We start from the raw sequence: 115,343 nt of genomic DNA, 5'->3' as shown, positions 1-115,343 counted from the left end.
AGAGCAAGGGCCGTGATCATGCCGTCAACGATCATAAGGGGGAGGTTTGCTGCAAAAACAAGCTTTGCTGCAGGTATGAACGGTTCCCCGGCAGTCACGAGAGAAAAACTTAAAAGCAGCGCGCTCAAAAAAACAGAAACAAATCCGCTGAAAAAGCCGGTTAGAAGCACAGAGATTTTTTTGCTCGACAGAAAAGGGGAAAAAATAAGAAAACAGGCAAGGGCTGGTAGCGCCATATTGAACGTATTGATGCCGAGAGTTGTAATGCCGCCGAACTGAAACAGCAGCGCCTGCAATAGCAGTGCTATCCCGATTGCGATGAAGCATGACCATCCGGTAAGAAGTCCGATAAATCCATTCATGACAAGATGGATGTTTGTCGGTCCCAACGGTATGTGGATGAATGAGGCGATGAAAAAGGTCGATGAGAGCATGGCGGTTTTAACCATCTGCTGATCTTCTATTTTTTTCAAGCCAATCGCAACTCCCAATGCGCTTGCAGCATAGCCTCCGGCGAGAGTCGCCCATGGTAAAATTCCTTCTGAAATGTGCATGCTGCTCTTGCTTGTTGGCTTGAAAGCCCAATAGGCGCTTAGTGAAGAATTTTATTTGAAATCCTCTGCTTTGACCCACAATACCGCACCGATCTCAACAGGTTTGGGTTCGCCATCATGCATGATGGTTCTGCTGTCTGTAGAGAGGGCGGCAAAACCCCACCAGCCCGTTTTCGGGATGGCGTAGGAAAAGACCCCGTTTTTATCGGTTTTGACTACCTGTGTTATAAAGGGAGGTTTCGGTGCGGAGTTTTCACCGCTCTGATTGAAATATTCCACTTCGACTTCGCTGAATGGAGAAGGTTTTCCATCGACCTTGACAATGCCCTGGAAGACATTGCCGGTATAAAGCCCGTAGGGCCGTGTAAGGGGAATTATTTCGGTTTTCAGGCCAAGTTCCGAATCCCAGCCATCCTCTTTGCCGAAAGCGTTTACGATAACTTTCGTGTAATGAACGATATAGCTGTCTTCAGCCGGTTCCCAGTAGGGTTTGGGTTCCATAAAAAATATGTGATCTCCGGGGTGTTTCACCGTATAATAAGCCCGCCATGCACGATTGGGAGAGGAATCGGCATACATGGTCAGGTTATGAGTCTTGAGCAGAGGGGTGAGCTGTTTTTTTCTGCCTTCACTGAAAACCCCGAACAGTTCCGGTTTTTCCATGTTCATTGATTGCCCTTCAAAAGGATGAGCGAACATGATGTTTACCGTCAGCGATGATTGACTCTGTTTTTCAACAATGTCTTCGGATGGAATGACCATGCCGAAATGAGCGTAAGCTTTTATCGGAACGAATACTATTGTAAAAAGGGTTAGAGCCACCAGTGATTTCCATAACAAGGTTGTATTTTTCATACCTGGTTTATTTCTACAGTTCAAAAAACCTGAGCCTACCGTTTCGAAATCAAAAAATCATGTTGCTTCTGTTGTAGCTTCATGGCTTTTTAATCTTGATTTTTGACTTATACGTGAGTTTCCTTCTCCGATAACGCTCATCACGAGTTCTCCATGAATTATGCCTTTGACGGCAATCAGCTTGTCGGCAATTTCCTGCAATTCTCTCGCTTTACCTTTAAGCGTTATGGTTTCCATGCAGTGGCTGTGATCAAGATGAACGTGTTGGCTGCAGAGCACAAGATGATGATAATTGTGTTGTATCGTTGTCAGCTTGTTTTGCAGATTGGGTTTGTGATGGTCGTAGACAATGACAAGGCAGCCACTTACCTCCTGGTTACTTTTCCATTGTTCCTCTGTAAGATGCTTGTGGATAAGAAAACGTATTGCCCGAGACCGGTTGGGAAAAGCATGCGTTTCAACCAGCTTATCCAGCTCGTCCAGAAGCTCATCTTCCAGTGAGACGCCAAATCGTTTCATCGGTCAACATGACTATAGCGTTGTTGAGGAGGCACTGTTGATTCAGCAGGCAGGTCCGAAAATGACCAAAGAAAAAACTCAGAGTCCTGCATCACTTTTCAAACCTTGAATGTTTCTTGAATTCTTAATCCGGATAACAGTTTCTTTGCATCGTGTAGCAAAATGTCACTTGCTTTTCGGTTACAAGATAAGGTAACACATTTTTGAAAAAGGTGCTACCCTGTAGGGCGGTGTTGTTATGTGCAGAAAAAGAGAGGCTGTCTCAAAAGAACTGCTTCACGACTATCGATCACCGTGAATGCGTTTTCGGTAGAAAGTCATGCCGCACTTGATGCGGCATCCATACTGACTTCCATTGAATGATGGATCCCCGGGTCAAGCCCGAGGATGACTGCATAAAGATAAGTTGTATGACTAATGAGACTACTTGTCTCTTGTGGGGGAAACTATGCCTGCCGGGAGCGGGTACTGTTACTGGTGCAGCACTAACGGAGAAATTTTGCTCACGACAGGCAGATGTTTCCGATTGTCATGGCTGTAAGGTTACGCCGACAATAAGCCAGGATGTTTCCAGATCCGGGTTGACGATATAGGATGCCGAAAAGATATCTTTCGACACACTCAGTCCTACATTGACAATATCGAAATCACCAGAGGCATCGCTGTCATTTGTGTACATGCCGTCACCACCCCCTACAAAGAGGGAGGCACTGTAGTCATCTTTGTCATAAAAATTGTAGCCTGCTTCGAAGTACATCGAATTGTCATCGTCGCCGCTTACGTTGACGGCACCGAACAGGTTGAATTTATCGGCATCGAATCCGGCAGCGAGTTCGACTGTGTGACTTCCGTCGTCACCCCAGTTGAAATAGTCGTCAAAGCCTCCGGTCGGAAAAAAGTAGTCGGTTACGGTGAAGCTGAAAGAATCGCCAATCGGAACGGTGACATAAAGGTCCGCTTCACTCGCATCGTCATCGCTGATATCATATGAACCCCATGCACCGACCTCGATTCCAATACCGGGAAACGTATAGCTTAGCCATGGCTGCGCAGCGATGCCATCCCCGAACTGGGTGCCCCTCCACACATATCTGCTCACGACATCGGCACCAATGTCAAAGCCTTCGGCTTTAACGGTTCCGGTAAACAAAAGCACAAGACCGACAATGAGGGTAAAGAATTTGGATGTTTTTTTCATGATTGAACTTCCTTTTCGAGTATTGATTGAGTGTTGCTGTTGTTGATTCCCCGGAAAACCCTTTTCCAAAAGGTTTTCCGGGTTTTTTTGTGATTAACCGATAGCATCGTTGCCTGTCTCTTCTGTGCGTATCCTGATGCATTTCGGCAGATCGAAGACGAAGATCTTTCCATCTCCGATTTCTCCTGTTTTGGCTCCCTTGATAATGGCGTCTATTGTTTTCTGCTCGAACTCTTCATTGACGCCGATTTCGAGTTTTATTTTTTTCAGGAGATTGATCTCGCTGGGAACTCCGCGGTAAACCTCTGTATATCCGCCCTGAGCTCCGCAACCCAGAACATTTGTTACGGTCATTTTATAGATTCCTGCTTCAGCAAGGGCGGCCTTGACGTCCGGCAGCTTGTGAGGCTGGATCATTGCTACAATGTATTTCATGATATTGGCTCCTGTTTAGGCGTTACTGGTTTGAAAATATCTGGAAACCGTGGTAGGCTTCTTCCTCATGTTCGGAAATATCGAGGCCTTTCATTTCTTCGTCTCTGGATACTCTCAAAATGCCGGCAGCCTTGAGAATCAGGAAGAGCACCAACATGGTTGCAAATCCCCAAAGCGGAATGGCGATTGAACCGATAATCTGGGCAACAATCGGGTGTCCGCCGAAAATGCCGGTGGCAATTCCGCCCCAGATTCCATTGAGGCCGTGTACCGGCCATGCACCGACAGGATCATCGATTTTCAGCATGTCAAGCAGCTTGACACCGGCAACAATCAGGATACCGGCAACTGCACCTATAATGATCGCCTCATTGTAGGTGACCGAGTCACAGTTCGCAGTGATACCGACAAGTCCCCCGAGTACGCCGTTCATTGCCATGGTGAGGTCAGGTTTTTTAAACACGGTCCATGCAGCGAGCATCGCAAACACAGCACCGGCCGCCGCTGCAAGGAGTGTGTTTGTTGCAATAATCATCACGATATTCGTGTTATCCGCACCTGCAATCGCAAGTTGGCTTCCCGGGTTGAATCCAAACCACCCGATAAGCAGTATGAAGACTCCTAATGTGCTCATGGCAAGGTTATGGCCCGGAAGAGCATTCGGTGAGCCGTCGGGGTTGAAACGTCCAATACGCGGTCCGAGAACGATTGCAGCGGCAAGACCCGCAAAACCACCCAGGGCGTGAACCACCAGTGAGCCTGCAAAATCATAAAACCCGAGTTCGTTCAACCATCCGCCTCCCCATTTCCAGAAACCGCTTATCGGATAGATGATAGCGGTGATGACGGCGGAATAGATCAGGTATGCTTCAAACTTCATTCTCCCTGCAACCGCACCTGACACAATTGTGGCTGCAGTTGCTGCGAAAGCTACCTGAAAGAGAAAGTCAACAGCAGGATGTAGGTTTCCTCCTACTGCTTCAGGTGCTTCCGAGCCGATGCCGAACCCGCCGAATCCAAACCAGCCTCCTGTGAAAGCGTCGCCAGGATACATGAGTCCGTAGCCGATGATAAAGAACAACAATGCCCCGACCGAAAGGTCCATCATGTTTTTGAACAAGATGTTGACCGTGTTTTTCGCCGAGTTTAGTCCGGCCTCGACCATGGCGAATCCTGCCTGCATAAACAGGACGAGAACCGCTGCGATGAAAAGGAACATGTTGTCAATGGCATAGGCATTGATGCTTCCAGCATCAACGCTCTCGGCGGCAAGCAGCGGTGGTCCGGGAATGATTCCCGCCACCAGCAGGCCGCATGAGACCAGGCCGAGTGATGTTACTGATGATTTCATGCGTGTTTTTTTTGAGTTGTTTAAATGATTCAGGTTGTTTTCCCTCTTCCCATAAATTTCTTAGAAGAAATTCTGTCAACAATATAAATTTTTAATAAAAAAATACAAATGTGTAAGATTTTTTTATGAGAAAACGTCTTTTGGGTTTAAAAAATAAGGCGAGTCTTATCAGGCTGGAAATTGGTGGTTGTGTTCAAGACTCTTTCGTTGTAACTTTTCTGCGGTAAGAACCTCGAAGTTGGAAAAAGAAAGATCTGCACTTCTTTTATGGAGGCATGCAAGGCATACAATCTTTTGCTTTCAAGCAGTTATGATGAATTCCTGAAGCTTCAGGACTTTCTTGAGGTGATGTCTGAGCGTGAAGGGTTCAGTGAAGAGTTCTTTCAGGAGCTTTCGTTTGTGGTCAAGGAAGCATTTGTCAATGCAGTGAAGCATGGCAACGCCGGGAATAAAGCTGCTGTCGTCGGCCTGGGGTTCGAGTCTCTTCGTGAACCTGATGCCAGAACTTTGTTTATCGAAGTTGCAGATGCCGGAAGTGGTTTTGCAGTGCACGAAATTCACGACCCGACAAGTTCTGGCTTACTCATGGAACCGTCGGGTAGAGGGGTTTTTCTCATGCGTGCGTTTGCCGAAATAATTGGTCAGGAGAATTTCGAGAACGGTTGGAAATTACGCCTGAAGATGAGGCCGTATTAAGAAATAGTGACAAGAAACAAGTGACGAGTGACCAGGGGGGGAGTCAATAGGCAGTCTTCAGGAGGCGGTCGGCAAAGGACAAAAAGATGTATTACGTGTTAGGTGTTACATAAAAAAATAAAGCGGGGCCAGACTCGTTGGGATGCCTGCCTGGTTCAATGCGACGAAAATACCTCAACAATTCAACAATATTTCTATGAGTATACAAAACAGCCCGGCCTGGAAGGCTTTGGCATCGCATAAACAGGACGTTGAAAGACTGCATATGAAAGAACTCTTTGCAGATGATGCAGAGAGGTTTGAGCGTTTCTCGATTCGAACCGGTGATCTTTTGCTCGATTACTCGAAAAACAGAATCAACGGAAAAACGATAAAGCTTTTGAATTCTCTGGCAGAAGAAGCCGATGTCGAGGGTTATCGCGCAAAAATGTTTGCCGGAAGAAAAATTAATTTTACCGAACAAAGGGCGGTTCTTCACACGGCACTTCGCCAGCCGGAGAGTTTTAGAATGGAGCTCGACGGGCAGACCATTGGATGTGATGTAAGGGAAGTTCTTGCCCAGATGAGGAGTTTCTGTGGGCTTATTCTTTCGGGTGAATGGAAAGGATACAGCGGGAAGGCAATCACCGATGTAGTCAACATCGGGATTGGTGGATCGGACCTTGGGCCTTATATGGTGACAGAGGCACTTAGACCCTTTGCTGATGGGGCGGTCAAGGTTCATTTTGTGTCCAACATCGACGGGACGCATATTATTGAAACATTGCGGGGACTTGATGCTGATACAACACTGTTCATCATTGCTTCAAAAACATTTACCACACAGGAAACCCTTACCAACGCGCATACTGCAAGAAAATGGTTTCTCGATAAGGCCGTTGATGAATCGTTCATCGCCCGGCATTTTGTTGCAGTTTCAACCAACCAGGAAAAAGTTGAGGAGTTCGGCATCGATGCCCATAACATGTTCCGTTTCTGGGATTGGGTTGGTGGGCGTTATTCCCTCTGGTCATCCATCGGCCTTGCCATTGCCTTGTACGTCGGGTTCGAAAGGTTTACCGAACTGCTTGCGGGTGCGCATGCGATGGACGAGCATTTTCTTACGGCTCCATTTGAAAACAATATTCCAGTTCTTTTAGCCCTTCTTGGTATCTGGTACAACAACTTTTTTGATGTCCATTCCCATGCCGTGATTCCTTATGATCAGTATCTGCACCGTCTCCCGGCCTATCTTCAGCAGCTCGATATGGAAAGCAACGGTAAAAGAATCGACAGGGAAGGTGATGAAGTCGGATATGCTACGGGTCCGGTGATCTGGGGCGAGCCTGGAACCAACTCTCAGCATGCCTTTTTCCAACTGCTGCATCAGGGGCCGAACTTCATACCCGTTGACTTTATAGTGCCTCTTAAAAGCCAGAATCAGGCGGGGAAACATCATGATATCCTGCTTGCCAACTGTTTTGCCCAGACTGAAGCGCTGATGCGGGGAAAAACTGCAAAAGAGGCGGAGAAAGAGATGCGCGATGCAGGTATGCCGGAAGAGCGGATCGAACAGCTTTTGCCTCATAAACTGTTTCCCGGCAATCGCCCGACAAACACCCTCGTTTTTTCGGAAATCAACCCATTCAACCTCGGCAGCCTGATCGCGATGTATGAGCATAAGGTATTCGTGCAGGGCGTGATATGGAGGATCAACTCGTTCGACCAGTGGGGCGTCGAACTCGGCAAGCAGCTTGCTAAAGCAATTTTGCCGGAAATTCAGGGAGAGCAAGATGCCAAAACGCATGACTCATCGACCAACGGGTTGATTAACTTATACCGTCAGTCCAGAGGTTCATAAACCTGCTATGCTATTCAGGAGTTTCGTTGATCCCGATTTGTCTGTCGCGATCGGGATTCAGGTGAGCATTTCTCTCAAAAGCAGTGATCTCTCTTTTTTAGTCATCCCCGGGCCTGACCTGTGAAATCCAAAACCACTATTTCACAGGTCTTACCCGGTGATCGATCTTTTTCCCAACCGCAATATGGATGCCGGATCAAGTCCGGCATGACTGCCTGTAGGGCATTTGGCTTTTCCTTTTCAGTCATTCCCGTGCTTGACACGGGAATCCATCGTTTACTTTTTTCTTATTTCCTCGATAAACTCACCGATATTCGGGCTTTTGAAAATCCCGTCTTTGGCGTCGATCAAAATGAAGGCAAGTGACGGGTCCTGCTCGACAATGTGCAGGGCATTTTCATGTCCGAGAATGAAGAACGCCGTGGCGTAAGCATCGGCTTTTGCCGGATCCTCCGAAAACACCGTAACGCTTTTGATTCCTCGGGTAGGATAGCCGGTTTTCAGGTCGATGATGTGGTGGTAACGGATGCCTTCGTGCACAAAATAGCTTTCATAATCACCGCTCGTCGCGATGCCACAGGCTTTGATGACACCGAATGCAATCAGTGGCGTCTTTTGTTTCGTATCGGGATTTTTGATGCCTGACGTCCATTGCCGCTCACCCTTTTTTCCCTTGACATAGAGATCACCTCCAGCATTGATGATATAGTTATCGATACCGTACCTTTCCAGCACTTCGCCGGCACGCAAAGCGGCATACCCTTTTGCGATTCCCCCGAAACCTATTTCCATGCCCATCTTTTTCAGGAGAAGGGTTTTTTGCAGAGTATCGAGATCGATCTGCTTGTAATCGATCAGGGTCAGAACTTTTCGAATGCTGTCAAGAGGAGGCGGAGAGGTTCTTTCCTTGACATTCCAGAGCCTGCCGATCGGTTTGAATGTTACATCGAATGCTCCTTCCGTTATGCGGGCTATTTCCAGTGCCTTCTTTGTTACCGTTATAACGGACTGAGGAACCCTAACGGATCCAACCCCGGCTTGCCGGTTGACCTCGGAAACCGGACTCGCTGGCTGCCACTCGCTCAGCTCCGACTCCAGCTCTGCAATTTCACGGAATGCGGTATCAAACGCTTCCTTCGCTTTCTCCTCTGCATCACCTTCCGCGACCGCCTTGATCTTCATCACCGTTCCCATCATCACTTTTTCCTGCTCGTAGATGCGGAGGCCGCTGTCCGTACCGGAGCAGGAGAGAAGAGTCAGAGAAAGCAGTAAAAATGGAAGGGTATGGTTGAGGCAATTGCGCATGCTATGTTTTTTTAAGGAATTTTCGTGTTTTTGGTGTATTTGTAAGACAAAAAAATAAAAATAATTAACGTCACTTGTTGTGATCAAGATGCAGATTATTGTCTGAGTGGGGAAACTTTTTTTGCTTTTTCGTTCATTGGCCAGGAAGGTTGGGTCGTGATGAGAACGGAAAGATGGTTTTGATAGTCTAAAGCTGAAAAAGAATGTTGTACATGATAGTAAACGGAGAGTGTAAAGGTGAAATACGGTGTGTTATGTGTGTGTATATTATGAAAAATCTGTAGTATAGATGATGTTTTAATTTTGGGGTATGTAATCCGGGCAACATGCTTAAAGTTCATGATACAACAGAAGGAGTGTAGCTGATGTTGGAGTTAACGCAGCAAGAGGCGGAAGAGATGGTTTTCTCAAATTGGATAGAATCTACAACTGATTTTGATGAAGAAGATATTACTCCACGGTATTATCGGACCGAAGAAGATCTTACTGCTAAGGCTGTTTGCGGAGGCGATGACCGAATCAAGGTGACAACCACCACCACGATGCCTTATAAGGCCATATGTAAGCTTTATATGAAATCTCCATCCGGGAAGAAGAATTACATAGGTACAGGTTGGCTAACTCATACCAACAAACTGTATACAGCAGGCCACTGTGTATATGACCGAAAAGAAAAGGGATGGATGAAATCGATCATCGTAGTCCCTGGTAAATCCGGAAAGGCCGAACCATACGGGCGTTACTATGCAAGTGCTTTTACAACAACACGTGGTTGGAAAGAAAAAGGTATTCCACGTTACGACATGGGGGCGATAAAGATCGGTTCTGATGTGAGTCATTCTGATGTTTTAACCCCAATGCTTGAAGATCCTGTTCGTGGTGAAATATGTGGTTATCCCGCTGATAGGGATACCGGAATATTTCAATATCGCATGGAGGACTCACTAAGGAAAGCCGGGGGGCAGTTCAAGTACATGCTCGATACTTATGGTGGGCAGAGTGGCTCTCCGCTTCTTAAAGACCGAAGCGTAGCAGTTGGTATACATAATTACGGTGGATGTCCGAATAGTGCTTCGGATTTGTATCAGCTATTTGTTAACACGGTTGATCAGTGGTAAAACAGCAAAGCGGGAATCACAGTGGCTTTGTTACGTTCAGGGTCTGACAAGAAAGGAGAATTACCTGCAATACGAAGAGCATTGGCTGAGAAATTCGTTGAAGAGTTTGGTTTGCTTTATGGGTATGGATGATGATGGGCATGAATTGATTAAACGGCAATTCTTTTTGGGGAGGGCGAATTGAAAGTAGCAATAACCGCTGCGAGCGGAAAACTTGGAACGGAAATCGTTGAAGCCACCGCTGCTTTGTTGTCGAATGAAAACGTGATTGGATTAGCGCGGAGTCCGGAGAAAGCCAAGCACCTGAACATCGAAATCCGTCCCGTAAACTACAATGACAAAGAAGTCTTGGTTAAGTCATTGCAATCCGTTGATGTGGTTTTGTTGGTTTCCGGCATCGATGTTCCTGATAAGCGCATCGAGCAACACAGAAATGTGATTCAAGCGGCCAAAGAAAACGGAGTCAGAAAAATAGTCTACACCAGCATTCAAGGAGCAAAGGAAAACACAGCCTTCTCGCCCATTGTTCAATCCAATCGACAAACCGAACAAGATATTCGAAACAGCGAAATGGATTGGGTTATCGGACGCAACGGGATCTATATCGAGCCTGATATTGAATATGTCGACGTCTACGAAGAAAAGGGAGGAATTGTAAACTGCGCCGGTTCCGGTAAGTGCGGCTACACGACACGACCAGAACTCGCGTATGCCTATGCGCGAATGATAACCGATGACGAGCATAACGGTAGAACCTACAATTTGCATGGCGAAGCTATCACTCAGCGGCAGCTTGCTGAGTACCTCAACTATGCCTTTAGTACTACGTTGACCTACACATCAACTTCGGTGGAAGAGTTCCGACAGGACCGAATAGATGAACTAGGTGAGTTTTTAGGTTCGATCATCGCCGGCATATACCAAGGTATTCGAGAGGGAGCTTTCGACAATCCAAGTCATTATGCAGAAGCTGCCGGTAAGGGCCATGCAAGCTGGCAGGAGTTTTTTGATGCCATCAGAGCGAACGAGTCCTCGGTGTAGTACAAAGCGTTGAGTTCCGGAGGTATACTAACCATCCGTTCTGCACAACACTTGATTTCAGATCGATAAAATGTCGTGTTTTTTTGAAAATGTCAGCTGATTTTCATGTTTGTCAACAATAACTCCATTACTCCTGCAGTCAGGATTGGTATCGTCAGGCGTTTCATCCAAATTCTGGTTTTGTTCGGTATCCTTTCAGCAGTTCTCCTTTTCTCGTCCGGACACACTGATTGGCTATGGGCCTGGGTTTTCATCGGTATATACATTGGTAGCACGGTTTTCAACTCGATAGCTCTTCTCAAGCGGAGACCGGAGATCATTGCTGAACGCAGTATGACCCAAATAGAGCATGGCTGGGAGAAATTGATCGGTGGACTTTGGGCGCTATTGTATTTTCTTGCTGTTCCATTGATAGCAGGTCTTGATATGCGTTATGGGTGGAGTGCTGATATACCCTTAAACGTTCATATTGTCGGGGTAATCTGCTTTTTTGCCGGCACTGGATTATTCAGTTGGGCCCTTCTCGAAAATGCTTTCTTTACAACAGCGTCTCGTATTCAGAAAGAGCGGGGGCAAACGGTGTGCATGTCCGGTCCTTATCAGTACATTCGTCATCCCGGCTATCTTGGTGCTATCATCCAGAGTTTCGCTGCTCCGATGCTTTTAGGCTCGTTCTGGGCGCTCATACCCGGGTTTCTGTCCGCCCTCCTGATGATTGTAAGGACGAAAATGGAAGACAAGATGTTACGACAGGAGCTCATTGGTTACGAAGCTTACGCACAACGAACGAAGTATCGAGTATTTCCCGGTATCTGGTGAAATAGGAAGCATCCTGTAGTGAAGCCATCAGATACAAACTTCTAGCGTGTTAAAATAATCCCGTTAAGTGCCTCGAAAAGCATGGTCTATAGCTGTGGATCGCACGCGGTTGCAGAATCTCTTACCTTTTCCTCTGGTATGCAGCGTGCTGATGAACGGTTGTCAAGCATCCTTTATCCGGATGCCTGGATTCGGTTGAGAGGTCCAAATTGTCCTAAAAAAGATTGTAGTCTCAAAGTCGTTACACGGATTATTCCCGCCGAAATAATGCCGGTACTGCCGTTTATCCTTCTTATACGCCAGCAAAATTGATCACACAGACATAGTCGTAGACGGGGTGGGGTTCGATGGCGACGCCGACAATGCTGAACTCCGGGTCCAGGATGATGCTTCGGTGCTTTCTGTTGGGTACTCCGTCATCGACGAGAAGGGAGGCGACGATTTCAATGGCTGTGTTAAAGCCGTAGGAGATGTTTTCTCCGGTAATCCTCCAATTGCCGAATTGCCTGAGACGGGTTCCGGGTTTTGATCCGTCCGGTCCTCTGTGCCCGGTTTTGCCGGTGCGGGACATGTAGCTGGCATGTGATTGAGCAACAATTGATATTCTTTCAGATGGAAAAAGGACTCCCGCCGGACTTACTCTCTTCATGGCATTGACGCATTCTCGAACTGCTGTTAAACCTTCGCGGGTCCGGTACCCGTTTTCGAATTGCGGATTTCGGGGATCATGATAGATGTTTCCTGTGAAATAGCATGTCCTCGGCAAAATATATTGCCGTGCGTATTTTTCCGGATCGGTGCGAGCCATGTTCAGGTGAAGGATGACCTCTTTTTCCAATGCATCGAGATAACTTGCCTTTTCATCCTCCTGTAACGATGTGAACTGCAAAGAAAGCTGTTTTTTCGATGCATCCGCTCTCTTGCTTGCTGGAATCAGTAAGCAAGAAATACAAAGGATAAGCACTGAGGCTATTCTCATAAAAGTAAAAGGGAGCGTAATTTATTAGCTTTAAAAGCAGGTTGTTGGTTAATATATAAAAGCCATGACAAAAACTTGGATATATAAAAGAAAGTAATGCCGAAAGGAGCAAAGCTGGATACGCCAGGGACATTATTTCATGTCATTATTCCGGGAAATTGAGAAAGGCAATATCGTTCGAGATGACCAAGACAGAAAAGAGTATCATCGTCGAATGGATGAACAGGCTCAGGGGATAAGCACGAGTATTTATGCTTTCGCATTGATGTCAATGAGGACGCATCCAGCAAAGGGGTGATCAAAGTTGTTTTGTTACGTTCAGGCAGCAGAAAAGGAGAATTACCTGCAATACGAAGAGCGTTGGTGGAGAAGTTTGTCAAAGAGTATGGTTTATCACTGGCAGAGACTGCGCGGCAGTTATGGTTTACAACCGAAGTAGTCAGCCATATGGTTCGGTCGGTCGGTGATCTTTTATCGCTAATAAACTACGTCCCCTAAGTTCTCTATCTATAGGAGGTAAAGGGGCTTCTGTTCTCCGGGATATGCTTTTTTTAAGGGAAAATCCTGAGAGGATCAGAGGGGAAAAAATAGTGATTATAATGTGAGCCCATGAAAAATCTATAGTGCAGATAACAAGTAATGTTAGATTTTATGCTGTATGAACAGCTCAGTGCCCATTGAAATCTCGAAGCAGGTATCACTGGCTTGTAATGTCATAGAATGCCATCTGGGATCGACACTACAGGCAATACATTTGTACGGTTCGGCGCTTGATGGTCGTTTGGGGCCGTATAGCGATATTGACTTGCTGGTTACTATAGAGGCAAAGCCTGAAGAAACTTCCCGACAGGCTCTTTTGCTTGATTTGCTGAAGATCTCAGCGCCACCCGGCAAAAGCGAGATACTTCGAGCTCTGGAGGTCACCGTTGTTGTAAAGACTGAGGTAGTCCCTTGGCGTTATCCGGCCAGACGAGAACTGCAGTTTGGAGAATGGCTGCGGAAAGATATTCTTTCAGGTATCTTCGAGCCAGCTGTCATTGATTCTGATCTGGCGCTTCTGTTGATGAAAGCAAGGCAGCACAGTCTTCCCTTGACGGGCCCGGCGGCCGAAGATTTTTTCGATCCGGTGCCTAAAGGTGATTTTTTTAGGGCGCTCGTCGATACCCTGGATCAGTATGTGTCACCCCCGGACCGGGCAGGTGATGAGCGGAATGTGGTGCTCACATTGGCCCGCATATGGTACAGCGCTGTAACTGGAAAGATTGCGTCTAAGGACATCGCTGCCGGGTGGTTGATAGCGCGTTTGCCCGTCGAACATCAATCCATATTATTTGAGGCTCGGCAAGCCTATCTTGGTTACGGTGAAGACCATCTTGCCTCACGTGCGGACCAGACAGCAAAGTTTATTCTTTTTGTGAAATCTGAAATTGTTGACTTGCTTAATGACAAAGTATAAAGGATTAAAAAATGGCAAGTGTTAAAGAACATTATGATGAAGTGCTTTCTGATGTCTATTCATGGATGTTTGGTGGGTTCGAGGCCGGAATCCAGCGTAATATTGAATTTATCAATAAACACAAGCTTGCTCCCAGAGGCTCTGGGATTGCTGTTGATTTAGGCGCAGGCTGTGGCTTTCAATCGATCCCTTTGGCTGAAGCGGGATATTCTGTTACATCATTCGATATAGATGCCAAACTTTTACAAGAGCTAAGGGATAATTCGGAAAAGCTTGATATAAGAACGATAGAAGGGGATTTAATTGATTTCGATAACGTTGTAAAATCAAACGCCGAACTAATCGTTTGCATGACAGATACAATTGTTCACTTGGAATCAAAAGAAAAAGTCACGTCTCTTTTTGCTAAAGTTTTTAAAGTTTTAGAGCCTGGTGGAAAATTTATTATAACTTTTCGAGACTTAACTCATGAATTGAAAGATTTAGATAGATTTCTGCCAGTCAAAAGTGATGATACTATTATTTTCACATGCTTTCTTGAGTATGAGCTTGAAAAAGTGAAGGTTCATGATCTCGTATATAAAAAATCATCCGGAGTATGGGAGCTTTTTAAGAGTTTCTACCGAAAATTACGTTTGTCGGAAGATTGGGTAAACGCTCAATTATCGCAATGCGGCTTTGAAAAAATAGATTCAACGGTTGAAAATGGTTTAATAACTGTTATTGGAAATAAGTAATAGATGACATCACGCTACGGGGTTTGCAAAAGCTGAGTTCGTTCCTTGCTTCGCACTTCGAAAACCCTGGGTTAAGCGTTCGACTTCGAACTGAAGGAGTTAAAATTCATGGAAGATATTTTGGAGACGGCAAAACAAATAGAAGAAGAAGCTTGGTCTGTCATTGATGAGACCGGTGTAATCAATCATTGGTCTTCTATTGGGGCAACCATTAATCTTGTCGGCTCACTTAAAACAGGCTTACTGATAAATAATCGAGACATCGATTTTCATATTTATACAAACCCATTCAATCTTTCCGATAGCTTTTTAGCGATATCCGGACTTGCAGAAAACAAGCGTATTAAAACCGTTAGTTATTCAAACTTACTGGATGCCGAAGATAAGTGCATTGAGTGGCATGCTTTTTATGATGATCAAAACGGCAATTCATGGCAGATAGACATGATTCATATATTAAACGAGTCACCCTATGCCGGTTATTTTGAGAGAGTGGCTGAACGTATTTCTAAAGTTTTAACAAAAGAGACTCGTGAGGCAATTCTTCGAATAAAAAAAGCAATTCCAACCGATAAAAAGGTTATGTCTATTCAAATATACAAAGCTGTAATTGAGGATGGTGTTCGCAGTATAGAGGGATTTTGGCGATGGGAGAAGCAAAACCAAAATGAAGGTATTATCACATGGGTGCCATAAATGGAAACAATAAGCAACATTGAACTTACCGACAAATCTCTTTACCCGGATGAACGACTATTGAAAACCGTACTGGGGAAGTCTTATGCAGCCTATTGTGAGTTGCTGGGCCTCTATGACCGGCACCAGATGCAGTATGAATGGAGATACTATAACGATGCCAGGGCTTGGCTATGTAAAGTTCAGAAAAAGAAAAAAACAATTGTATGGATGTCTGCCTGGAAAGGTTACATGCAGGCGACGGTCTACTTCCCGGAAAGACTTATAGAACAGATATATACGCTTCCCATCGATAAAGAGATGAAAGAACGGATAAAGAAAACCAGGAATGTAGGTAAATCAAAGCCATGTATCTTTGAGATACGAGATCATCATATTCTCAAGGATATGGACATTGTAATGCAATTCAAAATCAAGGCCAAGTAATAGAGAAATCAATGCATAATACCGAGAGGGCTCTTTTCCTTCACGGTGTAATCCGTTCGTGATAGATTTTTCATTGTCCAATATTATCCTATCGAAAGGCAGAAAATACATAACAAGACATCCGTATTTTATCCATCCGGACCCTTTGCTTAATAGTAGCTTCCAATGAGCAGTAGTCATGTCAAGGTTGAATTTCAAAACTTGCGCATTGTTATTCATAGTTGCAGTAACGATGCATAATATCGAAGAAGCTCTTTTCCTTCCTTCGTGGTCTAATCCAGTAGGTATAGAAGTTTCATCGTCGGAGTTCACCTTTGCTGTTGTGTTCCTTACCGTACTTGCTTACCTATCTTTTTACCTTTCGATTCGGAGTGGAAAAAAAGGGCTTTGGACATATTTCTTCACGGGGTACGCTTTTGCAATGTTCCTTAATGTATTCTTTCCCCATATATTGACTTCTATCCTGGTACAAGAATACGCTCCGGGTACAGGAACCGCTGTTTTGATGGTGCTACCGACCGCATCGCTGGTGTTATATAAATCGATTCAGGGTGGGTTTGTTGACAGAAGAAAGTTCTATGTCATCGGACCTATTGTTGTATTAACCTTGGCTGCAAGTGTCCCGTTGTTGTTCGCGATGTGGCGAGCGTTCGGAAGCTGACAAAGCAATAAGGCGGATGCGGGAGCCAAGCGGATTTTGCAAAAAGCATTTCTATTCAGAATTATTGAACAGATAGCCATTGATGGTACTGCGTCTGGTGGCCGATGCATTCATTGCGCAACACAGTAAGAAATTAAAGTCTGACAATCACATGGGGCGTAGTGGATCCACTGCTTAAGAGGGACGTTAGGGACAACAAAGAAACATACAATGAAAAATCGGGGCATTATTCTGGCAATCAGCGCGTGTCTGATGTTTTTAGGAGTATCTTCTGAGGCCTCAGCAAAGGCACTATACTCCTACTCTGATCTATTCGAGGAGATAGTCGAGATCGTCGAAGAACATTTTTATGATTCTGTCCGGATTAATCAGGATTTCCCGGCCATCAAAAATACTTATCGCAAGAAGCTGCCGCAAGTTTCTACCCGAAAAGCATTTTCTGCTCTCGTGAATGCCATGCTTCGAGAGTTGAACGCTTCCCATACTTATTATTTAACGCCAGAGGATTATGAATATTTTCATTTATCCGCGCTATTTTCTGAGTCCCCGGACATTGGAGCTCTGTTTCAGGACCAGGACTTGCTATATCCTACGGTCGGCATTATGACTCAATCTTTCAAAGAACGGGTATATGTTGTTTCTGTCTTTTCTGAAAGCATTGCCGAAAAAGCCGGACTGTTGAAAGGTGATGAGATCTTGTCTGTCAATGGAAATCCTTATACACCAATCGCTTCTTTGCGTCCGCTTGTAGGGACCGATGTCTCGTTTGAGATCAGAAGAAAGGAGCAGGCCGAGCCTTTCAAAATCGTTATGAAACCAGTTCTTGTCAATCCCAAACAAGAAATGCTGGATGCACAAAAAGCCAGTATCCGTATTATAGAAAGAGCGGGAAATCACATTGGTTATATTCACATCTATTCCTATGCGGGAGACGAGTACCATAAGGGATTACTCGATGCTATTGCATGGGGAGCGCTAAAAAAGGCGGATGCCTTGATCATTGATTTACGGTATGGCTTGGGGGGGGCATGGCCGTATTATCTCAACATTTTTAATCGGAATATTCCAACCATTGAGACCATTGACAGAGATGGAAGGAAATCCACTGTCGATTCGCAATGGAGAAAACCGGCTGTCTATTTAGTGAATGCATTTAGCCGAAGTGGAAAGGAGTTACTTGCATTCGGTGCCAAGAATTATCCCATGGTAACTGTAATCGGAGAGCGGACGCCAGGGAAGACTCTCGGAGGACGTCTATTTCCCTTATCCAATAACGATATGCTCTTTCTTGCTGTGCAGAGTTTTCGCATCGATGGAGTCAACTTGGAAGGGGTTGGGGTTGCGCCAGATATTGAAGTCCCGTTTGATATTCGGTATTGCTCTGGACACGATTTGCAACTTGAGAAAGCTGTTGAGTATCTTGTTGATGAACTCTCGAATGAGAATAAACGCGCTAAGTGACCTGCAGCCGAACTACCAGTCGCTCAAGATTATTGCAAACCAAATCTCGAGGAGTAAACGCATGCATGCCCTCATTGTTATTGCTCATCCAAATCCAAAATCACTGACACATAGTATTGCATCGCAGATCGTTAAAGGGGTTTCTGCAGCTGACAAAGATAACACTTCAGAAATTGCTGATCTTGCCGCCGAAGGGTTTGATCCCTGTTTTACAGTGCAAGATATTTCCATTCTGCATAGAGAAGCTGATCCTACCCCCGATATTATTGCCGAACAGGGAAGAATCAGCCGCGCTGACGCACTTGTGCTGGTTCATCCTGTTTATTGGTGGTCGTTTCCGGCCTTGTTAAAAGGATGGATCGATCGTGTTTTCACAAATGGTTGGGCTTACGATGACACCTCCTCTGAGAGACTTGTAAAAAAGATGCGACATTTGCCTGTTCATATTGTCTCCATTGCAGGAGCGGATATGCGCACTTATGCAAGACATGGATATTACGGTGCTATGAAAACTCAGATTAATCACGGTATTTTCGATTATTGCGGCGCACCGGTTTTAACATCTGAACTACTCTTTCAATCAGATCCGGATGTTTGTCTAAAATCTGGAGAAGCTATAGGTCGAAGACTGTTTTCCTCTTCGTGTTAAAAAAATAAAAGCAAGGCCGCTTCATTGAGCTTAGGGTATCTCTTAAAGTTAATTTGCCGACCGATTTGATCGCTACATTGAAAGCCTCGGCCCTTACGTCAGCTATTTCGAGAAGGTAAAAAACGTTACAATGGCATATGTTAATTTGACGAAGGAAAGTATCGAAGGTGAGCATATTTGTTGTGCTTTTTCGGATAAAAAGTGTTCAGAAGGTTACCGGCTCAAAAAGCAGTGGTTGGCAGGAGAATTCGATAATGGTTATATCTTTCGACGTCTTGCAGAGCGTGCAAAAGTTTTTATCGAATACGGTCCGGCAGAAAAAGCATGGGTGCCGGTGACGGCACCTCATTACATGGTGATTGGGTGTTTCTGGGTTTCAGGGAGATACAAGGGCAAGGGGCACGGTAAAGCTCTGCTGAAAGAGGTTGTCAGGGAAGCGAAAAGTCAGGGGAAAAATGGTCTTGTAACGGTGGTCGGAACCAAGAAATTCCATTTCATGAGCGATACCAAGTGGTTGTTGAGCCAAGGTTTCGAAATTTGCGAAAGCATCTCTTCCGGCTTTAGTTTGATCTCGATGGATTTCAAAAAAACGAAAAACCGGCCATGTTTTAAAGATTCTGTTAAAAGTGGCACTTGCTCTATAAAGAAAGGCATCGTTGTTTATTATTCCAACAGATGTCCCTATTCTGAATGCTATGTCAAAGAGCCATTGGTTGAAACGGCAAATAAGCGGAATCTGCCTCTTAAAGTGATCAAGCTGGGAACAATGGAACAGGCTCAATCCGCTCCGACACCGGCTACGATATTCAGTCTTTTTCTGGATGGCAAATTCATTACAACAGATATAGGTGTTTGTATGGATAGTCGATTTGATAAAATTGTTGGAAAGCTTCAGATACATAACATATCATGAATCAAGATGTTCGTTAATTGATATGGGAAACAATCGTGTATGTCCGGTTGAAAGATCGGGAAGCCTTGATACTGGATTTCGAAAGTGGCTTCAGGACTCTCAAAAGATTCTGCATCCCTATGTTAAGGAGGGGATGACAGTGTTGGATTTTGGGTGTGGTTCGGGTTTTTTCACTGTTGACATGGCTCATATGGTTGGGGAGTCAGGCCGGATTATCGCTGTTGATTTGCAGGAGGGAATGCTCGAGAAGCTGCGGGAGAAGATTCAGGGAACGGAGTATGAAGAACGAATCATATTGCATAAATGCGAAAAGGATACCATCGGAATAGCTCAGCAGGTGGATTTTATTTTAGCTTTCTATGTGGTTCACGAAGTTCCTCATCAGGATATGTTTTTCAAGGAAATTCAATCCACCCTCAAAAAAAACGGGTTGATGTTGGTGGTAGAACCGCCATTTCATGTTTCTGCAAAAGCATTCCGACAAGAGGTGGAAAAAGCTCAGGAAGCAGGGTTAACAGCTTGTGAAGGGCCAAAAGTACTCTTTGGCAAAACCGTAATTTTGAAAAAGGGAAAATAGGGGATATTGTTTATTAGCTTTAAAAGCAGGTGTTTTTATTCGGAGTCCGAAGAACACCGAAGGCATTCTTGCGTGATGTCTTGGCAACCTTCGATATGCTCCTCGGAATTTTATTGGAGTTGCAATCAGATTTATGCTTGATTCGATGAGACTGCGAGGGTCTATCGGAGCAGCAGGAGAGGTATGTCGCTGGAGCTCACCATTTTTGTTGTGTTGCTGCCGACAAGAAATTGACGGATTCGGGAATGTCCGTAAGCTCCCATCACCATCAGATCGATTCCGTGTTCTTTCTGGTAGTCGCGCAAGGTCTGAACTATTTCTCCTGAAAGCATTGTTCTTATAACATTGAAGTCTTTTTCGGCAAGATAGTTGCAAGCTGCATCAAGTTCTGATTCTGTGTCCGCGGTGGAGTTACATACCATGACTATATGGCAATCCAGTCCTTGCAGCAAGGGGCTGCTTCCGACCATTTCCAAGGCTTTTTTTGCGGTAGAACTGCCGTCAAAAGCAATCATGAATCTTCGGGGCTGAGTGAAATCAGGCAGCACCACAAGAATAGGGCGGTGAAGTGTTCGTACCACACTCTCAAGATGGCTCCCGATTGAATGTGCACTGTTTTCATGAGCTTCCCCTTGTCTGCCCATGACCAGTAAGCGTGTGTCCGGCTCCATCTCCTGCAAGGTTTCAATCAGATTGCCATGACGTTGAAGTCTGTTGATTCTTTCTGCACCGTTTTCTTCTGCGCGGATTTTCGCTGACTCGAGCAGGTGTTTTCCATGTTCGAGGGCAAGCCGTCCTCTTTTTTCGTCCAGGGAGACAAGTTCATCGAGAAGATGTTCACGGCTACCGAGTCCGATATTTCCTGATAGGTCGCCTTTTACCGGGTATTCTGAACGGTCAAGTACATGAAGGAGCGTCAAGGGAGCATCGAGACGCAAGCTGGTCCAAGTTGCAGCATCACATACTGCGGGTGCCGCCGCTGAACCGTCGATACAGGCTAAAATTTTTGTCATGGAACATTTCTATTTAATGGCTTGTAAGAATTTTTTCGACCTCTTCAGGTTTGTCGTGCACTCCAAAACGGTCGACGATGGTGGCACTGGCTTCGTTCATCCCGATAATTTCTACATGGGTTCCTTCGCGCCGGAATTTAATGACAACCTTGTCGAAGGCCGAAACCGCGCTGATATCCCAGAAATGTGCATGTGATAGATCAATAATAACTTTCTCCAGAGCTTCTTTAAAGTCGAAAGCTTCGACAAATTTATCGGCTGAGGCGAAAAAGACCTGACCGGTTACCTTGTATGTTCTCGATGCGGTCGCTTCGTTTACGAGGCTTTTAACGACCATGAAATGCCCTACCTTGTTGGCAAAAAACAGGGAAGCGAGTAATACTCCGACAAAGACTCCGATAGCCAGATTGTGGGTTGTGACGACGACGATGACGGTTGCCGCCATTACGATATTGGTGGAAAGCGGATGTTTTTTCAGCTTTACGAGTGAGTCCCAGGAAAATGTGCCTACTGATACCATGATCATGACGGCAACGAGGGCCGCCATCGGTATTTGTTTTATCCAATCACTGAGAAAGACTACCATGATGAGCAGGAACAAGCCCGCTACGAACGATGACAGGCGTCCTCTGCCTCCTGATTTGACATTGATAACCGATTGCCCGATCATTCCGCACCCTGCCATTCCCCCCAGCAATCCTGCGGTGATATTGGCAATGCCCTGACCTTTGCATTCACGATTCTTGTCGCTGGAAGTATCGGTCAGGTCATCAACTATGGTTGCTGTCATCATGGATTCCAGGAGGCCGACGACAGCAAGTGCCGCTGAGTAAGGGAAAATTATAGAGAGGGTATCGATATTCAACGGAATTTGAGGAAGAAGAAAAACGGGCAGGGTGTCGGGCAATGCTCCCATATCTCCTACGGTACGAATATCGAGGTTCAGAAGCATCGACATTCCGGTAAGCACGACAATGCAAACCAATGGTGATGGAACTGATTTCCCAATCGACGGGATGAGCGGGAAGAGATAAATAATACCGAGGCCGCCAGCAGTGAGTGCATAAACCTGCCAGCCGACATTGGTCAGCTCGGGCAATTGTGCCATGAATATCAAAATGGCAAGAGCATTGACGAAACCGGTTACAACAGAGCGCGAGACAAATCGCATAAGGCTGCCGAGTCTGAGATAACCCGCGATGACTTGCAGAGCCCCGGTCAGTATCGTCGCGGCAAAAAGATACTGAAGGCCATGTTCTTTGACCAGTGTTATCATCAAAAGGGCCATGGCGCCGGTTGCAGCGGATATCATTGCCGGTCTTCCTCCGGTGAATGCTACAACTACGGAAATGCAGAACGACGCATAGAGGCCTACTTTAGGATCTACACCTGCTATGATCGAGAAGGCGATCGCTTCGGGTATAAGTGCAAGGGCGACAACAAGACCTGCGAGAAGATCGCCTCGAATATTTGAAAACCATTCTTTTTTCCATGTTTGTAGCATTGAAAACTCTCTCTGATATGTAGTCGTGAGACAAAAGGAATCCTGGCATGTTCAGAAGAGCATGCCGGTAATGTCATTTGGTTCGGAAGATTTTGCCTATCGGCAAGGGTGATTGAAAAACGACCGGAATATAGAGGTTTTTTTGGAACCGGGGTAATGAGATCGATTTCTTTTTTCCTTTTGTCGAAATGGCATTGGCTTACAGGCAAGGAATATTTCTATTGCCTTCTTTTTTCTTTGCCATTAGGGGAGTGCGTGTTATCGGATTGTCAATTCTGTTTTTGCCAAAAAAAGGATTATCGACAGTGAATGCCTTTGATGAAATCGGTTAGGATTTGTAATCTTGTCCGGATATCGAGCGCGATGAGAAATGAGACAGTTTTACATCAGGTATTGATGGTTGATGTGATTTTCTTTTTGTTGTTGAATAACTAACGTTCCCTATTTTGTACCATGTCTCCTAAGATTGAGCAGTTTGAAAAGTACAGCGATGCTTATGACAGCTGGTTTGAGAATAACCCTGATTTCTATGAAGCAGAGCTTGAAACAGTACGCCAGATGCTTCCTGAAAATGCAACCGAGGGGGTTGAGATTGGGGTGGGTTCAGGAAAGTTTGCAGAACCTCTTGGAATAAGAGTCGGTGTCGAGCCGTCGGATAAGATGGCTTCAAAGGCCATAGATCGAGGTATTGAAGTCTGCCGGGGAGTGGCGGAGGCATTGCCTTTTTCCGGTAGCAGGTTTGATTTTGTTCTGATGGTAACGACGATCTGTTTTGTCGATGATGTTCTCAAATCTTTCAAGGAGGCATTTAGGGTTCTGAAGCCATCGGGTTTCATTATCGTTGGTTTTGTGGATAAACAAAGCAAGCTTGGCAAAGAGTATGCCCGAAAAAAAAACGAGAGCAAATTTTATAGCAACGCCGAGTTTTTCTCTGTTCAGGAGGTTGTGGATTATCTTGAAACAGCGGGTTTTAGAACCGTAAAGATCAGACAAACTCTTATTCCCGGAGAATTGCCAGGGGTAATTCAGAATGGATTTGGCTCAGGTGCGTTTGTTGTGATCAAGGGTCGGAAAATCAAAAAAATCCCTTGAACAGGTTGTTGTTTGCTGGTTGCGTTGTTTCTTGTTTCAGAAAAGTTCTCTTCAATCTTCCTGTTTTCCTGATTTCAGCCCGTCCGCTATCTCTTTACTGTAGGCGGCTCTTGCTTTTGCAGCGGCAACTTTTCCTCTCTGTCTGAATTGTTCTACCAGCCGGTCTTCGAGCATGTCGAAGCCTCTTTCGAGGGTGTCCCAGTTCAGGGTAGTTACGTTATCGACAGCTCCGACATCCATGATGCGAGGTGTGTACAAAACAGGTATCTCTGCAGCATCAGGGGACTCAACTTTTACAGTTTCCGGGTTCGTGCTACTTTTCGGTTCATTCGAATCGTTTTGATGTACTTCCTGTTCCATCTGTTCAAAATCTTCCGGTTTAAGTTCATAGTCAATCATGGCACTTGTTTTTGGGTTGTGAAAGATGCTTTTCTTTCAGCTTGTGAAGCTTACGTTCAAGAGCATTTGTTGCACGGTTCAGACTGCGATCGTCGTTCATATAATCACCAATGAACCACAATCTGAAAAGATCGAATTGCGTGTACCTCGCTTTTGTCTGAATGCCTACCGCATTTTTCCAGCGACGGAACGTCGTATCCGATATGTACTTGTTCAAGAGATCTTCTAAAACCAGCATTATCTGCTTTTTTGTGTACTCTTTTTTTTCTGTGGAAACAGCGATGGATCTCTTTTTTTGAACATATGTCCCGTTCTTTTGCATACTGGTTTCCAGGGTGTGTCAGGTTGGGCAGGGGTGGTGTTTACCGTTTGTTCTTTTATTGCAGTATTCATTGTAAGTGACTATATCTATGTTACTTATTTCCCCGGCCATATGAACTGTTCCGACGGTTACAACCTCCAAAAAAGTACAACTATTGATCAGGTGCCGGGATCGTTTTTTCAAGATCGTTACACAATATTCTGCAGGCGAGAATAGGAGCTGTTGCTCTGCTTTTTTGGTACCTGAAAGCCATTGCAGAGTAAACATAGAGTAAATTGTCGCATATGTGTTTTTTGCCAATGTTCGATTGCAGCTTGCTATGAAAAAGGTCGTTGACTATCGTGGGGTGCTATTGTTTCTGCTTCTTTCATTTTCGGGAGCCTGGCTGGTGAGCTTACCGTTGTGGATTAGTCAGAAAGGACTCCTGCATCCTTTTACCGGCCTTGTTTTGCTCGTCATGATGGCCGTTCCCGCTCTTGCTGTGCTTGTCGTTTACATGTTGAATGGTGGAACGGAAAAAACAAGACTCCTGGGTCTCGGGCTCGGTTCGAAAGGCTGGTGGCGCTACTGGGTTTTCGGTTGGTTCATTGTGCCTTTGTTTGCAATTTTCGCTCCGTTCATGAGTTCTGCTTTTGGATTGTATACGTTGGATGTTCAGGATTTTTCAGGCTTTAAGGAGCTTTTGGCTTCTGGAAAGGGAGGGGTTGATCCCGATACGGTTCCTGTCAGGCTTCTGGTTTTTGGGCAGCTTTTCAGCATTTTTCTCTCTCCCGTGCTCAATGCTGTTTTTGTTTTTGGAGAGGAGATAGGGTGGAGAGGCTATCTTTTGCCGAGGCTTTTGCCACTGGGGCAATGGCCGGCTTTATTGATCAGTGGGATCGTGTGGGGGCTTTGGCATTCCCCCGTGGTGTTGTTGGGATACAACTATCCTCAGCATCCGGTTTACGGGGTCTTCTTTATGATGATATTATGCGTTATTTTTGGCGTCCTTTTTGGGTGGACCCGGCTTGCAACAGGGAGCATATGGCCAGCGGTCATCGCTCATGGTGCCTTGAATGGCTCTGCCGGAGTCATGTATCTTTTTTCAAAAGCCGGGACAACCTTCGATACTGCTCATGCTGGCATAACAGGCTGGACCGGCTGGATATTGCCGGTTCTATGGATTCTGATTCTTCTGGTAACACGGCGCTTGCCGGTTTCCGATCCTCCTGATGAAAGGCTTTTAAGTTTCTATTCGCTACAGGGGCCGTTGTAGACAGGTTCCCAGTTTTTAAAGACGGGCTCGATATTTTTTTCCTGGAGCGCAAAACAGAACTCCTCCACATTACGGTCGTCATGCACTTCAAACTGACCTTTTTCGTCGTTGTTTTGTTCGATGTATCCGCCAACTGTAGTCCTGCTCGCAATACTCATGCGGGTGATGGCAAGCCCGGCCATACCATCACGAAACCGAGGGCTCTCACGGGTTGAAAGTGCCAGTTCGACATCGGGCAGACCGATGCGGAAAGCGAAAATCATTCTTGCAAGAAAGCTGTCGGTTACCGGAAATGGTGGCTGATAGCCGCCGGTTTGTGGACGCATACGTGGGAATGAAACTGATAGGCCAGCTTTCCAGTAGGTTTTGCAAAGATGGCGAACGTGGCGTAACAGTTTCAATGCTTCTTTTTCAGGTTGATAAAGACCGAGCAGTGCTCCGACTCCGACAGTTTTTATGCCTGCCTGAAGTGCGCGTTCTGGCGTTTCCAGGCGGTCGAGAAAGTTTTTCTTCGGACCCCAGCGGTGAAGCATATTGTACTGATCGGGGTCATAGGTTTCTTGGTAGATAGTGATACCGGTACAGCCGGAGTCTGCAAGTGCACGGTATTCATTGATGTCCATTGGAAACGCTTCTACCGAGATTTTTGGCATCAAGGTGGCTGCGATGTCGACGCAACGCCTCAGGTAATCAAAGCTTGCATCACTGGTTCGTTCGCCGGTAAGAAGCAGGACGTCGTTGATGCCCATGGTTTTCATACACTCCAGCTCACGTTCAACTTCCTGGAAATCAAGGCGTCTGCGCAGTGTTTTTCGGTCTGAAGCATAGCCACAGTAAACACAGCCGCTTGAGCAATAGTTCGAAAGGTAAAGCGGCGCATAAAGTGACATGGTACGCCCGAAACGACGAAGGGTTATCGCCTTTGCCTCGGCAGCAAGGGATTCAAGTGAAACAGGGGAATCCGGAGCGAGCAGGGGTGCTATGTCAGCAGACCCTTTTTCATCAGTTAGCCAATTTGGGAGTCCGTTCATGATGTTTTTCCAAGAAAAGAGGTTAACGGACTTGTCGCAACTGCAGACCCTGACTTTGGCATGATCCCTGCATCCCTTGCTTTTAACCCGGCTTTGACAGCATCGTTGAAGGCGGATGCCATTTCAGCAGGATTTTCCGCTGCAGCTATTGCACTGTTGACCAGTACAGCTTCACATCCCATTTCCATTGCAGCGCAGGCTTCGGATGGGGAGCGCAACCCGGCATCGACAATGACCGGTATGCTGCTTTCACGGATGATAAGCTTTATCATTTCAGCTGTTGCAAGACCATGTCCGCTGCCGATTGCCGAGCCAAGCGGCATAACCGATGCGCATCCGGCATCTTCAAGCCTTTTTGCCAGTACAGGATCCGCAGGAATGTAAGGCATAACCAGAAAACCTTCCGAAGCAAGAATACGGGAGGCTTCGTACGTTTCTATAGGATCAGGCATCAGGTGTTGCGGATTGGGATGGATCTCGACTTTGATGAACGGGCTGCCGGAAAGTTCCCGGGAAATATGCGCCGCTCTGACAGCTTCTTGCGCGTTCGATGCACCTGACGTGTTCGGCATGAGCGTCAGGCCTTCAATGGTTGAAAGCGCAGCAAAAAGATCGTGTTCAACCTGTTCGCGATTGAACCGGCGAAGGGCTACAGTGACCAGTTCCGTTCCCGCCGCACGAATCGCATCGAGCATTGACTGGACATTGCCGAATTTTCCTGTGCCAAGAATAAGGCGGGAAGAAAAAGTATGGGTGCCTATCTGTAATTCATTCATAACTTATTTGTTCAACAAATCGGCTGGTCAACCTCCTTCTACAAAAGCAAGTACTTCAACCTGATCATTTTCTTGCAGTATCTGGCTACTGCGTTTCTCCGGATATACGATGTTTTCGTTGACAACAACAGCTACGCGCTGCGTTTCGGCACCGATGATGCCTAATAGATCGTCGACGCTGGAGCCGGTCTGGACGTTACGTTGTTCGCCGTTCAAGGTAATTGTTATCATCTCAAAAAACTACAATTCATTTTCATACTCTTTATCAGAGAACAATAAGTTTACGGATTTCTTTCCGGCTTGCAAATTCTCTTTTTTACATGACAGCATGAACAGCCTTGCGCGCCTCTTGAAGGGGCTAACAGACGCTTGAACCGGTAGTTTGGTTAATACCTGTGAAGCGGGGCCCGTAGATGGGCGCTGAGGAATGAAGAATACTGCACGGCTAACAAAAAAACATGTTACCCGCCTTTTCAGTTCCGGGAGGTTCCGGGTTTCGATTTTTTTTGATGGTCAGCCTATTTCCTTGCCGGCCATAACCAAGGTGGGGGGCATACCGAGATGCCTGCCGGCAAGCAGTACGTTCCAGTACAGCCATTCAAAGCCGAGTTTTCCATACCAATTCGCCTTGGTTTCCCTGAGGAGAGAAAAGGGGCCCATATGAGGAAGTGGGAATTTGCCAGGTAAGGGCTCTATCTTGTAGTTGAAGTCAATGAGTGAAGACGTTCCTTTTTCGTAGACAATAAAACAGGTTGAATGGCCATCGTAGATTTCTTCGGGTTTTATCCCGTGAATTTCCGCCATGATGTTGAAAACAACAACATCCGCCTCATAATGAGCGACCGATCCTGCTTTTGAGGTTGGGACATTCGTTGCATCACCGATCACATATACTCGTTCGCGTTTGAGTGCCTGAAGGGTGTTGAGGTGAGTCGGGACGAATCCTATTCCATCATCCAGTCCTGAATTGCTTATGACCTCGTCGCCGGTGGTTGTTGGAATGATGACAAGCGTGTCATAGGAGATCCGGTCACCCTGTACGGATTCAATGTATTTTTCTTTTCCATTGACCTCGTTCAGCTCAAACATTGGAGTTATCTTGATGTTTTTCTCCTTGGCTGATTCCCCAAAAACAGCCGAAGCTTTGGGTTTGGTAAAAGCTCCGGTCAACGGGGTGACGAGTTCAATCTCAACTTTCTTTCTGATCCCTTTTTTTCTGAAGTACCAGTCTGCCATGAAAACGAATTCGATCGGAGCTACGGGGCATTTGAACGGAACTTCCGCTATATCGAGCACCAGTTTCCCGCCGTCAAATTCCTTGAGCTTCTGCCGCAGAAGATCGGCTCCCTCGATCGAGTAAAAGGTGAATGCGTTTTTTCCCCACGCCTCCATCAGGCCGTCGTTTTCTTCCGGTGCAATCTTGCAACCGGTACAGATTACCAGAAAGTCATAGGGAAAGCTATGGTTTTTAGTTTTTACCGTTCTTTTATCGGTATCGACATGGGTAATCTCGTCTATGACGAAATTAATGCCGGGGAGAATGTACCTTTTTCTTGAACGTGTCAGCGTGCCGGTTTTTTGAAGATCAAACGGAACAAAAAGCATTCCCGGCTGATAGACATGATTGTCGTCACGGTCAATAACGGTAATTTCCCATTCTTCGGGCAAGTGCCTTCTAAGGTTGTTGGAGATAATCGTTCCGCCGGTTCCGGCGCCAAGGACAACTATCTTTTTCGACATGATCTACAGACTCCTTTTCTTGATCATTTTTGAGGAAGATGAGTGATGATCTTTTGGAAAAAGAATGTAACGATCGTTAAATATAGGTAACAGCTTTTCGAAATGCAAACACTTATAATTCCTGTCATTAGATGTTGAGGATCATGACTAACGGCTGGTGTTTGGCTGGGTGTCGTCATGAATATCATGAAAAAACATCAGTTTCTGAATCGGTTTCAGGGCATGGACAGACAGCGGATTACAAGTATGGTCTTGTCGGCCGAAAATATGGTGCGGTGAAGTAAGGGCAAGCCCTATCGTTGTCACAATGGTTTATTGATTGAAGATATCTTTCAAGGAGTAATAGTGATAGGTTTTATCGTCTGACATAACCACAATGATACCTGAAGGGTAGTCGGCTGTTACGAGATCGGCGGCAGCGTCTATCCCGTCGGTTTCCTTTGCCTGTGTTTTGACAACAGCGAGGAGTTCGTGCTCATGCGGTTTGTTTATGCTCTTGCCGTTTCTCGGGTAAAGCCTCAGTTTTCCTGCAGCCTGATCCGAAACGACGATGTAGCCGTTTGCCTCATCGGTTTTCCAGATAGTTATCCCTTCGTGATCTTCCTTGAAACCACTGGTCGCAAACAAGGCAAGCTCGTTGTTTGCATCACGGGCTTCCGGGTCGGCATGATATTTTCTCACCCCGACGCCTTCATCGGAATAATAAAGGTAACCCAGTTCATGATCGACGGCAACCGCTTCGATTTCCTGATGGCCGCTCCATGTTCCGAATTCCCTTACTTTTCGACCGGTAATACATCCGCCGGCACTCTCTTCGAGAAGGTACTGCCAGAGATATGTTCCGTCGGTCGGTCCTTCTTTGCGGCTGACTACGGCATACATTTTTCCGTCCGAAGGTCTTTTGTAGAGTGCGATGCCCATCGGAGCGTTTTGTTCTTCCCCTTCGAAAACAGGGATGCCTCCGTTATCTATTGGGGTCATGTCGGGTAAAAGGAATATCCGTATCCGGTTCTCGAGACGTTCAGTGACAACAGCGATATCGATACTGTTTCCGTTCAGAGAGAAGCCGTAGCCGACATCGACATTGTTCGGTCTCGCAAGCCCTGTGATGTTTTTTTCTTGAATCATCTTGCCTGTAAGATCAAACACACACAAGGCACCGTCTTTGTTCTTGTCAGTCGCGAGCACAAGGCTTTCTACGGGGTTTTTCCTGTTGACCCATATAGCGGGGTCTTCACTGTCATGGCGAACAGGATCGGTAACGGCCAAAGGTTCGATCATTTGTTCGGAGTTGCTTTGGCAGGAGACGAGCATGCCGCCAAATACCGTCAGTAGTGTAAGGACAAATGCCATTCTCTTCATCATCGCTGTTTCCTCTCTCGTCGGTTAATGAAAGAAAAGGGCTGAGCCTTGTCAGAAAGTTCAGCCCTTTTCGGGAAAAAACACTTTTGCTTAGAAATCAGCCTTGAGGCCAACCAGGAATCTTCTGTCATACCATTCTTCCTGGGCCACATACTGCTTTTCACCCTGGTAGAAGCGCAGCGGCTGATTTGTCAGGTTACTGACCTCGAAGTAGAGCTGTACGATGTCGCTCACTCGATAGCCGCCATTGAGATCGAGGGTGAAAGAGCTGTCATAGTATCGGTCTTCCCATTTGTTTTCACCGATCGATCCTTCTTCCGCGTCAATGAAGTCGCTATGATAGTTTCCCGAGAGGCGGATATTGAACGGACCGTTCTCATAAGCGATCGATGCGTTTGCTGTGTGTTCAGGGCTGCCCGGTAAGGGCAGATCATCGTTTTCACGTCCCTCGATGTCGAAGTTGTCTATTTCGGAGTGGGTGTAGGTGTAGTTCAGATACAGTCCGAGACCGGGGATGAAAGGTAGCTGGAACTGTGCAGCGGTTTCTATGCCCATGATTGTGCCGTCTCCGGCATTGACGGGCTGGAACTGCTCGAACGTATCTCCCGAATAATCGATATCTTCTTTTTTGGTGAGGATAAAATCGCTGATCGACTTGTAAAATACGCCGGCGGAAAGAATACCGACATCGCTCAGATAATGCTCGATCATCAGGTCGATGTTTTTCGAAAGAGTCGGTTCAAGGGCTGGATTACCTATTTTTATTTCCTCATCTTCTGCAACGATTTCCTGATACGGAGCAAGGTCAAAGTAGTTTGGCCTTGCGAGACTGTGCGTATAGGCGAGCTTGATGTTAGTCAGTTCATTGATTTTATAACGCAGGTGGACATAGGGCAAAACGTCGGTGTAATCAGACGGGTTGCCTTCTACAGCGGCAAGCGAGTCTTCCTCGGCAAAGTACTTGAAGGCGTTGTATTCATTGTGGGTATGCTCGAGCCTTGCGCCTCCAAGCAGCGTTGTTTTGTCGCTGATGTTCCAGGTCGCCATCGCATAGACTGCTTTGATCTGTTCCTTCGCATCGAAGTTTCCGGCAAGCTCTTCCTTTACGAGTTTCTTGTTGAAATCGCCGTTTTCCAGGTCAAGATCACCGAGAAACTCATTTGAGACAAAGACGCCAGACTTGTATTTGTCACCCGGCAGAAAATGATCCTTGGTTTCATCTTCCAGGTTGGCAAAAACTTCATCGCGGAAAGCTTCCTCGTCAACCGGCTCGTATTCGTAGAAATCGTTATCGCGCTTTTTTTTCTTGTCCCGGATTTTGCCTCCGAATTTGAACTCGAGCGCGTCGGTTGCTTCATAACGGAAATTCAGTGCGAAATTCTTATCGATATCCTCGGTATACTGATGTTCTTCGGTAAGTTCTTTGAGCTGCCAGTCTTCGCTGTCGGTTATTCCGTCTGATACATCGGGATTCGGGATCGTTACAAATGGATTTTCAGGGTCGCTGATGTCGGCGGTAAACGGTTGGTTCTTGGCTCTGAAGTTGATATATCGTTCATTCGGACGATCTTCCGAAGCTTTTGAATATGCTGCCTGCCAGTCCAGATCAAGCTTGCCGAAATCATGTTCGCCGCCAAGTGTGAACGACATCATTCTCTGGTCCTCGAGGCGGGCATCTTTTTCCGTACCGCCTTTCGTCTCTCGTTCTATCGTGGCGAGATCTTCATCGAGATCTTTGTACTTGGTTCGGAAGCGGTTTTCGTAGTCTTCTCTCCAGTTATAAATACCATTGAATTTAAGGACATGGTTTTCGTTGAAGCGATAGTCGAGTGCTCCTGAAAAACTTTTGCGGATACGTTGGACGTCATATTTCCTTTCCTGGAACTCCTTGATGCCTTCCATTCCGTCGTCTCCGGCATCCCATTCCGCTTCGATGTTGTCGGAACCGAAGTCGTTATTATCGTAAGAGAGGCTGAAGAGCACTCCGAGTTTGTCGTTGGCAAAGCGGTTACCATATGTGCCTCCGAACTGGTAGCGTCCACCGCCGGTTTCATCGAGGAAGTTCGAACCTCCTCCTGCTGAAAGAGAGATTCTTTCTTCAGTAGGGACCTTGGTGACAAGATTGATCGAACCGCCGATTGCATCGGCATCCATATCAGGTGTCAATGCTTTGGTGACCTCGATGGTCTGGATCATGTCGGCCGGGATGAGATCGAGCTGAATCGTTCTGTTCTCAGCTTCTGCTGAAGGAATCCGTTCGCCGTTGACCGTTACGGAGTTGAAGCGGGGTTCAGTTCCGCGAATATGGCCGAAACGTGCTTCACCCTGGTCGTTGAAAACGCTTATACCCGGAATTCTTTTCAGGGCATCACCCACATTAGAGTCCGGAAATTTACCGATCTGATCGGAAGCAACGACATTGGTGACGTTGATGTTGTTTTTCTGCTGGTTCAACGCCTTTGCCTGGCCCTTAAGAATTTCACCAACAACGGTTATCTCCTCACTGATCACTACGCCGGGGTTCAGTCGTATATTCTTTGTTACGGCTTTGCCGGGAGTGAGGGTTATCGGATATTCTCCTTTTACGTAACCTATATAGGAGGCTTTAACAATAGCAGAAGTGCCTGAAACATTGTCCAGGCGGTAACGGCCGTCCTGACCGGTGACAGCTCCTTTTGATGTGCCTCTGATGGAGATGTTCACTCCCGGAAGAGGGAGGCCGTCAACGTCGTCAACGACAAGGCCGGTTACTGTCGTGCCGGAAGCCGATCCTGGCGTTTTAGCATGCGAAATGTCGGGGCCTATGAATCCATAGCATGTTACTGCAACCACGCAGGTGAAAAAAAAAGTAAATAAATCTTTCATTATGCTGCTTTTTTGAATTGGAGAACCCTGAGGAGAGGAGAGGATTTCTTGACGCAAATAGAATATCTCTTTTGGGTATTCCAGCAAATATTCCCTTGTAACAATTGTATGAAGGGATGGTTGAGCAATTGTTAAATTTGATCGCCTTCTTGTTCAGGATTTGATAGGTCTTTCTTTTTTATGCTGTTGTGTTCAATTTTTAAAGTTTCGTGAAGAATTGTTTTTTTTGAGAATAGTACTTATCATATTCTTTAAGATTACTTTATTATTGCGCATACGACACCCCCAAATACCCGATATAGATACTTGTCTTAAGCTCCTAATCAGTTATATAGGTGTATTAATGTGTGGTAGGTACACTTCGCAAGTGAAAAAAGTGATGTAAAAGTTGATGTTGTGTGTTGACCTGGTTTATTCCCAGGCTTATTTGAATCACTTATATCCACGGGCACACTATTATGCCAAATCACAGACAAAACTATCTGATGGGGTTGTTTTTAGTTGCTCTGGCGGCAACTCTTTTTGGCGTTGCGGGCGCAGTAGCTAAGATCCTGTTTATCTCAAAGCTATCTCCTGTTCAACTGACAGCCATTCGTGCTTTTGTGGCAGCACTCGTGATGTTTTCACTGATAGTTGTAGTGGATCGAAAATCCTTGGTGGTTACAAAAAAGCAGTTCTTTTTTCTTTTTTTACTGGCTATTGTCTGGGCTTGTGTCACCGTTACCTTTTATTTGTCAGTTTCTAAAATAGACGTGGCAGTTGCGCTGACGCTGGAATATACTGCTCCGATATTTGTCATTGTTTTCGGATTATTCGCAGGAACCCATAGATTTTCTTTCCACGTCATCTGGATTATCATCATCAGTGTGGTGGGATGTATTTTGCTAACCGAGGCGTATGACAGCATTTCACTGCATACCGACCTGCTCGGCATTATCTATGGGCTTCTGAGCGGTATTGCTTTTGCTATTTACACCTTGCTGGGTAACAAGGGGCATATTCTTGGTATACGCAGTGTAACAATGACCGTTTATGCTCTGGGCATTTCCGCAGGACTCTGGTTGTTTGCCATACCTTGGCTCGAACTTTCTTCAATCTCCTTAGATGGTCCCACGATTGGATATATCCTGTTTATTGCCATTGGAGCTACCGTAATACCTTTTTGGATTTACATGGCCGGGTTAAAGCATATAGATGCATTTCCGGCTACAATCGTTGGGATGCTTGACCCTATTTCTGCCGGCTTGGCTGCTTATCTGCTGTTAGGCGAAGTGCTTTCGGGATGGCAAATGGCAGGTATGCTTTTGGTGTTTTATGTCATTGCATCCGTCAAGTTTTACGAAAGCAAATTTCTGACTCCAGCTTAGTTGAGCTGAGCCACTATCCAGTCAGTGTTGGATAGCTGTAGTCGGATAACTAAGGGCCAACGGTGTCGGTCAGAAGACATACCTCAGTACTTTTTTGGAGACCCTGTGAGATTTTCTGTTTTTTCTTTCCGGATTAGTGGGGCCGGATCTGATTGTTCCCTTCATTTGACATGAAGGGGTTATATCGAGGTTAATCCACATACCAAAGGGAGGAGACATCATGAAAAAGCCCATTATGCTCAAAGGTCTCGAGTTTAATTTTGATTTAGAAATTGCTGAAAAAGCACGTAAAGAAAGTCGTCTGCTGCTTCTTGATATTGATTTTTCGGAGCTCTGCGATCTTAACTGCCGGTATTGTGATCGCTATGATGACAGACAGATCGACGGCAAAACCAAGTTGTCTTATGAGGAATATATTGAGTTGTTTCAGCAGGCTCATAGCTTAGGTTGTAAAACTGTGGAAATTCCGGGTGTTGGTGAACCCATGCTCGATCCGAACTTCTGGAAATATCTTGAAGCCATTCATTCTCTTGGCATGACAACGGTCATTTATACGTCGGCATATGGGCGTAAAGGAGCGCTCATAACTGAAGATTCAGCACGTTATATGAAGGAGTTGGGGGTATCGGTGATCCTGAAATGCGAAAGCATGATCCACAGCGTGCAGGATTCCCTGGTTGGTTGTAAAGGGTATAGCGAAGTTATGGAGCGAGTCTTGTTTGTCCTGATAAAGGTTGGGTTTAATGTTCCGGATGTTACGCATCTTGGTATCCATACGGTGATAACCAATGAAAACAAGAATGATGTTATCGATATTTTCCGTTTCTGTCGGAGGAATAACATATTTCCTTACGTTGTTTCTTCTATCCCTGATGGGAATGCCTTGCGTATGGGGACTGTAATCATGAGAGACGAAGCAGAAAAGATGTTGAATGAAATCAAAAGAATAGATCTGCGTGAAAACAACGTGGCCTATGAATCAGTTCTTCCTGTAGCGGGAGGCTTTTATTGCCGTCAAATCGATATTGGAATGTTTGTCAACCTGTATGGTGACATTTATGAGTGTAATGGCGGCGGCAGATATTTCGGAAACATTCGGGATTTCGGAGAGCTGTCTTCAGCTTGGCACAGCGAGCCTCTAAAATCTCTTCGAGAAAAGCCGCAAAATGGCTATTGCCCCGTAAGAGAAAAGCATTGGCGTAGTTGTGCTGTTTAATCTGTTTTGGGAAAACTAATCATGGGGCTCAAAGATCTATCATCGCTGGTTACTCCCAATAATATTCTGGCAACAGGAGGGGTACGTTTAGTTCCTGATGACAGCGTTACTTTTATCGCCGAGATAGTTCGCCCATGGGGTACAGTATCGGATGCTGAAGTCGGGCTGCTCGGGGTACCTTTTGATGGATGCGTGAGCTATCGACCGGGAACCCGTTTCGGTCCGGACAGCATTCGCCAGGCTTTAAAGTTAGGAACTACCTACAGTGTTGCATTGGATCAGGATTTTTCAGGACTTCATCTTGTTGATTGTGGGGATGTTATTGCCTCTAATGTTATAAAGGATATGCATGATAGAGTAGAATCAGTCATGAGCATATTGTTCGAGAACCGGATTTTTCCTTTGACAATCGGGGGTGACCATTCGATTTCATATCCTTGTATTCGTGCTTTGAGTAGAAAAAACAGGGGAACGCGTGTTGGTGTAATAGATTTTGATGCACATTTTGATTCTCGTAAAGCTTTGCCGGGTAGAGAGCATTCCGGCATGTGGGTGGAACAAATACAATCTATGGATGGTTTGCCTGTTGCTGCCGCTAATATAGTCCAGATAGGCATTGGTGATTTTGCGTACTCCCGTGAGTATCGGAACAGTATATTGAACCACGGGGGGAGCTTTTATACACCGCAAGACATTAGAAATAAAGGGCTTGAAACTGTTGTTGATAAAGCTGTTGAACAAGCAACACGAGGTGTTGAAGCTCTCTATGTCACTGTCGATATTGACTGTATCCAGCAGGCTTATGCTCCTGGAACAAGTGTTCCTAATCCGGTTGGTCTTAGTCCATGGGACCTATTGGCCGCTTTGGATCGAATTTCTGTCCATCCTCTCTTTTCGGGTTTTGATCTTGTAGAAGTAGCACCTCCACTGGACATCGATGGCATGACATCGCGTTTGGGAGCGGAAATTATCAGGCGGGTTTTGTGTGGTTTGTCTTTACGTTTCCGCTGACTGGCAAACTTTTTGTTACAGATAGCTTTCTTTTGCCGAATTGTTTGCTTCTTATACATGCATATATTGACAACTCACGATGAGAAATGACAATGAGGCACAGAAAAAGCGCTTTACAGGTGTGTCTGCTCTTTCCATGCATTTTTGCAGTCATAAATTGCGGTAACCCAAAGCAGTCGGGAGGCACAGCCGGGCATTTGTCTGAACCGGTTCTGAAAAATCAATATACCCTTGCTGGGACAAAGAACCTATATTCCGGTTATCGACCAATAGATTCAAAAGGGTATATCCATGTAGTTGTTGAAATCCCTGCAGGTACCAGTCAGAAATGGGAGGTAAACAAAAACAGCGGCAATCTGGAGTTGGAACTCAAGGACAAGAAACCGCGTATTGTGAATTATCTCGGCTATCCGGGCAATTATGGAATGGTTCCGCGCACGCTGCTCCCCGAGGAAAAAGGAGGGGACGGTGATCCTTTGGATGTTATCGTTCTCGGGCCTGCAGTGCCCAGAGGTACGGTTTTGCAAGCGCGGCTTATCGGTATGCTGAAAATGCTCGATGGAGGAGAACAGGATGATAAACTGATTGCGGTGATGCTTGATTCTCATTTTGCCGATATCGGGTCGCTGGAGGAATTGGAGGATCGTTATGTGGGGGCTCTTCGTATTCTTGATCTCTGGTTCTCCAATTACAAAGGTTACGGAGTCATGGAATCAGGTGGTATGGCTGATGAGAAAGAAGCGAGAAGAGTATTGGAGAAGGCAATTGACGCTTATTCGGAACAGGAGGTATTGGCTGAAAAGTGATATATTCTGTAGCTGTTCAATTCGGGTACAACAAGACAAAAAAAATATGAAAAACGAAGAACCGCAAATCAAGGAATTGGCCGAAAGGGATGTGGCGTGTGTATCCTTTACCGGTAACTATGTTGGCAATGCTCAGGTTTTTGCGAACCTGTTCAACAAGCTTGGTGAATGGGCTGCGCCGAGAGGATTGATGGGGCCTGAAACGGTTTTTTTATCAGCATACCAGGATGATCCTGAAACAACACCGCCTGATGAACTGACGCTTGAATGCTGTATGAGCATTCCCGCAGGTACCGAGGTTGACGGTGATATTCGAAAAAAAGTCCTTCCCGGAGGACGTTACGTTGTCATGCATGCGGAACTGGAAGGCCCGGAAGAGTATGGTAAAGCATGGGAGATGCTGGCAGAGTGGATACAAAGGAGCGGTCAGGAGATGGTGGATATGTCAAGACCGAGTTACGAGGTCTATCTGAACAACCCTGAAGAGCATCCTGCAAAACATCACATTATTGAAATCTGCATGAGCGTTAAAAAGCGCTGATAAAAAAGGGTCTATGGTGAAAAAGCGTGACTGAGTACACGGTGCGAGACCCGATAGGCAGAGCCTGCTTGAGTGACCATTGCAATCTATGATACACCTCGACGAGTTATCTTTTCAACGGGGATTGCCCGAGATACATCGTGAATGTGCAGCTTCCCTTTACGATGAAGCTTTTGGGCGAAAGTTCAGGGTTGCTGTCCGCTCCGAAAAACTACGTCGGTTTCTCCTGACGCGTTGTTTTCAGCGTGACTATGCTTTTGTTGCCATTGCTGGTGACAAGCTTGTGGGAATTGCAGGTTTTCACACCACAATAGGTTCATTTACCGGGGGGATAACGTACAAGGAGCTGGTTTCTTTACTGGGGATTGTCGCGGGCAGTTGGGCTGCCGTGATCTTCGGTTTCTACGATAGAACGCCTGAAAAAGGAGTGCTGTTGATGGATGGGATCGCTGTCCATCGTGATTATCGGGGTGGAGGGATTGGCGGGAAGTTGCTGGAAGAATTGGTTGCTTATGCGGAAAAAAACAGGTATGAAAAGGTTCGTCTTGATGTGATAGACACCAACCCCAAAGCCAAGAAATTGTATGAACGTGTCGGTTTCAGGTCCCTCGGAACTCAACGATATCCTTATTTACAATGGCTTTTGGGGTTCGGTGGCTCTACGACAATGGAGCTGGATGTTCAAACCCAAAACAAAAAGGCCGCTTCCTGATTTCGGAAGGCGGCCCTTTTGTTTATTATCGCTTTACGTTCCTGTAAACCTTTATTTCACGAGGCCCGAGAAGCCCATGAAGGCGAGGGAAAGGATCGCTGCTGAAATGAATCCTATCGGGACGTTTTTGAAGGGTTTCGGTACGTCGGCTTCTTCGAGTTTTTCCCTGATACCTGCAAACAGGAGAATGGCGAGGATAAAGCCCATTGCCGAGAAAAAGGCGAATACCACGGAGGTGACGAACGAATAATCTTCTTGTATGGCAATCAAGGCAACTCCGAGGATAGCACAGTTTGTGGTAATGAGCGGCAGGAAAATCCCAAGCGAGTTGTAGAGTGACTTGCTCACTTTCTTCAAAACGATTTCAACAAGCTGAACAAGAGAGGCGATCACGAGGATAAACATGATCGTCTGCATGAACTCTATTTTGAAGGGTACCAGTATCCCGTAATGCAGTACGTACCCGATGGCAGTGGCGATAGTCATTACGAAGGTTACGGCAAAGCCCATGCCGAGGGCGGTATCCAGTTTCCTCGATACGCCGAGGTAAGGGCAGATGCCGAGAAAACGGGCAAAAACAACGTTATTGACGAATATAGCACTGACGATAACAAGCAGAAGTCCCGATATTTCATTCATTTCTTATCTCCCATTTTCTTTTCGAGTGAATTGAGTCCGGCTATGATCAGCCCAAGCCCGGCAAACGCACCGGGAGGCAGTGCGAAGACAAGTATGGTACTTGCATCTTCGCCGACAAGCGGGATGTTGAATATCGTTCCGGAACCGAGGACTTCACGGAATATCGATAGCAGGAGGAGGGCAAAAGTAAAGCCGAGTCCCATCCCGATAGCATCGATAATCGAGTACCAGAGACCGTTTCGGCTGGCAAACGCTTCAGCTCTGCCAAGAATCATACAGTTTACCACGATCAGCGGGATAAAGATGCCGAGCGACTGGTTCAGCTCGGGAGAGAACGCCTGAATCAGCAGATCGACAATGGTCACAAACGTCGCGATAACCAGAATAAACGATGGTATTCTGACAGTGTTGGGGATCGCTTTGGATGCCAGGGCTATGACAACATTCGATCCGAGAAGGACAAAGGTTGTCGCCAGTCCCATACCGAGCCCGTTGATAGCCGATGTTGTGACGGCAAGCACTGGGCAGAGCCCGAGGAGCATCTTTGTTACAGGGTTTTCCCTGACAAATCCTCTGGTGAAAATATTTAACGCTTCGTTCATTCTGCTGAAGATTTAGGGTATTGCTCGTTAATGAATTCAAGGCCTTTGACGACGGCATCGGCAACGGCTTCTGAGGAGATCGTGGCGGCAGTGAGTTCATCGATGTCTCCACCGTCCTTTTTAACTGTCCAGTTGGTATTTTCAAGTGTGCGCCCCTTGAACTGCTCTTTGAATTTGGGTTTGTCGATTTTATCACCGAGACCCGGAGTTTCGCGGTGATAAAGGACTTTGTAGCCAAGGATTTTCTGCTCGGGAGAGACTCCGAGCAGGATTTCAATAAGTCCGCTGTAGCCATCCTCTGTAGAGGTCTCGACCGCAATGCCTTCAAGTGTGTTTTCCTGGTTATAGGCTTCGTAAAAGGTCGTTTGTTCGGTTGTAACCGTGTTCAGGCTGTCAAAGGTAAACGGAAAAATCTGTTCGATCGCTTTTCGTTTCATCTGCTCTTTGGCAACTGCTATAGGTTCACGTGTGAGGTCTTCCACGACAGCAAGCAGGGTGGCGCTCAGTATGCCGACAATAGTAAGGATAATTATTGGTCTCATTTTGTTTCCGGCTTCTTGTTTTGTTGTGCTTTTCTGTCGTTAAGATCCCAGCGGTCGATAAGCGGGACGAAAGAGTTCATGATAAGAATGGCGAATGAAATTCCTTCAGGGTACCCTCCCCAGAGGCGGATTACGGCCGTCAGGAGTCCACAACCCAGTCCGAAAAGCAGTTGGCCTCGAATGGAAAGCGGAGAAGTAACCATGTCGGTTGCCATGAAAAATGCTCCCAGGATCAATCCACCCGTAACCATATGGAAAACCGGAGACGCATAGGTTGTCGGGTCGATCAGATAAAACAGACCGGTAAACAAGAAGACGGAACCGATAATGGTAAGAGGGATGTACATCGTGATGTACTTCTTGTACCATAACCATGCTGCACCTGCAAGCAGGGCGAGGGCTGACGTTTCACCAAGGCTGCCGGTCATCGTGCCATAAAAGCCATCCATGAGTGAAAGTGAACCGAGCGCGGCTTGAACTCCATCTGTTTTCAGGATGCCGAGAGGTGAGGCTCCGGTTTCCATATCCACCATCATGTCAAGAGAGAAGGGGACAGGTATAGGCCAGCTTGTCATTGCTGCCGGAAACGAAATGAGCAGGAATACCCTGGCTACAAGCGCCGGGTTGAAAACATTGTAGCCCAACCCACCGAACACATGCTTTGTGGCTACAATGGCGATAAACGAACCGACGACAACCATCCAGAGCGGCAGATTCGCCGGCACGTTCAATGCAAGAAGCAGGCCGGTAACAAGAGCGCTGCCGTCGAGGCAGGAGTTGGGTTTGTTTCTTGCTTTGTCCATAAGCCATTCGAAAGCTATGCAGCTGAGAATGGAGACTGTCGTCAGGACAAGGGCTTTCATGCCGAAAAGGTACACCGACATAACCGTTGCAGGAGCAAGGGCGAGGGCGACATTGTACATGACCGATTCGATCGAGTCTTTCGAACGAACGAATGGTGCATTTGAAACTTTAAGGTTTACTGATTCCATAGAAGTGATACTGAGCCTTTAAGCTGATTTGCGTTTTTGGCGGTTATTGACTAGTGCCTTGGCGTACTTGATCCAGTGAACAAGTTCGCGTTTCGATGGGCAGACGTAGGTACAACTGCCGCACTCCGTACAGTTTGCAAGGCCCAGGAGCTGAATTTCGTCAAATTCACGGATTTGAGCAACATTGGCGAGCAGCCATGGCGCGAGACCCTGAGGGCAGACATCGACGCATTTACTACACCTGATGCAGGTGCGCTCGCGTGCTTTTTCAATACCGGCGTTGTTGACAAAAAGAATGCCCGATGTGGTTTTTACAACCGGTACATCGAGCGTGAAAAGTGCTTTACCCATCATAGGGCCACCGGAAATAATCTGGTTTGTGCTTTCTTTCGGGTCGCCGCAGAAACGGGAGATATCTCTGAAACTCGTGCCGATGACCGTGCGGATGTTTTTTGGGTGTCCGATTTCAAGGCCGGAAACCGTTACGATACGGTCAACCAAGGGCTTGTTTTTACATACAGCTTCGTAAATGGCTACGGCCGTTCCTATATTCTGTACGAGGCATCCTTTGTCGAAAGGCAGTTCACCCTGTTCTATTGTTCTGCCGGTAATTGCGTTGATAAGCTGTTTCTCTGCACCCTGGGGGTACTTGGTTTTTAAAGAAACAACCTCGATGCCTTTTGGTGACGCAAGCTTCGAAAGGACTGCGATAGCATCCTTTTTATTGGATTCGATGCCGATGTAAGCTTTCGCCTGTCCTGAGAAGAGTGATGTGATGATTTCCAATCCTTCAATGACTGCTTCCGGTGATTCGAGCATGAGGCGGTGGTCTGCCGTCAGAAAAGGTTCGCACTCGGCACCATTGAGAATGATGGTATCGATTTGTTTGTCCGGGGGAGGAGAAAGCTTGACATTGGTCGGAAATCCGGCACCGCCCATGCCTACGATTCCGGCCTGCTTGATCTTGCCTATGATTTCTTCTTTCGAAAAATTCCGCCAGTCCGCCGGTTCGGTATCGAGTCCTTCAGCCCATTCATCTTTTCCATCAGCTGTGATGAACACTGTCATGGCGTACTGGCCGCCGGGATGAGGATGTGGCTTGATGGCTTTAACCTTGCCGCTTGTGCTTGCATGAACATTTGCGGAAATAAAACCGTCAGCTTCACCGATCAGTTGTCCTTTTTTCACTTCGCTCCCGACCTTTACCAGAGGTTTAGCCGGTTTACCGAGATGCTGGTTGAGAGATATGGCCAGTTCTGCCGGAACTGGCATCTCTTCTATGGGACTGTTTTCAGTGAACTTGTTTTCAGGAGGGTGTATACCTCCCGTTTTAAATGTCTTCATTTACGAGGCTTTTTTTTGTTTCACTTCATTGAGGTCCCGCTCAAGGACAATGCAGTTGACCTTGGTCGGGCAGACCTCGATGCATTTACCACAGGCGGTGCATTTTTCCTGAATAATCCTGGCAAGGAAATTCTCGATGACAATTGCATCGTCTTCACAAACCTTGACGCATTTCTGGCAGGCGATACAACCTGCGTCACAAGCTTTCTTTGTGGCAGCACCTTTGTCATGTGAATTGCAGGCTATAAAGTAGCGTTCCGCTTTCTTTTCCTGCATCACAAGCACACCGGTCGGGCAAGCCGAAATACAGGCAGCACAGCCAGTGCAACGGTCTTTGTCAATGACTATAAGGCCATTTTCCAGACGCATTGCGTCGAAATCGCAGAATGCGATACAGGAGCCAAGGCCGATGCAGGAATAGCGACATTGTTTCGGCCCGACGTAGGTTTGGGTTGCCGCCCAGCAGTCCTGAATTCCCAAATATTCTGCGGTTTGTTTCGCTGTATCGTTGTCGCCCTGGCAAAGTACTACGGCTGTTATCGGCTTGGGTTCAGCCATTGTGATTCCAAGTGTCGTGCCGAGCTGCGAGGCAAGATCGGCTCCGCCTACCGGACACGACATCGATGAATCCTTGGTTTCGACAAGAACCTCGGCGAACTGCCCGCAACTGGGATAACCGCAGGCTCCGCAGTTGACACCGGGAAGAATGTCATTGACGATGACGACCATGGGATCTTCTTCGACGTAGAATTTTTTGGATACATAGAAGATTATAAGACCTAGTGTGAGTGCTACTGAACCAAGGCTTGCAACTGCCGGTATGAATGCTTCACTAATCATGCGTTGTTATTTAATTCCTGTGATGTAGTAATACGTTTTATTCTTCAGCGAATATCTCAGAACGATATATGTCACTCCAAGAACCGCTGCGCCGGAAAGAAATGATTGCCAGAGTTCGAGATTCAGGGCATTTGCTATTCCAAGCGCTATCATAAAGAGTACCAGCGGGCCGATGAGCAGCAGCAATGCTGCTTTGACCTCCGCATGCTCTTTCTGATCACATTCGACCATATCGCCGGGCTTTGCCTCTATTTTGTTCTGGGCAAGAACCGTCTGGGGTTTCGCAGAGGGCTTTTGCCCCATGCTGCATGCTCCACAGTGCACATTTTCTTTTGAAGCTTCGGTACAGACGATCTCGATTTCTGCTTTTCCCTTATATGTTTTCAACACTTTAGCATACATAGAGCATAATCTTCTCCTATGTTATTATCGGCGTAATAACCTCCGTTACGTGAATATGTCCGATAGCTGGTGACAGTGAAATGTGAGATGTACTGTGCTACCCCGAACCCTCTTTATTGCCTCCGGTTCGGGGACAAAACGGCACAAAATTTAATAATATTCGCGGATATTACCAAGCTTAACGGCGTTAATTTTCTCAGAGCCCGTTACGAACAAAGATGATGTCAACGCTTTTTCTAAGCTTGTTAAGGATGCTTGCCGATGAGAAGAGTTTTTCTATTTCTTCAGCTGAAACATGTTCGAGGATGTCCTGATCCTGCAGAACGTTTTCTTTAAGCTGGATTTTCTGTTCCCAGCTTTTCATGGCGTTACGCTGCACGAGCTTATAGGCTTCTTCTCTGCTCAGTCCTTTTCCTGTAAGCGCAAGGAGTAATGTTTGCGAAAGTGTAAGTCCGTAAGATGTGTCGAAGTTCTCCTTCATCCTGTCCGGGTAGACAAGAAGATCTTTAAGGGTATCGGTAAAGGTACGGAGCATATAGCACAGGGCAATCGTCGAGTCGGGCATGATAACCCTTTCGACCGATGAGTGTGAAATGTCTCTTTCATGCCACAGGGCTACGTTTTCCAGCCCGGCAATGGAGTTCGAGCGAACTACCCTTGCAAGCCCTGTCAAACGCTCAAAAGTGATCGGGTTTCGTTTATGCGGCATGGCTGAACTGCCTTTCTGTCCCTTGCTGAAAAATTCCTCTGTTTCTCTGACCTCCGTACGTTGCAGGTGGCGGAACTCAACGGAAAACTTTTCAATTGATGAAGCTATGATCGCAAGTGTCGTAAGAAACTCTGCGTGCCGGTCGCGCTGCAGAATCTGGGTTGAGATCGGTGAGGGTTTCAGATTGAGCTTTTTGCATACAGCGGCTTCTATATCCGGTGAAAGGTGCTGGTATGTGCCTACTGCGCCTGAAATTTTGCCTACGGAAACGTTTTCAACCGCCCTTTCAAGCCTTTCCTGGTTTCGAAGCATTTCCTGGTGCCAGAGCAGAAGTTTCAACCCAAAGGTTGTCGGTTCGGCATGGATGCCATGGGTTCTGCCCATTTCCAGAGTGTATTTGAATTCAACCGCTCTTTCCCCAAGTACTTCGATGAGTGTTTTTACATCTTTGAGAAGAATCTTGCCGGCATCGCGCATCTGCATGGCAAGGCAGGTATCGCCGACATCTGAGGAGGTGAGCCCCTCATGGATGTAGCGAGACTGAGGCCCTACGTATTGATTGACGTTGGTAAGGAACGCTATGACGTCGTGTTTCGTCTCTTTTTCGATTTCAAGGATTTCATCAACGTTGAATCTTGCATTTTCTTTGATGGTGTCCAGTGCCTCCTGGGGAACAACCCCGGCTTCGACGCGTGCCTCTACAGCTGCTATTTCCAGTTTTAACCAGCGTTCGAACTTTGCCTCGTCCGTCCAGATGGCTTTCATGTCTTTCGGTGAGTAACGTGGTATCACTACGCTCTTTTTTTGGGGATCCGGTTGCCGGATCCGGATTTTCGAAAAACCTTAATATATCATTTACTTTTTACTTATGGCTGCCTGTTGTGAGTTCTGCATCTCCCGGTATGTTTTTTTTATATAGTCGAGAGCAGCCTCACGGTTGTAAGGTATTTCTCCTTCGATGACAGCGGCTTCCATTTTTTTCTTTATGATGCCGACGATTCTCCCCTCGGAAAGGCCAAGAGCTTTCATAATATCACAGCCGTCGATAGGAGGTCTCCATTTTGCAAGCAGATCTTTTTCGGCGACCTCCGTTATTTTTCTTTCCACGATGTTGAAGTTGTTCATGATTCTCTTGACCTTGCCGGGATTCTTGCTGGTTACGTCGGCTCTGCAAAGCTTCATCAGATCGTCAAGGTCTTCGCCAGCTTCGTACATCAGTCTTCTTACTGCCGAATCGGTGATTTCTCCTTTTGAAAGAGGAATTGGGCGATGGTGCAGGCGTATCATTTTCTGTACATAGGGGAGCGGTTCGAGCGGCCAGCGCATCGAGTTGAATATTTTCCGGGCGAGCTTGGTTCCTACAACTTCGTGTCCGTGAAAGGTCCAGCCGGATGATTTGCTGAAACGTTTGGTAAGAGGTTTTGCAATGTCGTGGAGCAGGGCTGCAATTCTGAGCCACGGATTGTCGCTGTTCTCGGATAGTTTGTCGACTACCTGGAAGGTATGAAGCAGCGTATCCTTATGCCCAAGACCATCGACCTGTTCTACCCCTGCCATGGCGGTAAGTTCGGGGAATATTTCGTGCAGGATGCCGGTTTTGTAAAGGATCATGAGCCCTACAGAGGGTTTAGGGCTCGCTATGATTTTCAGAAATTCTACACTTACGCGCTCTTTCGAGACAATTCTGATTCTTTCCGCCATGGAAGACATTGCCGTCATTGTCTTCCTGTCAAGCTGAAAATCGAGCTGGCTCGAGAATCTTGCCGCCCTCATCATGCGCAAAGGGTCGTCGGAAAAGGTTTTTTCAGGCTCAAGAGGAGTTTTCAAAATCTTTTTCCGAAGATCACCGTAACCGTCGAAAAGATCGATGAGGCAGTTTCGATTTTCTTGGTTCAGTGGCACTGCCATCGCATTGATAGAAAAGTCCCGCCTTGAAAGATCATCCTCAAGCGATCCGATTTCGGTTATGGGTTTTCGTGAATCGGCATTGTAGCTTTCCTTCCGGGCTCCCACTATTTCGAGCAGAATCGTCCCGCTATCATGGGTTTCCAGTTCAAGACGGACTGTCCTGAATCTTTCAAAGACAACAAAATTCCTGCCTTTCAGTTCTTGTTTGATTGTTTTCGCAAATGGCACAGGTTCGCCGATAATCATAATATCGATGTCCTGGCTTGTTTTACGCATCAAGACATCTCTGACGTAGCCGCCGACGAGATAACAGGGGGTATCTGACCGGTCTGCAATATCACCGATCCGGTAAAGAATGTCTGGAAGAGCGTTGTATGGCAGTTTTTCCTTGCAGGACATAACACTATCTGAGTTCTCGAAAAATAATCTTCCTTTTTTCAGCTATTCAACCGTTTGCGGACTTACCGGTGATTCGGGCGTTGCATCAAACGCTTCTATTTTGTATCTGAACAAACTCAGGGATATGACGGTTCCGGCTACCATCAGGATGCCGGCTACAATAAACGGCATCGACGGGAGTATGCCGTAGAGCATGCTGCCGCATACAGGCCCGAAAATTCTTGCAAGAGAATTTATGGACTGTCCATAACCCATTATTTGTCCCTGTTTTTGTGTATAGCTGTAAAGAGAGAGCATGGAAATATTGATAGGATTGGCGAGACTTGTGCCAATAGCAAAGAAAAAAAGGATTCCCAGTCCAAGGGTGAACAGTGTTGTCTGTGGTATGAACGGTATAAAAAATACCCCTATGAATGTTGTCAAGTGTCCCCAGAGGAAAAGCTTGTGTTCGCCGAAACGCTTGTTGAGCTGGTTTATCAATCCTCCTTGCACAACAACGGAAATGACCCCTACGTAGGCAAACAAGTAGCCTATCTGCTGGTCCGAAGCCAGGAAATATTCCTTCCAGAGGAGAATCGACGCAATCTGCATATTGACAATGCCGAATGTGAATATGAAGTTTGCACTCAGGAGCAAAGCTATAGGTGGGGAGCTTACCGCTTGAACCATCCCTCCAAGATAGTTCGCCGACTTTTCTCTTATGGAGAAAAGCAGGGGCTTGCCGGAAGGCTTCCTGGCGCTACCAAGGTAATCCGAAATCTTTTTTGCTTCTTTGTTGGATTCGGGGAGAAAGAAAAGTGCGAGGATGAAATCGAAACCGATAAGCGCTGCTGCGATGAAGCCTACCATTTCAATTCCGAAATTGGTCTTGATTACACCGCCGATCAATGGACCGATGATAAAACCTATCCCGAACGCAGCTCCCAGCATACCCATTGCTTTGGATCTGCTGTTACTGTCAGTAACGTCGGTTATGTAAGCTTGGGCAGCAGCGATGTTTGCCGATCCGATGCCTGAAAGAGCTCGGGCGAGAATAAGCAGGGGAATTGTCGATGCTTTTGCAAAAAACAGATAGGAAATCGAAGCGACAAAAATACTGCCAAGCATGACCGGCCTTCGGCCAATGAAATCACTGAGCCTTCCCCAGACAGGCGAGAAGAGAAACTGCATGCTTGCATAAGTAGCGGCAATGAGACCGATCATAAAGGGACTTGCCCCAAGATCTTTGGCGTATGTTGGAAGAAGAGGCAGCACAATACCGAATCCTATGAGGTCGAGCAGCACTGTCAAAAACAATATCGCCAAAGGTGACTTCTTCATGCAGGGAGGCTGTTTATAATAAGTAATAGTAAAGCCGGAAAGATATAAAATTGGCCGCTTTTTTCCTCTTTTAACCTTATTCGTCTGATTCGCCTTCTGGCTGCAAACGTCATTCCTTGCCTGCAGCTCCAATAATGAGTCTGAGTTGTTCTATGCCTTCAAGAACGCGCGGACCGGGGCGGAGAAATACGCTGTTGTCAAAATTGTCATAAATTTTTTGCCTTTTTACGGCCTCGATATGTTCCCAGCCGGGTCTCGAGGCTATTTTTGCAGCGACATCACTTTCTCTCGACATGTACATACAGGCGATGATATCAGGGTTTTGTCTGATAACCCATTCGGGGGAAACTTCAAAATATTCCTTTTCAGCAGCATCTCCTATATTCTGGCCTCCAGCATAGGCGATGAGGGAGGAGACGTAGCTGTTTTTTCCTCCGGTCCAGAGGGGATCATCCCATATTTCCAGGTACACTTTCGGAGGTAAAGCGGTGTCGTCGATTACATTCCTGAAATTTTCCAGACCATCTTCAATGGTAAGCGCAAGGCTATCGGCTTGTTCACTGTTGTCCGTCAATTCGCCAAGCTTGCGAAGTGCGGCGGGGATGTCTTCCGGAGAATGAATGCTCAAGTGTTCCCGCCCGATGCCAAGTGCGGTTATTTTTTCTCCCATGTTTTCATCGACAAGATCGATATCGACGACAAGGTCTGGTGTGAGGCTGGTTATGATCTCGAGGGATGGTTGGCCGAAAGCCCCGACAACCTGAACTTTTTTTACATCAACCGGCCAATCGCATGCGCTTGTTCTGCCGATAAGTTGTTGCTCCGCTCCTATCGCATAGATCATTTCCGTGATGCTGGGGGCAAGGCTGACAATCGTCGGTTTACCCGAAGAGCTTCCTGTTGTTTCTTTTTTTTGCGCTTTTCCACATCCACTGAGGAATACGGAAATGAGAATGAATAAAAAAAATGTGGACTTACATGGTTTCAAGATGCTTTTCATAGCGCCAAAGAACTTCCTTATGATTGAAGGCAAGAGTGAGTTTGCGGGCATGACCGATCGAAAACCAACCTATGTTGGACACTTCACCCGGTTGGGGCTGGAGTGTTCCCGATGCTGTTCCGTAGAACATCAGGACAACAGCATGGAAGCCGCATTCGGGAAAAATTTCATCACAATAGCCCAGAAAGACCGGTGATCGCAATGAAAGACCGGTTTCTTCCGCGGTTTCACGGATAACAGCAGCTTCAGCTGTTTCTCCTGTGTCGATATGTCCTCCAGGGAAACACCAGCGGTTTTTGAACGGATCGACAGTTCTTTGTGTCAGAAGAACTGTCGATCTTTCAGCTTCGGAGGGTGACAGAATTGCTGTAACTGTAGCTTTTACCATTTCCGTGTCCAGTGTTTCACATTGCTTTTAATTCATCAAAAGCAGAGAAAAAATATAGAAAAACAGATGTTTCCTAAAAGGGTAAAACAGTATGGATCCACTGTTTCGAAAGGGATAGTTTTACGTGGTTATGCAGTTAGTATATGATACTGTGAATAATTACAAAAAGATTCAATACCACAAGCAAACAAGTTTTATGCGATCATGAATGCGAACAGGTTGATATATACACAGAAAATACCTGCGGAAATAGAAGAGGTGTGGGATTTTTTTGCCGATCCCATGAATCTTGTATACATAACGCCCAAGGAAATGCATATGAGAATAACCAACAAGGACAAAATCGGTTATTTGGAGAAGGGAATGATTGTCAGTTACAAGCTTTTTCCTTTTTTCGATTTTCCGGTCAAGTGGACTACCAGGATAACGCATGTTGACCGGCTCCGTGGATTCGAGGATGAGCAGAAAGAAGGGCCTTATGAGTACTGGCATCACAGGCATCTTTTCAAGGAAATTCCCGGAGGAGTCGAAGTGACTGATATAATAGAGTATAAAATTCCCTTTGGCTTTTTCGGTAAAATGCTCGATATGCTTCTTATCCATAGCAGACTCGAGTATGTTTTTGCCTACCGGCGCAGAAAAATCGGGGAAATTTTCGGAGAGACCAAGGCTGCCTGATGTTTGTATCATTGCCCTTTAAAATTATTTTTGGTATATAACGCACTATAAACATTGTTCTTTCTTTTTTTGGCTGGTGCCGGTTTAAAAGCCGGAGAATAGGGAAGTACGTGAAAATCGTACACTGTACCCGCAACTGTTCAGCGGTTTTACTGTCTTTTTCAGTTCATGGCCTCGTGCATTGAAGAAAACGGTTACTGATAATCACTGCATTTTTCCGCCCGGAAAAAGCGGGAAGGTTGTCAGTAGAAATTCCGCGATAGTCAGGAGACCTGCCAGTCATTTGTCGCTTATAAATATCGGACTACGGGATATAGTCTGCAGATGGCAATAACTCTTTCTGCTTCACGCATCTTTTTTTTTTGCCGTGCTCTTGCTGAAAAGACCAATCTTTTTTCCTGGTATGGATTGATGGTTCTTTCGGCAGCTTCTTATGAACATACGGTCGGGGAAAAAGTGCTTTGAAGGAAAGGGAATTCAATCGAAAAAAGATTCAACATTGAGAAGTAAGGTTTACGGGGTTTCACTGGGACCGGGAGACCCGGAGCTTGTGACCATCAAAGCGATAAAGGTTCTTGCTCGAGCTGATAAGATCTATTACCCGGCGACCTTGACCCGATCAGGCGAAGTCAACAGCTTTGCACTTGAAATTCTGAAGATGCACAGTATCTCGGAGACCAGGCTGAAAAGCATGCCTGTTGCCATGACAATGTCCAGAAAAGAGGTTGACAAGGTTTATGACAAGGCTTTTTCCTCTATCATGCAGGACCTTGAAAACAGCTTATGTATCGCGGTTGTATGTATTGGGGACGCAGGGTTGTACAGTACGTTTGGACACTTGCTCGAAAGACTGAAAAAAGCCTCGGTTACTGTGGAAATGATTGCCGGGGTACCGGCTTTTGTCGCTGCGGGAGCTTCTGCGCATGTACCGTTAGCTCTCGGATCGGATAAAGTTCTTGTTCTCCCCGATTTTGAAAGTACAGATGAGCTCGATAAGTGCCTGGACAGGTATGAAACGGTGGTTGTGATGAAGTTATCCCTTTTTGGCGAAAAGCTTTACTCATACCTTGAGAAGAAAAGAATCGGTTTTGTGTATGCCGAATATCTCGGTACACCGCGTGAGTTTGTGAGTCGTAGCCTCAATGATCTCGAATCACGGCGCATACCATATTTTTCTCTGATAATTTTATTCAATAAGGATCAATCTTCTAGAAACCTATGTCCGGAAAAATAACAGTTGTCGGATTGGGACCAGGGAGCCTCGATCTGATTGCGCCGCGCGTACTTTCTGCTATACGGGAGGCGGATGCCGTTATCGGCTATAACTATTACATACGACTGATAGAGCATTTCATACCTGAGCATGTTCTTTTGATCGATAGTGGGATGAAAAAAGAGCGTGACCGTGCCAAGAGGGCATTCACTCTCGCTCTCGAGGGCATGAATGTTGTTGTTGTCAGTTCAGGGGATGCGGGGGTTTACGGGATGGCGCCTCTGGTTATGGAAATGTCGCAAAAAAAGGATTATGACAATGTCGCCGTCAGTATTCAGCCGGGAATAAGTGCTTTTCAGGCAGCGGCAGCAAAGCTTGGAGCCCCGACAGGGCATGATTTTTGTGTTATTTCTCTTTCCGATCTTCTCACTCCCTGGAACGTTATCGAACAGCGCATCAGAGCGGCAGCGAGCGCTGATTTTGTGACTGCCGTATACAACCCGAAAAGCAACGGGAGATACTGGCAGATTTACAGGCTCAAGGAGCTTTTTCTGGCAGAGCGTTCGGGTGACACTCCTGTCGGTATCGTGCGTCATGCCGAAAGGGACAACGAGAGTATTGTTATCACTACTCTTTCCGATTTCGATCCGGAAACACTCGACATGTTCAGTGTTATGATAATCGGTAACCGACAGACTTTCGCCGAAGGCTGCAGAATGATCACGCCAAGGGGTTACTTTTCTCCAGGAGCTACAGGGAGTATGAGCGTTGGACAGTCGATCATGAGCAACAGTTTCAGTGCGATTGAAAAGCGATTGAAACGAAGTGGCTATGCTTACGATACCAAGTGGGCGATGATGCACGCCATTCATACGACCGCTGATTTTGATTTCGAAGATATTCTTTATACCACTCCCCGGGCGGTAGAGCAGCTGCATGAAAAATTAACTGCAGGAGGCGCGACTATCATTACTGATGTGACCATGGTCCGGTCGGGTTTTAGAAAAGCAGCGATCGAGAGATATGGCATTGAAGTGATCTGTTATCTGGACGATCCGAGAGTTCAATCTCTTGCCAGCGATCAGGGTATCACCCGCACACAGGCAGGTATGCGACTTGCTGTAGAGGAACACCCTGATGCGCTGTATGTTGTCGGCAATGCACCGACAGCCCTGATCGAGCTTTCGGATCTTTTGTGTCGCAAACGATATAGCCCTATGGGGATTATCGGAGCTCCGGTAGGCTTTGTCAATGTCATTGAATCGAAACTGAGGTTGAAAGCCGTAATAGGAAAAATCCCTGCGGTCATTATCGAAGGAAGAAAAGGCGGAAGTACTGTCGCGGCGACTATCGTAAATGCAGCCTTGAGCCTCGATGATGCCGAAACCATGATGCCCGGAAGAGATGTCTGATCGTATTACAGTTGTTGGATTGACCGATAACCCTGAGCCGGAGCTTACCGAGGATGCAAGATTGGCGGTAAGCCAACACAGGGTTTTTGCAGGTGGTGAACGCCACAGAGGGATCGTCGCTTCCATTTTGCCCCACGATAGTGACTGGATAACCATCAAACCGCCTATCGGGAAGGTTTTGGTGGCTTTCAAGGAAGAGCCAGGACCGATTCTGGCGTTTACTTCGGGAGATCCTCTGTTTTACGGGTTCGGCGCTACGTTACAGAAGGCTTTTCCGGATGCCGTTTATACGTACTACCCGTCGTTTCACAGTTTGCAGCTTCTGGCTCATCGTTGCAGGATGCCCTATCAGTCGATGCGTTATGCTTCTCTTACGGGTAGAGGCTGGCAAGAGCTTGATTGTGCCCTGATAGAGGGGGCGCAACTGATCGGAGTCCTGACCGACTGGAGGAAAACTCCTGCTGTTGTTGCAAAGCGAATGCTCGAGTTTGGTTTTTCAGAATATACCATGATCGTTGGAGAGGCGCTCGGGGGAGCGGAAGAGCGGGTCTGTGAGTATGGTCTGGAAGATGCCGTCCGGCTTTCGTTTCACGAGCTTAACTGCATCATCCTCTCCGCTTTCCAGCCTCATGTCAAGCTTTTCGGGATTCCGGACAGTACGTTCGAAGGGTTGAGAGGTCGTCCCAACATGATCACCAAGATGCCTGTTCGCCTGGCAACACTTTCCCGGCTCGGTCTTGTCAATGCACGTAATTTCTGGGATATCGGATTTTGTACGGGTTCGGTTTCGGTCGAGGCAAGGCTTCTTTTTCCGGAGATCGACATCACGGCGTTCGAAAAGCGCAGCGAGTGCTCTGTGCTTCTCGAGCACAACAGTAAAAAATGCAGCGCTCCGGGTATCCGGCAGGTAATGGGAGATTTTTTTTTACAGGAACATAGCGCGTATACCGGCGATCAGGAAACAGTCGATGCCGTGTTTATCGGGGGGCATGGCGGGCGTCTTGAAGAAATGTTCGCCTGTATCGATCCGTTGCTTTCCATTGGTGGGCGAGTTGTGATCAACGCAGTGCAGTCCGAAAGCCTTGAGCAATTTCATCAACAGGCAGGACAATACAACTACAGGATTTTTGAAGATATGAAAATAGCTGTCGATGAGTTCAACGTGATTACGGTTGCGGCGGCGGAAAAAACCAGGAAAGCTTGATTATGCAAACCATTGCGATTCTGGCTTCTTCGGACAACGGGATATTGGTTGCCCGTTGTCTGAAAAAGCATCTTGAAGCAGTTTCCGGTTACAGGGCTGAAATTTTCTCTTCACGCCAATTTGAAGGAGTGACATCGGTTAATGGTATTGTCGAGTTCACACGTGATAATTTTAGTTATTACGATGTGTTTATCTTCATCGGTGCACTTGGTATATGCGTGCGCGCGATTGCTCCTGTCATCAAGGACAAATATTCAGACCCGGCAGTCATCAATTGTGATGAACGCGGGGTTTTTGTGCAGTCTGTTCTGTCGGGCCATGTCGGTGGTGGAAACGAGCTGGCAGGGCTTGTCGCCCGTTTGATCGGCGCACGCCCGGTCATTACGACATCGAGTGATGTACAGGGATTGTGGAGCCTCGATATTCTTGGTCGTGATCAGGGGTGGTCGGTGGAATTTCATTCGGGAAACAAAGGAAAATCGTTTGCCGCTGCGATGTCGTTGTTCGTCAATCACGAGCCGACGGTACTGCTGCTTGAAACGAGGGATGAGGTGACCGATTATCTCGAGCGAAGCAAAGCACCTTTTGTCTCGGTCGTTTACAACTACGAAGATATTGACTTTAGCGCATGCAGCCTGCTCCTGGCCGTAACACCACGTGTTCTTCCGGTGCAGGTGCCCTCTTTTTTCTATCGTCCGAAGGTTTTGTGTGCCGGACTCGGCTGTGAAAAAGATATCGATCCTGAGACGTTTGCCGTATCGTTTGCCGGAGAGTTGGAGCAAAACGGTCTTTCACCTTCTTCACTCAAGGCCTTCGGTTCCGTTGATTTCAAAATACAGGAAAAAGCCTTCAGGCTTGCTGCTGAAAATTTCGGCATTCCTTTGCATGGATTCGCACCGGATCTTCTCGAAGGTGTCGAGGGGGTACCCAATCCATCAGAGGTGGTGTATCGGAAGGTTGGGGTGCATAGTGTGGCTGAGGCTTCGGCAGCTTTGCTGGCAGGCGAAAACAGGTGGGTGGTTGAAAAAAAGAAAGTCGTTCTTCCGGGCTGCAGGGAAAATGAGCCACGCCACTACACTTTTGCCGTCAGTATCGACAGAACCGCGGTTCGTAAAGGCCGTATCCTCATTGTCGGTGCAGGGCCGGGTGATCCCGGACTGGTAACGGTCAGGGGGAAACATTTGCTGGAAACAGCGGATCTTATCCTTTATGCAGGAAGCCTTGTGCCGGAAAAACTGACCCATTACGCCAAACCCGGAGCAGTCGTGAGGAGTTCCGCTTCGATGACCCTTGAAGAGCAGTTTTTACTTATCAGCGAGTTTTACCGACAGGGGAAGTGCATTGTCAGGCTGCATACCGGCGACCCTTCGATCTACGGCGCAATTCAGGAACAGATGGCCTGGTTCGAGTCGAGCGGCATGGAGTACAGCATCGTTCCCGGCGTATCGTCTTTTCAGGCTGCAGCGGCAACGCTGAAATCCCAGTTCACCATTCCTGAAAAAGTGCAGACGATCATACTGACCCGTTTTAACGGGAGAACGGCTGTGCCGGAAAAGGAAGCTCTCGGTGAGCTGGCACGTTCCCAGGCTACAATCTGCTTATTCCTGAGTGCAGAATGGGCGGGGGAGATCCAGCAAGAACTCCTGCTTCATTATGCTCCATCCACGCCGGTAGCGGTTTGCTACCGTTTGACCTGGGATGATGAACAGGTATGGCGGGGATCGCTTGTCGATCTTGCATCTTTGGTTGCGAAAAGTGGAAAAACGCGCACGATGCTTCTTGTTGTCGGTGAAGCCGTGGGTGCCAGGGAAGAGAGATCGAAACTGTACGATCCCGCCTTTTCACATGGTTTCAGACACGCTTCCGGAACCAATGAAGGTGATACATCATGATAGTGGTTTTCGGTGGCACGACAGAAGGCAAACTGGTTGCCCGATTTCTGGAGGAAAAAGAGCTGGCATATCTTTATTCTACGAAAACAGAGGTCGAACCGTTTGTAATGGTTCACGGCAAGTACCGCTTTGGTGCTCTTGACGAGAGGGGGATGGAGCACCTTTTCCGGCGAAGAAACGTCACTGCCGTTATCGATGCGGCGCATCCTTTTGCATCACTTCTTCATGAAACCGTTTCAGATGTTTGTTTGCGGTTCTCCATACCGGTCATCAGGTTCGAGCGCATCTACGATCTTCCCCGAGAAGCTGCTTACAGCAAGAATATATACTACTCGAGCAGTTTTCCCGAGGCTATCGATCTCTTGCGGTTTCTCAAGCCGAAAAGAGTGCTCGCCATGACCGGCGTGCAAACCATAGATGCTTTGCGTTCCTACTGGAAGGAGCATGAGATGAGAGTCAGAATTCTACCTTCAGGCAAATCGGTAATGCATGCACAAAAGCAGGGTTTTCCTCTGGGTAATCTCATTCTCCACAAACCATCCGGTTTTTTAGAGGATGAACGCCGAATTATAAGGGCATACGGTATCGATTGTTTGCTTGTCAAAGAGTCCGGCAATTCAGGGTTTTTACCGGTTAAAATCACGGCGGCCATGCTCTGTGGTATTCCGGTGGTTATTGTGAAGCGTCCCAAACTTCCCGACTCTTTCATTACCGTGACGAAAAGGTCGGAATTAAACCGTCAACTTGAAAGAATCAGCAAGTTGCACCATGCAGGAGAATGAAGCTCAGCGATTGAGATATGGGTATACAACCGGGTCTTGTGCAACTGCGGCAACAGTTGCGGCTCTCAGTGCATTGTTGAATCAGGAGGCTCAACAAACCGTGACGATTGTGCTGCCTTCGGAAGATTCGGCCACGTTTACGGTTGAGGAGTGTTTCGTGGATAGTCGAGGTGCCCTGTGTGGTGTGAGGAAGGATGCCGGAGACGATCCGGATGTTACCGACGGGCTGATAATTCGTAGTGAAGTGACGATAAGAAAGGACATTCCCCGGGGAACGGTTTTGTTTCTGCAGGGAGAGGGGGTAGGGCGAGTCACCCTTTCAGGGCTTGGTATTCCGGTTGGTGAGCCGGCTGTCAATCCTGTGCCGAGGCATATGATCATGAGGGCCGTGCGATCACTCCTGAAAAAGTATCGGGTGGAAGGAGGAGTTGCGGTCACTTTGTCGATCCCTGGCGGTAAAGAGGTCGCGAAAAGAACCATGAACGAAAAAGTCGGTGTTGTAGACGGCTTGTCCATCATCGGAACGAGCGGGATTGTTGTGCCGTATTCCGAGGAGGCCTATATCGAAAGCATCAGACGATCCCTGCGGGTGGCTTTATACAGCGGATGCCGTGATGTGGCAATCGTTGCCGGAGCAAGAAGCGAAAAACATCTGAAAAAGCTCTTGCCGGATTTCCCGGATCAAGCGTTCGTTCACTACGGTAACCGGATAGGTGTGACACTGGAAATAATCAGGGAATGTGCGGGGTTCGAGAGCGTTACGGTAAGTGTCATGCTGGCCAAAGCCACGAAACTGGCTCAGGGTGAACTGGATTTGTCGAGCAGGAACGTAGCGGTAAACCGTGATTTTATTGCAGGTTTAGCCCGCAGTGCCGGATATGATAACGATATCTGTCACAGCTTACTCGACATTTCCCTCGTGAGAAACATCGTAAAGAGTATTCCTTTCAGGAAAGGTGAGCCTTTTTACCGTGAGTTGTCCAGGGAGTGCTACAGGGTGTGCGGCCGGCTTGTACCCGGTATCCGGCTTGCTTTCGTGCTCATGAATTCGGATGGCATCTGCATCGTTCGCAACGCATTGGATGAGAAGTAGTTACAGCGTTTTACCGGCAAGCGTGTCAGTGTTGCGGTCAGGAAATTGTATGATTGAAATAACGTAAAACACATTGTTATCATGGGTGGAAAAAACAAGATACGAAGACAGATCAACAAAAAGGCCATTTTGCTTGCACATTTCGGAACAAGCTATCCTGTCGCTCTTTCGGCTCTCGGAAACATTAAAGAAGAGGTAGAGGAGCAATTTCCGGGGATTGAGACGAGGATTTGTTTTACCTCGAACAGGATCAGAACTATCTGGGCGTCGAGAAGAAGAAAACCTGAAAGCTGGCTTGCCAAGGGAGTGCCAGAAGAAATCATGTACGCTCAAAGCCTGCTCGGGGCAATTGGTAACCTGCAGGATCAGAACTACCGTACCGTCATCGTCCAGCCGACCCACATCTATCATGGGGAGCAATACGAAGATCTGCAGTCCTGTATCAGGGCTTTGCAGTCGATCAGGACGATAAAGAAAGCATGGGCGCCTTTTGATAAAATTGTGTTGTCCCGGCCCACGCTGGGGACGTATGGTATAGAGCACGACTACGTCGAGGATATCGATGAGGTTGTACAGGCCCTTGAAACCGATGTTATACGTGCAAAAGCGTCAGGCGCTTCATTGGTTTACATGGGTCACGGGAATGATTTTTTCTCATCGGGCGCTTTTTTCGAGACACAAAAAGCGATGCGTGCATTTTATCCGGATTCGAGCATTTATATCGGTATGGTCGAGGGGTACCCGGGTATCGATGAGATCCTGCAGGCTCTGGAAGAAGATTCCATAAAACATGTGCTGCTCAAGCCGTTTATGATCACTGCCGGTGATCATGCGCACAACGACATGAACAATCCGGAGCCGGATTCCTGGAAAAGCAGAATCGAATCTCTTGGGATTCAGGTCGATGTCGCTATGGAGGGGTTGGGAGCCAATGGTGCTTTTGCCGGCATTTTTGCCAAACGTATTCAGCAAACAGCCGAGGATCATGGTATCGACCTGCATCCGGCAGAAAAGATGATGGTTTCAAAACAGGAAGAAAAAAATGGAGAATGGAAATGAAAACAAGTATAAAAACAAGCTGCCTGACGCTTTTTGTCTTGCTGAACCTGGTGGCTGTTGAATGTTTTGCGGCAGATGTACGTGATCAGCCCAGAAAAGACGGGATTTTACTGGTTGCTTTCGGGTCGAGCGAAAAGACTGCTCAGGTATCGTTCGATACTATTGAAAGAATGGTGAAGCGGGCCTATTCCGGTATACCGGTTCGCTGGGCTTACACATCACACGTTATTCGTGAAAAACTTGCAAAACAAGGTACGTTTCTCGATTCGCCTGAAACGGCGTTGGCCAAGATGCAGGATGAAGCATTTACCCATGTGGCGGTTCAGTCTCTTCACACCATCGGCGGGGCTGAATTTCACGACCTGTATCGGACAGTGGATGCTTTCGAGAGAATGGGGGGATTCAGGAAATTGATCTTGGGATATCCCCTTATGACCACCCAGGAAGATATGGAAAAAGTTGTTGCAGCTGTAAGGGCTTCGATTCCCGAAGAACGTTCGAAGGAAGATGCGGTGCTGCTCATGGGGCATGGTACTCACCATCCATCCAATGCATTGTATTGCAGCTTTGATGTTTCAACTGCAACGTGTCGATCCCAATATTTTCGTTGGAACGGTTGAAGGGTACCCTGAGGTGGATCTGCTAAAGGAGCTGCTGCTTGAAAAGGGCATCAAAAAAGCCTATCTGATGCCCTTCATGTCGGTCGCCGGTGATCATGCGAAAAATGATATGGCCGGCGATGGAGATGATTCGTGGGTATCGATATTGACTCGTGCCGGAATAGCGTGTGTGCCTGTTTTAAAGGGGACCGCTGAATTCGATGAGTTTGCCGTTATCTGGATTGATCATGTCGGTGAATCCCTGCGTTCGTTGGATAAATGAGCGGATCGTTAAGAGGCTTCAATTCCGACGCTTACAAGAAAATCTTTGAAAGTCGGGGGTTTGTAGAATATGTTTTTTTTCGTAACTACAAACCATGTTGTTCTTTCTTTTGTAACTGGTGCCGGTTTGAAAGCCGGAGAATAGGGAAGTACGTGAAATTCGTGCACTGTACCCGCAACTGTAAAGCGGTTTACTGTTTTTACAATATATGGCTTCATATGTTGAAAAAACGGTTGTTGTCAATCACTGCGATGTTTCCGCCCGGAAAACGTGGGAAGGTTGCCAACAGTAGTTTACCGCCAAAGTCAGGAGACCTGCCAGTTATGTTTTTGCAAAAAAATCAGACTACGGGTTTATAGTCTCAGGCACTGAAGTTCATGATGTATCAAACTGTCAATTCACATTCTTTTCCGGTATCTCTGTTTTTCGCCGGGAAATCCCGGAAACTCGATGCGCTCTTTTTGGGCAGATTCAGGTTTTTGGCAGTGTAACGTTCCTCATCCTGTTTGCTTATTGCCGATGGACAACCCTGTGGTTCAGTTGTTTTTTTAAAACTGATAACAGGTCGACAGATGAAGAAAAAAATTGTTGTGTTTCTAATGGCGTGTGTTTTCTCTCAGTACACACTTCAGGCAGAAGGTTTCTCGCAAGACGGTATCACCCCATCCTACACGAGTGATGAGATGGTTGTTACCGCTACCCGATTTCCGGTGAAAGAAAAAGAGAGCTCCCGTTTCGTTACGGTTGTCGATAGTGAAGAGCTGAAAGAAACCGGTGCGACGAATGTGATGGAGGCGCTTGGAAGAATAGGGGGATTGGGCTATAAATCCCTTGCGCCCATTGGGATCAACAAGCAGGGAATGAACAGCGCCGTGTATGTTCGGGGTATAGAAGATGGTGAACTCATTCTGATTAACGGATCACCGGTTCAGCAGGCATCAAGTAAGGGATATGATTTGAGCTGCATACCTGTCGAACAGATCGAGCGTATTGAAGTGCTTAAAGGTGCGGCTTCAACCCTTTATGGGGCCGATGCAATGGCTGGAGTGATCAATATCGTTACCAAGAAGCCGGTATCGGAAAAAACAGGAACGGCTTCTGTGGAATTCGGCAATGAAGAATGGATGAATCATGGTATAAGTCTTAGTCTTCCCGGAATTACCGCAGGCTTTCGATATCAGCACCTTGGCGAATTGGACGATGTCGGCCGGCAATTTTCGAAAAAGTATACGAATGCTCTTGGAGAAACGGATAAGTATATGGTGAATGTCAATGCATCACCCTTCGAGAACACCTATATCGATTACCAATACTCATGGTATGAGACCGCTTTCATCGATCTGTACGATTCGGGCAAGGTGGAACGAACCGATCAGGAAAGTTCTTTTCACTTTCTCAACCTTCGTTACGAGGGTGAGCGGTTCCGGAGCAAGCTGTTCGGTATGCACGATAAACGTATTACAGAAGATTATGTGGATAACGTGTTCGATGAAGAAAAGGAACGTTTGAACTATAACTATGGTGCCGAAAGTGATTACCGCTTTACTCTGGGAAAAGGTTTTGAGCTTGTGGCTGGTGCGGATTATGTTCATCGTTTTGCCGATTACAAAAACAATTACGGTGAAAAAAAACGGGACGATTACGGAATTTTCGCCGAGTTCAAAAAGGATTTCAAGCAGGATGTTCTGCTGACGCTCGGAGTGCGTGAGCAGTTCATAGACAATGAAGAGGGCTCTACCGATTATGACTCGTTTCTTCCAAGCGCGGGGGTTACCTGGAAGGTCAATGAAAACCTGAATCTTTTCGCGAATACTGGCAAGGCTTTCAAGGCTCCTACATTCACACAGCTTTATTATGAAGGTCGTGTGGTCGTTGGCAATCCTGATCTGCAGCCTGAATCAGGCTGGACCTATGAAGCCGGGTTCAAGTGGGATTGCAAATCGGTATCTGCCAGAATTGCCGGATTTTATATGACCTATGAAGACAAGATCGAGATCGATCGTTCACAGGGAAGACCGTATCACTATTTCAACGCCGGATCCTATAATTCCCAGGGAGTTGAATGGAAGCTGGGGCTGTATCCTTTCACAGACAGGCACGATTTCCTTTCGGATATCTCGTTTACCTCTGCAGGTTACTGGGCATACCCGGTAGCTGAAAACACAGATGGAGATGAGTACCAGCCCGGACCGAAGTTCCAGAACACGTTTGCGGTTTCCTATGCGACATTGCCTTTCAATCTCGATCTGCAATGCCGGATCCTTGCCGGCAGGGAAGATGATCTCGAGAATTACGCCGCTTTCGATATGACCGGAAAAGTAAAGGTCGGCAAAGGCTATGTTACCTGTGCGGTAGAAAATATTTTCGACACTGAGATTCAGACAACGGGCAATCTCGTCGAAGATGCAAGCAGCCGTTTTGTTTATTACGAGCCCGGACGTCTTGCCAGACTTGGATATACAATATCGTTCTGATGCTCTGTGTTTATTCTCCGTCAGTGCTTCCTCCCTGAAAAGGGGGGAGGGCTGACAGAGTTGCTTGATTACATAAGATGAAAAAATGAAATGATGAGTGATACTGCGAAAAAAAGAAGGCGTGGACGCCTGACTGTTCCCCGCAAGGAGATTGCGTGGTACCCGACTATCGAGCCGGATGCTTGCAACAGTTGTTGTTCCTGTTATGATTTCTGTCCCAAAGGGGTCTTTGCATCCGGTGAGGTGGAAGGGCTGCGCCGTCGCCCGAAAATGGAGGTGACTCAGCCGTACAACTGTATCGTTCTTTGTACCGCATGTGAAAAGGTATGTGCCGCAGGGGCCATTTCGTTCCCGAAACGAGAAGACTTTGAGCGGTATGTGGAGTATTATGAATGATATATCAGTGTGATATGCGTTTTTTGTTCAATTAAAAAAACAGGTTTCGTCAGCAGTGCCTTTAATATTTGTAAAGCATTTGAAACGATGGATTGTTTTCTGTATACTTTGTTCAACGTTATGGTGCCCTGGTTGTTTGGACAGGGCTTAAAAGGGAATCCGGTGAAAGTCCGGAACAGTACCCGCTGCTGTAATCCCGCATCGGCATATGCCGATAATGTGTTTCGATAATTATGGGTATCTCTATTTATTTATTCCGCGCTTCAATTGCTTCGTTGAGCGGTGCTCGAAATCCTCATGTACTCTGTGTACACTCCGGTTTCTGTACTTCGTTCGCCTTGCACTTGAATCGCTCATGACAAAAAATAGAGACACCCTTATGTCACTGTTCCGGGCTACTGGAACGGGAAGGCTGTCGGAACCGGGAAAGTCAGAAGACCTGCCCTAATACGCTATCGCTTCGGGTTAAAGCAACTTGACTATACATATGAATATATTTCGTTCTTCTTTTACCGGTTCGGTGCATCATCGTTTTTCCGGTGTTCTGCGATGTGCTATCTCTCTTTTCGCCGTTGTGTTCACCACCGGGTTGAGTGGATGCAGCAATGAAACGGAAGTACACCCGAAACAGGAAGCTGTGTCCGTTGACGTTCCCCTTTCCTACGCCAAAGGTTTTTCCCTGTACGATCATGAGGGGTTCAAGACTTTACGAGTCATCGTCGATCTCGATGGCCGCCAAGACACGTTGCGCTATCTGCTGATTCCCAAGGAGTCTCCTTTACCTGACGGTTTCGATGAGCATGTGGTGGTCAGGACTCCCGTTGAGCGTGTGGCTTTGTTTTCGACAACACAGGTTGGTTATATCGATCTGCTTGGATGCGCCGATCGGATCATTGGTATTGCCCGACCCGACTATGTCAATACTCCATCCTTACGTGAGCGGATCGAGAAAGGCGCCGTATCGGAAATCGGTATGCCGTTCAGTCCCAACGTGGAAGAAATTCTCGAACTGAATCCTGAAATGATAGTGACGACAGCGTTTCCCGCTGCTAGGCAGACCGATTACAAGGCATTGGTAATGGCTGGAATTCCTGTTGTCGTCGTTGCTGAATGGCTCGAGGAATCTCCCCTCGGAAGAGCGGAATGGCTGAAGCTGTATGCGGCTCTGCTCGGTCGTGAGGAAGTTGCCGTCGAGAAATTTGCGGATATCGAGCACTCTTATCATGCCCTCAAGGCACTTACCGACACTCTTTCCCACCGTCCGTCGGTTGTTACAGGGATGCCTTTCAAGGACGCGTGGTTCGTGCCTGGAGGAAACAGCTATGTGGCATGTTTTCTCAGGGACGCAGGGGCGGATTATCATTGGAAAAACAGGGCAAAGACCGGCAGCATCAAAATGGATATAGAGGCTATTTACCCGGTCGCCCTTGAAGCGGAGTTCTGGCTTAATCCGGGAACGGTTCAGTCCCTCGATGAACTGCTTGCCAAAGACATTCGGTTCAGAGATTTTTTCGCGGTGCGATCTGGCAAAGTGTACAACAATAACCGGTTACTGAATCCGGCAGGAGGGAATGCATATTGGGAGCTTGGGGCTGTACGGCCCGACAGGGTATTGGGAGACTTGATCAGGATCCTGCATCCGGACTTGTTCCCGGAGAGGGGCAATGGAGATGATTCGTTAACTTTTTACAGGCATATACAGTAGATGGGCATAAAGGTGGACAGTCAAACAAGCCCGGAACATTCCTGGCCTCTTCTTTCTCCAAAAAACAGTCTGATCGCTCTGCTTTTTGTGATAATGGCCTTTTTTTTTATGCTCGACCTTGCACTCGGGTCGGTAAAAATACCTCTTGGAAACATTATTGATATCGTGTTCGGAAAAGGTTCAGAGAACGAAGCCTGGGAAAAGATCGTTACCTATATCCGGATTCCGAAAGCGCTTACCGCCGTCATCGCCGGAGCGGCACTGTCGGCAAGTGGTTTACAGATGCAGACGTTGTTCCGAAATCCTCTGGCAGGACCTTCTGTACTGGGTATTTCGGCAGGTGCCAGCCTTGGAGTGGCCATGGTCATGCTGGCATCCGGCGCGGCAGCAAATGCCTTTGCCATCCGCCAGCTCGGGCTTGGCGGGAGCTGGCTCATCGTTGTCGCTTCAACCCTTGGAGCTGCGTTCGTTCTTCTTATCGTGCTGGGGATAGCGGTGCGGATCAAGGATAATATCGTACTGCTCATTGTCGGTATCATGGTTGGAAATATCACGATATCGATCATCAGTATCTGGCAGTATTTCAGTGAACCTGAACAGATACAGGATTACCTGATCTGGACATTCGGCAGTCTCGGCGGTGTGCTGGGGAGCCAACTGTATGTTCTGGCAATCGTAGTCGGCATAGGGCTCATGATTTCCTTTGCTGCGTCCAAGTCTCTCAATGTCATGCTTCTCGGAGAGAATTACGCGCGCAGTCTCGGGATGAGTACGCTCTATGTCCGGATTACCGTCATTGCCGCTACAAGTCTGCTTGCCGGAAGCGTAACCGGCTTCTGCGGCCCTATAGGCTTTATCGGTATAGCCGTTCCCCACCTGACACGATCGATTCTCAATACTTCCGATCATCGTTTTCTTATGCCCAGTTCCTGCCTTGTCGGGGCGATTCTGATGTTGGTATGCGATATCATCGCCCAGATGCCGGGAAGCCAGACCACCCTTCCGATCAATGCCGTTACCGCTTTGATCGGTTCTCCTGTCGTTATCTGGGTTATCATGAAGAACAGAAACCTCAAGTCGTCGTTTGCATGAAGAACGAAGTGTTACTGACTCACGATCTGGCGATCGGATATCAGAACCGTCGCCTTGTCAAAGAAGCGGAAAAGCATGGTCGCAAGTATCCCGGAAAAGTTGTTGCGGACAATCTGTCTCTCGACCTCGCCAAAGGGGAGCTGGTTTGTCTGCTGGGGCCCAACGGGTCTGGAAAATCGACATTGATGAGAACCATTGCCGGTGTACAGAAGCCTCTCGGTGGACATGTGACCCTTGATGGCAGATCTCTTGAAAGGCTTTCGACCAAAGAAACGGCAAGACTTCTCAGCCTCGTGCTTACCGACAGGGTCATGACCGGTAATCTTTCGGTGTATGCCCTTGTCGCTCTTGGCCGTTATCCTTATACCGGCTGGATGGGGAAGCTTTCAAAGGATGATGAAACCGTTGTCAGGGAGGCCATAGCCATTACCGGTACACGACGGTTCGCTTGTCGTCACATCAGTGATCTGAGCGACGGTGAACGCCAGAAGGTCATGATTGCGCGTGCACTTGCCCAGGATACACCCGTTATTCTGCTCGATGAGCCTACCGCTCATCTTGATCTTCCCAATCGCATCGAGGTCGTTCGTCTTTTGAAGCAACTGGCGAGAGAGCGAGGGAAATCTATCGTGATGTCTACGCATGAACTCGACCTTGCGCTTCAGGCAGCTGACAGGATCTGGTTGATGAGTCCCGTTCAGGCAGAAGAGAGTGGAAAAAACATCGAGATGATCTCGGGGATGCCTGAAGAGCTTATTCTTGACGGTAGACTCGAAAAAGCCTTCAAGCGTAACGGATTCGAGTTTGATCGGGAGTCAGGTTCGTTCAGGATAAATCAGCACCACGAGGGTTGTATAGGTCTTGTCGGAGAAGGAACCCTTGCTTATTGGACGAAAAGAGCGCTCGAGAGGATCGGTTACAAAGTTGTCATCGATGCATCATTGCCCTGCAGGATAGAGGTTTCGGAGGACAGGGGTAACCGTTGGTGGCGTTATTATAATGGAAAAAGCGGTGAACCGTTCGAGATTCAGGATATCGGCAGCGTCATCAGCTGTATCAAAAAGAACAAGACAGACTCGGAGATCGTAGCATGAGAGCCGTGATGCAAGGATATGGGGGCTGGATCGTTTTTCTGGCTCTGATGGCCACATTGCTTGGAACGTCTTGTTCTTCAGTATCGGATGAACAGGCTGTGACGGCCGACGGGAAAGCGAAGATGCAAACGGTCAAATATGCCAGTCGATTTTCCATCATGAAGCGCGATGACGGTTGTACTCTGGTAAAGGTACTTTCTCCGGAAGGGACGGATATCGGTATCGATTATGCATATTTGCTTGTGCCGCATGACCGATCGGTCCCTGAAGACAGAGGAACGGCCGCAGTGGTCAGAATTCCCCTGAAGCGGGTGACCTGTGAAAACGGTTTTCATGTATCGCTGATAGAAATGCTCGACTGTTTCGATGCCATAGCCGGGGTTTCCGGAAAGCGCAGAATCGGGCAGGACCGGGTGCACAAAATGATAGACAGCGGAGCGCTTCCGGTGACAGGTTATATGCGTGGATTGAACATGGAAACCCTGGTCAAGATCGATCCTGACCTCGCTTTTGTCAATGTGACCAGCGCATCCTCCGACATCTTTGAAAAAATGATGGCCTACGGACTCCGTCCGGGTTTTTTCTGTGCGTCACTCGAGGAGCATCCTCTCGGTGCACTTGAATGGATCAAGTTCATGGGGGCTTTTTTTGAAAAAGATTCGCTTGCCGCCAGTATATTCGAAAAGCAGGAGCAGGCGTACCTCGATGTCCAGAAAACAGCCGAACATTTAACCCGGAAGCCTTCGGTAATAACCGGGTACAGCAGGAAAGGCGCATGGTCGATCATGGGGTCTTCTCGCTGGTTCGTCACCATGCTCGAACATGCCGGGAGTGAATATCTTTTCAGAGGTCAGGAGACCGATAGGGGGCATATTCTGAGCCATGAGGTTGCCATGGATGCCGGCATGAAAGCGGATTTTTGGGTGAACACCCATTTCAGGGTAACCGATCTCGACGGTTTGCTGGAAATCGATGAACGGTACCGGTTGTTCAGTTCCGTCAAGAAAGGAATGGTATATAACAACAATAACTATCGGTTTGAAAACGGGCGGAACCGTTTCTGGGATAGCGGTATGGTTGAACCGCATGTTTTACTTGCCGATCTTATCACTATTTTTCATCCCGAAGTCTTGCCGGACCATACCCTGAAATATTACAGGCGCCTTGAAAAGCGATGAAAGCCGGGGACGATGAAGCAAAAGGAGTATTGTCATATGAAGTTGGGCGACTACGGTGCAGCAGAGGTTCACAGGGAGCGAAAAATGCTGATTGTGCGATTCAACAGGCCGCACAGGGTGATTTCAACCTGCAGAGTGAACGGCGGGATTCATGAGGATCTCGAATGTCTATTCAATCATCAGTCTTGCGAGCCCGCGGGCCACAGCAGAAAAGAACTCAAAACCGTACTGTCGGCTCCTGAACGTTATTTGCAGGGATTGTGTGAGCGTTTCGAGCTTCCTGAAAAAACAGCTTCTCTCGGTACGGCGGCAAACATGAACTATGCCGCTATCGAAACGAAGTCGTTCAAGAATCTGGAAGTGACCGCGATTTGTACCGGAGGGGTTGAAGGTAACGCCGGAAGGGTCGGGGATCCTGCCTCTGTCTGGGAACAGGACGGTGTGTTCGAACCTCTTGAAAAAGGCGGAAAAGAGCCTCATGGGACCATAAACACCATACTGCTCATCAATCGGGAGCTGACACGTGGAGCCATGGTCCGAACCATCATGACCGTGACTGAAGCCAAAACCGCCGTTTTGCAGGAACTTGCGGTGTCCTCGAGGTATTCCGATGGTCTTGCGACTGGAACCGGTACGGATCAGATCGCTGTGGCCTGTGCGCTGACCGGCGATACGCCGCTGACAAGTGCAGGCAAGCATGCCAAACTCGGAGAACTTATAGGATCAGCTGTTTCAGGAGCTATAAGGAAGACGCTTGCATTGCAGAATTCATTGACTCCCGGCAATCAGCGTTCCATCCTGGAGCATATCAAGCGTTTCGGCGCCGGTCGTGAGCATATGACAGAGTCCATCGCCCGCAGGCTACAGGAAGAAACGGCAGCGGTTTTCAGGCGTAATTTCAACAGCCTCGATCGTGACCCCGTAGCGGTCGGGGCATCATGTTCGCTGGTGCACGCCCGGGATAAGGTGGCCTGGGGCATTCTTCCGCAATCATGCATGAGGGAGATTTTTATCATGCACGGAGCGCAGCTTGCCACCGGGATCTCTCATCGTGTTGAACGTTATGCCGATTTCTCCCGGATACTGTCATTGGAACCTGTCAGTATGAACAATCATGATTTTCTGGAATTCGTGTACGCTTCGTGTGCGCTTGGCTATAGTGAAAAATGGAAAGACTGAAACTCGCCCTTGTCCATCTCGACGTCGTGCACGGTGAAGCTGAGCGGAACCGTGACGAGTTGGTCCTGTTCAACGAGAGGGCGGCAGAAAATGGTGCCAGGATTATTGTCAATACCGAACTTGCTGTTTCCGGTTATAGCTTCGGTTCACGCGATGAAATAGCATGCCTGGTTGAATCACAAGAGGGGTCCACGGTGACGGCTTTACGACAGGTGGCTTCACGCTACGGCTGTTTCATCGTGCTTGGTTATCCCGAAAAAGATGAGCGGACCGATATCTATTACAATGCTGCCGCCGTTATCGGTCCTGATGGAGCGCTGCTGTTGAATTACCGGAAAGTCACGGCTGAGGTCCGTTGGGCATGTGCCGGAACGTCGTTCCAGCGCAATTCTTTTGAAACCCCCTGGGGGAGGGTTGGCGTTTTGATCTGTTCCGATACCTATTACGGGGCCATTCCAAGGATGTCTTCCCTGAACGGAGTTGATCTTTTGCTTGTACCGGCCAATTGGCCAGGCGGATCTCTTGATCCGAGAGAGCTCTGGCAGGTCAGGGCGAAAGAAAACGGCTTTTTCCTTGCTGCCTGCAACCGGTCGGGGAAGGATAAAACCATGTCGTGTGAGGATGCCTATTCCTGTATTTACGGGCCTGACGGTACGAAAATCCTCGAGTCATGCAGTTGTACGTCGGATATCTTTTTTGCAGATTTGCCCCTTGAAGGTGGAAAACTACCCTCCTGTCGTGAAACGCAACTGCGTTCGAGGGAACCTTCGCTCTATACTCCGATGTATCTCGATATGCGTTATGCCGCTGATTTGACAAGCTATTACAAGCTTCCTGAAGCGGCGAAGATGAGTGTTGCCTCTCGCTCTTTTCCTGCAGAAGAACTTTTCACCGGTGATAGACTTGAAGAAACGGTAGATGCATACAGTGGAGAGAAAACAGCGTTGCTGGTGCTTCCTGCCGGTATTGCCGGAGATAATGAAGACGTACTGAATCGTCTGGCTCTTGCAGCCCGAAAAAGTCAGGTAAACGTATGTACGGGCGTTGTTTCTGAAAAAGACGGAAGCACGGTAATTGCATTTGCCGAGAAAAACGGTAATCTCTCTCTCCGATCGAAAAAGTATGGGCAGCATTGTTTTATAGATCTCGACAATGCCAGAATTGCTTTGGCTTTCAAGGATGAACTGTACCATCCGGAGATGGTGATCGCCTGTGCAAAACAAGGGTGTGATCTTATTGTCTGTTCGGCTTCTTGCCTGAACGATCATGATCAACGGGTACTCGGTGCCCGCTCGATCGAGCAGACGGGACTTGCCGTCTCTGGCAATAACCGTGCATTTATCTGCCAGCCGCCTGAAGGGCACTACCGATGGGCAGAGGTATCGTCAAAAAACGGTGAAGGGTGCTCGGTAACGCTCGACATCGAAAGATTGAGACAGAAGACTTTTTATGACAGGCTCGATTATGGTCTCCTGCTCGGAAAACAGTGAAATTCATTATATCTCCAGAGCTATTATGACAGTTCGAATAGACAGCACAGCTCTATGATCGATAAAAAAGGAATTGTAACTATCGCGGGTGCGGGTCCGGGAGATCCTGAACTTCTTACGCTAAAAGTTTTAAAACGGCTGCAGGATGCCGATGTCGTATTGCATGATTCGTTGATTTCAAAGGAAATACTGAAGCTTGTCCCGGATGATGCAGAAACCGTCAATGTCGGTAAGCGCTGTGGTGACGGTCAGGACCAGGAGAAACGACAGGAGCGTATCAATGCAATGATGATCGGCTATGCTCTGGAAGGAAAGTATTGTGTTCGTCTCAAGGCGGGTGATCCCTTTGTTTTTGGCCGGGGTGTCGAAGAGGTACGGGCTCTCATGGAAAAAGGCATCGAGGCAGAGGTTATTCCCGGTATAACCGCAGGTCTTGCTGCTGCGAATATGTTGCAGATTCCCGTTACCGAACGAAACAGAACAAGCTCCCTGTTGTTCTGTACCGGTCATACGGCAAGCTATTCATTCGAGCAGTTTCAGGGTGTTCTCGCTCTGCTCAGGGAAGGCAGTCCGGTCGTGATGTATATGGGGATGAAAAATTTTGAGACAATTGTCAACCGTTTGCTCGATGCTCGTTTACCTGTATCCCTTCAGGTAAGCATTGTATCGAAAGTTTCGCTTTGTGATCAGAAAGTGATTACGGGAATGCTCGAGACCATTGGTGATGTCATCAGGGAACAGGATATCGAGACGCCGGCAGTTTTTTTTATCGGTGAGCATACTCTTCCCGTTAAAGAGCTTTTTTCAACATCGGCAGGTATTCTGAATACATCCGAACAGAAAGAAGACAATGAAGAAATGTACCGGCAGGAATTGTGAAAGAAAAAACAGGACTGGATACATCACTGGAAAGGTATGCAGTGGCGGCGTGAGGGATAATACTCATGATTAAACCGGCTTTTCTGCTGGGGGCTCCTTCCAGTAATACAGGCAAGACTACTCTGACGCTTGCACTGTTGCGCATTCTTGCGCGGAAAGGCGTGGATGTCCAGCCGTTCAAGTGCGGCCCCGATTATCTCGATACCTATCTCCATACACTGGCCTCGAGGTTTGACGGGAGAGGCAGGCAGGGAAGAAATCTCGATATCTTCATGGCTTCCGAAGATCATGTGAAGGGAGTATTCCTTCAGCACTGTGCTGAAGCCGATGCCGCTGTTGTCGAAGGAGTTATGGGGTTGTTTGACGGTTCGGTCAAGTCCGAAGGAAGCAGTGCCGCGATTGCCGGTATGCTCGGTATCCCGGTTGTTCTCATTGTCGATGCAAAAGGGGTTGCCTATTCTGTGGCTCCGCTTCTTTACGGATTCAAACACTTCGATCCTTCGCTTCGTCTTGCCGGAGTGATTTTCAACCGGGTCAACAGGTTGTCACACTATGAGTTTTTGAAAGAGGCTTGCCATGATGTCGGGGTTGAACCTCTCGGTTATGTCCCGAGGGATGAAACGATGGCTGTTTCAGACCGCTATCTCGGCCTGAATATCGCGCCGGACGTGGATCAGGAATCGGCTATTGCCGCTATGGCTGATCATGTGAGTAAAACAGTTGACGTGGAAAAGATAGTGCAACTTTGCAGCGTAGAAATTCCCCGGCCTTTTCCGCGCTCTTCCTGCATCGGTCGTGGCAATGCCGTCATCGCTGTGGCACGTGATGCAGCTTTTAATTTTGTCTATGCCGAAAATCTCGATATTCTCGGTCAATATGGAAAACTCGAGTTTTTCAGCCCGCTCGATGACGCGATACTGCCCCATGCCGATATGCTCTATCTGTCCGGGGGGTATCCGGAGCTCTATGCGAAAAGGCTTGCTGAAAACGCCGGGATGCGAAAGCAGGTGAAAGCGTTCGCTCTCCGGGGAGGCGTGACATATGCCGAATGCGGTGGAATGATGTATCTCGGGAACTCGATAACCGGGAGAGACGGAGTGAACCATGAAATGTGCGGTGCTCTTGATCTCGAGACCACCATGCGGGATGCGCGTTTACATCTCGGGTACAGAAAAGTCGATCTTTCCGCAGCAGGATATGCGAGGGAGCTCAAAGGGCATGAGTTTCACTATTCAAGTCTTGGCGGAATCGGGCATCTCGACAATGTGGCTGAAATAAAGACCGCACGTGGCAGGGTTGTCGATACCGCTGTTTTCAGAGTAAGGAACACCTTTGCATCCTATGTACATCTCTACTGGGGAGAGACACCCGACTTCCCGGGGTTTCTGCTCGATCAGGCGCATGTTACCGGATCGTCACCGGAAAACGCCAGGGATTGAAAATGTTTCGAAATTTTCATGTTTGATGTTACTACAGATATCCAATGATAGACAGATATTTTTTCAGGGCATGTGATGCCTTTGTTTTCGTTGTCCAGCCATCAGGCCTACCGCGTTCGATTCCGGCTGTGCCTGCCTTTCCTGTTCGGAGTCGGATGTTCTGCGCTGAACTTTCTGCACTTGAACACAGGAGAAACAGAGCATGATAGAAGTTTCGGAACTCAGGAAATCTTACGGAGAGAAAGGACGCTCGATCATCGCCGTCGACGGTCTCTCGTTCCGGATTCGGCCGGGTACGGTTTTCGGGCTCCTGGGACCGAACGGGGCTGGGAAAACAACGACGATCCGGGTGATGACCACGCTGAGCGATCCATCCGGCGGAGCCTGCTCCGTCGCGGGATTCGACGTGACACGCGATCCTGCTTCGATCAAGGAGCGAATCGGCGTCGTACCTCAGGAAAACAATCTTGACAGGGAGCTCAGTGCGTATGAAAATCTGTTGATTTACGGGCTTCTGCATCGTGTGGCCGGACTACGGAAGAAAATTTCTGAAGTGCTCTCGGTTGTTGAGCTCGATGAAAGCAGGGAGAGAGTTGTTCAGGATTTTTCCGGGGGCATGAAGCGCAGATTGCTTCTTGCAAGGGCACTCCTGACCGATCCGGAAGTGTTGTTTCTCGATGAACCCACGATCGGTCTCGATCCGCAGATAAGGCGTCATTTCTGGAATGTCATCCGAAAAATCGGTATGGACGGGCGCACCGTTGTCATGACGACGCATTACATCGAGGAAGCCGAAGCACTGTGTGACATGGTCGGTATCATGTCGAAAGGGAAAATGGTTGCTTTCGATACGGTTAAAGGCTTGAAAAAGCTTGTCGGAGAATATGTTGTCGATACCATAACCGAAGACGGGAGACTTGAGCAGTTTATGTGTTGCGACCGTCGGGAAGCCGACAGTGTCGCTTCCGGCCTTCAGGGCCGTTTGACCATACGCCGGTCGAGTCTCGAGGATGTTTTTGTCAAGTTGACGGGAGCGAGGATATAATGAACACCATGAGCTGGTACCCAGTGTTTCTTCGTGAAATGCTGTTGTTCCGCAGAAAACTGTTTCGCGTCGGTTATCTTTTTTCCGCGATGGTCGTGCCTATGATCTATCTCGTGACGTTCGGGCTTGGCCTGGGGAGAAATATCGATGTCGGGGGTATGAGTTACGTCGCTTACCTGTTGCCCGGGCTTGTAGCCATGAGTTCCATGAACAACTCCTATTCCTGGGTTTCGAGTGCCCTGACGCTCAACAGGCATTATTTCAAGACCTTTCAGGTTTTCGTTCTGGCGCCGGTTTCTCCTTCGGCGATAATGCTCGGGGAGGTCTTTGCTGGGATGGTCAAGGGATTGTTCGCCTCTCTCCTGATCATCTGCACGGGCTTTCTTTTTACCGGTATGTTTGTGACGACGCTTTTTTTCCTTGTGGCCCTTCTCTTAAACTGTTTTCTTTTTGCCTCTCTCGGCGTGATTACGGGGATGCTGGCCAAATCGCATGAGGATACCTCGACGTACAACAATTTTTTCATTCTGCCGATGGCGTTTTTCTGCGGTACGTTCATTCCCGTCGACCGTCTGCCCGCGATGCTCGGAACCGTAGTGGCCATGCTGCCGCTTACCCATACCAATATCCTCATCCGCAAGACTGCCTTGGACAACGAAGGCGTCGTTTCCCTCTCCGTACTCGTCTGTTATGCCGTTGTTTTTTTCTCCATCGGTTCCAGGCTTATCCGGAAGTACAGCGAATAGAGGTTTCCTAAAGTAATCCGTTCACCTGCTGTTGATTTCGGTGATTTTCAGCAGGTCGCTGGCTTGAGTGCTTGAAAGATCATAGTGATAAAATGTCTTGAAGTACTCCCGCACGATCTCCTCGATATCGATGCCGTACACTTCAGGGTAGAGCTGATTTGCAAGCCAGGGGATGCCGAGCAGCCGGTTGATGCTTGCCGGGCGGTCGAACCAGCCGTAGGGAAGATAGGGGGTTTGGTAGATACGGTTGTTTTTTGCCGCCTTCAGCCTTGCCCAGAGCGGATCCTTTTGAATATGCTGCATGGTTGGGGTTATTTTTCCCAGGCCCGCCCAGACGATTACTACGTCGGGGTCCCACATCAGTAGCTGTTCCATCGAGACTTCACTCATGCCCTTGCGGCTGATAATGTCGATATCGGTGGCGTTGATCCCTCCGACCATCTCTATAAGCCTGCTATGGATCGAGCCTGCCGGATCCGTATGTAGTCCGTATTCACCTTCCGCATAATAAACGCTAAGCTTTTCGTTTCTTTCGATTTCAGACGCTTTCTCTCTCACCGGATTGACATGACGTTCGATGAAGCGGTTCATGGCGGAAGTTTGTGTTGTACGGTCGAAGAGCCTGCCGAGCCGCTCGAAGACTTCGGGATAATCATCGAGGTGGAGTGAAGCCAGATAGACCGGAATGCCGGTTTTGGCTGCAAGTTTATCCGCTTCGTCAACTGAACCGGGATTGATATCGAAAAACGTGAGAATCATGTCCGGTTGAAGTTTCAGGATCTCTTCAGCCGAACCTTCGGTGTAAGGGAGCGCGAGGTATGATTTGGAAAGAAATTGCGAGGCTTCCGGTGTAAAGTTGAACGATCGGTTCACGATCAGCCCGGGATCGATCGCATACATGAGAATACTTCCTGGCCGATTGACATATACCCTTGTCATTGTTTCCGGTACGACCATGGTTCTGCCGGCCATATCGGTGACGGTTTGTGTTCCCTCATGATCTGAAGGTTGTGGAAGGCTGCACGAAATGAAAAAGAGCAACAAGAGAAAGTGTGGTATGCGTTTCATGGTCATCTTGTTTTATTATTCAGCTGTCGATAAGCGGTCTGCAGACCTTCAATGGATTCTTGCCGGGTGTGCCGGCTTCGATCACTTCTACGTTCACACCATAGATCTTTTTGAGAATGTCCGGCTGCAAAGCGTCCGAAGCATCATCGTAATGGAGAACAGAACCGTTGGAGAGCATCAGTACTTTTGCATCGAGAAGAAACGCCTGGTCTGGCTGGTGCGTCGTCATCAGAATTCCGGTTTTCGCTTCTGCAAGTGCACGTATTTTTTTCAAGAGACGCGCCTGGTTGCCGTAATCAAGATTGGATGCCGGTTCATCGAGAATAAGCAGGCCCGCTTCCTGTGCAAGTGCACGAGCGATAACCACCATCTGGCGTTCTCCTCCGCTCAGTTCGGTATAGATACAATCGGCCAGGTGGCTGATCTCGAGCATGTCGAGGATGCTGTCTACAACGAGGAGATCTTTTCTGCCGGGGCTTCCGAAAAAGTTCATATGTGCGGTCCGGCCGAAAAGAATGACATCGTTGACCTTGTAAGGAAAAGGGGTATGGTGCGCCTGGGGAACATAAGCGATGAGCTTGGCGAGCTCTTTTCTGCTGAAACTGCCAAGAGGTTTTCCATTCAGTGTGATGGAGCCCGACAAGGGAGGGAGTATACCCAGGAGTGACTTGAAGAACGTGGTTTTGCCCGTACCGTTTTGTCCCAGGATGCAGAATGTTTCGTCCGATGAAATGGAGAGGTTGATGCTTTTTAGCAAAGGCTTCCGGAGCCGGTAGCCGAGGTTGGTATCCCGTATATGTAGCCGCAGTTTCTTTTGATCTACCATGTTTCGCGGGAGATGATCTTCAGTAAAATGATAAAGAACGGCGCTCCTGCAAGGGCGGTGATGATTCCGATAGGGATTTCAACAGCGAGGAGTGACCGGGCGAGGTTGTCGAAAAAGAGCAGTGCGATACCTCCGGAAAGAAAGGAGAGTGGTAGCTGGATACGGTGATCGGGACCTGTAATCATTCTTGCAACGTGAGGGATGACCAGGCCTATCCAGCCTACGAGTCCGCTGAGCGCTATGACGCTTGCCGTTACGAGCGTGGCGGAACCGATGATGATCATACGCAGACGATCTGTGTGGATACCCAGTGCCCTGGCTTCGTCTTCGCCGAACGAGAGCACGTTCAGGCGCCAACCCGAAAGAAGTATCGGCAGGCTGCCGGCCGTTACGAGCGCAAGAACATAGGGGAGTTCCTGCATGCGGATATCAGCCAGACTGCCCATCAGCCAGAACGTGATGGCCGGCAGCCTGTTTTCGGGATCGGCTGAATACTTGACGAGCGAGATCAGCGCCGTGAACAGTGCCGAAATGACGATGCCGGAGAGAACAAGCACAAGAATTGCATTGTGATTTTTGCCGATGCTTCTGCTGACCCAGACCGCCAGAAAAACTGCGATAGCGCCTCCGGTAAACGCCGATGCCTGAACCGCTATTGCCGGCAGTGAGAGCAGGATAGCCAGAGCGGCACCGAATCCTGCTCCTGAACTGACACCGAGAATATCCGGGCTGACCATCGGGTTGCGGAACATGCCCTGATAGGCCGCACCGGCAAGAGAAAGGGCTCCGCCGACAGCTACAGCTCCGATGATTCTCGGCAGCCTGATGTGAAACAGTACGGCATGCAGGTGGGGATCTGTGCTCTGGCGGTCGATAAGGAATGAGAAAAGCTGATCCGGGGAAACCGGATAGCGCCCTATCCAGAGGGAAACCATGGCCTCGAGAAGGAGCAAAAGGGTGCATGAGAGGAGGATAAGACTTTGTTTCATCATGCGGAAAAGGATTCGAAACTGTTTTTTTCTTGTTTCTTCATCAGGTGTCCGGCTTTTGAGACTGTATCATGTTGTTATTAGAGTGTGACCTTGAGGGATGTTTTCAGGTTGATTCCCGGTTCATAAAGAAAATCCGCATAATTGAGATGGCTGCGGTAAGCTCTGTCAAAGATGTTGTCGACTGCCACGGAGAGGGCGATGTTCCGGTTGAATCGGATGCCGCTTCTTATGTTGAAAACCGCATACCCGGGTGTTGCCTTTTCATTCGGAGCCGGATTTTCCTGATTGTCGAAGATTTCGCTGTTCAGCTCTATCCACCAGTTCGAGGTGCTGTTGATCGAGTCTTCCCAGCGGAAGCCGACCAGTCCGTTGAGCGGCGGGATGGTGTTGAGCCTCTGGCCGTCAGTTGTATTTTTACCGATCACCGACGCTATGTTGCCAAACAGGGAGAGATGTTCGGCTGGCCTCCAGGTGACACCGCCGTCGAAGCCGTACACTTCGGCTTCCGGAACGTTGACGTAGGTTTTTGTTTCCATACCGTTGAAGGTGACATCCGGGTTGCTCTTAAGGTCGATATAGTTCTCGACCCAGGAATAAAAGATGGAGAATGAACCGGTAAGGGTTTCTGATTTGATTTTAATACCCGAATCGATATTCCAGGAGTATTCCGCATCGAGATCGGGATCGCCGAGAATGATGTAACTGCCTCCTCTTGTGGAGAAGCGTTCGAACATGTCAGGCGAGCGGAATCCGGTCGCGATGTTTGCTGTCAGGTTCACTGTTTTGTTCAACGGATGTGCATAGCCGAGTGAGGCTGTAAGCGCCTGATCGCTCTTTTCTTTGAAAACGTTCACTTCTTCCACCACTTTTTTGACGGTCTGTCCGTCAGGTTCATACACTACTGTCCTGAAAAGTGCGTCCTCTGCATCGGCGCTGAAATAGTCGTAGCGGAGACCGCCCATCAGGACGGAACCGTTATGGAAAACATGTTTATCCTGGGCGAAAAAACCGATATGATCGCGATGGGCGTCGGAGACGGGTGGGAAGGTGATTTCTTTTGCGGTTTTCCCGTTCGAAGTTTTTTTCTTGATCTGTTTTTCAGCGGATTCCGCGTTTTCGTGCACATAGTCGAGCCCGGTAACAAGCGTGTTTTGCCGTGTAGGGGCAAAGGTGAGCTGTAGCGATGCTCCTTTTGCTCCGGTGTCGATCCGGTTGTTCTTGAGAGTATACATCGGTTGCGTCGAACTGTTTATTCTGCAGTCATATACCCGTTCCTGGTCGACAAGCCAACCTTTCAGGAGCAGTTCCTCGATGGCTCCGAGTTGCCGGGCTGTATACGCTGCTTTCCAGGTATCGGTGTCAAATTTGGTGAAGTGAGACCATGGCGCGTTATTTTTCTGGGGGACTCCCTTGTCATCGATGCCGGTATGGCGATATGAAAGTGACACTTCGTGCTGATCATCGATCATATAGCGGCCCTGAGCTCCTAGACTCATGGCCTCGAACTGGCTGTTTGCGATCTTGTTGCCATTTCCATCCGTATAGTCACCATGGTCCCGGCTTGAAGCATCGATGCGGAAATCGAAACCGTTACCTCCTCCGCCAAGTGCCACGTTTCCTTGCCAGCCTTCGTCGACCGAACTGTAGGTGCCTGATGCTTCCGGTGCAAAACTCCAGTCATCGTTCAGTGCGAAATCAGGTTTTTTCGTGATGAAGTTGATGACACCACCAAGAGCATCACTTCCATAGAGCACCGAAGAAGGGCCCTTGAGTATTTCGATTCGCTCGATATCTGCAGCACCGATAAACGGTGTGAGTGGGTCGCGCCCCGCCCAGAGATTGTTTTCGCGATCTCCATCTATCAGCACGAGCGTCCTGGTACCGCTAAAACCCCTGATCACGGGGGCTGCTTCCCACATTCCGCTGCCTTCGATGCTGACTCCCGGTACCTTTTCGATAAGTTCTGAGCTGCTTTCAGCGACCTCACGTTCGATATCGGAGGAGGAGACGGTTTCTATGGATACAGGGAGTGAAAACGGAGTTTCCTCTGTTTTCGTGGCGGTAACCACGATCTCCGGTACGGTAATTTCTCCGGAAGCGTTTTCCCCGGAAAATGCGGAAGAGGGGAGAAGAAGCAATGCGAAAAAAGTTTTCAGAAGCCCTTTCGTCAATGATGGGTGCTGCATGGTTTCGTCAGGTAAATGTTACTGTTTTCGATGAAAGCATGTTCTTCACCGTTTCAGCAGGAGTTCTGCAAAATGGTCGTTTAAACAAGACATGACGTACCGGTGGCTTACTCTACGGATCACCAGACTGCCTTGATAGATGCTGAAACAGGTCGAACTGAATTTCATTCCGGGGTATGGGCTTATTGCCGGGCTATGGTCCCGTAGCCGTTTGAGCCGCAGGAAAATCGCTGCTTGTTTTCGTAAACAACAGTGTTTTGCCTGTTAACTTTGGCAATAATCAACCGGCAGGTTTCCTGACTCTCACTGAAAAACATTATCGAGGCTGTGCCTTCCCACGCCGCCCGGGATGGACGATAAGGTTGACGCAGTGACGCAGACTCACGCAGATGAGCTGATGAGATCAGCTCCAGTAATGACAGTTGCGGGAACAGTTCGTGATTTTCACACGATTCCCTTTTACCCCATGGCTTGTCGCCACAGGCACCGGTTGAGAAAGAACATTCCAGAAAAGTGATGGATTATAATGAAAAAATACGGCGTTGCAAAGTTGCTGTACTATTTGTCGGGAACACATCATCCCTATAGGCACCTCTAAAAACGTATTGCACGCCCCGATTGCTACGCTCCATCAGCCTTGCTCTCGAACCGCTCATGGCACTTTTTAGGGGTGTCCATAGGAGAGAGGGCTGATAAAAAACGAAAGAGTCGGGAATTTGTATTTCAGCGGGTTTTACAGTATATACAAACACTACGGTGTCGGCTGGCTTCTGCCAACCGGCTTAAAAGGGAATCCGGTGGAAATCCGGAACAGTACCCGCTGCTGTAATCCTGTACCGGCTTCATGCCGGTGATATTGATCTGCCAAGATGTCACTGAACCGGGCTCCCGGATCGGGAAGGCGGCAGATTCAGGAGAGTCAGAAGACCTGCCGTGGTGTTTATCGCTTCGGGTTAAAGCAATCGATCTCAATATGTTGTGCATTACTCTTCCGCGAAACAGGTATAGGGACATTCTCTGTCCACAGCTTGTTGTCTTTTCTATCGAAAGGTCTGAATGTTCTTGCCGATTCGACCAGCATGCACGCTGTTTTTATGCTTTCCCGGTTGCGGTAAACGATGTTTTTACCGAACCAGTGAAGTAATGGGCCATGCGTTTCTTACTCAATATCAGCACTCATGCAAACGATCTTTCCATTGCCGGTGAGCGTTGGGAGCATGCTTTTTCTCTGCTCGATGAGACAGGTTTCGACGGTTATGAGCTCTATCCGGTAGGTGATTACGTGTACGATTCAATCCCCGGAGAGATCATCGGTGGCATTCACCTGCGTTTTTTCGTGATGCTCAAACAGATATGGTACAACGACAGGCGGCAACTCCTGGCGATGTTCGACAACGAGAGGAACATCGAGATGTACTATGGTGGGACCAGCCGGGAGACGATCGTTGCCTGTTACCGTGAACAGCTGGAGCTTGCAAGGCGTTTCAACTGCCCTTATGTGGTTTTTCATCCTGTTCATTACGAGCTCGACTACATTTTCAACTGGAATCCGCCATGGAGTTGGGAGGAGATGGTCGATCTGTCTGCCGATGTGATCAACGAGGTTGTCCGTGATACAGCGTATGATGGCTGGATCCTGTTCGAAAATCTCTGGTGGCCGGGCAATTTCCGGCTTGACAGCGTGCGGGAAATCGACCGGTTGTTCGATCGCCTCGAGTACTCCAAGCCGGGTCTGGTGCTCGATACCGGCCATATTCTCAACAAGAATCGCTTTCTCGCGAGCGAAAAGGAGGCGGTGGCGTATCTGCTCGGTGAAGTCGATCGTCTCGGCAGCCATCGTGACCTTGTAAAGGCGGTGCACCTCTGCAAGAGCCTGTCGGGTGACTATGTTCGAGCAAGTATGGAGATGCACGAGCCGTTCGATGGTGCAGAGACCTTCTGGGAACGGTTTACGGTTGCTGCGCGCCATGTGCGCCGGATCGATGAGCATGATGCGTTTAGCCATGCGTCGATTGCCGGACTGTTTGAAAGGATCGCGCCGGATACGACAGTTTTTGAATTTTCTTTCCGTTCGAAAGAGGAGTGGGTCGATAAAATCCATCGTCAGAAACAGTCGTTGGGAGAAAGGTTTTTCACCCGGAAAGAGAGATCATGATTGCAAATCCCCCTTCATATCTGATGCTCATGGTGACGACAGCCTGCAACCTTTCCTGTGCCTACTGTTACGAAGGAGAAACTCATGCAGGGAAGGTGATGCATCTCGATACGGCGATGAAGGCTCTCCATATGGCTGCGGCATCAGGTCGGGCTTTTCATGTACAGATTACAGGAGGGGAACCGTTGCTTGCCGCCGAACAGGTCTTTACGATTCTCGAACAGATTCAACGTGAACGTTTGTCGGCTACGACGGCATTGCAGACCAATGGTGTACTGCTCGACAGAGAGACGGCAAGAGAGCTGAAGCGTTACAGAACAGGAATCGGTATCAGCATCGACGGTTCGCCGCACGTGCAGGAGGTGTTACGCGGTGGAAGCCGGGAGACCTATCGTGCGCTGACAATGCTCGAAGAAGAGCGTATCCCGTTCAGGGTAACGGCGGTGCTGGCAGACCGGAATGTCAGGGAACTCAGAGGGCTTCTGATGGCGCTGTATCCTTTTTCATCGGCATGTGGTTTCGGGCTCGATCTTCTGGTGCAGAAAGGTGCTGCAGCTGAAAAAAGATGTCATTTGCCTCGAAAGCAGGTTCTCGCTGCAGAGACATTCCGTTTACTCGAAACACTCGACCTGTTCAACCGGCGGCGCGAACGGCCGCTGGAATTTCGGGAAAGAGCGCTTGTTCTTCGTTCATGGCGTCAGGGCTCGAGTCGCGCCTACTGCTCCGCATGTTCCGGTGCGAGTCTTGCCGTGACTCCTGATGGAAAGCTCTATCCCTGCACTCAGGCTGTCGGTGATCCGGCCCTGTTTCTCGGAACGGTCGATTCCCCTTCGTCGGCATATACTGCGTTGTCGGAAAGCACTCTTTTTTCCGAAGCATGCACGGATTGTCCTCTCGAAGGCAGGTGTCCCGGTGAATGTCCTACACGCCTCCTCTACAACGGAGATGCCGGCAGAGAACTGATCTGTGAGTTGTATCGTACGATTTTTCAATACTGTGTTCAACAGGGAGACATAGCGGTATGAAGCATTTTACCTTGTGTTATTTCAGTACCAGTCCATCGGAGATTCCGTCTTTGAGCGCAGGTGTGCGCCGTTATATCGACGATGGTGGATCGGTGAGCGTGAAGGCTCGTCTTCGTTCCCAATTGTCGACGCCGGCTCAGGCTGCGGAGTTTGTGCGCCAAGCGGTCGAGTCGGACGTGCTTATCGTTCGGCTCATGGGCGGAAAAACGTCGTTTCCTCCGTTCGACGATTTTCTCGAAGCTTACCGGCTGCGAAAAAGTGAAGGCCGGAAAGCCCCGCTTCTGTTCATTCATTCAGCAGGCGGGGATGAAGAAGCTCTTGAATTGGCACATGAGCACAGTGAGTTGTTCGGAACTGAAAAAGGGGATGCCGTCAGCCGTTATCTCATGAACGGAGGGATGGAAAATTTCAGGAACATGTTACGGTATCTTCACAATATCCTCTTTTCTGCCGATATCCTGGTCGAGGCTCCCCGAAGAATGCCGCACGAAGGGATCTACCATCCTGATTTTCCGGCGTTCGACGATATCGACGGTTATCTTGAAAAGCACGTCGATCCCGCGAAGCCAACCGTAGGCGTGTGGTTTTACCAAAGTTATTTCATCGACGGCGACCTGGCCGCATTCGACTGTCTGATCAGAGAGATCGAGCGTCAAGGGGCCAACGTTATCGCGGTCTTTCATCTGCGTTACAAAGATGCGATACGGGGCAACAGGGGATCGGACTACGTTGCGGACACCTTTTTCAAGGATCACAATGGAAGAAGCAGGATCGATGTGCTCATCAATCCGCTCCTCTTTTCACTTACGCTCAATTCGAAGGATTACGACGATATTCTGCCCGGGCTGGACGTACCGTTCCTGCAGGCTCTCATGACATTTCAGCCCTATGAGCAGTGGAAAGCGAGCCTGCAGGGGCTCGGGACAATGGAGGTTTCGTTTTCCGCAGCACAGCCCGAGTTCGATGGCGCATTGGTTACCGTGCCATTCGCAACGAGAGAAGACGTCGGTACGGATACCTTGACCGGTGCAGAGCTTGTCAGGATCATGCCGGTCGAGGAAAGGGTTCGAAAACTTGTTTCCATCGCGCTCAGGTGGGCGGCGTTGCGTCACAAGCCCAATGCTGAAAAGCGCATCGCCGTAATTTTCCATCATTATCCTCCCCGTAATGACCGAATCGGGTGTGCTGTCGGTCTCGACAGCTTCGAGAGCGTCAAGCTGCTGCTCGAACGGATGGCGAGCGAAGGGTACAAAATCGACCGGCAGTATGAAAAAGGAGACGATCTCGCTCGGGAACTGCTCGAGGGTATGACCTGTGACCAGCGGTGGCTAACCCCTGACAGAATGGCGGAAAAGACCGAAGCAACGGCAGGGCCGGATGAATACCGGCCATGGCACGAGGCTTTACCGGTGAATGTGAGAGAGAAAATGGAGGAAAACTGGGGAAATGTGCCCGGCGATCTGTTCGTTGACGGCAATTCATTGCTTTTTCCCGGAACGGTAAACGGCAATGTTTTTATCACCATACAGCCTCCAAGGGGTAAGCTCGAGCGTCAGGATCAACTTGTTCATGATCCAGATATTCCACCGCCGCATCATTATCTGGCGTACTATCGCTGGCTGCGTGAAATCTTCAGGGTCGATGCGGTGATGCATGTCGGCAAGCACGGGTCTCTCGAATGGTTGCCGGGCAAGGCGCTCGGACTTTCAGGCGAGTGTTTTCCGGATCTGGCTATCATGGACTTTCCCAACATTTACCCCTATATCATTAACGATCCCAGCGAGGGGACGCAAGCCAAACGGCGGTCGTACTGCTGTATCGTCGATCACCTGACACCGGTTTTCACCAATGCGGATCTGTATGAGGAGATGGCGTCGCTTGACAATCTGCTCAAAGATTATGCTGCTGCGCGCAGCAGTGATCCGGGAAAGCTCGAAGTTCTGAAGCCAATGATCTGGGATGCACTGGTCGAGGCTGACCTTGACAAGGACACAGGGTTCGGCAGGGAAGGGGCAATGGCTGACTTCGACGGGTTTCTCGAGCATCTGCACCGTTATCTTGACGATATCGCCGACACGATGATTTCGGATGGCCTGCATACTCTCGGGCTTTGTCCTGAAGGAGAAAGACTCGTGGAGCTGGTTGTACAAATGACCCGGCTCGAACAGGGTGAGGCTCCTTCGTTACGTGAATCGATTCTCCGGGCACGGGGGTATGATATCGATGAACTGATAGAGAACAAGGGGTGTCCGGTCTTCGGCGTGACCGCCAAGACTGGCGGCCAGGTGATTCGAGAGGCTCACGATACTGCTCTCGAACTGGTTCGGATGCTCTCTCGTCACGACTACGCGGAAGATTGTCTCATATCCATCCGCAAGGTAATGCCGGAGGTGACGAGCGATGACGTGATGAAAAGCCTGCGCTATATCTGTTCGGACCTCGTACCACGGATCAGAAAAGTGAGTGACGAAATCGATTCGGCCTTCAAGGGATTTGACGGAAGATTTGTCGAACCGGGACCTTCCGGCGCTCCGACACGGGGACAGGCCGATATCCTGCCTACCGGTCGTAATTTTTATTCCATCGACCCCCAGAAAATTCCCACACCGGCAGCATGGAAGGTCGGTATGAGTCTCGGCGATGCGCTTGTCGAGCGTTACCTGGAGGAAAAGGGTGACTATCCGAGGAGCATAGGCGTCATTCTTTTCGGTGGAGCGACCATGCGTTCAGGGGGGGATGACCTTGCAGAGATATTTTACCTGATGGGCGTCAAGCCGGTCTGGAAAAAAGGGAGCGGTTATGTCGAGGGACTCGAAATCATCCCTTCCAGTGAGCTCAAATGGCCAAGGCTCGACATCGTTCCCAGGATTTCCGGGTTTTTCCGTGATGCTTTTCCACTGCTTGTCGACCGGATAGACGATGCAGTCAAGATGGTTGCCGCTCTCAACGAACCGCCTGAAATCAATATGTTGCGGCGAAACGTTCTTTCCGATGCCGAAAGTTACCGCAAAGACGGAATGAACGAAGACGAAGCCATGCGCGAGGCGACATTCAGGGTTTTCGGATGTCCTCCCGGAACCTACGGAGCGGGAGTCGAAGAGTTGATCGAATCGAAAAACTGGGAAACGCAGGCCGATCTTGCCGATAACTATGTCCGCTACTCGTCCCATGCATATGGTCGGAGATCGTATGGAAAACAGAAGCCTGCGACTTTCAGGAAAGTGCTTTCCAGGCTCGATGCGACCGTCAAAAACGAAGATTCCCGTGAGTATGACATGTTTTCCTGTACAGATTACTACAACTACTACGGTGGACTGATCACTGCGGCGAAGCAAGAGCGGGGCGCGTTGCCTTTCGCGCTTGTCGGCGACAGTTCCGACCCCGAACGAGTCAAGGTGCGTTCGACATTCGAAGAGGCCAAGCACATTTTCCGCTCCCGTCTGCTCAACCCGAAATGGCTCGATGGGTTGAAACGTCATGGCTACAAAGGTGCCGGGGACATTTCCAAGATGATGGATGTCATTCTTGGCTGGGATGCGACTGCGGAAGTGGTCGAGGACTGGATGTACGAACGTGTTGCCGGCAGGTACGTGCTCGATGAGGAGATGAAACGGTGGATGCAGGAAGTCAATCCCTATGCCCGACAAAATATTCTCGACAAGCTGCTCGAGGCGATCGGCCGCGGTATGTGGAACGCTTCCGAAGAGATGAAGCAGCGTCTGCAGGAAGAGTATCTTGAAACCGAAGGAGAGATAGAGGAGATCAACGAGTGAGGCAGTTGCAGCTATTGCTTGTCGCAGGGATTTTAGTTTGGTTGCAGGTTGTTCTTCCTCAGTTGCTGTTGGCGGATCAGAAGGATGAGAAGCTGGTGATCACCGCCGATGAGATACGTGCGATGCAAGTCCTGAAAATCAGCGAGGTCCTCAATCGTATTCCGGGAATCAAAGCAGGAGAGACATCGGTCTCCATCCGTGGTTCGGGCAATGTCAAAGTGTTTCTCGATGGTCGTAGCATCAATGATCCCACATCCTTTTCCGGTTCGGTGAAATGGTCCATGATTTCTCTCGATACCATCAAAAAAATCGAAGTGATAAAGGGTGGTGGCGGTACGGCCTATGGGGACAATACCGGAGGTGGTGTTATCGTAATCACCACAAAGAGTGCTCAACGTCTTGGCGGTACGGTCGGAGGATATTGGGGTGACAATGGCCAGAAAAACGCGTCGCTCAACCTGTCGGGGCGGAAAAACAACGTTTCGGCAAGTCTTACGAGCGGCTATGAGTCCTATGACGGTTTTACCGTCAATGGCGACAAGACCAGACGCCGTTTGGGAACAAGGATTGATTACCGCGCATCACAAAATATTTCACTGTTCCTTTCAGGGGAGTACAATGATGAAAAAAAAGGCCTGAGAGGTTACCCGGAAAAACGGACTCCGAACTCGAGAAAGAATTACGATGACTGGTCATGGTTGTTCGGGCAACGATACGGAGATATGACAGGGAGGACTTACTATTCCACATCACGGACGGTGAGTGAAGACCCTGACAAGGATCTGTATGCTTCTCTGGAGGTCGTCAAGGCAGGCCAGTCATTACAAGCACCTTTTGCGCTTCCGTTTTTCGGCAGGGTCGAAAGTGGCGCAGGTTACGAGTGGCGTCGGGCGTCGGGGAACAGGTTCACGACCACCGATGAAGAACAGGCCTGGTTTTTCCTTTCAAAAACGTTATGCAAAGATGCAACTCCCTGGTCATTTTTCATGGGTATCCGCACCAATTACTATTCCAACTTCTCCAATACCTTGAATCCGGAGGTAAAGGCCGGGTATTCCCGTGATAGCTTTTCTTTCGAACTCTCTGCAAGCCGTTCGAGTAACCTGCCGACTTTCAGGCAGCGTTTTTACGAATCTTCCGTCACCAGGCCAAATCCTGATCTCCAGATGGAAAGGGCGATGAATTATGCGCTGTCCTTTTCGGTGATGCCCGATTCTTCCCTGTCAATCGATGCATCGGTGTTTCATCGCGATATCACCGATAGAATAACCTATGTGCGCAAACCCGACAATACGGGACGTTACGAGAATTTCGGGCAGGTTACCTATCAAGGCGCCGAGGTTTCGGTCACATGGGCACTCTCGGACATTGTCGAGGTGAGCCCATCCTACAGTTACCTGCACGCGCTCAATGAAGAGACAGGTTACTGGTTGCCGGCAAAGCCTTTTCATACCGTTTTGATGGAAGTCGTTATACAACCGTTTACAGGTTTTTCATTCAGAACGACGGCCAAGTTTACCGGAAAGGTGTATACCAATGCCGGTAACACTTCGACGATTCCAGGTTATACGGTAGTCGATGCAAGAGCCGACTATTCCTTGGATAAACTGACATTTTATTGCGATATAGACAATCTTCTCGACGAGCGTTACCTCTATGTCGATGGCTTCGATGCGCCACCCAGAGAGTTTGTTGTCGGCATGAACTATACTTTTTAAACGCTATGCATACTTTGCTTTACCCATTCGCTGCGGTCATAGGTCAGGAACATCTCAAGCATGCGCTGCTGCTCAACGCGGTCAATCCCCGTGTCGGTGGCGTTGTCGTGCGTGGTGAAAAGGGAACAGCCAAATCGACGACAGTACGTGCACTTGGTGAACTGCTGCAGGAGAAGATATCGGGTACCCCCGGCGGCGAAAATCGTTCCTTGGTCGTTACACTGCCGCTTAACGCAACGGAAGACATGGTGGCAGGAGGTATCGATTTTCAATGCACCATGCGAGAAGGGTGCAGGGTTTTCCAGCCGGGTCTTCTTGCAAAAGCGGATAAGGGTATTCTCTACGTTGACGAGGTCAATCTGCTGGACGATCACATCGTCGATATCGTGCTCGATGCTGCTTCGTCCGGCGAGAATCGAGTCGAACGCGAAGGAATCTCTTTTTCTCATCCGGCATCCTTTCTGCTTGTCGGCACCATGAATCCTGAAGAAGGGGAACTTCGCCCGCAGCTTCTGGACCGCTTCGGTCTCTGCGTCGAGGTTACTGCCGAAAACGATGCGGCAGAACGTGTGGAGCTGATGCTTCGCAGAGAACAGTTCGACGAGAACCGCAAGGGCTTCATTGCCTTTTACCGGAAGGAAAACGACCGAATTGCCGGGAAGGTTCGGGCGGCACGTGAGCTTCTGTCGGCAGTCAGGATGCCTGAACATCTGAGGCGGTTCATTTCCGAGCTTTGCAGGGAGAACAATGTTGCAGGACATCGTGCCGACCTTGTGATCGAGCAGGCAGCAAGGGCTAACGCCGCTTACAAGGGGAGGATCGTCGTTGAAGTGGATGATATCACTGACGTTGCTTCGCTTGCGCTCGCCCATCGCAGAAGGGATGCTCAGCCACCCCCTCCCCCGGAGGAGCCGGAGAGTCAGCCGGAAAGTGAGAGTCAAAAAAACAGGAACCCCGAAGAGCGGGATGAGCAGTCTTCGTCTTCGGAGCCGGAACAGTTTCAGGAGACCGGTGAGGAGTCGCGTTCCGATGAAAGGAGTCCGGAAAACGAAAGTGAGAAAGACGAGGGAAAAAGTGAGCGGCAATCAGATTCCCGGGAGGACGAAACCGAAGAGAGTCACGGTGATGCATCGATTTCCGAACAGGTTTTCGATATAGGCTCATCTTTCAAGGTCCGTTCGATCAGCTCTCCAAAAGATCGGGCTGTGCGCAGAGGGTCAGGTAAACGATCCCGTTCCAGGGTTTCACAGAAGCAGGGGCGCTATACCAAAAGCACCATGAGGCGCGGAAACAACGACATCGCTCTCGATGCAACACTTCGTGCGGCAGCTCCTTTCCAGAGGGAGCGGGAAAATCACAACGGGATGGCCGTGGTCCTGCATGAACAGGATATCAGGGAAAAAATCAGGGAGAAACGTCTTGGAAATTTGCTGATTTTCGTCGTCGACGCAAGCGGATCGATGGGGGCCAGAGGTCGAATGGCGGCTTCGAAAGGGGCCATCATGTCACTTTTGATCGACGCTTATCAGAAACGCGATAAACTAGCGATGGTTTCGTTTCGAAAAAACGAGGCTGTGGTGAACCTGCCGGTGACCTCGTCGGTCGAGCTGGCGGCAAAACTGCTCAGAGAGATGCCGGTCGGGGGACGGACGCCTTTTTCAGCCGGCCTGGTGAAAGGGTACGAGATAGCTCACAACCATCTCATGAAAGAGCCTGAAGCCCGCCCTATGGTTATTCTCGTGACCGATGGAAAAGCGAACAAGGCTCTCGGGGAACGCAAGCCGCTTGAAGAAGCCTATGAACTTTCGAAAAAGATCGCAGCTGAAGAGCGTATTCGTTTTCTCGTGGTCGATACGGAGGAGCCTGGTCTGGTGAATTTCGGTCTCGCCCGTAAGTTTGCCGTGATGCTTCAGGCCGAATACTTCAAAATCGACGATCTGCAGGCCGATACACTTTTAAACATTGTAAAAGACGCCACATCATGAAAAAACAGTATACCTATCCATTTACAGCAATCGTCGGCCAGGAGCAGATGAAGCTGGCTCTTGTACTCAATATTATCAATCCGACGCTTTCAGGAGTGCTGATCCGCGGAGAAAAGGGAACGGCGAAATCCACTGCAGTGCGTGCACTTGCCGATATTCTGCCGGAAATCGACGTTGTCGGTGGTATTCCCTTCAATCTTTCACCCGATGAAGATTCCGATGTCATCAAGGAGTGCTTCGAGGTTTCGGGAGAAGTTTTGTCTGAAGAGAGGGAGCGCCTGTCGGTTGAAAAGCACAAAGTCAGGGTTGTGGAACTGCCTGTCGGAGCGACCGAGGATCGTGTTGTCGGGACGCTCGATCTCGAGCATGCTCTGAAAGCCGGTGAAAAACGAATTGAACCCGGTTTGCTTGCTTCGGCTCACAGGGGAATTCTCTATGTCGATGAAGTCAATCTGCTCGACGACCATGTGGTCGATGTGCTGCTGGATTCAGCGGCAATGGGGGTCAACACTATCGAGCGTGAGGGAGTTTCTTTTGCCCATCCGTCACGTTTCACGCTCGTGGGGACAATGAATCCCGAAGAGGGTGAACTACGGCCTCAACTGCTCGACCGATTCGGGCTTTGCGTGCAGATCGACGGCATCCGCGATGCTGAAGAGAGAGTCATGGTGATGGAACGACGCTTTCTTTTCGAGGAGAATCCGGAAGCATTTTGCCGTCGATGGGCTGACGAGTCGGAAAAGCTTGTCGAAAAGATCGACATGGCCAGAAGGCTTTATCCCTCCGTAAGTGTCAGCCGGGAAAATCTTCTTGCAATTGCAAACTATTGTCTCGAAGTCGGGGTCGACGGTCACAGAGGTGATATCATAATCATGAAAACCGCCAAAACCCTTGCAGCTTACGATGGAAGGACAGAGGTCGGCAGGGATGATATCGACAAAGCAGCCATGTTTGCTCTGCCACACCGCATACGGCGTCAGCCCTTGCAGGATATCGTGATGGATGTCGGGTCGATGTTGAAAAACAAAACGAGTAATCTGGAGTCGTAACATGACAACGATAGCATTTTTCAACAACGTTCACAGCTCGGCTATCTGGTATCGGCTTGCCGACCCTTTAAAGCGGCATGGAGTTACGCTTACGGTTTTCGGGTACGGATCACAGGATGAGTTGTGTATGCGCATCCGGAACGGAGAAATCGATATCATCGTGACCGATATATCGGGGGATATGCCCGGTTTTGAGGATTTGTACGGTATTGTGAGTTCCGTCAAGGTGAGGGTCGGGCTGAATCCACGGTTGCCGAAAGATTTTTCCACGTTCACCGATCCCGAACTGGGAGAAATCCGTGAGTACTTTGCTGTTCTGTCGAAAGAGAATTTTCTCAATGGGCTGAAACGGATAACGGGTATCGATCATGACCCATGCCGACCCGTCGTGTCTCACGGGATATATCATCCGGATGCTCCACGTGTTTTTTATGAGGTAAAGGACTACAAGGAGTGGCTGCAGAGCCGGAGATCATGGGATGAGAACTTTCCGGTTGCCGCCATCATCATGCATTACAGCCATGTTGCCGAAGGCAGTTGTGCCGATATCGATGCACTCATTGCAGGGCTCGAGGGGCGAGGAGTTCTCGCGCTTTGCGTGCTCAGCGACACAATTTCCGAAACAAGGAGAGAGCCGGAGACCAGGTATCCATGGTACCGGTATTTCAGCGAACCGGATATACGGCCCGATGTTATTCTGAATTTCCTGATGGGGAGGTTGTTCGCTTCCATCGAAGAACGTTCCCTGTTGCGGGAGATAAACGTTCCCGTCGTACAGCTTCTGCGTCATTATACACTCTCCCCTGAAGCGTGGCTGGAGGATCCGGTGGGCCTGAGCGCCATGAGCCTGACGCATTCTCTTGTTCAGCCGGAAATGTTCGGTGTCATCGACCCGATCATGGTGTCCGGGTCCATTCGTAAATCAGGTGAACCGGCGGCGCTCGTAACCTCTGTCCCGATCATGGAGCGAATTGACATGGTTGCGCGTCGTGTCAGGAGGTGGGCTGCGTTACGTCGGAAATCGAACAAAGAAAAACGTATTGCTATCGTTTTGCACAACAACCCTTGCAAGGGGGTCGAAAATACTGTCGGTATGGCGGTGGGACTCGATACGTTCGAGAGTCTCATCCTGTTGCTGCATCGGATGCAGGAGACGGGTTATGAGGTTGGTGAGATACCAGGAACAGGAAAGGAACTCCTCGATATGATCCAGGAGCGCAAGGCTTTGAGTGAGTTTCGATGGACGACGGTTGATGAGATAGTAAAGAAAGGAGGTGTCCTGCATGCCATGGACCATGATGAGTACGGGGCTTTTTTCGGTACGCTCGACAGCTTCGTTCGCCAGAAAGTCGAGGCCGACTGGGGAGCATTTCCCGGTCAGGGCATGGTATGGAAGAAGAGCGGAAAGGAAGCTTTGCTGATTACCGGGCTCCGGTTCGGCAACATCCTTGTCATGACGCAGCCAAAGAGAGGATGTTACGGTTCCAGGTGCGATGGTGAAGTGTGCAGGATTCTTCACGATCCTGAAATAGCGCCACCCCACCACTGGTTGGCGACCTATTTCTATATCCAGCGTCACACCGATGCAGTCATCCATTTCGGTGCCAGCGGTGCGTTGGAATATCTTCCAGGGAAGCGGGCGGTTTTGTCGGATCGTTGTTTTGGTGACATTTCACTGGGCGATCTGCCTAATTTTTATCCCTATGTCATGGATGTACCGGGTGAAGGAATGGTTGCCAAAAGGCGAGGTCGTGCGGTAATTATCGATCATCTCACACCGGCCTATCGTCCGGCTGAAATGTCCGGGGATCTTCTGCAGTTCGAGGATCTGCTCACGGAATACAGGCGCGCTGGTGACGGAAACGATCGTGTAAGACAACAGTCGCTCCTGAAGTCCATCGAAGAGGTGGCCGTGAAGCTGAAGTTTCTTGACGAGTATGACGGTGCAGAAAAGCTGGAAGAGAGTATAGAGCGGGTTTCCCGACAGATCACGAGGATACGTGGCTCGATGGTGCCCGATGGCATGCATGTTTTCGGGCGAAAACCCGGCATTTCTTCAATAGCGGCGATGGTGACGTCCGCTCTTGACCGTTCAGGAAGCAGCTTGCCTTCAGTAGCAGAGCTTGCCGCCATGCTTCCCGCCAAAGATGGTGAGGTGTTTGACCGGGCGGCTGGAATCGTTCAAGCGATAGTGAGCGTCGAAAACGGTTCCGCAGAAGTTGGGGGTTTGGTCGCTGAGCTGCCGGGCCATTTGAAACAGTGGTGCCGTGATATGGCCGATGCCATTGCGATGGCTGAACAGGAGTCCTGTTCTCTCCTTCGGGCACTCGATGGAGAGTATGTCGATGCCTCTCTTGCGGGATCACTTTCTTCCGGGAAACAGGATGTGCTGCCCACCGGGAGGAATTTTTATGCAGCCGACATCATATCGATGCCTTCTGAAGCTGCATGGTATGTCGGCAAGAAGCTGGCCGATCAGCTTCTTGAAAAGTTCTATCGTGAAGAAGGCCGTTTTCCTGAAAGCATCGGACTGAGCCTCTGGAGTTCCGACGCTTTCAAGTCGGACGGAGAAATGCTGTCGCAAATTTTCTGGCTTATGGGAGTCGAACCCGTGCGTCAGCCGAACGGACGGGTAAGCGGTGTGGCTGTTGTCGATCTTGACCAATTGCGTCTGGTGATAGACAATGTCGAAATGCTGCGTCCTCGTATCGATGCAACCATCGAGACCAGCGGTATTGTCCGGGATATGGTACCTCATTTCATCTCGCTGCTCGACAAGGCTGTTGCTATGGTCAGTCGGATCGACGAGCCTGCCGAGCGGAATATGGTCAGGAAGCATACCAGGCAGCAGCTCGAAGAGCTGAAAAGGGAAGCGGCCGACCTGTTGAGTGAAAAAGAGATGCAGCGTATGGCTATGTTTCGGGTATTTTCTTCCGCCCCGGGAACATACAGCACGGGAGTCGGTCTCGCGCTCGATTCGTCAGCATGGCAGAACGAACATGATCTTGCAGAGGCATACGTCAATCAGTCCGGTTACGCATACGGTTCGATGCCGCAGGACTTTGGCCGGAAGGCTCATGAGCTTTTGGCCAGGCAGCTTTCGAAAGTCGACGTTTCTTACATCAAACAAACGTCGGCAGAATACGACGCGCTCGACTGTGATTGTTATGCGTCCTATGCCGGCGGTATGGCTGCAGCGTCTACCGCGCTTTCCGGCAAAAAGACGAAAATGTACTGGGCAGATACCACTGTGCCCGGGGATATTGACATTCGTGATTTCAAGGAAGAAATCGAAAGGTCGGTGAGAAGTAAACTGTTAAACGATCGCTGGATATCTTCCATGAAAGATCACGGTTTTCAGGGAGCGCAAGGGGTTGCAGGCCGTATCAATACCCTGTTCAAATGGAGTGCGACCACCAGGGAAGTCGAACCTTGGGTTTTCGACAGCGTGGTTGAGACATATGTGTGTAATGAGGAGCTCAGAGAGTGGATGCGGGAACAAAATCCCTATGCACTCGAGGAAATAACCCGGCGGTTGCTCGAGGCAGAGGCCAGAGGACTCTGGAATGCCGACGAAGAACTGCTTGAGGCAGTTCGTTCGGCGGCACTTCTCCTGGAAGGAGATCTCGAGGAGCGTATAGGAGACGTTGCCGAAGATTTTCAGGGGGCACGTGTAGACGTGTTTACAAGCAAAGAGGTTGAGAAATGGAAAATGGAATGGAAAATGTCTGGGAAAAAGGAGGGACCCTCCTGAACAATCTATTGGCGCGTTTTTTTGTGCGCTTTTCATGACGTGAATGAATAAAACCTTGCGGTGCCGGTTGGCTTCTGCCGACCGGCTTAAAAGGGAATCCGGTGTAAATCCGGAACAGTACCCGCTGCTGTAATCCCGTGTCGGCACTACTGCCGCCAATGAAGATTTGCAGGAAATGCCACTGATCCGCTCCCGGCGGATCGGGAAGGTCTGCAAATCCGGGAAAGTCAGAAGACCTGCCGTAATGGACCAATGCTTCGGGAAGAAAGCGATATCTATGAGACAATTACTTTTTGTTCTGCAATTGCTGGCAGCAAAAAGACCGTACTTGCTTTTGCGTACGGTTTTCGCTGTTCATCCATCAGGTGTCATGGCATTCGGCATGATCGGTTTTTTTCATGCCTGCATTTTGCCCTGTCTGTCCAGTCTCTGCCAGATCCGTGCCGGTCCGTTTTTTTAATGCAAGATGGCCGCACGTGATCGCTCGGTCAGAGAGTTGTGTGTAAAAAGATTAATATCTAACGTATTTAAATAATGATGTTTACTTGTTTTTTTAAAGTATTGAGAATAGCGGTTTTTTTCTCCTTTCTTTCCACGTCGTTCGTGATACAGGTCATGGCGGAAAAACGGGTTGTTTCCGGAATCGTTTCAAGTGCGTCAGACGGTGAACCTCTTGTCGGAGCATCCGTTCATATCAGTGGAACGGTGATAGGGGTCGTTACCGATGGCCAGGGGGAATTCAAGCTTGACGTTCCGGAAAACACCTCTGAAATTACTTTCAGTTACACAGGTTACGAAACACGAAAGGTTTCGCCCGGGCACGGCAGTGTGCTCAAGGTTTCGCTTGAAGAGAGTGGCTATGCTACCGGAGAGATCGTTGTGTACTCTACCCGTTCAACTGAAAAACTGAAAAATATCCCCCGTAAGGTCGAGATCGTTACCGGGAAGGATATCGAAGCTCTGGATCCAGTCAATGCAACAGACCTGTTGAAAAAAACTTCAGGTGTAGATGTTATCGAATATCCCGGTGTGCTGTCCGGCGTGTCGATCCGTGGGTTTTCGCCGAAGTTTTCAGGGCTGGATCAGAACGTTACTTATCTTATTGACGGTCGGCCGGCCGGGGCGACGAATCTTGCTACGATAGATATGAACAATATTGAGCGGGTGGAAGTGATCAAAGGTCCGTCTTCAGCTCTCTACGGTTCACAGGGGATGGGCGGGTCCATCAATTTCATCACGAAGAAATCAACGGGCAGGATCGCCGGTAACGCTTCTATCGGGTACAGCAGTTTCAGTACGCTCGATGGAAGTGTCAGTGTTGGTGGTTCTCTTGCCGATAGATTCGATTTTGATCTTGGCCTGAGAAGTTTCAACCAGAATGACGATTACAAGGCCGGATCCAATACGTTGATTTCCGACCCGGATCCTGAAGTTCTCGAGCAGGAGATTGGGACGATGGAAAACTCGACGTATGCCACACTGTCGGGGAATCTTCGCTTTGGTTATCAGATCGACGACAGGATACGAGTCGATACACGTGGAGAAATCTATCAGGCTCACAGCGTCAAAAGTCCGGGATCGATCTGGGGAGTATACGGGCACGGGGAAAAAGATGTCGACCGTCAGACTCTCGACGTTACCATGACCGGAGAGTGGGGAGTGCACAATGTTCGGTTTAAACCATACTGGTCTGAAGAGAAATCGGTGTACTACAAAAAAGATGATGATGGTTTCAACTACCGTTCTTCAACCAGTGAGACGGAATGGCTCGGTTTTCAATTGCAGGACGAGGTGGCGTTCTCAAAGCAGAGGTTTACCGGGGGGATCGATTATTCCACGGCCGATGTCGTCTCTCGAAGTTTCCTTGATGCAGAAACCGAAAAAGCGCCTTATCGTCCCAACCAACAGCTTTCCTCATTAGGTCTTTTCGGTGAAATCGGTGTCTCCCTGTTCGATGAGAAAGTCATAGCCAATCTCGGGGGACGTTATGATAGGACAGTGTACAAGCTTAAGGAAACGCCGTTTTTTTCAGTCATCGATACGGATTCGGAAGAGTATGACAACTTCAATCCAAGTGTTAGCGCCCAGTATAGATTTATTCCGGAATGCAAGATTCATGCAAGCATAGGACGGGCGTTTGTCGCTCCGAACCCGTATGAAAAAGCCGGTTTTTACGTCGACAGCAATGGTATGGAAACGCGTGGAAATCCCGATCTGAAACCGGAAACCAGCGTGACCTGGGATGCAGGACTGACCTACGAAACCCAAAATGGCGGGTTCAGAGCCGATGTCACCTACTTCAGCACGGACTGGCAGGATTTTATTCAGACTGTTTCGGCAGTGGATGACGATGATACGGTGTACAAAACTTTCGTCAATCTCAATGCTGCGGAAATGAATGGTGTCGAGTTCGAGGTTTCCTATGATTTCGGGGCATGGGACGACTACCGTTATTCATTGCGTCTTTTCACCAACTTCACGCATCTGTTTTCCTCGAAAACCACGAATGATGAAAAAGAGGAAAAAATGCTTTATGTCAGACAGAACAGGGGAAGTGTGGGCATCGAGTATGATGATTTCAAATTGTTTGTCGCTCGTTTGACGGCAAGATACATCGGAGATCGTTTTGAGCGGAACTGGTTCGGGTACTACGATGAGGTGAGGCCGACACTGAAGGATCCGATCATCGAGATCCCGGCAAGCTTGATTTTTGACGCAAGCGTGGCGTTCAGGGTCAACGACACCAACAAGGTGACAGTGATCGCCAAGAACTTTCTCGATGAAAACTATACGGAGAAAGACGGTTACAACATGCCCGGTAGATCGCTGGGTGTTCGCTACACCGTGAACTTTTGAACGCTATGGTTGTCAAGCCGATGTTTTTCAGTCGAAAAGGAACCTGGACAGTGCTGATAATGGTACTGTCCTTCATTTTCCTGTTTTTGGTTTGCTGCAATACAGTTGAGGGTGAAAACAGGCCTTTCGGGCAGCAATCTATGGCCGATGTTCCGGAGGACATCCCTCTCCGTTATGCCCGCCGTTTCACGCTCAAACGTGTCGGTACGTCGACACTGATCGATGTCGTCAAACCTGCAGGCGCGAAGTTGGGGGTATCCTATCGTTATTTGCTGGTTCCAAGGGGAGAGAGTGTGCCGGAGGGGTTCCCTGAGGCTCTCGTAGTCTCTACACCTGTCGAGAGGGTTACCTGTGGTATAGGATTGCATATCACCATGCTTCGGCTGCTGGGTGAATTTGAGAGCATTGTCGGCGTAGGAAAGAAAGAGTGGATAGGTAATGAAACGATCCTCGAACGGATCGATTCCGGAAAGGTACTCGAAACCGGTTTGTCAGGATCGATGAACATGGAGACAATGGTGAATCTTTCTCCTGATATCGCTTTCGTGTACTCTTCAGGCAGTGATACGGATGTTCATGAGAAGCTGGAGGCAATGGGGATCAAGCCCGGTTTGAGCAGCATGCATCTCGAGGGTCATCCTCTCGGTGTACTTGAGTGGATCAAGTTTTTCGGCGCCTTTTTTGGAAAGTCAGATGATGCCGATGCTTATTTTGCCGATGCCGCTTTCCGTTATGAAACGTTGGAAAGGCAGGTTGGAGAACGTTTCGGCAAACGTCCGGGAGTCATTGTCGGGCAGGGTAAAAGAGGTTTCTGGAGCACGCATGGGTCGAGCGCTTGGTTTGTTCGATTGCTTCATGACGCAGGGGCGAATTACATTCTCGAGGAAAGCACGGATTATGAGGAAAATCCGATCAGTTTCGAACATGCCATGAAAATCGGGCTTGTCGCTGACTATTGGATCAATCCTTTGTATACTGCAACATCGATAGCTGACATTATCAATAGCGACAGTCGGTATACTCATTTTTTTTCAGTCAAAGAGGGTAACGTTTACAACAACAATGCCGCAGCCTTCGACAGCGGCAGGAATATGTTCTGGGAAATCGGCATGAGCGAACCCGATGCTGTTCTCAGGGATCTGGTTCATATCTTTCATCCTGAAATACTGCCCATTCACCGGCTGAAGTATTACAAAAGATTGCATTGAGGGGTTTTTGGCTGAAAAGGCTTGCTGCGCGGATAATTGCTTTTGTAGGCAGCTAAAAAAATATTATCATGCTGTAACAATGTTCTTTCATAGATAGCTGGTGCCGGTTTGAAAGCCGGAGAATAGGGAAGTACGTGAAATTCGTACACTGTACCCGCAACTGTTACAACGGAAACTTCTGTTACAAGCATCATGGCCTCATGATGCAGAAGCAGGGGTTGTTATGGTCACTGTGATGTTGATTTCCGCCAGGAAATCCATGGGAAGGCCGTAACAGCGGTGTCCGTTAAAGTCAGGAGACCTGCCAGCGACGCTATTGCAAAACACGACTACGGGTTATAGTCAGGCAATGCAGTTCAGCTTCATTATGTGAATACAAAATTTCGGAGTGAATCATATCCGGTTATGGCAGTTTAATGTACTGTAGGGGATTATGGTTGACTGGAGATTTCCTACACGTCAGTGTCTCATGTTTTGAGGGTTGATTTTCCCCGATGCATTCGCTTTCAGCAGATAATTCCTGTCGTGTTTAATCTTTGTTCAAGCATTAAACACTAACGGATCATGAAGAAAAAACGCTTTTTACTGTTTCTCGCAGCAGGACTGCTTGCAACAGGCGTGCTCGATGCCGAAGAGATTGCCGGAACGTCGAACACGCCAAATTACAAGGAGAACGAAATTGTTGTAACGGCAAGCAGGGTCGAGGAGCTGAAAAAGGACGTCACGAACAATGTGACGGTTATCACCAGAAAGCAAATTGAAGCGTCTCCTGCGCAAGACCTTGGAGAACTGCTTGCGGAACAAAGCATCGGTCACATTCAGAAATACCCCGGAGCTTCTACTGCTGTTGGTATTCGCGGATTCAGAAGCGATGCTCACGGCAACGATTTGAGAGGAAAAATTCTCATTCTCATCGATGGCAGAAGAGCGGGGACAGGTAACCTGGCCAAACTCATGACCGACAACGTCGAAAGAGTTGAAATCATCAGAGGCCCGGGAGCCGTACAGTACGGATCGGCCGCCATTGGTGGCGTCGTGAACGTCATTACGCGAAAAGGTGAGGGAAAACCTTCGTTTTTTATGGAGCAGGAAATCGGTACATACGACTATAAAAAAACAACAGGCGGTATAGCCGGGACCCTTGGTGATTTTGATTTTTCCGCAACCGGCTCGTTAGCGGAAATGGACGATTACGATACCGGAGACGATATAACGTATTTCAACACCGGTTACGAAGACGAGATACGCGGAAGCGTCAATCTCGGGTACGAATTCTATCCAGGTAACCGGATTGGTGTTACTTATACGCATTTCGAGGTAGGAAGAGCGGGTAACCCCAGCGATTTGGCCAAGAATGATCGAGATAACTACAAAACGACCCGTAACCGTTCCCTCGACGTCAGTTATACCGGAAAATCCACCAATGACCGTCTTTCCTGGATGGCCAGGTACTTTGTGGGTGAAGACACGGATACCTGGTATGATCCGTTCGGGAGCAACCCCGGTGGTTGGGACGATGGTATTCCTTTCTCGAAAACCACCGATCAACAGGGAGCGCAGGCTCAGGTCAGCTATGCTGAAAAAAACTTCACCGTGACGACCGGGGTTGACTGGCTGAATTATGATATCGAACAATCGCCCTACGAACCGCTTGATTCGGAATATGACGATTTGGGATATTTCGCGCTTGCCAAAGGGTATCTTTTCGATCAGAAGCTGGTGCTTACCGCCGGGCTGCGCTACGACGATTACGAAGTGAAGTATACTCATGACCAGGCTAACCCCGAAACGTCAGAGGAAGCGGACAGTTTCGTCAAGAGCTTCGGTCTCGCGTATCATGTTTCCGACAATGTCAAGCTGCGTGCTTCGTACGGTGAAGGGTTCCAGGTGCCGGATGCACAATCTCTTGCAGCGGATTATGTTGTCTCGTCCTGGTCGGGAACAAAACATTACATCGGCAACCCTGATCTTGATCCCGAAACCAGCCACACGATCGATGGCGGTGTGGAGGTGAACATTGACGGATTCGCGTCTTCATTGACCTTGTTCACGACCGAGTATGAAGATTTTATCCAACAGGTGGAAATCGGTCCCGATGAAATTTCCTGGCAAAACCAGGATGAAGCCACGATTACCGGTATCGAAGGGGAGATGTCCTATGTGTTCCCTGTCACTATTGCCGGTTCACGGTTCTTTATGGAGCCATACGCATCAGGGACCTACATGCTGGACTATGTGTCAAGTTTCGATGATGGATCGCCCGATGAAGATATCCGATACCTGCCCGAGTGGAACCTCGTGACCGGTTTGAGGGTTCATGACAGCAATGGCTTCAGCGGTAATTTCAACATGGCTTATTTTGGCGAGACCAAGGTGCAGGACTGGAATTTCTGGCCGGCAAAGGAAGTGACCAAAGGCAGTTTCTGTGTCGCGAATCTGTCTCTTGCCAAAAGGATTTCTGTCGGAAATTCAAAAACCTCGAGCGTTACGGTGAAAGGCAGTGTTGAAAACCTGTTTGATCGGAATTACGAATATGTTTTGGGTTACCCGATGCCTGGTCGTACATTTACTCTTGGATTGAGGTTCGATATCTGACAAGTTTGTACACATCGGATTTTTCGGTCTCTTTCTTCGATATGGGCGCAGATGCTTGTGGGCAGACTGCGCCTGTACTTGTTTAACGGGTTTGGAAAAAGCACGCAGGCCGGTTGGCGTGACTTGAATTGAACAGTTTGGTTTACAGTACATGAGTGGCAATGAAAGCAGAATGAGAAATTTAGCAGTTTTCGGAACAGCGTCTGATGTTGGAAAGAGTATCGTGGCAACGGCTCTGTGTCGCATGTTCAGTAATGCAGGGATCGATGTCGCACCGTTCAAAGCGCAAAATATGTCCAATAACTCAGGTGTTACACCTGATGGGCTTGAAATGGGACGTGCCCAGATTGTGCAGGCTGAAGCTGCCCGTGTCGTTCCGACTGCCGATATGAACCCGGTGTTGCTCAAACCTAACAAGGATACGGGTTCACAAGTGGTGCTGCAGGGGACGGTGGCTGCAAACCGTTCGGCAAGGGAGTATTTCGGCAATACCCGAATCTGGGCCGAAGCGGCGTTCGAAAGCCTTGAAAATCTTCGCCATCAGCACGAGATGCTGGTGATCGAGGGTGCGGGGTCCTGTGCGGAAATGAATCTCTATGAACGGGATTTCGTGAATTTCAAGACTGCCAAAAAGGCCGATGCTGCTGTTGTTCTTGTTGCCGATATCGACAGAGGCGGTGTGTTCGCTCAGGTGGCCGGTACATTATCGATAATCCCGCCCGAAGACCGTGCTTTGGTGAAAGGGATTATCGTCAACCGGTTTCGGGGTGACGCAATCCTGTTCGAAGATGGTATTCGTATTATAGAGAAGCTTGCTGGAGTTCCCGTGCTGGGGGTTGTGCCTTATTTCAGGGGAATTACCATCGATGCGGAAGATGCCGTACCCCTTCAGGCCGTTGTCGATCCTGCAGGTACTCCCGATTCTGGAAAGATCAGCATAGCTGTAATTTATTTTCCCCATATTTCGAACTTTACCGATTTTGCCGTGCTGGACAGCCATGAGGATGTCGAGGTTCACTACCTCCACCATCCCAAGCGTCTGAAGGACTATCAGGCCGTTATTCTGCCTGGATCGAAAAATGCGCGTGGAGATCTTGACTGGATGCTTTCCAATGGATGGAAAGAGAAGCTGAATACGTTTCGGGACGATGGAGGTGTCATCCTGGGAATCTGCGGGGGGTACCAGATGCTTGGAAGGATTATCACGGACCCTTATGGTATCGAAGGTGAAGCAGGTGAATCGAAGGCTCTTGGTTTGCTGCCTATGGAAACGGTGCTTCGGAAAACGAAAAAGCTTTTCAATTCCAAAGGATGCCTGTTTGGTCAACCGGTAAAGGTCGAAGGTTATGAAATACATATGGGAGAGAGCAGTCTTGTCGGAGACGCTCATTCCTTGATTCAGGTATCGTCGAGGAACAATGAGCCGGTTACGGATAACGATGGGGCTGTCAGCATGGACGGAAAGGTACTAGGGACCTATTTTCACGGTATCTTTGATCGAACGGGGTTCAGAGAGTGGTTTCTTCGTTTGTTGGACCCGCAATTTGTCTCAAACGGTGAGACGTGGGACAAGGATAACGAGTATAATCGCCTTGCAGATCATTTCGAAAAGCATCTCGATATGAGTGCGGTGTACGGGATTATAGGTCGGGAGAGCAAGAATTGATGAACTGTTGATTTGCAGGAGATGATTGTGGGGTACGGTAAAGGAGCATTTTGCGGACATCGATCTCGTTATGAAAATATTAGTAACTCGTTACTGTTGCAATGACTCGAGACAATCTTTATTTCCATAAGCATGGAGGAGCGTTGGATTGCCAGCCCGGTTTGAAAAGTGATAATCTTCTTGATTTCAGTGTTAACGTCAGTCCGTTACCACCACCGGTTGCCATCACTTCTCTCGACTCATGCGAAGTTAGCCGGTATCCTTCGATAGATGGGTTGGGGATAAAAGATTTTTATGTGGGAAGATTTGGGCTGGATAGCCGAACTGTTTTGCCGACAAACGGTGCGATAGAGGGGATTTATCTTCTTCCAAGAGCGCTGAATGTAAAAAAAGTACGGGTGCTTGCTCCGTCATTTTTCGACTATGAAAGAGCTTGCAGGATTTCCGGGGCAGAGGTCCGCTATATAAAACTGAAGGAAGAGGATCGGTTTACATTACCCTCTATCGATACGATTGCAGCGGAACTGCAAGGGGTGGACGCTTTTTTCGCTGCCAATCCGAACAATCCCACCGGGACAAGGTTTCCAAAAGAGGTTTTTCTCGCTCTCGCAAGCCGTTTTCCTGGCAAGTGGTTTATAATGGATGAGGCTTTTATCCAATATGTGGACGATTTCCCCGGAGCGACGCTTATGAGAGAAGTCATGGCTTTGAAGAACGTTATCGTCGTTCACTCTCTCACCAAGTTTTATGCATTGCCAGGCCTGCGCCTTGGCGCGGTCATCGCTCATCGCGATGTTATCGATGTTTTGTTGCGGTACAAGGAGCCCTGGACTGTCAATATCGTTGCGGAGCATGTTGCAAGGGAGTTGCTCGAGTGTAAAGACTATGAGCGTGACGTCCGGGCGATGATTGCGTCCGAGCGGGCGAAAATTTTCAAGAGGCTGAAAAAGATCCCGGGAATTTCTCTGAAAGGATATGCCGCAAACTTTTTTCTCGCTCGATGGAACGGCGGATCGAGCCTTGACCATCTTCTCGAATTTCTGAAGAAAAAGGGAATTCTTGTTCGGGATTGTAGAAATTTTCCAGGTTTGAAGGATAACTATTTTCGTTTTGCAATCCGTAAACCAGACGAAAATGATCGTTTGCTCGAGCAACTACTGTCTGCAAGAGAAGAAATTGAGACGGTTGTGAGATGATGAGTGCAGACCTTGAGCTGCAGCTACTCGCTGCTTTTATCCTTGATCTGTTGTTGGGGGATCCTCGCAAACTGCCTCATCCTGTCAAGTCGATCGGTTTCCTTGCGGTGAATACCGAGGCGTTATTGCGAAAATATCGGGAGATTTCCCTGAGAGTCGCCGGAATTCTTGCCGTAGTGATTGTTGTCGGCGGGACAGTGGTCGTTACCTCTGGGGTGTTATGGCTTTGCTTTTCCGTTCATCCCCTTTTCGGGGTTGCCGCATCGATAGTGATACTGTATTTTTCCTTTGCTGCTGAAGACCTGGCCAGGCATGCCCGTGCAGTCCTGACTGCTCTCGAGCAAGAGGGACTTCAACAGGCAAGAGAAAAAGTAGGAATGATGGTTGGTCGGGATACCGTTGCAATGGACAAGGAGGATGTGGTGCGGGCAACAGTGGAGAGCGTTGCGGAAAATACGGTTGATGGTGTGACCGCCCCTTTGTTTTACGCTTTGCTTTTCGGACCTGTAGGTGCTATGACGTATAAAGCGATTAATACGCTGGATTCGATGTTCGGTTATAAAAACGAACGGTATATGGATTTTGGATGGGCTTCGGCTAAACTGGACGATATCGCCAATTATCTGCCGGCTCGCCTTACAGTTCCGGTCGTTGGTTTTGCGGCATGGCTCATGCGGCTTGACGGGCATGCTGTTTTCCGTTCGGTTGTTCGAACCGCAAGGCAGCATGCAAGTCCAAACGCAGGGTTTTCGGAAGCAGCTTTTGCCGGAGCGCTTGGCGTAAGGCTTGGAGGGCCTCGATCCTATGGCGGTATCAGACAGACGTTGCCGTATCTGGGAATTGTAGAGGATGATTGTACTATCGATACCCTGAGAAAAACCATTAGACTTATGGTGCTGAGCGCTTTTTTGTTTCTTGCTTCGGGAGTTTTTATTCGCCTCACTGTTCAGGGGAGCGTTACATGATTGTTGCTTAGCTGAAGAATATGAAAAAGTACCAGGATACAACCTTGCGTCCGGCTGCGATGTTGGGGCTCAATACCATATCGGGAGCGCGTGTTGCTCTTTTTTTTGTTTTCGTTTCGCTTCTCCTTGGGTTTTCACTTCTTCTGGGGCCGACGGGTATGCTATGGCCCGACCTCGATTCCCCGGTAGAACGGGCGATTATGAGTTTACGGTTCAGCCGTCTTGTTATGGGTGTGCTGGTCGGCGGTGCATTGTCCGTTTCGGGAGTGATTTTCCAGGCGATACTGCGCAATCCTCTTGCCGAACCTTATGTGCTCGGAGTAAGTGGCGGGGCGGGACTTGGGGCAACCATGGCCATTCTTTTCGGTGCTGTTGCTGCTGTACCTCTTAGTCTTCCCATAACGGCATTTGCCTCGGCTGTTGTGACTCTTTTTCTTGTCTACTGGATTGCAAGCCGTGGTAGCGGAGGGATGCCTTCGGTTTACAGCCTTATTTTAAGCGGGGTGATTGTCAGCGCTATCTGTTCGAGTTTGATCATGTTTTTTGTTTCCATGGCCAGCGCCGAGGGGCTGCACAATGTCATCTGGTGGATGTTGGGGAACCTTCAGCCGCCGTCTCTCAACCAACGCCTTTTTTCTGCATTGTTTATCGGAATCGGGATTGGAGGGGCATGGTTTCTTGCTACCAGGCTCAATGCCTTGACCTTCGGGAGGGAAATGGCACACTATCAGGGTATCAATGCCGATGCCGTCATCTTGGGGGGGCTGCTTTGTGCGACGTTGATTGCGGCAACGGCGGTTTCGATGGCTGGTATGATTGGGTTTGTGGGTTTGATCGTTCCTCATGTCATCAGGGCGATGTTCGGTCCGGATCATCGCTGGCTTATTCCTCTTTCCGCAGTTGGAGGAGGAACTTTTCTTGCTGTTTGCGATGCTTTTGCCAGAACGGTGCTCGCTCCGATAGAGGTTCCTGTCGGTGTTGTAACGGCTCTGGCCGGAGGGCCTTTTTTTCTGCTGATTCTTCAACGCAAAATGAAAAATGCATGGATAGGTTAGCTAAGATTGCCGATTTGTTTAATTGTTGAGGAATCGAAACAGGAAAGCAGGAGGATATGGGACAGGCTGCGTTGACGTTTGAAAAAGTGAATGCCGGATACAAAGGCAGGACGGTGCTCGATGATCTCAGTTTTCAGGTAAACGAGGGCGAATTTATTTCGTTGATCGGACCTAACGGGTGCGGCAAGAGCACGTTGTTGAAAACCGCTTCGGCGTTTCTGAAGCCGGTCAAGGGGCGTGTCTATCTTTTTGGAAAAGATATTCGATCGATGCGCCAGGTGACTCGTGCCAGATATATAGGGGTGGTCCCGCAGAAAGTCGAGTCTCCGATGGCCTTCACTGTAGGTCAGATTGTCATGAACGGTCGTATTGCCGCCTCAGGTTTCCTGAGAGGACTTGTTGAAGAAGACTTTGTGGTTATCGAGCGCTCTATGATCTATACCAATGTGCTTCACCTGAAAGACCGCTATTTCATGGAATTGAGCGGTGGTGAACAGCAGAGGGTCATTCTTGCTATGGTTCTTGCTCAGGAGCCACGTATTCTTATGCTTGACGAGTCGATTGCACATCTTGACATCAATCATCGTTATGAGGTTCTGCGCATTTTAAAAAGAATCAACCGTGAAAAAAGCATGACGGTTTTCCTTGTCAGTCATGATCTGGGTTTGTCGTCGGAAGTCGCTGATCGTTTGATCCTGATGAGTGAAGGGCGCATTGTCGCTGAAGGCAGGCCTGAAAAAGTGCTTGTTCCTGAAATTCTTGATCAGGTGTATGATTGTGAATTGAAAGTTCAAAGAGATCCCGTTACCGGTTCGATACATGTATCCGGTGTTCTCGAGAATTTCAACGGAAGCTCGAAAAAACATAAAGCGGTGCATGTCATTGCCGGAGGAGGGACCGGGATAGAGCTCTTCCGGCGTTTTTCACTGCAAGGGTTCAGGATTACAAGTGGTGTTTTGAACGAAATGGATTCGGATGCTGAAGCGGCTCTTGCCCTCGGTATCGATGCGGTATTCGAAAAGCCTTTTTCCGCCATAGGAGAGGAAGCTTTTCAAAAAGCGTCTTTCAAGGCAGCGAAGGCCGATATCCTTGTTGTGAGTGATGTGCCTTTCGGACAAGGCAATCTGATCAATCTTCAGCTTGCAAAAGAGGCGATCGAGGCAGGAAAAAAGGTGTGGATAGCCGAGGGAATTGCCGAACGCGATTACACCGAGGGAAAGCAGGCCGTCGAAATTGTGAGGAAGCTTCTTGCAGACGGTGCTCAAGCATGGACCAGTCTGCATGACTTGATGAAAGAGTTGAAGGGGGATCACTAAACTCAAAAGGAAAATAGGAGAAAAGAATGAAAATATATACCAGAACGGGGGACGAGGGGACGACGGGTTTGTTTGGCGGCGCCAGAGTGGATAAGGATGATTCCAGAGTGGAGTGCTACGGCACATTCGACGAAGTGAACTCTTATATCGGGCTGTTGCGTTCGAAACTACCGTTGGGCCATGCGTGGCAGGGGCGTTTACAGGAGGTGCAGGTTACTCTCATGAATATGATGTCTCATCTTGCTACTCCAACAGATGCTTCCAGGGTGAATGTTAAACCGCTTCCTCTTGACGGAGCCGAATGGTGTGAGCACTGGATCGATGAACTGGAAGAGGCGGCCGGGCCTTCGGATTGTTTTCTGTTACCCGGCGGAACGGAAATTTCCGCTCTTTGTCATGTGGTTCGTACACAGGTCCGCCGCGGGGAGCGTATGCTTGTTCGTCTGATGAAAGAGGCAACTGTTCATCCCTCCATTCCGGTTTATGTCAACCGGTTATCCGATCTTTTTTTCGCACTCGCAAGAGCGGAGATGGCCGGAGCGGATGTGGAGGAAGAGCGATGGCGTTCTTTTGTTTACAGGACAAAGAAGCCGTCCTGAACCACATTTTTTCCGGTCGTTCATGAATGTTGCTTTATGTATGGCATAGCTGAAATGCAGGGTCATCGATAGATGTTTTGAGGAGGCTGTTTATCAAGATTCAAACATCGAAGCAATGGAAAAAGATGGACTGAACAAGCTTTTTGAGCTTGTTTCCAATGTTTTTCATCCTATTACGAATGCAGGCATCGCTTTTTTTCTGTTGACGTTTTGGGGCGGGGGCGATAGCATTGTTGTGAACGGTTTCCATTTCTCGGTCACTCTTTTGTTTTCGATGGTAATTCCATTCCTGTATATTTTCTACCTCAAGAAAAAAGGTTACCTCGAGACGGTCGATATCACTGAAAGAGCTCAGCGGCTGAATCCGTTTACTTTTAGCATCGTCAGTTATGTTACAGGTTTCTTTATCCTCCTGGGCTTACAAGCCCCTGTTCATGTCCAGGGGCTTATGTTTTGCTACGCCTCAAACACTTTGCTTGTCATGCTTGTTACCAGGTGGTGGAAGATCAGCGTTCACACTACAGGTATTGCTGGTCCTCTAGTTGCTTTGACGTTTGCATTCGGTACAGTTGTCTACCCTTTTTATCTGTTGGTAATCGTTATAGGAACGGCAAGGGTTTACTTGAAGAGGCATACCGTAATGCAGGTGCTGGCGGGAGGAACGGCGGGCCTGCTGTTGACATATATACAGTTTCGAATCTTTTTCTCCTGACCCGCGTCAATTTCTTTTTCATGGAGTCTATGCTGCCTGTTGGTGTTAAGCCGAGGGCTTTTTCTCCTGCATTCCATCCTCTTTTTCCAAGTATAGATTTCTGGAATTATTCCAAGACATGCAAAGCAGATGTCTGGAAGAGGCTTGCCTGATTCTTGTTGTAGATCCACTTTTTTCCATCTTCCCGGAAATGTCGTGATTCTTTCGGGGCGAAGTCTTGCATAGCGTTGTTTCCTCAAACGAACTTTTATGCGTCGCTTCATATTCCGATACGCATATATGAAATCTTTCCTCTAAAACTCATCGTTGGAATCAACCAACGTGTCTGGTATGAAAAAATATGTTGTCATAGGATAAATCGGGTCGGCTGTATCGTGCTTTTGGGCCTTTGTAAACAAAAGGTGTCAAATGATAGTATGTAATTGATTTTATATTCTTTGAAATATTCTGTGATATAGATGATATATCAAAATTACATGATAAGAGCTCACTTGATTTATCTTCTCGGTTTGAGAGAGAGATTGACGTTTTTTTTTGATTACTTCGATATGGTGCGGAGTATATAGTTATTTAGGATGATTCTGGGGGACTTTTCGGGATTTGCTACCGAAATCTTGTTTTTATAAAAAATGACAGGAGTAGGTGTCCTCGTAAGAATTGGCTGGCTGAATGGTATGATGAGTGTTGATGTTTCAAGTTCTGGTATTACTTATGTCTCGATTGAAAACTGCGATACAGTTTTTTTGAATCTGTAGCAGTATTGCTTAGCTGTTTTAAGGTTTCGATTCAAACGGGTTTTTGTTGTGAGCCGATTATTAAAAGGAATAATAATATTTACAATTCTTGGAGCGGTTTTATTTCCTGTTTTAAGCTGGATAGATGCATTTGAATTGCTTTGTAAGTGGTCGAGATTTTATGAGAATATAGAAATTGATGAACTGTTTATTTTATTTCCTATACTTATTTTCTTTTTTGCAATATTTCTTGGATTGCAGGTTAAGGAAATTATATATTTAAATCAAAAGCTTCAGGTCTCTAACAAGGAATTGAAAGTTTCTCAAAGTCAATTGGTCCAGTCCGCAAAATTAGCATCGGTAGGAGAGATGATTGCGGCAATAGTTCATGAAATCAATAATCCTTTGGGAGTAATTAATATGGCTGTAGATGTTTCATTGATTCTTCATGAACAGGGTAAATACGATCTTATAGAAGAGCATCTCAGGGCAATCAAGGAACAGACAAAACGAGCATCCGTGATTGTCAATCATTTGTTGGAATTCGGCAGAGACGCTGGTTTGGAAAAGCAGGAAGATATTAATATTAATGAGGTTATCGACAAATCTTTTATTCTTTTCAATAAAGATTTATCCAGTAAGAATATTGAAGTAATCCAGCAGCTTTCCGAGGATTTGCCGTTGGTCAAAGGAAATGTGATCGAACTGGAGCAGGTGTTCATCAATTTATTCAGTAATGCTGAAAATGCTTTAAAATCCTCTTCTAAAAAGCAACTTACGGTTCGCTCTTTTCATTATGATGGTTTTGTTGTTGTTGAGGTTGAAGATACAGGATGCGGGATTCCTTTTGACGTGAAATCAAAGATTTTTGATTCGTTTTTTACGACAAAGGAGAAAGGAGAAGGTACAGGGTTGGGTTTGTCGATTTCTTACAAAATCATTCAAAATCATAAAGGAACAATAAGCGTCCAGAGTGAAGAAGGGAAAGGAACAAAATTTATAATTCAAATTCCAGTGCTGGAAGATACATGAAAATATTGATAATGGATGACGAGCCCCTGATTCTCAAATTGTTGGAAAACTATTTGACAATGCTGAATCATCAAGTGGCCTCGGTTTCGAACGGGAAGAAAGGACTTGAGTTGTTTTTGCAGGATCCTGAAGCATTTGATTTGATCATTACAGATTTCAAGATGTCCGGCCTTGATGGTATTAGCGTTATCGCTCGTCTCAAAGAAGAGGGGTATGACGTTCCGGTGGTGTTCATAAGCGGGTATGGAATGGCCGATAAAAAAGAGGTCACTCAAGATCTGAAAATTGTCGCTGTATTGGACAAGCCATTTGATTTGAGTGAGCTCAATGAGGTCTTGTCACAGGTTGAGAATCCTGAGAACGAATAGTGATACTTGCTGCCATGACTATGCCGAAGTCAGGCCTGTGACAAAGAGGGATATTGAGTGGATAGTTTTTCAAGTATACCAGTGGATAAAACTGCTGATGGATTTCATTGAAAAAATACGAGGAGGAAAAAAAAGGGACAGTAACTTGTAAACCCACAGATGGGGGAGAGGTTCTGTAGCGCGAACCCTCGAAGTTGAGAATGCTTGCTCTACAGAACCGTGACCGAATCGCCTACTTTCATCCAGCTGAAAAGCCTTTTTGCATCGGCTTCGAGCAGTCGAACGCAACCGCGTGAAGCAGGGTGACCGGGAAGGGACTGCTGGTGTATGAAATACGGGCCGTCGTAGTTGATAGAATAAGGCATCGGTGCGTTATTATACTTAATTGAGCGTTTATGTCTTTGCTTGTAGTTGACAAAGAACTCTCCGGGCCAGGTTGGGTTGGATTTCCGGCCACTGGAAATCGGTCCCCAGAAAAGCAGGTTGCCGTTCTCATAAGCTCCGAAATACTGTGTATTCAGAAAAACCCGAACTTCCCGTTCCCCACGGCTGTCATTGAGCTGTTGTGGAACAGGTGTGTATTGCGAGGCTTTTTCGATATCTACCGGAAGTAGTACGGTTTTTCCTGCAGAAATATGTCTGCGGTCTACCTTGTTCACTTTCATGAAAATTGTTTCACAAGTCAAATTCTGATTGCAGAGCTTGTCAAGTGATTCTGCTTTATCGAGCTTTACTTGACCGAAACCTTCCGGCACAACTGCTGTTTTTTCGGAACCCGGACTATCTGCCGATGAGGCTATCGCTAATGTTTCGTCAGTCAGGGTGCTCAATCCCATGACGAGAAACAGCATTATAAATGTTCGAATTATAAGCATCGTTCTCTGGATTTAATTTTTAAATAGACTTATTCTTAATAAAAACATTTTGAGTCGCTTGATAGTTCAATGAATGTGTGACGCATACGGAAGTGCCCGTGTTCAGCGCCTTTGAATGTCAGCATGATCGAACGTAACATCTGCGCGCTTGTTTATATTGCTGTTCGAGTGTGTGAGGGTTTTTAGCCGGACAAGTGCATAGGTGTGTTCACGAACGACCGAATATCTATCCTTGATCGTTATCATGAGCAATCGTAACGTTGATCCGAGCCGACCGCCCAAAGGAATTGGGGGTTGTAAAATAGTCGTTTTTGTTTTGCTGTTTCCCTTTTTGTGGAGTTGTTCCGCTGCAAATGGGCTTGCGCATTATTGTAAACCGACCGATCATTTTCATACTCTTTCGTATGACGAAAGAGTTTTTTATGAAGATGGAGCTGAAGAGTTTGCAGGAATCGTGGCTGAAGCTCTCGAGACAGCAGTAGTGAGCGTGGAACGGTTGCAGTACGGTTCCTTTATAAAAAATATACGTCTCTATGTTTCTGCAAGTCCGGAAAGTTTTGAGGCGTTGACCGGCAGGAATGCAAAAGGCATTACCTATCGAGGTAGCGTTTTTCTTTCTCCGCGGCTGCTCGAGCATCCGGAAGAGATTGACGCTTACATAACTCATGAACTTTCGCATCTTTTTTTACTTCAGCATAGAGGTTTGTACAAGTACATGACGATGCCGCAATGGTTTACTGAAGGTTTGGCCGTATTTGTTTCTGAAGGGGGTGGAGCCGGGACTGTTCGGGAAAAAGAGGCGGCCAGAGAGATTCTGTCTGGTAAAGCTTTTGAGCCGGATGATGCAGGAGGTTTTTTCGATTTCTTTTTTCCGAAATATGGGAATCATTGGGGGCTCGAGCCACATATGTTTTACAAACAGTCTTCGATGTTCGTTGCATTTCTGAAAGAACACGATGAGAATGCTTTCAGGAGTCTTCTGCTATCCCTTCAAGGTGGTGAATCTTTCGGTAAAGCCTTTCAACAGGCGTATGATGTTTCGATTCGAGATTCATGGTGCTTTTTCACCGAGCGGTTGAAGGCCGGATGATTTTTTTTGATTGAAACCGCCATCTCTTTATTTCCGAGACTCATACAAAGAATAGGAATGACGAAATTTCTTGATTTTTTCGTCAAATGAGGCGAAATTGTCAACAATACCGTTGTTTTAAAACAGGTGGCCCGGATCGTTGAAAATCAACAGTCCGCCGCACGTTTGGTATGTCGTAGCTACTATCGTCGTTGCTGCAGGTTATACTTTTATTGGATGGCTATTTTTGAAGAAGGAGTGGGGATGTCCAAGTTTGATCTTGTTAAAGAATACAGGTCGTACTATACGTCAGAGAGAGTTCCTGAAATTATGGAATTCGGTATTGCGAATTATTTGTCGATAGAAGGTAAAGGTGAGCCTGGAGGGAAAGTTTTTATTCAAAAGCTCAAAGCTCTTTACTCACTCGCTTATGGGATCAAGAGACTCTGCAAGGAGCGGGGCAATGATTTCGGAGTTCCAAAGCTTGAAGGTTTGTGGTGGTTTGACGGGGAAAGGCCGGCTTTTGAGGTTCCAAAAAGCGAATGGTGCTGGAAACTGTTGATCAGGATGCCTGAGTTCGTGACAGGAGAACTGATGCTTTCCGTTCAGTCCGAGGTTGCATCGAAGAAGAAAAATGACCTGATTCGAGAGATTGCATTTAAGCAGTTCGCAGAAGGAAAGTGTATACAAATTATGCATGAGGGGCCCTATGCTAACGAGTCGGAAACAATCGAAAAGTTGATGGATTTCATGGTTGACAATGACTTGTCGGTGAATGGGTTACATCATGAAATATATCTTTCCGATCCCGGAAAAACCGAGCCTTCAAAAATGAAGACTCTTATCAGGTACCCGGTGATATGATGTTGACCGGTTGGAAAAAATCACGAACAAAGTGTAATACATGCCGGTATGAGAAAACACCCACAACTTGTTGAAATGTTGCCCGAGGCTATTCTTCGTCACGGGCCTCGCAGGTTTATGGACTATTTGGCTCAGGAGAAAAGCTTTGATGCAGAGCATCACACCGAAACATGCTCGCTTGTGCAGAAAACAGTATATCCGAAAGGGCTGCGGAACCTGGAGCATGGTTCCGGTTATCAAGCGGCGTTTACCGATGTCATTGTAAATTCTCTCGATAAGGTCATGCATCACAACAAGTCGCTTCAAAAACAATCCTCTCGACTACGATTTGTTGATATCGGTAGCGGAAAGGGTAAGGCGCTGATTATCGCGCACTCTTATCCATTT

The 115,343-nt window shown here is 48.1% G+C and carries 103 protein-coding genes, 1 pseudogene and 7 riboswitches (2 of these 111 cut by a window edge); of the genes and pseudogenes, 69 read left to right on the top strand and 35 right to left on the bottom strand.

The window, feature by feature from the left end; genetic code table 11:
- The 6 genes from cbiM to CR164_RS01850 all read right to left on the bottom strand — a co-directional run.
- Positions 1–554, bottom strand: partial view of a cobalt transporter CbiM gene (gene cbiM / locus CR164_RS01875; protein ID WP_110022208.1) — the 5' portion only. Its footprint begins 43 nt before the window's first position; only the first 554 of its 597 coding nucleotides appear in the window; the start codon lies at positions 552–554; its stop codon lies off the left edge, out of view.
- Between the two features lie 51 nt (positions 555–605).
- Positions 606–1,409, bottom strand: a complete 804-nt coding sequence (locus CR164_RS01870; protein ID WP_110022207.1) for a DUF4198 domain-containing protein — start codon at positions 1,407–1,409, stop codon at positions 606–608.
- A 57-nt stretch (positions 1,410–1,466) separates the two neighbouring features.
- Positions 1,467–1,928 (bottom strand): nickel-responsive transcriptional regulator NikR, encoded by a 462-nt coding sequence (gene nikR / locus CR164_RS01865; protein WP_110022206.1) that lies wholly within the window; start codon positions 1,926–1,928, stop codon positions 1,467–1,469.
- A gap of 529 nt (positions 1,929–2,457) precedes the next feature.
- Complete coding sequence (locus tag CR164_RS01860; protein ID WP_110022205.1) at positions 2,458–3,126, bottom strand: TorF family putative porin; 669 nt, start codon at positions 3,124–3,126, stop codon at positions 2,458–2,460.
- A 93-nt stretch (positions 3,127–3,219) separates the two neighbouring features.
- On the bottom strand, positions 3,220–3,561 hold the full coding sequence (locus tag CR164_RS01855) for a P-II family nitrogen regulator (protein ID WP_110022204.1): 342 nt from the start codon (positions 3,559–3,561) through the stop codon (positions 3,220–3,222).
- Positions 3,562–3,583: 22 nt separating this feature from the next.
- Positions 3,584–4,912 carry an ammonium transporter gene (locus CR164_RS01850; protein ID WP_110022203.1) on the bottom strand — a complete coding sequence of 443 codons (1,329 nt, stop codon included), beginning with the start codon at positions 4,910–4,912 and terminating at the stop codon, positions 3,584–3,586.
- Positions 4,913–5,179: 267 nt separating this feature from the next.
- Between CR164_RS01850 and CR164_RS01845 the strand changes: the two genes are divergently transcribed.
- Both CR164_RS01845 and pgi read left to right on the top strand, forming a co-directional pair.
- The gene (locus CR164_RS01845; protein ID WP_110022202.1) at positions 5,180–5,608 is read left to right on the top strand and encodes an ATP-binding protein; all 429 of its coding nucleotides are present in this window, start codon (positions 5,180–5,182) and stop codon (positions 5,606–5,608) included.
- A gap of 196 nt (positions 5,609–5,804) precedes the next feature.
- On the top strand, positions 5,805–7,448 hold the full coding sequence (gene pgi / locus CR164_RS01840; RefSeq protein WP_110022301.1) for a glucose-6-phosphate isomerase: 1,644 nt from the start codon (positions 5,805–5,807) through the stop codon (positions 7,446–7,448).
- Positions 7,449–7,724: 276 nt separating this feature from the next.
- On the opposite strand, the gene CR164_RS01835 is transcribed toward pgi, so the two are convergent.
- Positions 7,725–8,753, bottom strand: a complete 1,029-nt coding sequence (locus CR164_RS01835; RefSeq protein ID WP_110022201.1) for an FAD:protein FMN transferase — start codon at positions 8,751–8,753, stop codon at positions 7,725–7,727.
- Between the two features lie 365 nt (positions 8,754–9,118).
- Between CR164_RS01835 and CR164_RS01830 the strand changes: the two genes are divergently transcribed.
- From CR164_RS01830 to CR164_RS01820, 3 genes are all read left to right on the top strand, one after another.
- Positions 9,119–9,871, top strand: a complete 753-nt coding sequence (locus CR164_RS01830) for a trypsin-like serine peptidase (protein ID WP_110022200.1) — start codon at positions 9,119–9,121, stop codon at positions 9,869–9,871.
- 180 nt (positions 9,872–10,051) lie between these two features.
- Positions 10,052–10,912 carry an NAD(P)H-binding protein gene (locus tag CR164_RS01825; protein ID WP_110022199.1) on the top strand — a complete coding sequence of 287 codons (861 nt, stop codon included), beginning with the start codon at positions 10,052–10,054 and terminating at the stop codon, positions 10,910–10,912.
- 105 nt (positions 10,913–11,017) lie between these two features.
- The gene (locus CR164_RS01820) at positions 11,018–11,731 is read left to right on the top strand and encodes a methyltransferase family protein (protein WP_110022198.1); all 714 of its coding nucleotides are present in this window, start codon (positions 11,018–11,020) and stop codon (positions 11,729–11,731) included.
- Between the two features lie 292 nt (positions 11,732–12,023).
- Here the strand turns inward: CR164_RS01820 and CR164_RS01815 are convergent, their stop codons facing one another.
- Entirely contained in the window at positions 12,024–12,620 is a 597-nt protein-coding gene (locus CR164_RS01815; RefSeq protein ID WP_161953468.1) for a CAP domain-containing protein, read from the bottom strand.
- A gap of 186 nt (positions 12,621–12,806) precedes the next feature.
- On the opposite strand from CR164_RS01815, the pseudogene CR164_RS13340 reads away from it, so the two are divergent.
- The 11 genes and pseudogenes from CR164_RS13340 to CR164_RS01770 form a co-directional block, all read left to right on the top strand.
- Positions 12,807–12,993, top strand: a pseudogene (locus tag CR164_RS13340) (transposase); the annotation flags it as partial.
- Between the two features lie 11 nt (positions 12,994–13,004).
- The gene (locus CR164_RS12925) at positions 13,005–13,208 is read left to right on the top strand and encodes a hypothetical protein (protein ID WP_146204126.1); all 204 of its coding nucleotides are present in this window, start codon (positions 13,005–13,007) and stop codon (positions 13,206–13,208) included.
- A gap of 160 nt (positions 13,209–13,368) precedes the next feature.
- The gene (locus CR164_RS01810) at positions 13,369–14,166 is read left to right on the top strand and encodes an AadA family aminoglycoside 3''-O-nucleotidyltransferase (RefSeq protein WP_110022196.1); all 798 of its coding nucleotides are present in this window, start codon (positions 13,369–13,371) and stop codon (positions 14,164–14,166) included.
- An 11-nt stretch (positions 14,167–14,177) separates the two neighbouring features.
- A complete protein-coding gene (locus CR164_RS01805) occupies positions 14,178–14,903 on the top strand; it encodes a class I SAM-dependent methyltransferase (RefSeq protein ID WP_110022195.1) in 726 nt (241 codons plus the stop codon).
- A 108-nt stretch (positions 14,904–15,011) separates the two neighbouring features.
- Positions 15,012–15,599 (top strand): hypothetical protein, encoded by a 588-nt coding sequence (locus tag CR164_RS01800; protein ID WP_110022194.1) that lies wholly within the window; start codon positions 15,012–15,014, stop codon positions 15,597–15,599.
- Positions 15,600–16,025, top strand: coding sequence for a DUF3788 family protein (locus CR164_RS01795; RefSeq protein WP_110022193.1), 426 nt, complete (start codon positions 15,600–15,602; stop codon positions 16,023–16,025). It begins immediately after the preceding gene.
- Positions 16,026–16,203: 178 nt separating this feature from the next.
- On the top strand, positions 16,204–16,686 hold the full coding sequence (locus tag CR164_RS01790; RefSeq protein WP_110022192.1) for an HXXEE domain-containing protein: 483 nt from the start codon (positions 16,204–16,206) through the stop codon (positions 16,684–16,686).
- 210 nt (positions 16,687–16,896) lie between these two features.
- Positions 16,897–18,147 carry a S41 family peptidase gene (locus tag CR164_RS01785; RefSeq protein ID WP_110022191.1) on the top strand — a complete coding sequence of 417 codons (1,251 nt, stop codon included), beginning with the start codon at positions 16,897–16,899 and terminating at the stop codon, positions 18,145–18,147.
- Between the two features lie 61 nt (positions 18,148–18,208).
- Positions 18,209–18,796, top strand: a complete 588-nt coding sequence (locus CR164_RS01780; RefSeq protein WP_110022190.1) for an NAD(P)H-dependent oxidoreductase — start codon at positions 18,209–18,211, stop codon at positions 18,794–18,796.
- 130 nt (positions 18,797–18,926) lie between these two features.
- Complete coding sequence (locus CR164_RS01775) at positions 18,927–19,709, top strand: GNAT family N-acetyltransferase (RefSeq protein ID WP_110022189.1); 783 nt, start codon at positions 18,927–18,929, stop codon at positions 19,707–19,709.
- Positions 19,710–19,731: 22 nt separating this feature from the next.
- Positions 19,732–20,286: a class I SAM-dependent methyltransferase gene (locus CR164_RS01770; protein WP_110022188.1), complete on the top strand. Its 555-nt coding sequence runs from the start codon at positions 19,732–19,734 to the stop codon at positions 20,284–20,286.
- A 161-nt stretch (positions 20,287–20,447) separates the two neighbouring features.
- Here the strand turns inward: CR164_RS01770 and CR164_RS01765 are convergent, their stop codons facing one another.
- Together CR164_RS01765 and CR164_RS01760 are read right to left on the bottom strand one after the other, a co-directional pair.
- Complete coding sequence (locus CR164_RS01765) at positions 20,448–21,299, bottom strand: universal stress protein (protein WP_110022187.1); 852 nt, start codon at positions 21,297–21,299, stop codon at positions 20,448–20,450.
- A 13-nt stretch (positions 21,300–21,312) separates the two neighbouring features.
- Entirely contained in the window at positions 21,313–22,803 is a 1,491-nt protein-coding gene (locus CR164_RS01760) for a SulP family inorganic anion transporter (protein ID WP_110022186.1), read from the bottom strand.
- A gap of 453 nt (positions 22,804–23,256) precedes the next feature.
- Between CR164_RS01760 and CR164_RS01755 the strand changes: the two genes are divergently transcribed.
- Positions 23,257–23,895 carry a class I SAM-dependent methyltransferase gene (locus CR164_RS01755; RefSeq protein WP_110022185.1) on the top strand — a complete coding sequence of 213 codons (639 nt, stop codon included), beginning with the start codon at positions 23,257–23,259 and terminating at the stop codon, positions 23,893–23,895.
- A 51-nt stretch (positions 23,896–23,946) separates the two neighbouring features.
- Here the strand turns inward: CR164_RS01755 and CR164_RS01750 are convergent, their stop codons facing one another.
- Both CR164_RS01750 and CR164_RS01745 read right to left on the bottom strand, forming a co-directional pair.
- Positions 23,947–24,294: a hypothetical protein gene (locus CR164_RS01750; protein WP_110022184.1), complete on the bottom strand. Its 348-nt coding sequence runs from the start codon at positions 24,292–24,294 to the stop codon at positions 23,947–23,949.
- Positions 24,287–24,532: a hypothetical protein gene (locus tag CR164_RS01745; RefSeq protein ID WP_204901778.1), complete on the bottom strand. Its 246-nt coding sequence runs from the start codon at positions 24,530–24,532 to the stop codon at positions 24,287–24,289. Before CR164_RS01745 ends, CR164_RS01750 begins: the two co-directional genes overlap by 8 nt.
- A 403-nt stretch (positions 24,533–24,935) precedes the next feature.
- Here CR164_RS01745 and CR164_RS01740 point away from each other — a divergent pair, with 403 nt between their 5' ends.
- On the top strand, positions 24,936–25,871 hold the full coding sequence (locus tag CR164_RS01740) for a CPBP family intramembrane glutamic endopeptidase (RefSeq protein ID WP_110022300.1): 936 nt from the start codon (positions 24,936–24,938) through the stop codon (positions 25,869–25,871).
- Here CR164_RS01740 and thiH read toward each other — a convergent pair.
- The 6 genes from thiH to CR164_RS01710 form a co-directional block, all read right to left on the bottom strand.
- Positions 25,847–26,902 carry a 2-iminoacetate synthase ThiH gene (gene thiH / locus CR164_RS01735; RefSeq protein WP_110022182.1) on the bottom strand — a complete coding sequence of 352 codons (1,056 nt, stop codon included), beginning with the start codon at positions 26,900–26,902 and terminating at the stop codon, positions 25,847–25,849. The genes CR164_RS01740 and thiH overlap by 25 nt on opposite strands.
- Positions 26,899–27,678, bottom strand: a complete 780-nt coding sequence (locus tag CR164_RS01730; RefSeq protein ID WP_110022181.1) for a thiazole synthase — start codon at positions 27,676–27,678, stop codon at positions 26,899–26,901. The genes thiH and CR164_RS01730 overlap by 4 nt, the downstream gene beginning before the upstream one ends.
- A gap of 27 nt (positions 27,679–27,705) precedes the next feature.
- Positions 27,706–27,909 carry a sulfur carrier protein ThiS gene (thiS, locus tag CR164_RS01725; protein ID WP_110022180.1) on the bottom strand — a complete coding sequence of 68 codons (204 nt, stop codon included), beginning with the start codon at positions 27,907–27,909 and terminating at the stop codon, positions 27,706–27,708.
- 282 nt (positions 27,910–28,191) lie between these two features.
- Positions 28,192–29,418 (bottom strand): type III sulfide quinone reductase, selenoprotein subtype, encoded by a 1,227-nt coding sequence (sqr, locus tag CR164_RS01720; RefSeq protein ID WP_110022179.1) that lies wholly within the window; start codon positions 29,416–29,418, stop codon positions 28,192–28,194.
- 312 nt (positions 29,419–29,730) lie between these two features.
- Positions 29,731–30,783, bottom strand: a complete 1,053-nt coding sequence (locus tag CR164_RS01715) for a phytase (protein WP_239994426.1) — start codon at positions 30,781–30,783, stop codon at positions 29,731–29,733.
- A gap of 87 nt (positions 30,784–30,870) precedes the next feature.
- Entirely contained in the window at positions 30,871–33,645 is a 2,775-nt protein-coding gene (locus CR164_RS01710; RefSeq protein ID WP_110022178.1) for a TonB-dependent receptor, read from the bottom strand.
- A gap of 458 nt (positions 33,646–34,103) precedes the next feature.
- On the opposite strand from CR164_RS01710, the gene CR164_RS01705 reads away from it, so the two are divergent.
- From CR164_RS01705 to CR164_RS01680, 6 genes are all read left to right on the top strand, one after another.
- On the top strand, positions 34,104–35,012 hold the full coding sequence (locus tag CR164_RS01705) for an EamA family transporter (RefSeq protein ID WP_110022177.1): 909 nt from the start codon (positions 34,104–34,106) through the stop codon (positions 35,010–35,012).
- Between the two features lie 220 nt (positions 35,013–35,232).
- Entirely contained in the window at positions 35,233–36,228 is a 996-nt protein-coding gene (locus CR164_RS01700) for a radical SAM/SPASM domain-containing protein (RefSeq protein ID WP_110022176.1), read from the top strand.
- 6 nt (positions 36,229–36,234) lie between these two features.
- Positions 36,235–37,239 carry an agmatinase family protein gene (locus tag CR164_RS01695; protein ID WP_146204125.1) on the top strand — a complete coding sequence of 335 codons (1,005 nt, stop codon included), beginning with the start codon at positions 36,235–36,237 and terminating at the stop codon, positions 37,237–37,239.
- Between the two features lie 92 nt (positions 37,240–37,331).
- On the top strand, positions 37,332–38,045 hold the full coding sequence (locus tag CR164_RS01690) for an inorganic diphosphatase (protein WP_239994425.1): 714 nt from the start codon (positions 37,332–37,334) through the stop codon (positions 38,043–38,045).
- Between the two features lie 46 nt (positions 38,046–38,091).
- On the top strand, positions 38,092–38,586 hold the full coding sequence (locus CR164_RS01685) for an AraC family transcriptional regulator (RefSeq protein WP_110022173.1): 495 nt from the start codon (positions 38,092–38,094) through the stop codon (positions 38,584–38,586).
- 88 nt (positions 38,587–38,674) lie between these two features.
- Complete coding sequence (locus tag CR164_RS01680) at positions 38,675–39,298, top strand: GNAT family N-acetyltransferase (RefSeq protein WP_204901777.1); 624 nt, start codon at positions 38,675–38,677, stop codon at positions 39,296–39,298.
- A 51-nt stretch (positions 39,299–39,349) separates the two neighbouring features.
- Here the strand turns inward: CR164_RS01680 and rsxA are convergent, their stop codons facing one another.
- The 12 genes from rsxA to CR164_RS01620 form a co-directional block, all read right to left on the bottom strand.
- On the bottom strand, positions 39,350–39,937 hold the full coding sequence (rsxA, locus tag CR164_RS01675; RefSeq protein ID WP_239994424.1) for an electron transport complex subunit RsxA: 588 nt from the start codon (positions 39,935–39,937) through the stop codon (positions 39,350–39,352).
- Complete coding sequence (rsxE, locus tag CR164_RS01670) at positions 39,934–40,539, bottom strand: electron transport complex subunit RsxE (protein WP_110022172.1); 606 nt, start codon at positions 40,537–40,539, stop codon at positions 39,934–39,936. Before rsxE ends, rsxA begins: the two co-directional genes overlap by 4 nt.
- Entirely contained in the window at positions 40,536–41,081 is a 546-nt protein-coding gene (locus CR164_RS01665; protein WP_110022171.1) for an RnfABCDGE type electron transport complex subunit G, read from the bottom strand. Before CR164_RS01665 ends, rsxE begins: the two co-directional genes overlap by 4 nt.
- Positions 41,078–42,073: an RnfABCDGE type electron transport complex subunit D gene (locus tag CR164_RS01660; RefSeq protein ID WP_110022170.1), complete on the bottom strand. Its 996-nt coding sequence runs from the start codon at positions 42,071–42,073 to the stop codon at positions 41,078–41,080. The genes CR164_RS01665 and CR164_RS01660 overlap by 4 nt, the downstream gene beginning before the upstream one ends.
- A gap of 18 nt (positions 42,074–42,091) precedes the next feature.
- Entirely contained in the window at positions 42,092–43,417 is a 1,326-nt protein-coding gene (gene rsxC, locus CR164_RS01655) for an electron transport complex subunit RsxC (protein WP_110022169.1), read from the bottom strand.
- Complete coding sequence (locus CR164_RS01650) at positions 43,418–44,257, bottom strand: Fe-S cluster domain-containing protein (protein ID WP_110022168.1); 840 nt, start codon at positions 44,255–44,257, stop codon at positions 43,418–43,420.
- Positions 44,258–44,263: 6 nt separating this feature from the next.
- A complete protein-coding gene (locus CR164_RS01645; RefSeq protein WP_239994432.1) occupies positions 44,264–44,647 on the bottom strand; it encodes a SoxR reducing system RseC family protein in 384 nt (127 codons plus the stop codon).
- A 208-nt stretch (positions 44,648–44,855) separates the two neighbouring features.
- Positions 44,856–46,160 (bottom strand): adenylosuccinate lyase, encoded by a 1,305-nt coding sequence (gene purB / locus CR164_RS01640; protein ID WP_110022166.1) that lies wholly within the window; start codon positions 46,158–46,160, stop codon positions 44,856–44,858.
- A gap of 63 nt (positions 46,161–46,223) precedes the next feature.
- Complete coding sequence (locus CR164_RS01635) at positions 46,224–47,675, bottom strand: CCA tRNA nucleotidyltransferase (protein ID WP_110022165.1); 1,452 nt, start codon at positions 47,673–47,675, stop codon at positions 46,224–46,226.
- 42 nt (positions 47,676–47,717) lie between these two features.
- Positions 47,718–49,022 carry an MFS transporter gene (locus CR164_RS01630; protein ID WP_420820790.1) on the bottom strand — a complete coding sequence of 435 codons (1,305 nt, stop codon included), beginning with the start codon at positions 49,020–49,022 and terminating at the stop codon, positions 47,718–47,720.
- Between the two features lie 82 nt (positions 49,023–49,104).
- Positions 49,105–49,995: a cobalamin-binding protein gene (locus CR164_RS01625; RefSeq protein WP_110022163.1), complete on the bottom strand. Its 891-nt coding sequence runs from the start codon at positions 49,993–49,995 to the stop codon at positions 49,105–49,107.
- The gene (locus CR164_RS01620) at positions 49,970–50,383 is read right to left on the bottom strand and encodes an NUDIX hydrolase (protein ID WP_110022162.1); all 414 of its coding nucleotides are present in this window, start codon (positions 50,381–50,383) and stop codon (positions 49,970–49,972) included. Before CR164_RS01620 ends, CR164_RS01625 begins: the two co-directional genes overlap by 26 nt.
- Positions 50,384–50,587: 204 nt before the next feature.
- Here CR164_RS01620 and CR164_RS01615 point away from each other — a divergent pair, with 204 nt between their 5' ends.
- The 22 genes from CR164_RS01615 (at position 50,588) to CR164_RS01515 (ending at position 75,315) form a co-directional block, all read left to right on the top strand.
- Positions 50,588–51,061: an SRPBCC family protein gene (locus CR164_RS01615; protein ID WP_110022161.1), complete on the top strand. Its 474-nt coding sequence runs from the start codon at positions 50,588–50,590 to the stop codon at positions 51,059–51,061.
- 57 nt (positions 51,062–51,118) lie between these two features.
- A riboswitch (cobalamin riboswitch) is annotated at positions 51,119–51,355 on the top strand.
- A gap of 205 nt (positions 51,356–51,560) precedes the next feature.
- Complete coding sequence (gene cobI, locus CR164_RS01610) at positions 51,561–52,295, top strand: precorrin-2 C(20)-methyltransferase (RefSeq protein WP_161953467.1); 735 nt, start codon at positions 51,561–51,563, stop codon at positions 52,293–52,295.
- A complete protein-coding gene (cobJ, locus tag CR164_RS01605; protein ID WP_110022159.1) occupies positions 52,280–53,686 on the top strand; it encodes a precorrin-3B C(17)-methyltransferase in 1,407 nt (468 codons plus the stop codon). The genes cobI and cobJ overlap by 16 nt, the downstream gene beginning before the upstream one ends.
- Positions 53,679–54,890 carry a precorrin-6y C5,15-methyltransferase (decarboxylating) subunit CbiE gene (cbiE, locus tag CR164_RS01600; RefSeq protein ID WP_110022158.1) on the top strand — a complete coding sequence of 404 codons (1,212 nt, stop codon included), beginning with the start codon at positions 53,679–53,681 and terminating at the stop codon, positions 54,888–54,890. Before cobJ ends, cbiE begins: the two co-directional genes overlap by 8 nt.
- A gap of 2 nt (positions 54,891–54,892) precedes the next feature.
- A complete protein-coding gene (cobM, locus tag CR164_RS01595) occupies positions 54,893–56,782 on the top strand; it encodes a precorrin-4 C(11)-methyltransferase (protein ID WP_193525187.1) in 1,890 nt (629 codons plus the stop codon).
- On the top strand, positions 56,779–57,564 hold the full coding sequence (gene cobK / locus CR164_RS01590) for a precorrin-6A reductase (RefSeq protein ID WP_110022157.1): 786 nt from the start codon (positions 56,779–56,781) through the stop codon (positions 57,562–57,564). The genes cobM and cobK overlap by 4 nt, the downstream gene beginning before the upstream one ends.
- On the top strand, positions 57,551–58,657 hold the full coding sequence (cbiD, locus tag CR164_RS01585; protein WP_110022156.1) for a cobalt-precorrin-5B (C(1))-methyltransferase CbiD: 1,107 nt from the start codon (positions 57,551–57,553) through the stop codon (positions 58,655–58,657). The genes cobK and cbiD overlap by 14 nt, the downstream gene beginning before the upstream one ends.
- A gap of 81 nt (positions 58,658–58,738) precedes the next feature.
- The gene (locus CR164_RS01580) at positions 58,739–59,716 is read left to right on the top strand and encodes a sirohydrochlorin cobaltochelatase (RefSeq protein ID WP_110022155.1); all 978 of its coding nucleotides are present in this window, start codon (positions 58,739–58,741) and stop codon (positions 59,714–59,716) included.
- The gene (locus CR164_RS01575; RefSeq protein WP_204901776.1) at positions 59,713–60,336 is read left to right on the top strand and encodes a sirohydrochlorin cobaltochelatase; all 624 of its coding nucleotides are present in this window, start codon (positions 59,713–59,715) and stop codon (positions 60,334–60,336) included. Before CR164_RS01580 ends, CR164_RS01575 begins: the two co-directional genes overlap by 4 nt.
- Positions 60,337–60,349: 13 nt before the next feature.
- On the top strand, positions 60,350–60,598 hold the full coding sequence (locus CR164_RS13285) for a sirohydrochlorin cobaltochelatase (RefSeq protein WP_275068353.1): 249 nt from the start codon (positions 60,350–60,352) through the stop codon (positions 60,596–60,598).
- A gap of 99 nt (positions 60,599–60,697) precedes the next feature.
- Positions 60,698–60,934: riboswitch (cobalamin riboswitch) on the top strand.
- Between the two features lie 236 nt (positions 60,935–61,170).
- Positions 61,171–63,072 (top strand): TonB-dependent receptor plug domain-containing protein, encoded by a 1,902-nt coding sequence (locus CR164_RS01570; RefSeq protein WP_110022154.1) that lies wholly within the window; start codon positions 61,171–61,173, stop codon positions 63,070–63,072.
- A gap of 90 nt (positions 63,073–63,162) precedes the next feature.
- Complete coding sequence (locus CR164_RS01565; RefSeq protein ID WP_420820785.1) at positions 63,163–63,468, top strand: 4Fe-4S dicluster domain-containing protein; 306 nt, start codon at positions 63,163–63,165, stop codon at positions 63,466–63,468.
- Between the two features lie 104 nt (positions 63,469–63,572).
- Positions 63,573–63,929: riboswitch (cobalamin riboswitch) on the top strand.
- Between the two features lie 26 nt (positions 63,930–63,955).
- Positions 63,956–65,173 (top strand): ABC transporter substrate-binding protein, encoded by a 1,218-nt coding sequence (locus tag CR164_RS01560; RefSeq protein ID WP_110022152.1) that lies wholly within the window; start codon positions 63,956–63,958, stop codon positions 65,171–65,173.
- Entirely contained in the window at positions 65,174–66,265 is a 1,092-nt protein-coding gene (locus CR164_RS01555) for a FecCD family ABC transporter permease (protein WP_110022151.1), read from the top strand.
- Positions 66,262–67,359: an ABC transporter ATP-binding protein gene (locus CR164_RS01550; RefSeq protein WP_110022150.1), complete on the top strand. Its 1,098-nt coding sequence runs from the start codon at positions 66,262–66,264 to the stop codon at positions 67,357–67,359. Before CR164_RS01555 ends, CR164_RS01550 begins: the two co-directional genes overlap by 4 nt.
- 8 nt (positions 67,360–67,367) lie before the next feature.
- Positions 67,368–68,537 carry an ABC transporter substrate-binding protein gene (locus CR164_RS01545; RefSeq protein ID WP_239994423.1) on the top strand — a complete coding sequence of 390 codons (1,170 nt, stop codon included), beginning with the start codon at positions 67,368–67,370 and terminating at the stop codon, positions 68,535–68,537.
- A 12-nt stretch (positions 68,538–68,549) separates the two neighbouring features.
- Complete coding sequence (locus CR164_RS01540) at positions 68,550–69,716, top strand: adenosylcobinamide amidohydrolase (protein WP_239994422.1); 1,167 nt, start codon at positions 68,550–68,552, stop codon at positions 69,714–69,716.
- A complete protein-coding gene (locus tag CR164_RS01535) occupies positions 69,704–71,206 on the top strand; it encodes a nitrilase-related carbon-nitrogen hydrolase (RefSeq protein ID WP_110022147.1) in 1,503 nt (500 codons plus the stop codon). The genes CR164_RS01540 and CR164_RS01535 overlap by 13 nt, the downstream gene beginning before the upstream one ends.
- 54 nt (positions 71,207–71,260) lie before the next feature.
- Positions 71,261–72,085, top strand: coding sequence for a uroporphyrinogen-III C-methyltransferase (cobA, locus tag CR164_RS01530; RefSeq protein ID WP_110022146.1), 825 nt, complete (start codon positions 71,261–71,263; stop codon positions 72,083–72,085).
- Positions 72,086–72,150: 65 nt separating this feature from the next.
- Positions 72,151–73,524, top strand: a complete 1,374-nt coding sequence (locus tag CR164_RS01525) for a cobyrinic acid a,c-diamide synthase CobB (protein ID WP_110022145.1) — start codon at positions 72,151–72,153, stop codon at positions 73,522–73,524.
- A 202-nt stretch (positions 73,525–73,726) separates the two neighbouring features.
- Positions 73,727–74,569: an ABC transporter ATP-binding protein gene (locus tag CR164_RS01520; RefSeq protein ID WP_110022144.1), complete on the top strand. Its 843-nt coding sequence runs from the start codon at positions 73,727–73,729 to the stop codon at positions 74,567–74,569.
- Between the two features lie 8 nt (positions 74,570–74,577).
- The gene (locus CR164_RS01515) at positions 74,578–75,315 is read left to right on the top strand and encodes an ABC transporter permease (RefSeq protein WP_204901774.1); all 738 of its coding nucleotides are present in this window, start codon (positions 74,578–74,580) and stop codon (positions 75,313–75,315) included.
- 21 nt (positions 75,316–75,336) lie between these two features.
- Here the strand turns inward: CR164_RS01515 and CR164_RS01510 are convergent, their stop codons facing one another.
- The 4 genes from CR164_RS01510 to CR164_RS01495 all read right to left on the bottom strand — a co-directional run bounded on the left by CR164_RS01510 (position 75,337) and on the right by CR164_RS01495 (position 80,387).
- Positions 75,337–76,383, bottom strand: a complete 1,047-nt coding sequence (locus CR164_RS01510) for an ABC transporter substrate-binding protein (protein WP_239994421.1) — start codon at positions 76,381–76,383, stop codon at positions 75,337–75,339.
- Positions 76,384–76,402: 19 nt separating this feature from the next.
- On the bottom strand, positions 76,403–77,209 hold the full coding sequence (locus tag CR164_RS01505) for an ABC transporter ATP-binding protein (protein WP_110022141.1): 807 nt from the start codon (positions 77,207–77,209) through the stop codon (positions 76,403–76,405).
- Positions 77,203–78,201, bottom strand: coding sequence for a FecCD family ABC transporter permease (locus CR164_RS01500; RefSeq protein ID WP_110022140.1), 999 nt, complete (start codon positions 78,199–78,201; stop codon positions 77,203–77,205). The genes CR164_RS01505 and CR164_RS01500 overlap by 7 nt, the downstream gene beginning before the upstream one ends.
- Before the next feature lie 77 nt (positions 78,202–78,278).
- Positions 78,279–80,387, bottom strand: coding sequence for a TonB-dependent receptor (locus CR164_RS01495; protein WP_110022139.1), 2,109 nt, complete (start codon positions 80,385–80,387; stop codon positions 78,279–78,281).
- Positions 80,388–80,656: 269 nt separating this feature from the next.
- A riboswitch (cobalamin riboswitch) is annotated at positions 80,657–80,893 on the bottom strand.
- 231 nt (positions 80,894–81,124) lie between these two features.
- A riboswitch (cobalamin riboswitch) is annotated at positions 81,125–81,337 on the top strand.
- A 200-nt stretch (positions 81,338–81,537) separates the two neighbouring features.
- Between CR164_RS01495 and CR164_RS01490 the strand changes: the two genes are divergently transcribed.
- The 20 genes from CR164_RS01490 to CR164_RS01395 all read left to right on the top strand — a co-directional run bounded on the left by CR164_RS01490 (position 81,538) and on the right by CR164_RS01395 (position 112,148).
- Complete coding sequence (locus CR164_RS01490; protein WP_110022138.1) at positions 81,538–82,542, top strand: TIM barrel protein; 1,005 nt, start codon at positions 81,538–81,540, stop codon at positions 82,540–82,542.
- Positions 82,539–83,567: a radical SAM/SPASM domain-containing protein gene (locus tag CR164_RS01485; protein ID WP_239994420.1), complete on the top strand. Its 1,029-nt coding sequence runs from the start codon at positions 82,539–82,541 to the stop codon at positions 83,565–83,567. The genes CR164_RS01490 and CR164_RS01485 overlap by 4 nt, the downstream gene beginning before the upstream one ends.
- Positions 83,564–87,340, top strand: coding sequence for a cobaltochelatase subunit CobN (gene cobN, locus CR164_RS01480; protein ID WP_110022137.1), 3,777 nt, complete (start codon positions 83,564–83,566; stop codon positions 87,338–87,340). The genes CR164_RS01485 and cobN overlap by 4 nt, the downstream gene beginning before the upstream one ends.
- Positions 87,337–89,058 (top strand): TonB-dependent receptor plug domain-containing protein, encoded by a 1,722-nt coding sequence (locus CR164_RS01475; protein WP_239994419.1) that lies wholly within the window; start codon positions 87,337–87,339, stop codon positions 89,056–89,058. Before cobN ends, CR164_RS01475 begins: the two co-directional genes overlap by 4 nt.
- Positions 89,059–89,063: 5 nt before the next feature.
- On the top strand, positions 89,064–91,043 hold the full coding sequence (locus tag CR164_RS01470) for a magnesium chelatase subunit D family protein (RefSeq protein WP_110022136.1): 1,980 nt from the start codon (positions 89,064–89,066) through the stop codon (positions 91,041–91,043).
- Positions 91,040–92,092 (top strand): magnesium chelatase ATPase subunit I, encoded by a 1,053-nt coding sequence (locus tag CR164_RS01465; protein WP_110022135.1) that lies wholly within the window; start codon positions 91,040–91,042, stop codon positions 92,090–92,092. Before CR164_RS01470 ends, CR164_RS01465 begins: the two co-directional genes overlap by 4 nt.
- A gap of 1 nt (position 92,093) precedes the next feature.
- Positions 92,094–95,846, top strand: coding sequence for a cobaltochelatase subunit CobN (locus CR164_RS01460; protein ID WP_110022134.1), 3,753 nt, complete (start codon positions 92,094–92,096; stop codon positions 95,844–95,846).
- Positions 95,847–95,888: 42 nt separating this feature from the next.
- Positions 95,889–96,104: riboswitch (cobalamin riboswitch) on the top strand.
- A 19-nt stretch (positions 96,105–96,123) separates the two neighbouring features.
- Positions 96,124–96,306, top strand: coding sequence for a hypothetical protein (locus CR164_RS01455; protein WP_110022133.1), 183 nt, complete (start codon positions 96,124–96,126; stop codon positions 96,304–96,306).
- Positions 96,307–96,461: 155 nt separating this feature from the next.
- The gene (locus CR164_RS01450; RefSeq protein ID WP_239994418.1) at positions 96,462–98,702 is read left to right on the top strand and encodes a TonB-dependent receptor; all 2,241 of its coding nucleotides are present in this window, start codon (positions 96,462–96,464) and stop codon (positions 98,700–98,702) included.
- Between the two features lie 5 nt (positions 98,703–98,707).
- Positions 98,708–99,910, top strand: coding sequence for an ABC transporter substrate-binding protein (locus CR164_RS01445; RefSeq protein ID WP_239994417.1), 1,203 nt, complete (start codon positions 98,708–98,710; stop codon positions 99,908–99,910).
- An 82-nt stretch (positions 99,911–99,992) separates the two neighbouring features.
- Positions 99,993–100,233: riboswitch (cobalamin riboswitch) on the top strand.
- Between the two features lie 241 nt (positions 100,234–100,474).
- Complete coding sequence (locus tag CR164_RS01440) at positions 100,475–102,505, top strand: TonB-dependent receptor (protein WP_110022131.1); 2,031 nt, start codon at positions 100,475–100,477, stop codon at positions 102,503–102,505.
- Positions 102,506–102,677: 172 nt separating this feature from the next.
- Positions 102,678–104,171: a cobyric acid synthase gene (locus CR164_RS01435; RefSeq protein ID WP_110022292.1), complete on the top strand. Its 1,494-nt coding sequence runs from the start codon at positions 102,678–102,680 to the stop codon at positions 104,169–104,171.
- Positions 104,172–104,272: 101 nt separating this feature from the next.
- Complete coding sequence (gene cobD, locus CR164_RS01430; RefSeq protein ID WP_110022130.1) at positions 104,273–105,367, top strand: threonine-phosphate decarboxylase CobD; 1,095 nt, start codon at positions 104,273–104,275, stop codon at positions 105,365–105,367.
- A complete protein-coding gene (gene cbiB / locus CR164_RS01425) occupies positions 105,364–106,332 on the top strand; it encodes an adenosylcobinamide-phosphate synthase CbiB (RefSeq protein WP_338053111.1) in 969 nt (322 codons plus the stop codon). The genes cobD and cbiB overlap by 4 nt, the downstream gene beginning before the upstream one ends.
- 59 nt (positions 106,333–106,391) lie before the next feature.
- Positions 106,392–107,387, top strand: a complete 996-nt coding sequence (locus CR164_RS01420; protein WP_239994431.1) for a FecCD family ABC transporter permease — start codon at positions 106,392–106,394, stop codon at positions 107,385–107,387.
- 56 nt (positions 107,388–107,443) lie between these two features.
- Positions 107,444–108,703, top strand: a complete 1,260-nt coding sequence (locus CR164_RS01415; protein ID WP_110022128.1) for an ABC transporter ATP-binding protein — start codon at positions 107,444–107,446, stop codon at positions 108,701–108,703.
- A 26-nt stretch (positions 108,704–108,729) separates the two neighbouring features.
- Positions 108,730–109,302, top strand: a complete 573-nt coding sequence (locus tag CR164_RS01410; protein ID WP_110022127.1) for a cob(I)yrinic acid a,c-diamide adenosyltransferase — start codon at positions 108,730–108,732, stop codon at positions 109,300–109,302.
- Between the two features lie 115 nt (positions 109,303–109,417).
- Entirely contained in the window at positions 109,418–110,014 is a 597-nt protein-coding gene (locus tag CR164_RS01405) for a hypothetical protein (RefSeq protein ID WP_110022126.1), read from the top strand.
- A gap of 803 nt (positions 110,015–110,817) precedes the next feature.
- The gene (locus tag CR164_RS01400; RefSeq protein WP_146204124.1) at positions 110,818–111,780 is read left to right on the top strand and encodes a sensor histidine kinase; all 963 of its coding nucleotides are present in this window, start codon (positions 110,818–110,820) and stop codon (positions 111,778–111,780) included.
- Positions 111,777–112,148 (top strand): response regulator, encoded by a 372-nt coding sequence (locus CR164_RS01395; protein WP_110022124.1) that lies wholly within the window; start codon positions 111,777–111,779, stop codon positions 112,146–112,148. Before CR164_RS01400 ends, CR164_RS01395 begins: the two co-directional genes overlap by 4 nt.
- Before the next feature lie 209 nt (positions 112,149–112,357).
- Here CR164_RS01395 and CR164_RS01390 read toward each other — a convergent pair whose 3' ends face one another.
- The gene (locus CR164_RS01390) at positions 112,358–113,023 is read right to left on the bottom strand and encodes a L,D-transpeptidase (RefSeq protein WP_110022123.1); all 666 of its coding nucleotides are present in this window, start codon (positions 113,021–113,023) and stop codon (positions 112,358–112,360) included.
- Positions 113,024–113,267: 244 nt separating this feature from the next.
- Between CR164_RS01390 and CR164_RS01385 the strand changes: the two genes are divergently transcribed.
- From CR164_RS01385 to CR164_RS01375, 3 genes are all read left to right on the top strand, one after another.
- Complete coding sequence (locus tag CR164_RS01385; protein WP_110022122.1) at positions 113,268–114,113, top strand: hypothetical protein; 846 nt, start codon at positions 113,268–113,270, stop codon at positions 114,111–114,113.
- 243 nt (positions 114,114–114,356) lie between these two features.
- Positions 114,357–114,956, top strand: a complete 600-nt coding sequence (locus CR164_RS01380; RefSeq protein ID WP_110022121.1) for a GyrI-like domain-containing protein — start codon at positions 114,357–114,359, stop codon at positions 114,954–114,956.
- A gap of 48 nt (positions 114,957–115,004) precedes the next feature.
- Positions 115,005–115,343, top strand: partial view of a class I SAM-dependent methyltransferase gene (locus CR164_RS01375; RefSeq protein ID WP_110022120.1) — the 5' portion only. 336 nt of this gene lie beyond the right edge of the window; only the first 339 of its 675 coding nucleotides appear in the window; the start codon lies at positions 115,005–115,007; its stop codon lies off the right edge, out of view.

It is taken from the genome of Prosthecochloris marina (genome assembly GCF_003182595.1).
Classification (GTDB): Bacteria; Bacteroidota; Chlorobiia; order Chlorobiales; family Chlorobiaceae; genus Prosthecochloris; species Prosthecochloris marina.
This window is presented reverse-complemented; position numbering and strand designations above follow the sequence as displayed.

What these genes read in the sequence shown, in the direction of transcription:
- CR164_RS01855 (WP_110022204.1), bottom strand. Translation starts at nt 3,561, where the DNA reads ATGAAATACATTGTAGCAATGATCCAGCCTCACAAGCTGCCGGACGTC.
- CR164_RS01845 (WP_110022202.1), top strand. Translation starts at nt 5,180, where the DNA reads ATGGAGGCATGCAAGGCATACAATCTTTTGCTTTCAAGCAGTTATGAT.
- CR164_RS01635 (WP_110022165.1), bottom strand. Translation starts at nt 47,675, where the DNA reads ATGTCCTGCAAGGAAAAACTGCCATACAACGCTCTTCCAGACATTCTT.
- CR164_RS01570 (WP_110022154.1), top strand. Translation starts at nt 61,171, where the DNA reads ATGAAGAAAAAAATTGTTGTGTTTCTAATGGCGTGTGTTTTCTCTCAG.
- CR164_RS01515 (WP_204901774.1), top strand. Translation starts at nt 74,578, where the DNA reads ATGAGCTGGTACCCAGTGTTTCTTCGTGAAATGCTGTTGTTCCGCAGA.
- CR164_RS01500 (WP_110022140.1), bottom strand. Translation starts at nt 78,201, where the DNA reads ATGATGAAACAAAGTCTTATCCTCCTCTCATGCACCCTTTTGCTCCTT.
- CR164_RS01700 (WP_110022176.1), top strand. Translation starts at nt 35,233, where the DNA reads ATGAAAAAGCCCATTATGCTCAAAGGTCTCGAGTTTAATTTTGATTTA.
- CR164_RS01765 (WP_110022187.1), bottom strand. Translation starts at nt 21,299, where the DNA reads ATGACAAAAATTTTAGCCTGTATCGACGGTTCAGCGGCGGCACCCGCA.
- cobK (WP_110022157.1), top strand. Translation starts at nt 56,779, where the DNA reads ATGATAGTGGTTTTCGGTGGCACGACAGAAGGCAAACTGGTTGCCCGA.
- CR164_RS01385 (WP_110022122.1), top strand. Translation starts at nt 113,268, where the DNA reads ATGAGCAATCGTAACGTTGATCCGAGCCGACCGCCCAAAGGAATTGGG.
- CR164_RS01795 (WP_110022193.1), top strand. Translation starts at nt 15,600, where the DNA reads ATGGAAACAATAAGCAACATTGAACTTACCGACAAATCTCTTTACCCG.
- CR164_RS01440 (WP_110022131.1), top strand. Translation starts at nt 100,475, where the DNA reads ATGAAGAAAAAACGCTTTTTACTGTTTCTCGCAGCAGGACTGCTTGCA.
- cbiB (WP_338053111.1), top strand. Translation starts at nt 105,364, where the DNA reads ATGATGAGTGCAGACCTTGAGCTGCAGCTACTCGCTGCTTTTATCCTT.
- CR164_RS01745 (WP_204901778.1), bottom strand. Translation starts at nt 24,532, where the DNA reads ATGCTGGTTTTAGAAGATCTCTTGAACAAGTACATATCGGATACGACG.
- CR164_RS01395 (WP_110022124.1), top strand. Translation starts at nt 111,777, where the DNA reads ATGAAAATATTGATAATGGATGACGAGCCCCTGATTCTCAAATTGTTG.
- CR164_RS01525 (WP_110022145.1), top strand. Translation starts at nt 72,151, where the DNA reads ATGATTAAACCGGCTTTTCTGCTGGGGGCTCCTTCCAGTAATACAGGC.
- CR164_RS01470 (WP_110022136.1), top strand. Translation starts at nt 89,064, where the DNA reads ATGCATACTTTGCTTTACCCATTCGCTGCGGTCATAGGTCAGGAACAT.
- CR164_RS01420 (WP_239994431.1), top strand. Translation starts at nt 106,392, where the DNA reads ATGTTGGGGCTCAATACCATATCGGGAGCGCGTGTTGCTCTTTTTTTT.
- CR164_RS01800 (WP_110022194.1), top strand. Translation starts at nt 15,012, where the DNA reads ATGGAAGATATTTTGGAGACGGCAAAACAAATAGAAGAAGAAGCTTGG.
- CR164_RS01770 (WP_110022188.1), top strand. Translation starts at nt 19,732, where the DNA reads ATGGGAAACAATCGTGTATGTCCGGTTGAAAGATCGGGAAGCCTTGAT.
- thiS (WP_110022180.1), bottom strand. Translation starts at nt 27,909, where the DNA reads ATGATAACAATTACCTTGAACGGCGAACAACGTAACGTCCAGACCGGC.
- CR164_RS01850 (WP_110022203.1), bottom strand. Translation starts at nt 4,912, where the DNA reads ATGAAATCATCAGTAACATCACTCGGCCTGGTCTCATGCGGCCTGCTG.
- CR164_RS01555 (WP_110022151.1), top strand. Translation starts at nt 65,174, where the DNA reads ATGGGCATAAAGGTGGACAGTCAAACAAGCCCGGAACATTCCTGGCCT.
- CR164_RS01460 (WP_110022134.1), top strand. Translation starts at nt 92,094, where the DNA reads ATGACAACGATAGCATTTTTCAACAACGTTCACAGCTCGGCTATCTGG.
- CR164_RS01665 (WP_110022171.1), bottom strand. Translation starts at nt 41,081, where the DNA reads ATGAGACCAATAATTATCCTTACTATTGTCGGCATACTGAGCGCCACC.
- CR164_RS01775 (WP_110022189.1), top strand. Translation starts at nt 18,927, where the DNA reads ATGGCATATGTTAATTTGACGAAGGAAAGTATCGAAGGTGAGCATATT.
- CR164_RS01435 (WP_110022292.1), top strand. Translation starts at nt 102,678, where the DNA reads ATGAGAAATTTAGCAGTTTTCGGAACAGCGTCTGATGTTGGAAAGAGT.
- CR164_RS01575 (WP_204901776.1), top strand. Translation starts at nt 59,713, where the DNA reads ATGAAAACAAGTATAAAAACAAGCTGCCTGACGCTTTTTGTCTTGCTG.
- CR164_RS01495 (WP_110022139.1), bottom strand. Translation starts at nt 80,387, where the DNA reads ATGCAGCACCCATCATTGACGAAAGGGCTTCTGAAAACTTTTTTCGCA.
- rsxC (WP_110022169.1), bottom strand. Translation starts at nt 43,417, where the DNA reads ATGAAGACATTTAAAACGGGAGGTATACACCCTCCTGAAAACAAGTTC.
- CR164_RS01485 (WP_239994420.1), top strand. Translation starts at nt 82,539, where the DNA reads ATGATTGCAAATCCCCCTTCATATCTGATGCTCATGGTGACGACAGCC.
- CR164_RS01805 (WP_110022195.1), top strand. Translation starts at nt 14,178, where the DNA reads ATGGCAAGTGTTAAAGAACATTATGATGAAGTGCTTTCTGATGTCTAT.
- CR164_RS01660 (WP_110022170.1), bottom strand. Translation starts at nt 42,073, where the DNA reads ATGGAATCAGTAAACCTTAAAGTTTCAAATGCACCATTCGTTCGTTCG.
- CR164_RS01560 (WP_110022152.1), top strand. Translation starts at nt 63,956, where the DNA reads ATGAATATATTTCGTTCTTCTTTTACCGGTTCGGTGCATCATCGTTTT.
- CR164_RS01820 (WP_110022198.1), top strand. Translation starts at nt 11,018, where the DNA reads ATGTTTGTCAACAATAACTCCATTACTCCTGCAGTCAGGATTGGTATC.
- CR164_RS01740 (WP_110022300.1), top strand. Translation starts at nt 24,936, where the DNA reads ATGAAAAAGGTCGTTGACTATCGTGGGGTGCTATTGTTTCTGCTTCTT.
- cobM (WP_193525187.1), top strand. Translation starts at nt 54,893, where the DNA reads ATGCAAACCATTGCGATTCTGGCTTCTTCGGACAACGGGATATTGGTT.
- CR164_RS01860 (WP_110022205.1), bottom strand. Translation starts at nt 3,126, where the DNA reads ATGAAAAAAACATCCAAATTCTTTACCCTCATTGTCGGTCTTGTGCTT.
- CR164_RS01535 (WP_110022147.1), top strand. Translation starts at nt 69,704, where the DNA reads ATGGAAAGACTGAAACTCGCCCTTGTCCATCTCGACGTCGTGCACGGT.
- CR164_RS01465 (WP_110022135.1), top strand. Translation starts at nt 91,040, where the DNA reads ATGAAAAAACAGTATACCTATCCATTTACAGCAATCGTCGGCCAGGAG.
- cbiE (WP_110022158.1), top strand. Translation starts at nt 53,679, where the DNA reads ATGTCTGATCGTATTACAGTTGTTGGATTGACCGATAACCCTGAGCCG.
- CR164_RS01750 (WP_110022184.1), bottom strand. Translation starts at nt 24,294, where the DNA reads ATGATTGACTATGAACTTAAACCGGAAGATTTTGAACAGATGGAACAG.
- CR164_RS01410 (WP_110022127.1), top strand. Translation starts at nt 108,730, where the DNA reads ATGAAAATATATACCAGAACGGGGGACGAGGGGACGACGGGTTTGTTT.
- nikR (WP_110022206.1), bottom strand. Translation starts at nt 1,928, where the DNA reads ATGAAACGATTTGGCGTCTCACTGGAAGATGAGCTTCTGGACGAGCTG.
- CR164_RS01520 (WP_110022144.1), top strand. Translation starts at nt 73,727, where the DNA reads ATGATAGAAGTTTCGGAACTCAGGAAATCTTACGGAGAGAAAGGACGC.
- CR164_RS01490 (WP_110022138.1), top strand. Translation starts at nt 81,538, where the DNA reads ATGCGTTTCTTACTCAATATCAGCACTCATGCAAACGATCTTTCCATT.
- CR164_RS01390 (WP_110022123.1), bottom strand. Translation starts at nt 113,023, where the DNA reads ATGCTTATAATTCGAACATTTATAATGCTGTTTCTCGTCATGGGATTG.
- CR164_RS01780 (WP_110022190.1), top strand. Translation starts at nt 18,209, where the DNA reads ATGCATGCCCTCATTGTTATTGCTCATCCAAATCCAAAATCACTGACA.
- thiH (WP_110022182.1), bottom strand. Translation starts at nt 26,902, where the DNA reads ATGAACGGACTCCCAAATTGGCTAACTGATGAAAAAGGGTCTGCTGAC.
- CR164_RS01870 (WP_110022207.1), bottom strand. Translation starts at nt 1,409, where the DNA reads ATGAAAAATACAACCTTGTTATGGAAATCACTGGTGGCTCTAACCCTT.
- cbiD (WP_110022156.1), top strand. Translation starts at nt 57,551, where the DNA reads ATGCAGGAGAATGAAGCTCAGCGATTGAGATATGGGTATACAACCGGG.
- CR164_RS01785 (WP_110022191.1), top strand. Translation starts at nt 16,897, where the DNA reads ATGAAAAATCGGGGCATTATTCTGGCAATCAGCGCGTGTCTGATGTTT.
- CR164_RS01710 (WP_110022178.1), bottom strand. Translation starts at nt 33,645, where the DNA reads ATGAAAGATTTATTTACTTTTTTTTTCACCTGCGTGGTTGCAGTAACA.
- CR164_RS01415 (WP_110022128.1), top strand. Translation starts at nt 107,444, where the DNA reads ATGGGACAGGCTGCGTTGACGTTTGAAAAAGTGAATGCCGGATACAAA.
- CR164_RS01505 (WP_110022141.1), bottom strand. Translation starts at nt 77,209, where the DNA reads ATGGTAGATCAAAAGAAACTGCGGCTACATATACGGGATACCAACCTC.
- CR164_RS01760 (WP_110022186.1), bottom strand. Translation starts at nt 22,803, where the DNA reads ATGCTACAAACATGGAAAAAAGAATGGTTTTCAAATATTCGAGGCGAT.
- CR164_RS01380 (WP_110022121.1), top strand. Translation starts at nt 114,357, where the DNA reads ATGTCCAAGTTTGATCTTGTTAAAGAATACAGGTCGTACTATACGTCA.
- rsxE (WP_110022172.1), bottom strand. Translation starts at nt 40,539, where the DNA reads ATGAACGAAGCGTTAAATATTTTCACCAGAGGATTTGTCAGGGAAAAC.
- cobN (WP_110022137.1), top strand. Translation starts at nt 83,564, where the DNA reads ATGAAGCATTTTACCTTGTGTTATTTCAGTACCAGTCCATCGGAGATT.
- CR164_RS01540 (WP_239994422.1), top strand. Translation starts at nt 68,550, where the DNA reads ATGAAGCAAAAGGAGTATTGTCATATGAAGTTGGGCGACTACGGTGCA.
- CR164_RS01545 (WP_239994423.1), top strand. Translation starts at nt 67,368, where the DNA reads ATGCAAGGATATGGGGGCTGGATCGTTTTTCTGGCTCTGATGGCCACA.
- CR164_RS01615 (WP_110022161.1), top strand. Translation starts at nt 50,588, where the DNA reads ATGAATGCGAACAGGTTGATATATACACAGAAAATACCTGCGGAAATA.
- CR164_RS01450 (WP_239994418.1), top strand. Translation starts at nt 96,462, where the DNA reads ATGGCGGAAAAACGGGTTGTTTCCGGAATCGTTTCAAGTGCGTCAGAC.
- CR164_RS01510 (WP_239994421.1), bottom strand. Translation starts at nt 76,383, where the DNA reads ATGAAACGCATACCACACTTTCTCTTGTTGCTCTTTTTCATTTCGTGC.
- CR164_RS01810 (WP_110022196.1), top strand. Translation starts at nt 13,369, where the DNA reads ATGAACAGCTCAGTGCCCATTGAAATCTCGAAGCAGGTATCACTGGCT.
- CR164_RS01790 (WP_110022192.1), top strand. Translation starts at nt 16,204, where the DNA reads ATGTCAAGGTTGAATTTCAAAACTTGCGCATTGTTATTCATAGTTGCA.
- CR164_RS01625 (WP_110022163.1), bottom strand. Translation starts at nt 49,995, where the DNA reads ATGAAAAGCATCTTGAAACCATGTAAGTCCACATTTTTTTTATTCATT.
- CR164_RS01680 (WP_204901777.1), top strand. Translation starts at nt 38,675, where the DNA reads ATGATACACCTCGACGAGTTATCTTTTCAACGGGGATTGCCCGAGATA.
- CR164_RS01755 (WP_110022185.1), top strand. Translation starts at nt 23,257, where the DNA reads ATGTCTCCTAAGATTGAGCAGTTTGAAAAGTACAGCGATGCTTATGAC.
- CR164_RS01445 (WP_239994417.1), top strand. Translation starts at nt 98,708, where the DNA reads ATGGTTGTCAAGCCGATGTTTTTCAGTCGAAAAGGAACCTGGACAGTG.
- CR164_RS01565 (WP_420820785.1), top strand. Translation starts at nt 63,163, where the DNA reads ATGATGAGTGATACTGCGAAAAAAAGAAGGCGTGGACGCCTGACTGTT.
- CR164_RS01730 (WP_110022181.1), bottom strand. Translation starts at nt 27,678, where the DNA reads ATGAATGAATTACAGATAGGCACCCATACTTTTTCTTCCCGCCTTATT.
- cobD (WP_110022130.1), top strand. Translation starts at nt 104,273, where the DNA reads ATGACTCGAGACAATCTTTATTTCCATAAGCATGGAGGAGCGTTGGAT.
- CR164_RS01690 (WP_239994425.1), top strand. Translation starts at nt 37,332, where the DNA reads ATGAGGCACAGAAAAAGCGCTTTACAGGTGTGTCTGCTCTTTCCATGC.
- cobA (WP_110022146.1), top strand. Translation starts at nt 71,261, where the DNA reads ATGATCGATAAAAAAGGAATTGTAACTATCGCGGGTGCGGGTCCGGGA.
- cobJ (WP_110022159.1), top strand. Translation starts at nt 52,280, where the DNA reads ATGTCCGGAAAAATAACAGTTGTCGGATTGGGACCAGGGAGCCTCGAT.
- CR164_RS01705 (WP_110022177.1), top strand. Translation starts at nt 34,104, where the DNA reads ATGCCAAATCACAGACAAAACTATCTGATGGGGTTGTTTTTAGTTGCT.
- CR164_RS01405 (WP_110022126.1), top strand. Translation starts at nt 109,418, where the DNA reads ATGGAAAAAGATGGACTGAACAAGCTTTTTGAGCTTGTTTCCAATGTT.
- CR164_RS01715 (WP_239994426.1), bottom strand. Translation starts at nt 30,783, where the DNA reads ATGATGAAGAGAATGGCATTTGTCCTTACACTACTGACGGTATTTGGC.
- CR164_RS01650 (WP_110022168.1), bottom strand. Translation starts at nt 44,257, where the DNA reads ATGATTAGTGAAGCATTCATACCGGCAGTTGCAAGCCTTGGTTCAGTA.
- sqr (WP_110022179.1), bottom strand. Translation starts at nt 29,418, where the DNA reads ATGTCGAAAAAGATAGTTGTCCTTGGCGCCGGAACCGGCGGAACGATT.
- CR164_RS01620 (WP_110022162.1), bottom strand. Translation starts at nt 50,383, where the DNA reads ATGGTAAAAGCTACAGTTACAGCAATTCTGTCACCCTCCGAAGCTGAA.
- CR164_RS01455 (WP_110022133.1), top strand. Translation starts at nt 96,124, where the DNA reads ATGAGACAATTACTTTTTGTTCTGCAATTGCTGGCAGCAAAAAGACCG.
- rsxA (WP_239994424.1), bottom strand. Translation starts at nt 39,937, where the DNA reads ATGAATGAAATATCGGGACTTCTGCTTGTTATCGTCAGTGCTATATTC.
- pgi (WP_110022301.1), top strand. Translation starts at nt 5,805, where the DNA reads ATGAGTATACAAAACAGCCCGGCCTGGAAGGCTTTGGCATCGCATAAA.
- CR164_RS01830 (WP_110022200.1), top strand. Translation starts at nt 9,119, where the DNA reads ATGTTGGAGTTAACGCAGCAAGAGGCGGAAGAGATGGTTTTCTCAAAT.
- CR164_RS01685 (WP_110022173.1), top strand. Translation starts at nt 38,092, where the DNA reads ATGAAAAACGAAGAACCGCAAATCAAGGAATTGGCCGAAAGGGATGTG.
- CR164_RS01580 (WP_110022155.1), top strand. Translation starts at nt 58,739, where the DNA reads ATGGGTGGAAAAAACAAGATACGAAGACAGATCAACAAAAAGGCCATT.
- CR164_RS01835 (WP_110022201.1), bottom strand. Translation starts at nt 8,753, where the DNA reads ATGCGCAATTGCCTCAACCATACCCTTCCATTTTTACTGCTTTCTCTG.
- CR164_RS01550 (WP_110022150.1), top strand. Translation starts at nt 66,262, where the DNA reads ATGAAGAACGAAGTGTTACTGACTCACGATCTGGCGATCGGATATCAG.